The 114948-nt window shown below is 63.2% G+C and carries 113 protein-coding genes (1 of these 113 running past the window's edge); 80 read left to right on the top strand and 33 right to left on the bottom strand.

The genetic code is table 11. The features are described from left to right. The 3 genes from QM596_RS11285 to pdxS all read left to right on the top strand — a co-directional run. Positions 1–1055, top strand: partial view of a glycosyltransferase family 4 protein gene (locus tag QM596_RS11285; RefSeq protein WP_003943332.1) — the 3' portion only. 73 nt of this gene lie to the left of the window's left edge; the window shows 1055 of its 1128 coding nt (coding positions 74–1128); its start codon lies off the left edge, out of view; the stop codon is at positions 1053–1055. Continuing rightward, positions 1052–2074, top strand: coding sequence for an NUDIX hydrolase (locus QM596_RS11280; protein WP_020969519.1), 1023 nt, complete (start codon positions 1052–1054; stop codon positions 2072–2074). The genes QM596_RS11285 and QM596_RS11280 overlap by 4 nt, the downstream gene beginning before the upstream one ends. Positions 2075–2244: 170 nt before the next feature. Next, positions 2245–3153, top strand: a complete 909-nt coding sequence (gene pdxS, locus QM596_RS11275) for a pyridoxal 5'-phosphate synthase lyase subunit PdxS (RefSeq protein ID WP_003943338.1) — start codon at positions 2245–2247, stop codon at positions 3151–3153. Between the two features lie 99 nt (positions 3154–3252). On the opposite strand, the gene QM596_RS11270 is transcribed toward pdxS, so the two are convergent. Next, entirely contained in the window at positions 3253–3729 is a 477-nt protein-coding gene (locus QM596_RS11270; RefSeq protein WP_020969521.1) for a RidA family protein, read from the bottom strand. Between the two features lie 196 nt (positions 3730–3925). Here QM596_RS11270 and QM596_RS11265 point away from each other — a divergent pair, with 196 nt between their 5' ends. Further along, positions 3926–5434, top strand: a complete 1509-nt coding sequence (locus QM596_RS11265) for an HNH endonuclease signature motif containing protein (protein ID WP_283309008.1) — start codon at positions 3926–3928, stop codon at positions 5432–5434. 114 nt (positions 5435–5548) lie between these two features. Beyond that, positions 5549–6370 (top strand): acyl-CoA thioesterase, encoded by an 822-nt coding sequence (locus tag QM596_RS11260; protein ID WP_019748291.1) that lies wholly within the window; start codon positions 5549–5551, stop codon positions 6368–6370. A gap of 50 nt (positions 6371–6420) precedes the next feature. Here QM596_RS11260 and QM596_RS11255 read toward each other — a convergent pair whose 3' ends face one another. Further along, positions 6421–7086, bottom strand: coding sequence for a nucleoside/nucleotide kinase family protein (locus tag QM596_RS11255; RefSeq protein WP_283309006.1), 666 nt, complete (start codon positions 7084–7086; stop codon positions 6421–6423). Positions 7087–7121: 35 nt separating this feature from the next. Here QM596_RS11255 and tesB point away from each other — a divergent pair, with 35 nt between their 5' ends. After that, positions 7122–7973: an acyl-CoA thioesterase II gene (gene tesB, locus QM596_RS11250; RefSeq protein ID WP_046378507.1), complete on the top strand. Its 852-nt coding sequence runs from the start codon at positions 7122–7124 to the stop codon at positions 7971–7973. Beyond that, the gene (gene pdxT / locus QM596_RS11245) at positions 7973–8578 is read left to right on the top strand and encodes a pyridoxal 5'-phosphate synthase glutaminase subunit PdxT (RefSeq protein WP_070386649.1); all 606 of its coding nucleotides are present in this window, start codon (positions 7973–7975) and stop codon (positions 8576–8578) included. The genes tesB and pdxT overlap by 1 nt, the downstream gene beginning before the upstream one ends. 25 nt (positions 8579–8603) lie before the next feature. Here pdxT and QM596_RS11240 read toward each other — a convergent pair whose 3' ends face one another. Both QM596_RS11240 and QM596_RS11235 read right to left on the bottom strand, forming a co-directional pair. Beyond that, positions 8604–9281 carry a response regulator gene (locus tag QM596_RS11240; protein ID WP_283309001.1) on the bottom strand — a complete coding sequence of 226 codons (678 nt, stop codon included), beginning with the start codon at positions 9279–9281 and terminating at the stop codon, positions 8604–8606. Further along, entirely contained in the window at positions 9236–10450 is a 1215-nt protein-coding gene (locus QM596_RS11235; RefSeq protein ID WP_283308999.1) for a sensor histidine kinase, read from the bottom strand. The genes QM596_RS11240 and QM596_RS11235 overlap by 46 nt, the downstream gene beginning before the upstream one ends. A 111-nt stretch (positions 10451–10561) precedes the next feature. Here QM596_RS11235 and QM596_RS11230 point away from each other — a divergent pair, with 111 nt between their 5' ends. Both QM596_RS11230 and QM596_RS11225 read left to right on the top strand, forming a co-directional pair. Beyond that, positions 10562–10762: a hypothetical protein gene (locus QM596_RS11230; protein ID WP_003943331.1), complete on the top strand. Its 201-nt coding sequence runs from the start codon at positions 10562–10564 to the stop codon at positions 10760–10762. Position 10763: 1 nt separating this feature from the next. Next, the gene (locus QM596_RS11225; RefSeq protein ID WP_019748297.1) at positions 10764–11465 is read left to right on the top strand and encodes a GAP family protein; all 702 of its coding nucleotides are present in this window, start codon (positions 10764–10766) and stop codon (positions 11463–11465) included. A 30-nt stretch (positions 11466–11495) separates the two neighbouring features. Here QM596_RS11225 and QM596_RS11220 read toward each other — a convergent pair whose 3' ends face one another. After that, positions 11496–12416 carry a hypothetical protein gene (locus tag QM596_RS11220; protein WP_019748298.1) on the bottom strand — a complete coding sequence of 307 codons (921 nt, stop codon included), beginning with the start codon at positions 12414–12416 and terminating at the stop codon, positions 11496–11498. Then, positions 12413–12769 (bottom strand): GntR family transcriptional regulator, encoded by a 357-nt coding sequence (locus tag QM596_RS11215; protein ID WP_003943322.1) that lies wholly within the window; start codon positions 12767–12769, stop codon positions 12413–12415. The genes QM596_RS11220 and QM596_RS11215 overlap by 4 nt, the downstream gene beginning before the upstream one ends. 145 nt (positions 12770–12914) lie before the next feature. Here QM596_RS11215 and QM596_RS11210 point away from each other — a divergent pair, with 145 nt between their 5' ends. The 10 genes from QM596_RS11210 (at position 12915) to QM596_RS11165 (ending at position 24518) form a co-directional block, all read left to right on the top strand. Further along, a complete protein-coding gene (locus QM596_RS11210) occupies positions 12915–13667 on the top strand; it encodes a YebC/PmpR family DNA-binding transcriptional regulator (RefSeq protein ID WP_007732951.1) in 753 nt (250 codons plus the stop codon). Positions 13668–13792: 125 nt separating this feature from the next. Then, on the top strand, positions 13793–14362 hold the full coding sequence (gene ruvC, locus QM596_RS11205; RefSeq protein WP_020907638.1) for a crossover junction endodeoxyribonuclease RuvC: 570 nt from the start codon (positions 13793–13795) through the stop codon (positions 14360–14362). Then, positions 14359–14958, top strand: coding sequence for a Holliday junction branch migration protein RuvA (ruvA, locus tag QM596_RS11200; RefSeq protein WP_007732953.1), 600 nt, complete (start codon positions 14359–14361; stop codon positions 14956–14958). Before ruvC ends, ruvA begins: the two co-directional genes overlap by 4 nt. Continuing rightward, positions 14955–16052: a Holliday junction branch migration DNA helicase RuvB gene (gene ruvB, locus QM596_RS11195; RefSeq protein ID WP_019748300.1), complete on the top strand. Its 1098-nt coding sequence runs from the start codon at positions 14955–14957 to the stop codon at positions 16050–16052. Before ruvA ends, ruvB begins: the two co-directional genes overlap by 4 nt. A 138-nt stretch (positions 16053–16190) precedes the next feature. Continuing rightward, on the top strand, positions 16191–16538 hold the full coding sequence (yajC, locus tag QM596_RS11190) for a preprotein translocase subunit YajC (protein WP_047888383.1): 348 nt from the start codon (positions 16191–16193) through the stop codon (positions 16536–16538). Positions 16539–16758: 220 nt separating this feature from the next. Continuing rightward, positions 16759–18480 carry a protein translocase subunit SecD gene (gene secD, locus QM596_RS11185; RefSeq protein WP_019748302.1) on the top strand — a complete coding sequence of 574 codons (1722 nt, stop codon included), beginning with the start codon at positions 16759–16761 and terminating at the stop codon, positions 18478–18480. Next, positions 18477–19700 carry a protein translocase subunit SecF gene (gene secF / locus QM596_RS11180; protein ID WP_283308992.1) on the top strand — a complete coding sequence of 408 codons (1224 nt, stop codon included), beginning with the start codon at positions 18477–18479 and terminating at the stop codon, positions 19698–19700. Before secD ends, secF begins: the two co-directional genes overlap by 4 nt. 2 nt (positions 19701–19702) lie before the next feature. Further along, positions 19703–21433, top strand: a complete 1731-nt coding sequence (locus tag QM596_RS11175) for an ABC transporter substrate-binding protein (protein ID WP_283308990.1) — start codon at positions 19703–19705, stop codon at positions 21431–21433. Then, positions 21430–22008, top strand: coding sequence for an adenine phosphoribosyltransferase (locus QM596_RS11170; protein WP_019748305.1), 579 nt, complete (start codon positions 21430–21432; stop codon positions 22006–22008). The genes QM596_RS11175 and QM596_RS11170 overlap by 4 nt, the downstream gene beginning before the upstream one ends. 98 nt (positions 22009–22106) lie before the next feature. Then, positions 22107–24518, top strand: coding sequence for a RelA/SpoT family protein (locus QM596_RS11165; RefSeq protein ID WP_029255290.1), 2412 nt, complete (start codon positions 22107–22109; stop codon positions 24516–24518). A gap of 53 nt (positions 24519–24571) precedes the next feature. On the opposite strand, the gene QM596_RS11160 is transcribed toward QM596_RS11165, so the two are convergent. Both QM596_RS11160 and QM596_RS11155 read right to left on the bottom strand, forming a co-directional pair. Further along, the gene (locus tag QM596_RS11160) at positions 24572–25384 is read right to left on the bottom strand and encodes a peptidylprolyl isomerase (protein ID WP_419789793.1); all 813 of its coding nucleotides are present in this window, start codon (positions 25382–25384) and stop codon (positions 24572–24574) included. Beyond that, positions 25384–26265 carry a peptidylprolyl isomerase gene (locus QM596_RS11155; RefSeq protein ID WP_019748308.1) on the bottom strand — a complete coding sequence of 294 codons (882 nt, stop codon included), beginning with the start codon at positions 26263–26265 and terminating at the stop codon, positions 25384–25386. The genes QM596_RS11160 and QM596_RS11155 overlap by 1 nt, the downstream gene beginning before the upstream one ends. Before the next feature lie 194 nt (positions 26266–26459). Here QM596_RS11155 and QM596_RS11150 point away from each other — a divergent pair, with 194 nt between their 5' ends. The 4 genes from QM596_RS11150 to QM596_RS11135 all read left to right on the top strand — a co-directional run bounded on the left by QM596_RS11150 (position 26460) and on the right by QM596_RS11135 (position 30102). Continuing rightward, positions 26460–27140: an MBL fold metallo-hydrolase gene (locus QM596_RS11150; RefSeq protein WP_019748309.1), complete on the top strand. Its 681-nt coding sequence runs from the start codon at positions 26460–26462 to the stop codon at positions 27138–27140. A gap of 15 nt (positions 27141–27155) precedes the next feature. After that, on the top strand, positions 27156–28427 hold the full coding sequence (gene hisS / locus QM596_RS11145; RefSeq protein WP_019748310.1) for a histidine--tRNA ligase: 1272 nt from the start codon (positions 27156–27158) through the stop codon (positions 28425–28427). After that, complete coding sequence (locus QM596_RS11140) at positions 28417–29046, top strand: hypothetical protein (protein ID WP_020969537.1); 630 nt, start codon at positions 28417–28419, stop codon at positions 29044–29046. Before hisS ends, QM596_RS11140 begins: the two co-directional genes overlap by 11 nt. A gap of 66 nt (positions 29047–29112) precedes the next feature. After that, positions 29113–30102, top strand: a complete 990-nt coding sequence (locus QM596_RS11135) for a malate dehydrogenase (RefSeq protein WP_019748312.1) — start codon at positions 29113–29115, stop codon at positions 30100–30102. Between the two features lie 33 nt (positions 30103–30135). On the opposite strand, the gene QM596_RS11130 is transcribed toward QM596_RS11135, so the two are convergent. After that, positions 30136–31413 carry a hypothetical protein gene (locus QM596_RS11130; RefSeq protein ID WP_283308984.1) on the bottom strand — a complete coding sequence of 426 codons (1278 nt, stop codon included), beginning with the start codon at positions 31411–31413 and terminating at the stop codon, positions 30136–30138. After that, a complete protein-coding gene (locus QM596_RS11125) occupies positions 31410–31739 on the bottom strand; it encodes a type VII secretion target (RefSeq protein ID WP_182261921.1) in 330 nt (109 codons plus the stop codon). Before QM596_RS11125 ends, QM596_RS11130 begins: the two co-directional genes overlap by 4 nt. A gap of 174 nt (positions 31740–31913) precedes the next feature. On the opposite strand from QM596_RS11125, the gene otsB reads away from it, so the two are divergent. Next, positions 31914–32702: a trehalose-phosphatase gene (otsB, locus tag QM596_RS11120; RefSeq protein ID WP_283308982.1), complete on the top strand. Its 789-nt coding sequence runs from the start codon at positions 31914–31916 to the stop codon at positions 32700–32702. 9 nt (positions 32703–32711) lie between these two features. Here the strand turns inward: otsB and QM596_RS11115 are convergent, their stop codons facing one another. The 5 genes from QM596_RS11115 to QM596_RS11095 all read right to left on the bottom strand — a co-directional run bounded on the left by QM596_RS11115 (position 32712) and on the right by QM596_RS11095 (position 37047). Then, positions 32712–33512 carry an alpha/beta fold hydrolase gene (locus QM596_RS11115; RefSeq protein ID WP_283308980.1) on the bottom strand — a complete coding sequence of 267 codons (801 nt, stop codon included), beginning with the start codon at positions 33510–33512 and terminating at the stop codon, positions 32712–32714. Between the two features lie 133 nt (positions 33513–33645). Continuing rightward, positions 33646–34437: an ABC-2 transporter permease gene (locus QM596_RS11110; RefSeq protein ID WP_019748317.1), complete on the bottom strand. Its 792-nt coding sequence runs from the start codon at positions 34435–34437 to the stop codon at positions 33646–33648. Then, positions 34437–35411 (bottom strand): ABC transporter ATP-binding protein, encoded by a 975-nt coding sequence (locus QM596_RS11105; protein WP_283308977.1) that lies wholly within the window; start codon positions 35409–35411, stop codon positions 34437–34439. The genes QM596_RS11110 and QM596_RS11105 overlap by 1 nt, the downstream gene beginning before the upstream one ends. A gap of 80 nt (positions 35412–35491) precedes the next feature. Beyond that, positions 35492–36547, bottom strand: a complete 1056-nt coding sequence (locus QM596_RS11100) for a BUD32 family EKC/KEOPS complex subunit (protein WP_283308974.1) — start codon at positions 36545–36547, stop codon at positions 35492–35494. After that, complete coding sequence (locus QM596_RS11095; protein WP_283308972.1) at positions 36544–37047, bottom strand: nuclear transport factor 2-like protein; 504 nt, start codon at positions 37045–37047, stop codon at positions 36544–36546. Before QM596_RS11095 ends, QM596_RS11100 begins: the two co-directional genes overlap by 4 nt. Positions 37048–37205: 158 nt before the next feature. Between QM596_RS11095 and QM596_RS11090 the strand changes: the two genes are divergently transcribed. The 3 genes from QM596_RS11090 to QM596_RS11080 are packed head-to-tail and all read left to right on the top strand — an operon-like array spanning position 37206 to position 41287. Further along, complete coding sequence (locus QM596_RS11090) at positions 37206–37826, top strand: TetR/AcrR family transcriptional regulator (protein WP_259120993.1); 621 nt, start codon at positions 37206–37208, stop codon at positions 37824–37826. Further along, positions 37826–39589 (top strand): 3-oxosteroid 1-dehydrogenase, encoded by a 1764-nt coding sequence (gene kstD, locus QM596_RS11085; protein WP_283308966.1) that lies wholly within the window; start codon positions 37826–37828, stop codon positions 39587–39589. The genes QM596_RS11090 and kstD overlap by 1 nt, the downstream gene beginning before the upstream one ends. A gap of 15 nt (positions 39590–39604) precedes the next feature. Next, a complete protein-coding gene (locus QM596_RS11080; protein ID WP_283308963.1) occupies positions 39605–41287 on the top strand; it encodes an ATP-binding cassette domain-containing protein in 1683 nt (560 codons plus the stop codon). A 17-nt stretch (positions 41288–41304) separates the two neighbouring features. Here the strand turns inward: QM596_RS11080 and QM596_RS11075 are convergent, their stop codons facing one another. Beyond that, positions 41305–41952, bottom strand: a complete 648-nt coding sequence (locus QM596_RS11075; protein WP_030245609.1) for a hypothetical protein — start codon at positions 41950–41952, stop codon at positions 41305–41307. A gap of 439 nt (positions 41953–42391) precedes the next feature. Between QM596_RS11075 and QM596_RS11070 the strand changes: the two genes are divergently transcribed. Next, the gene (locus tag QM596_RS11070; protein ID WP_019748325.1) at positions 42392–42946 is read left to right on the top strand and encodes a LysM peptidoglycan-binding domain-containing protein; all 555 of its coding nucleotides are present in this window, start codon (positions 42392–42394) and stop codon (positions 42944–42946) included. A 12-nt stretch (positions 42947–42958) separates the two neighbouring features. Here the strand turns inward: QM596_RS11070 and QM596_RS11065 are convergent, their stop codons facing one another. After that, entirely contained in the window at positions 42959–43690 is a 732-nt protein-coding gene (locus tag QM596_RS11065) for a TetR/AcrR family transcriptional regulator (RefSeq protein ID WP_041814987.1), read from the bottom strand. 197 nt (positions 43691–43887) lie between these two features. On the opposite strand from QM596_RS11065, the gene QM596_RS11060 reads away from it, so the two are divergent. The 4 genes from QM596_RS11060 to QM596_RS11045 are packed head-to-tail and all read left to right on the top strand — an operon-like array spanning position 43888 to position 48912. Then, entirely contained in the window at positions 43888–45447 is a 1560-nt protein-coding gene (locus QM596_RS11060) for an amino acid permease (protein WP_020907661.1), read from the top strand. A 2-nt stretch (positions 45448–45449) separates the two neighbouring features. After that, the gene (locus tag QM596_RS11055) at positions 45450–46283 is read left to right on the top strand and encodes an urea amidolyase associated protein UAAP1 (RefSeq protein WP_283308960.1); all 834 of its coding nucleotides are present in this window, start codon (positions 45450–45452) and stop codon (positions 46281–46283) included. Next, a complete protein-coding gene (locus tag QM596_RS11050) occupies positions 46280–46933 on the top strand; it encodes an urea amidolyase associated protein UAAP2 (RefSeq protein ID WP_283308958.1) in 654 nt (217 codons plus the stop codon). The genes QM596_RS11055 and QM596_RS11050 overlap by 4 nt, the downstream gene beginning before the upstream one ends. Continuing rightward, entirely contained in the window at positions 46930–48912 is a 1983-nt protein-coding gene (locus QM596_RS11045) for a 5-oxoprolinase/urea amidolyase family protein (RefSeq protein ID WP_283308955.1), read from the top strand. Before QM596_RS11050 ends, QM596_RS11045 begins: the two co-directional genes overlap by 4 nt. A 115-nt stretch (positions 48913–49027) precedes the next feature. Here QM596_RS11045 and QM596_RS11040 read toward each other — a convergent pair whose 3' ends face one another. The 4 genes from QM596_RS11040 to QM596_RS11025 are packed head-to-tail and all read right to left on the bottom strand — an operon-like array spanning position 49028 to position 52593. Continuing rightward, positions 49028–49810, bottom strand: coding sequence for a Fic/DOC family protein (locus QM596_RS11040; protein ID WP_256064602.1), 783 nt, complete (start codon positions 49808–49810; stop codon positions 49028–49030). Continuing rightward, complete coding sequence (locus QM596_RS11035; protein ID WP_223257836.1) at positions 49807–51240, bottom strand: putative nucleotidyltransferase substrate binding domain-containing protein; 1434 nt, start codon at positions 51238–51240, stop codon at positions 49807–49809. Before QM596_RS11035 ends, QM596_RS11040 begins: the two co-directional genes overlap by 4 nt. 49 nt (positions 51241–51289) lie before the next feature. Further along, on the bottom strand, positions 51290–52174 hold the full coding sequence (locus QM596_RS11030) for a DUF5995 family protein (protein ID WP_020969555.1): 885 nt from the start codon (positions 52172–52174) through the stop codon (positions 51290–51292). 53 nt (positions 52175–52227) lie between these two features. After that, on the bottom strand, positions 52228–52593 hold the full coding sequence (locus QM596_RS11025) for a RidA family protein (protein ID WP_019748335.1): 366 nt from the start codon (positions 52591–52593) through the stop codon (positions 52228–52230). Between the two features lie 98 nt (positions 52594–52691). Between QM596_RS11025 and QM596_RS11020 the strand changes: the two genes are divergently transcribed. From QM596_RS11020 to QM596_RS11005, 4 genes are read left to right on the top strand one after another with little or no spacing between them, the layout of a single operon-like run. Beyond that, the gene (locus QM596_RS11020; protein WP_069146537.1) at positions 52692–53729 is read left to right on the top strand and encodes an Rv2578c family radical SAM protein; all 1038 of its coding nucleotides are present in this window, start codon (positions 52692–52694) and stop codon (positions 53727–53729) included. Between the two features lie 37 nt (positions 53730–53766). Next, positions 53767–55191 (top strand): 3' terminal RNA ribose 2'-O-methyltransferase Hen1, encoded by a 1425-nt coding sequence (locus tag QM596_RS11015; RefSeq protein ID WP_283308950.1) that lies wholly within the window; start codon positions 53767–53769, stop codon positions 55189–55191. Beyond that, positions 55188–57731: a polynucleotide kinase-phosphatase gene (locus tag QM596_RS11010; protein ID WP_283308948.1), complete on the top strand. Its 2544-nt coding sequence runs from the start codon at positions 55188–55190 to the stop codon at positions 57729–57731. The genes QM596_RS11015 and QM596_RS11010 overlap by 4 nt, the downstream gene beginning before the upstream one ends. A gap of 36 nt (positions 57732–57767) precedes the next feature. Further along, positions 57768–58436 (top strand): class I SAM-dependent methyltransferase, encoded by a 669-nt coding sequence (locus QM596_RS11005; protein WP_283308946.1) that lies wholly within the window; start codon positions 57768–57770, stop codon positions 58434–58436. On the opposite strand, the gene QM596_RS11000 is transcribed toward QM596_RS11005, so the two are convergent. Then, the gene (locus QM596_RS11000) at positions 58397–59626 is read right to left on the bottom strand and encodes an MFS transporter (protein ID WP_283308944.1); all 1230 of its coding nucleotides are present in this window, start codon (positions 59624–59626) and stop codon (positions 58397–58399) included. The two genes, QM596_RS11005 and QM596_RS11000, sit on opposite strands and share 40 nt — an antisense overlap. Before the next feature lie 70 nt (positions 59627–59696). On the opposite strand from QM596_RS11000, the gene QM596_RS10995 reads away from it, so the two are divergent. Beyond that, positions 59697–60752 carry a LacI family DNA-binding transcriptional regulator gene (locus QM596_RS10995; RefSeq protein WP_283308943.1) on the top strand — a complete coding sequence of 352 codons (1056 nt, stop codon included), beginning with the start codon at positions 59697–59699 and terminating at the stop codon, positions 60750–60752. Then, positions 60749–61372, top strand: coding sequence for a hypothetical protein (locus tag QM596_RS10990; RefSeq protein WP_283308941.1), 624 nt, complete (start codon positions 60749–60751; stop codon positions 61370–61372). The genes QM596_RS10995 and QM596_RS10990 overlap by 4 nt, the downstream gene beginning before the upstream one ends. A 95-nt stretch (positions 61373–61467) precedes the next feature. Here QM596_RS10990 and QM596_RS10985 read toward each other — a convergent pair whose 3' ends face one another. Further along, a complete protein-coding gene (locus tag QM596_RS10985; RefSeq protein ID WP_069146542.1) occupies positions 61468–62286 on the bottom strand; it encodes a helix-turn-helix domain-containing protein in 819 nt (272 codons plus the stop codon). An 89-nt stretch (positions 62287–62375) separates the two neighbouring features. Between QM596_RS10985 and QM596_RS10980 the strand changes: the two genes are divergently transcribed. Next, positions 62376–62747: a cupin domain-containing protein gene (locus QM596_RS10980; RefSeq protein ID WP_264614497.1), complete on the top strand. Its 372-nt coding sequence runs from the start codon at positions 62376–62378 to the stop codon at positions 62745–62747. Here the strand turns inward: QM596_RS10980 and QM596_RS10975 are convergent, their stop codons facing one another. From QM596_RS10975 to QM596_RS10960, 4 genes are all read right to left on the bottom strand, one after another. Further along, positions 62748–63476 (bottom strand): HD domain-containing protein, encoded by a 729-nt coding sequence (locus QM596_RS10975; RefSeq protein WP_283308938.1) that lies wholly within the window; start codon positions 63474–63476, stop codon positions 62748–62750. It lies immediately after the preceding gene. Between the two features lie 208 nt (positions 63477–63684). After that, entirely contained in the window at positions 63685–64281 is a 597-nt protein-coding gene (locus QM596_RS10970; RefSeq protein ID WP_021344205.1) for a CHAP domain-containing protein, read from the bottom strand. A gap of 17 nt (positions 64282–64298) precedes the next feature. Then, complete coding sequence (locus QM596_RS10965; protein ID WP_020969565.1) at positions 64299–65870, bottom strand: MDR family MFS transporter; 1572 nt, start codon at positions 65868–65870, stop codon at positions 64299–64301. Positions 65871–65913: 43 nt separating this feature from the next. Beyond that, entirely contained in the window at positions 65914–66546 is a 633-nt protein-coding gene (locus tag QM596_RS10960; RefSeq protein ID WP_024487257.1) for a TetR/AcrR family transcriptional regulator, read from the bottom strand. 113 nt (positions 66547–66659) lie between these two features. Between QM596_RS10960 and QM596_RS10955 the strand changes: the two genes are divergently transcribed. The 4 genes from QM596_RS10955 to QM596_RS10940 all read left to right on the top strand — a co-directional run bounded on the left by QM596_RS10955 (position 66660) and on the right by QM596_RS10940 (position 70055). Then, on the top strand, positions 66660–67019 hold the full coding sequence (locus tag QM596_RS10955; protein ID WP_020969567.1) for a zinc ribbon domain-containing protein YjdM: 360 nt from the start codon (positions 66660–66662) through the stop codon (positions 67017–67019). A gap of 101 nt (positions 67020–67120) precedes the next feature. Next, complete coding sequence (locus tag QM596_RS10950; RefSeq protein ID WP_283308937.1) at positions 67121–68152, top strand: ABC transporter substrate-binding protein; 1032 nt, start codon at positions 67121–67123, stop codon at positions 68150–68152. 51 nt (positions 68153–68203) lie between these two features. After that, positions 68204–68623 (top strand): DUF1622 domain-containing protein, encoded by a 420-nt coding sequence (locus QM596_RS10945; protein WP_007728052.1) that lies wholly within the window; start codon positions 68204–68206, stop codon positions 68621–68623. A 31-nt stretch (positions 68624–68654) separates the two neighbouring features. Next, positions 68655–70055 carry a DUF2252 domain-containing protein gene (locus QM596_RS10940; protein ID WP_019748352.1) on the top strand — a complete coding sequence of 467 codons (1401 nt, stop codon included), beginning with the start codon at positions 68655–68657 and terminating at the stop codon, positions 70053–70055. Between the two features lie 4 nt (positions 70056–70059). Here QM596_RS10940 and QM596_RS10935 read toward each other — a convergent pair whose 3' ends face one another. From QM596_RS10935 to ypfJ, 3 genes are all read right to left on the bottom strand, one after another. After that, positions 70060–70776, bottom strand: a complete 717-nt coding sequence (locus QM596_RS10935; RefSeq protein WP_113683608.1) for an SRPBCC family protein — start codon at positions 70774–70776, stop codon at positions 70060–70062. Between the two features lie 2 nt (positions 70777–70778). Beyond that, positions 70779–71405, bottom strand: a complete 627-nt coding sequence (locus tag QM596_RS10930) for an ArsR/SmtB family transcription factor (RefSeq protein WP_283308936.1) — start codon at positions 71403–71405, stop codon at positions 70779–70781. Positions 71406–71481: 76 nt separating this feature from the next. Then, on the bottom strand, positions 71482–72405 hold the full coding sequence (gene ypfJ, locus QM596_RS10925) for a KPN_02809 family neutral zinc metallopeptidase (RefSeq protein ID WP_021332960.1): 924 nt from the start codon (positions 72403–72405) through the stop codon (positions 71482–71484). A gap of 163 nt (positions 72406–72568) precedes the next feature. Here ypfJ and aspS point away from each other — a divergent pair, with 163 nt between their 5' ends. The 3 genes from aspS to QM596_RS10910 all read left to right on the top strand — a co-directional run bounded on the left by aspS (position 72569) and on the right by QM596_RS10910 (position 76734). Continuing rightward, positions 72569–74377, top strand: a complete 1809-nt coding sequence (aspS, locus tag QM596_RS10920) for an aspartate--tRNA ligase (RefSeq protein WP_019748356.1) — start codon at positions 72569–72571, stop codon at positions 74375–74377. 18 nt (positions 74378–74395) lie between these two features. Continuing rightward, positions 74396–75361 (top strand): DUF389 domain-containing protein, encoded by a 966-nt coding sequence (locus QM596_RS10915; protein WP_019748357.1) that lies wholly within the window; start codon positions 74396–74398, stop codon positions 75359–75361. Positions 75362–75552: 191 nt separating this feature from the next. Beyond that, complete coding sequence (locus QM596_RS10910) at positions 75553–76734, top strand: protein kinase family protein (RefSeq protein ID WP_024487255.1); 1182 nt, start codon at positions 75553–75555, stop codon at positions 76732–76734. A gap of 71 nt (positions 76735–76805) precedes the next feature. On the opposite strand, the gene QM596_RS10905 is transcribed toward QM596_RS10910, so the two are convergent. Continuing rightward, positions 76806–77186 (bottom strand): nuclear transport factor 2 family protein, encoded by a 381-nt coding sequence (locus tag QM596_RS10905; protein ID WP_019748359.1) that lies wholly within the window; start codon positions 77184–77186, stop codon positions 76806–76808. A gap of 123 nt (positions 77187–77309) precedes the next feature. Between QM596_RS10905 and QM596_RS10900 the strand changes: the two genes are divergently transcribed. From QM596_RS10900 to aroQ, 11 genes are all read left to right on the top strand, one after another. Next, on the top strand, positions 77310–78722 hold the full coding sequence (locus QM596_RS10900; protein WP_070386080.1) for a replication-associated recombination protein A: 1413 nt from the start codon (positions 77310–77312) through the stop codon (positions 78720–78722). 77 nt (positions 78723–78799) lie between these two features. After that, positions 78800–81472: an alanine--tRNA ligase gene (alaS, locus tag QM596_RS10895; RefSeq protein ID WP_019748361.1), complete on the top strand. Its 2673-nt coding sequence runs from the start codon at positions 78800–78802 to the stop codon at positions 81470–81472. A 2-nt stretch (positions 81473–81474) separates the two neighbouring features. Next, positions 81475–82008: a Holliday junction resolvase RuvX gene (ruvX, locus tag QM596_RS10890; RefSeq protein WP_003944838.1), complete on the top strand. Its 534-nt coding sequence runs from the start codon at positions 81475–81477 to the stop codon at positions 82006–82008. Then, on the top strand, positions 82005–83315 hold the full coding sequence (gene mltG / locus QM596_RS10885) for an endolytic transglycosylase MltG (protein ID WP_019748362.1): 1311 nt from the start codon (positions 82005–82007) through the stop codon (positions 83313–83315). Before ruvX ends, mltG begins: the two co-directional genes overlap by 4 nt. Further along, the gene (locus QM596_RS10880; protein WP_283308935.1) at positions 83305–84144 is read left to right on the top strand and encodes a shikimate dehydrogenase; all 840 of its coding nucleotides are present in this window, start codon (positions 83305–83307) and stop codon (positions 84142–84144) included. Before mltG ends, QM596_RS10880 begins: the two co-directional genes overlap by 11 nt. 80 nt (positions 84145–84224) lie before the next feature. After that, positions 84225–84863: a prepilin peptidase gene (locus QM596_RS10875; protein WP_133728038.1), complete on the top strand. Its 639-nt coding sequence runs from the start codon at positions 84225–84227 to the stop codon at positions 84861–84863. 225 nt (positions 84864–85088) lie between these two features. Next, positions 85089–85787 carry a S1 family peptidase gene (locus QM596_RS10870; protein WP_020907692.1) on the top strand — a complete coding sequence of 233 codons (699 nt, stop codon included), beginning with the start codon at positions 85089–85091 and terminating at the stop codon, positions 85785–85787. 111 nt (positions 85788–85898) lie between these two features. Continuing rightward, complete coding sequence (gene aroC, locus QM596_RS10865; protein ID WP_024487252.1) at positions 85899–87086, top strand: chorismate synthase; 1188 nt, start codon at positions 85899–85901, stop codon at positions 87084–87086. 13 nt (positions 87087–87099) lie between these two features. Beyond that, positions 87100–87609, top strand: a complete 510-nt coding sequence (locus tag QM596_RS10860; RefSeq protein ID WP_020907693.1) for a shikimate kinase — start codon at positions 87100–87102, stop codon at positions 87607–87609. A 25-nt stretch (positions 87610–87634) separates the two neighbouring features. Beyond that, positions 87635–88744, top strand: coding sequence for a 3-dehydroquinate synthase (gene aroB, locus QM596_RS10855; protein WP_020907694.1), 1110 nt, complete (start codon positions 87635–87637; stop codon positions 88742–88744). Further along, positions 88741–89169 carry a type II 3-dehydroquinate dehydratase gene (gene aroQ, locus QM596_RS10850; protein ID WP_283308934.1) on the top strand — a complete coding sequence of 143 codons (429 nt, stop codon included), beginning with the start codon at positions 88741–88743 and terminating at the stop codon, positions 89167–89169. The genes aroB and aroQ overlap by 4 nt, the downstream gene beginning before the upstream one ends. Positions 89170–89256: 87 nt before the next feature. On the opposite strand, the gene QM596_RS10845 is transcribed toward aroQ, so the two are convergent. Further along, on the bottom strand, positions 89257–89865 hold the full coding sequence (locus tag QM596_RS10845; protein ID WP_283308933.1) for a B-4DMT family transporter: 609 nt from the start codon (positions 89863–89865) through the stop codon (positions 89257–89259). A gap of 111 nt (positions 89866–89976) precedes the next feature. On the opposite strand from QM596_RS10845, the gene QM596_RS10840 reads away from it, so the two are divergent. From QM596_RS10840 to QM596_RS10750, 19 genes are all read left to right on the top strand, one after another. Beyond that, positions 89977–91071, top strand: coding sequence for a M24 family metallopeptidase (locus QM596_RS10840; RefSeq protein ID WP_070796960.1), 1095 nt, complete (start codon positions 89977–89979; stop codon positions 91069–91071). A 34-nt stretch (positions 91072–91105) separates the two neighbouring features. Then, positions 91106–91669 (top strand): elongation factor P, encoded by a 564-nt coding sequence (gene efp, locus QM596_RS10835; RefSeq protein WP_003944958.1) that lies wholly within the window; start codon positions 91106–91108, stop codon positions 91667–91669. Then, positions 91670–92167, top strand: coding sequence for a transcription antitermination factor NusB (nusB, locus tag QM596_RS10830; RefSeq protein WP_007728014.1), 498 nt, complete (start codon positions 91670–91672; stop codon positions 92165–92167). A 173-nt stretch (positions 92168–92340) separates the two neighbouring features. Continuing rightward, positions 92341–92982 (top strand): bifunctional pyr operon transcriptional regulator/uracil phosphoribosyltransferase PyrR, encoded by a 642-nt coding sequence (gene pyrR / locus QM596_RS10825; RefSeq protein ID WP_020907698.1) that lies wholly within the window; start codon positions 92341–92343, stop codon positions 92980–92982. Further along, positions 92979–93923 carry an aspartate carbamoyltransferase catalytic subunit gene (locus QM596_RS10820; protein ID WP_003944883.1) on the top strand — a complete coding sequence of 315 codons (945 nt, stop codon included), beginning with the start codon at positions 92979–92981 and terminating at the stop codon, positions 93921–93923. Before pyrR ends, QM596_RS10820 begins: the two co-directional genes overlap by 4 nt. Next, positions 93920–95257: a dihydroorotase gene (locus tag QM596_RS10815; RefSeq protein WP_283308932.1), complete on the top strand. Its 1338-nt coding sequence runs from the start codon at positions 93920–93922 to the stop codon at positions 95255–95257. Before QM596_RS10820 ends, QM596_RS10815 begins: the two co-directional genes overlap by 4 nt. Before the next feature lie 6 nt (positions 95258–95263). Continuing rightward, positions 95264–95845 carry a PH-like domain-containing protein gene (locus QM596_RS10810; protein ID WP_020907699.1) on the top strand — a complete coding sequence of 194 codons (582 nt, stop codon included), beginning with the start codon at positions 95264–95266 and terminating at the stop codon, positions 95843–95845. Then, on the top strand, positions 95842–97017 hold the full coding sequence (carA, locus tag QM596_RS10805; protein WP_003944927.1) for a glutamine-hydrolyzing carbamoyl-phosphate synthase small subunit: 1176 nt from the start codon (positions 95842–95844) through the stop codon (positions 97015–97017). The genes QM596_RS10810 and carA overlap by 4 nt, the downstream gene beginning before the upstream one ends. Beyond that, a complete protein-coding gene (gene carB, locus QM596_RS10800; RefSeq protein ID WP_047888353.1) occupies positions 97017–100373 on the top strand; it encodes a carbamoyl-phosphate synthase large subunit in 3357 nt (1118 codons plus the stop codon). The genes carA and carB overlap by 1 nt, the downstream gene beginning before the upstream one ends. Beyond that, on the top strand, positions 100370–101191 hold the full coding sequence (gene pyrF, locus QM596_RS10795) for an orotidine-5'-phosphate decarboxylase (RefSeq protein WP_021332968.1): 822 nt from the start codon (positions 100370–100372) through the stop codon (positions 101189–101191). The genes carB and pyrF overlap by 4 nt, the downstream gene beginning before the upstream one ends. 57 nt (positions 101192–101248) lie before the next feature. Next, entirely contained in the window at positions 101249–102448 is a 1200-nt protein-coding gene (locus QM596_RS10790; RefSeq protein ID WP_232816752.1) for a glycosyltransferase 87 family protein, read from the top strand. Between the two features lie 369 nt (positions 102449–102817). Continuing rightward, positions 102818–103138 (top strand): integration host factor, actinobacterial type, encoded by a 321-nt coding sequence (gene mihF / locus QM596_RS10785; RefSeq protein ID WP_003944825.1) that lies wholly within the window; start codon positions 102818–102820, stop codon positions 103136–103138. A 36-nt stretch (positions 103139–103174) separates the two neighbouring features. Beyond that, positions 103175–103774, top strand: coding sequence for a guanylate kinase (gene gmk, locus QM596_RS10780; RefSeq protein WP_029255329.1), 600 nt, complete (start codon positions 103175–103177; stop codon positions 103772–103774). Between the two features lie 98 nt (positions 103775–103872). After that, entirely contained in the window at positions 103873–104172 is a 300-nt protein-coding gene (gene rpoZ, locus QM596_RS10775) for a DNA-directed RNA polymerase subunit omega (RefSeq protein WP_003944996.1), read from the top strand. Then, the gene (gene coaBC, locus QM596_RS10770; RefSeq protein WP_435804272.1) at positions 104169–105467 is read left to right on the top strand and encodes a bifunctional phosphopantothenoylcysteine decarboxylase/phosphopantothenate--cysteine ligase CoaBC; all 1299 of its coding nucleotides are present in this window, start codon (positions 104169–104171) and stop codon (positions 105465–105467) included. Before rpoZ ends, coaBC begins: the two co-directional genes overlap by 4 nt. A gap of 188 nt (positions 105468–105655) precedes the next feature. Continuing rightward, positions 105656–106870, top strand: a complete 1215-nt coding sequence (gene metK / locus QM596_RS10765) for a methionine adenosyltransferase (RefSeq protein WP_003944827.1) — start codon at positions 105656–105658, stop codon at positions 106868–106870. A gap of 25 nt (positions 106871–106895) precedes the next feature. Continuing rightward, a complete protein-coding gene (locus QM596_RS10760) occupies positions 106896–108914 on the top strand; it encodes a primosomal protein N' (protein ID WP_019748377.1) in 2019 nt (672 codons plus the stop codon). A gap of 190 nt (positions 108915–109104) precedes the next feature. Continuing rightward, positions 109105–109773: a PadR family transcriptional regulator gene (locus QM596_RS10755; protein WP_370627685.1), complete on the top strand. Its 669-nt coding sequence runs from the start codon at positions 109105–109107 to the stop codon at positions 109771–109773. 94 nt (positions 109774–109867) lie between these two features. After that, a complete protein-coding gene (locus QM596_RS10750; RefSeq protein ID WP_133728044.1) occupies positions 109868–110887 on the top strand; it encodes an esterase/lipase family protein in 1020 nt (339 codons plus the stop codon). Between the two features lie 57 nt (positions 110888–110944). Here the strand turns inward: QM596_RS10750 and QM596_RS10745 are convergent, their stop codons facing one another. Continuing rightward, positions 110945–111151 (bottom strand): hypothetical protein, encoded by a 207-nt coding sequence (locus QM596_RS10745; protein WP_003944900.1) that lies wholly within the window; start codon positions 111149–111151, stop codon positions 110945–110947. 288 nt (positions 111152–111439) lie between these two features. Here QM596_RS10745 and fmt point away from each other — a divergent pair, with 288 nt between their 5' ends. From fmt to rpe, 4 genes are all read left to right on the top strand, one after another. Further along, entirely contained in the window at positions 111440–112363 is a 924-nt protein-coding gene (gene fmt / locus QM596_RS10740) for a methionyl-tRNA formyltransferase (RefSeq protein ID WP_019748381.1), read from the top strand. Further along, complete coding sequence (locus QM596_RS10735) at positions 112360–113808, top strand: RsmB/NOP family class I SAM-dependent RNA methyltransferase (RefSeq protein ID WP_019748382.1); 1449 nt, start codon at positions 112360–112362, stop codon at positions 113806–113808. Before fmt ends, QM596_RS10735 begins: the two co-directional genes overlap by 4 nt. 40 nt (positions 113809–113848) lie before the next feature. Next, on the top strand, positions 113849–114196 hold the full coding sequence (locus tag QM596_RS10730) for an MmcQ/YjbR family DNA-binding protein (protein WP_019748383.1): 348 nt from the start codon (positions 113849–113851) through the stop codon (positions 114194–114196). A gap of 64 nt (positions 114197–114260) precedes the next feature. Beyond that, positions 114261–114944, top strand: a complete 684-nt coding sequence (gene rpe / locus QM596_RS10725) for a ribulose-phosphate 3-epimerase (RefSeq protein ID WP_019748384.1) — start codon at positions 114261–114263, stop codon at positions 114942–114944. Positions 114945–114948: the final 4 nt, after the last annotated feature.

Below are 114948 nucleotides of genomic sequence, written 5' to 3'. Positions count from 1 at the left end.
CCGAGGTGCTGATCGAACGTGGTCACAAAGTGAGTGTGCTTGCGCCGTCGTCCGACGACGACGAGTTGCCGGATTTTGTGGTTTCCGCAGGTAAAGCCGTCGCGATTCCCTACAACGGTTCTGTTGCGCGGTTGTCTTTCGGCCCGACGGCGAACAACCGCCTCCGCAAGTTCATCGCGGAAGGTGACTTCGACGTTCTGCATATCCATGAACCCAATGCGCCGAGTCTGTCCATGCTCGCGTTGCGTATCGCGGAAGGCCCGATCGTCGCCACCTTCCACACGTCGACCACGAAGTCGTTGGTGCTGAGCACTTTTCAGGGTGTCTTGGCTCCGTATCTCGAGAAGATCAGTGGCCGGATCGCAGTCTCGGAGTTGGCGCGTCGTTGGCAGGTCGAGTCCCTCGGATCCGACGCCGTCGAGATCCCCAACGGCGTCGATGTCGCAGCGTTTGCCGAGGCCGATCTGTTGCCCGGCTACCCGCGCGAAGGTGGAACCATTCTGTTCCTCGGTCGCTACGACGAACCGCGCAAGGGGATGGCCGTACTACTCGGTGCGTTGCCGGAGTTGGTCGAGCGTCACCCGGATCTCGAAGTGATCGTGGTCGGACGCGGCGACGAGGAGAAACTCCGCAAAGAGGCGGGCAAGTACTTCAAGCATCTCCGCCTGCTCGGGCAGGTCAGCGATGAGGAGAAAGCGTCGGCGCTTCGCAGTGCGGACGTCTACTGCGCGCCCAATCTCGGCGGTGAGAGCTTCGGGATCGTGCTGGTCGAGGCCATGGCGGCTGGCACTGCCGTCGTGGCCAGTGAGTTGGACGCTTTCCGTCGTGTTCTTCGCGACGGTCAGGCCGGCTTGCTGGTCCCCATCGGGAACTCCGATGCCTTGGCCGAGGCAATCGATTCCGTTCTCGGTGACCCGGATCGACGACGCGCGCTGGTCAACACCGCGACAAGTGTTGTTGCCGAATACGACTGGCCGGTGGTGGCCGAACAGATTCTGCGTGTCTACGAGACCGTCACGGTTGGCGGCACCGGCGTCCGCGTGGTGGGGTCATGACCTTCTCCGCTCTGACGATCTTCATTCTCGGGCTCGTCGCTGCCGTCGTCCTGGTCGTCGGACTGTGGGCGTACGGGACGGCGAACCGACTCGATCGACTGCATGTGCGTTCGGATCAGTCGTGGTTGGCGCTCGATGCGGCTCTGTCCCGTCGTGCCGCGGTTGTCCGCGCGGCGGCTGTGGACATGAGCGCCGACGACGCCCGCAGATTCGTCACCTTGGCGGACGCCGCCGAACGGGCGGATCGTCAGGATCGCGAGCTTGCCGAGAACCGGCTGTCCAATGCTCTCGCTGCCTACGGCACGACGTCGCTGCGACCTCAACTGGTGGCCGAGTTGGCCGATGCCGAGGCGCGCGTGCTGATCGCCCGGCGGTTCCACAACGACGCGGTGCGAGACACTCTCGCGTTGCGTACCCGACGACTTGTTCGATGGCTACATCTCGGCGGAACGGCGCCACTGCCTCAGTACTTCGAGATATCGGAGCGCACGACCGCGGCGGCGGTGCCCGAGGGCATCACCGTGGATACGTCACGGACCTCTGCCCGCGTGGTGATGCTGGACGAGGAAGATCGGGTGCTGCTGTTGCGCGGGCACGATCCCAAGATCCCGAACACTTACTTCTGGTTCACCGTCGGCGGCGGGCTCGAACGCGGCGAACATCTGCGAGCGGCCGCGGTTCGTGAGATCGAGGAGGAGACCGGATTCGTCGTGGCGCCGGAGAATCTGCGAGGTCCGCTTTGGCGTCGGGTGGCGATCTTCCCGTTCGACGGTGAGCTGATCCGTTCGGAAGAGCTGTTCTTCGCTACGCGCACTCACGGCTTCGAGCCGGTCTTCCAAGGCCACACGGAATTGGAACAGCGTGCCATCACCGGCCATCGCTGGTGCAGCGCCGACGAGATCCGCCGACTGGCCAAGTCCGGTGAGCCCGTCTACCCGTTGGATCTGGCAAACCTCCTGGTGGAGGCCGCGACGATTGCGGACGGTTCCGAGGATCCGGAAGTGCGTTCCATCCGCTGATCGTTCGGTCGTTCAGTGCTCGCGGCCGTTTAAGGCCAGCAATGGCAAATTGGATACGGAATCGAAGGCCGGTTCGTCCTAGAGTTCTGGCCAGAGGCCTCCGAGCGAATGAACTCGTGTGTTCGCCGTGCCTTGTTTCTTTCGTCACGCCACTACTGCAGGAGTTTGCTGTGAGCACCCCCGACTCTGCCCCCACCACCGCCATCGGCACCGCCCGCGTCAAGCGCGGCATGGCTGAAATGCTCAAGGGCGGTGTGATCATGGACGTGGTCACCGCTGAGCAGGCCAAGATCGCCGAAGACGCCGGCGCCGTCGCCGTCATGGCACTCGAGCGGGTCCCCGCAGACATTCGCGCACAGGGCGGCGTCTCGCGCATGAGTGACCCGGACATGATCGACAGCATCATCTCCACCGTCAGCATCCCCGTCATGGCGAAGGCACGCATCGGTCACTTCGTCGAAGCTCAGATCCTGCAGAGCCTCGGCGTCGACTACATCGACGAGTCCGAGGTCCTGACCCCGGCCGACTACGCCAACCACATCGACAAGTGGAAGTTCACCGCCCCCTTCGTCTGTGGCGCCACCAACCTCGGTGAAGCGCTCCGTCGCATCAACGAAGGCGCGGCCATGATCCGCTCGAAGGGTGAAGCCGGCACCGGCGACGTCTCCAACGCCACCACACACATGCGCACCATCCGCGGCGAGATCCGCCGGTTGACCTCGCTGAGCGAGGACGAACTGTACGTAGCCGCCAAGGAACTGCAGGCCCCCTACGAACTGGTCGTCGAGGTCGCCAAGGCCGGCAAGCTGCCTGTCACCATGTTCACCGCCGGCGGCATCGCCACCCCGGCAGACGCTGCGATGATGATGCAGCTCGGCGCCGAGGGCGTGTTCGTCGGATCGGGCATCTTCAAGTCCGGCAACCCGAAGCAGCGCGCCGAGGCAATCGTCAAGGCCACCACGTTCTACGACGACCCGGACGTGCTCGCCAAGGTCTCGCGCGGACTCGGCGAGGCAATGGTCGGCATCAACGTCGACGACCTGCCCGTCGGACACCGCCTCGCAGAGCGCGGTTGGTGACAGCAGGTTCGACGACCGGGCTCAGTGCCTGAAAGTCTTCACACAAGAGGGGCGGCGGTTGCATTGGCAACCGCCGCCCCTTCGGGGTGTGGCGGACCGTCAGATGCTGTCCGATACCTCGAACACGAACTCGACCTCGACGGCACTGTTTCGGGGGAGTTCGGCCACGCCGATCGCAGAGCGGGCGTGCTGTCCAGCGGTACCGAAGATCTCGGCCAGCAGGTCGGACGCACCGTTGATCACCTGGGGTTGCTGCGAGAATCCGGATCCCGAAGCAACAAATCCAACGACCTTGACGACCCGAACGATGCGGTCGAGACCGACCAAGGCATCAACGGCCGCGAGTCCGTTGAGAGTGCACAACCGCGCCGCCTGGGCGGCGTCTTCGACGGAGACGCCCTCGCCCAACTTGCCGATGCACGTCGTAGTGCCGTCGACGAGCGGCAATTGCCCCGACGTGTAGACGTATGACCCCGTCTGAACGGCGGGAAGGTATGAGCCTGCGGGGGTGGCAACAGGCGGGAGGGTCAGGTCGAGTGCGGCGAGTCGTGCGGTCCAGGTACTTGCGTCGTTCATCGGTTCCTCAATGGGTTCTTTTGTCCGGGAATGGTGTTCGAGTCTGTCATCGGGAGTCTCGGCAAGTCCAAGTCGTATTTGCGCCCACCCCATCACTTTTGGTGATATTGGCCGTGGATTTTCGGTCGTTCGGGATTGTTCGGACTGATTCCTGGAAATCATGTATATCGAACGTATATTCGAATAGTGTTGAGGAATGTTTGATGACGGAGTAGGAAGTTCGGGTACCGCAGCGCAGCTGCCTGGTGCCGAATCCGACTGCGCCCTCATCGATCTCATCGCCGATCTGCATGCGCGCGAATCGATGCTCGCGGAACGGAAACTGGCTGCCATTGCCGAGTTTTTCGAGCGTCGCAGCGCTGACCACACTGATAACGGTGCTTGGTCGTCTACCGCTCACGAACTGGCTGAGGCCGAGCTCGGCGCGGCATTGACCATGGGCCGTGCCGCAGCGGGAAAGTTGATCGGTCTCGGCTTTTCTCTCAAGTCTCGGCTCCATCGCACGCGTGCCGCCATGGCGCGCGGAGAACTGGATCTGTATCGAGTCGGATTGATCGACTCCGCTACGGCCAACGTCGCTGACGATTTGATCGACGAGGTGGAACGGCAACTCCTCGAAAAGATCTCGGCGTCACCGATGCCTGGCGGTACTGGCTTGACCGGTCGCCGATTGACAGCGGCTATCGACCGGATCGTCGCCGTGGTGGATCCCGAGGGGATACGCGAACGTCGACGCCGCGCGCTGGCTGATCGGTTCGTGGGTGTGAGCGCTGCCGAGGACGGAATGGCGCGGATATTGGGGAGTATTTCGGCGGAGGAAGCACGGGCTTTCGACCGTCGGTTGCGGGAGTTGGCAATGTCGGTGTGTCGACACGATTCCCGTAAGTACGAGCAACGACGAGCTGACGCATTGGGAGCGTTGGTATCCGGGTCGACGATTCTGCCGTGTGATTGCGGCCTGGACGATTGCCCACAAGATCGAAGCGGGATTGTCGTGGTGCGTCGGCCGTTGGTTCACGTGGTCATGCTGGAATCAACACTTCAGGGCGGTGACGCACCAGGTGCAGACGAACCCGCTCACCTTGACGGTTATGGAGTGATCAATGCAGAGCATGCGCGTGACATCGCCGCGGGTGCGCTGATTCGGAAGGTGAAAGTACCAGTCGATGCCGCGCTCGAGTCTTCCGGTGAGGGCGAGCCAGTACCTCCGCCCGTTGTTCCTTCGGCGTCGGTCTACCGCCCAGGCACTGTCCTCGACACCTGGGTGCGGGTGATCGCAGGAAGCTGCCAGTGGTTGCACTGCGATGTCGCTGCATGGAATTCAGATCTTGATCACACTGAGCCCTTTGATCATCGCAATCCCGCTCGTGGTGGAAAGACCGTGGCGTCGAATCTGAGTGCGTATTGTCGAAACCATCACCGCCTCAAGCATTCCGGTCAGTGGCTGCACATCTCGAACCCGGACCGGAGTGTCATGCTGACCTCGCCGACCGGACATTGCTACCGAACCAGGCCGTCAGGTCTGCTGGCGGGAATGCTCGAGCCTGTACTGCCCGAGGGTGGTCGGCGTCGGCGCACACGTCTGGAGAACAAGGCCTCTCGTGTGCGGGGTGAGCGCCGGCGTCAGCGGATACGGATGCACCGGCGGATGAAGAAGGCACAGAGGAGGACCTTCGACGGCGGAGACGATCCACCGCCGTTCTGAGTCGATGCGCCCCGTCGCTCAGTGTTTTCGGATGCCCACTTTGGTGGCCGGGGGTGCGTCAGGCATTGTGTGAAGGTCGGTAGACGTCGGTACACGGGAAGATGTGGAGCATCGATGGCGAGGATCGAAGAAATTCTGGAGTTGGAACGCCTCGAGCGTGACATCTTTCGAGGAATCATCGCGGAGACCACCCTGACCCGCACTTTCGGCGGCCAGGTCGCCGGCCAGGCATTGGTGTCGGCGGTACGCACGGTCGATCCGGCCTATTCAGTTCATTCGTTGCACGGATACTTCCTGCGTCCGGGCAATCCGATGGAGCCGACGGTCTTTCTGGTCGATCGTGTTCGGGACGGTCGATCGTTCGCGACCCGCTTGGTCACCGGAATTCAAGACGGGCAAGCCATTTTCACGATGTCGGCATCCTTCCACGTCCAAGACGAAGGCATCGAGCACCAGGACGAGATGCCACCGGTCCCTGACCCCGAGACCTTGGCCATCGCCCAGGATTCGGAAGATCCCGAGACTGCGTGGTTGGCTCGCGAGTGGTCCGATTGGGACCTCCGGATGGTGCCGAAGGCCGACATCAACAAACGTCCAGGCGCTGCCGCACAGCAGCAAGTATGGTTCCGTTCCCGCGAGGCTCTCCCGGACGACCCGGTATTTCACGTGTGCACGCTTGCGTACATGAGCGACATGACGCTGCTCGGATCTTCCCGAGGCCCTCACATGGACGTCGCCATGCAAAGCGCCTCGCTCGATCACGCCATGTGGTTCCTGCGGCCGTTCCGGGCCGACGAGTGGCTGTTGTACGACCAGACGTCGCCGTCAGCGGGCTTCGGTCGCGCATTGACGCAGGGACGAATCTTCGACAGCCGAGGAAACATGGTTGCTGCAGTCGTCCAGGAAGGCCTGACCAGGCTGTATCGCCCGAAGTGAGGTCGACCGAAGTGAGGTCGCCTGAAGTGAGATCAATCGCAGCGAGACCTTCAGGGGTGAGACCGCACCGCAGGCCGGGCCGGATGGTCGTACCTGACCTCGAAATCGACCTCCTCGGACATCTCTGAGCGGTGTTCGAGGAGTGCGTCGACGGTCCACAGATCCGCCTCCGGAGTGTGCCGTCGCATGGCAGCTTCGCTCATGTCCAGGCGGACGCTGACGTCGAACTCCAGCCCACGCCCGAGCAACATCGGACCGGCGATCACGATGACCGCGCGTTCATGGACGGGGACGCGGGTCGAGCGAGCCGATCGATCGGTGGGTTCGTCCCAGAGTTTCGGCAAGAACGCTCGTTTGGTGCGGGCCGCGGTGATCACTTCACGATCGAGTGCCGGATAGTCGAACCAGATGGTGCGGTAACTCAGCGCATCCTCGTGACCGAACTCGTATCGCAGCGAAGCCGGCCGCACGTAGTCGTGCAGTGACACAACAGCACTCGGCCTGCTGTGCGACTCGACGGCGGACCCGACCAGTTCCGCGAGCCGAGACGGCTGCGCACAATCAGGTCCGTCGATCGCTACAACCGCCACCGACGGAAATGATCCGGTCAGCGTTGCGATCTGCTCGGCCAGGGCGAGGGGAGTGGACGGGATGAATGTGCTCACGCCCACCATGGTGCCGTGCCCGCTCGCCGAGGCGATATTGTGAACCGTCATCGCGCCCACCGCGGCGGTCTATTTCCGGAGGACTCATGGTTGGTATCGAGGAGATCCTCGCGCTCGAACACCTGGAGAAGGACATCTTCCGTGGTGCGGTCCATCCCACCGCACTTCAACGGACGTTCGGCGGGCAGGTTGCCGGGCAGTCGTTGGTTTCTGCCGTGAGTACCGTCGACGAGAGCTACCACGTGCACTCGTTGCACGGATACTTCCTGCGCCCGGGCAACCCGAAGATTCCGACGGTCTACCTGGTGGACCGCATCCGCGACGGGCGCTCGTTCTGCACCCGCCGGGTGAACGCAGTCCAAGACGGCAAGACGATCTTCACGATGTCGGCCTCGTTCCACGTCGAGGACGAAGGTATCGAGCATCAGGATCGGATGCCTTCCGTTCCGGCGCCGGAGGACTTGCAGGACGCGCAGACCGTCCCCAAGTTGGCGGAATCCCAGTTCTACCAAGAGTGGAAGAACTGGGACATCAGAATTGTGCCGGCCGAGCAGAGTGCGTCAGCGCCGGATCTCGCCGCACAACAGCGCGTGTGGATGCGCTACCGCGAGGCTCTGCCGGATCGTCCGCTGTTGCACATCTGCACGCTTGCGTACCTCAGTGACATGACCCTGCTCGGAACTTCGAAAGTCCCGCACCGGGGCGTGAAGACGCAGACTGCTTCGCTCGATCACGCGATGTGGTTCCTGCGTCCGTTCCGGGCCGACGAGTGGTTGCTCTACGACCAGACATCGCCGTCGGCAGGTTTCGGTCGCGCGCTCACTCAAGGGCGTATCTACGATCGCGATGGCAACATGGTGGCAGCGGTGGTTCAGGAGGGTTTGACGCGTCTGGAACGCGAACCCGACAGCCGTGAGAACAAGACAGGAACTGTGTGATGACGCGTCCGTTGATCGGTGTACTCGCCCTCCAGGGTGATGTTCGCGAGCACCTTGCTGCACTTGATGATTCGGGTGCGGATGCCGTGGGTGTCCGACGGCCGGAGGAGCTGGACAAGGTAGACGGAATCGTGATTCCGGGTGGCGAATCCACCACCATGAGCCGGCTTCTGCAGGTGTTCGAACTGTTGGATCCGCTTCGTGCGCGTCTTCGCGGCGGGCTGCCGGCCTACGGTTCGTGTGCCGGCATGATTCTGCTGGCGAGCGAGGTACTCGACACCCGGCCGGACGCCGAACATCTCGGCGCCATCGACATGACGGTGCGCCGCAACGCTTTCGGCAGACAGGTCGATTCTTTCGAGTCCGACCTGGAGTTCGAGGGCATCATCGGAGATCCCATCCGCGCCGTCTTCATCCGCGCGCCGTGGGTGGAGCGAGTTGGACCGGGCGTGGAGGTCCTTGCGCAGGTTCCCGCCGCCGCGGGGGAGGCCGCGGGCCGGATCGTCGCGGTTCGGCAGGGCTCGGTGATCGCCACTTCTTTCCATCCCGAGGTAACCGGTGACCGTCGAGTGCACGAGATGTTCGTCGATCTGGTTCGCGGATAACTCGAGTAGTCAGCCTCGTCCGAACCTACAGCTCCAGTTCGCGGGCAAGGATCGCCGCCTGTACGCGTGAGGTGAGGTGCAACTTCGACAGAACTCGCGACACGTGCGACTTCACCGTCGGAGCACCGACACCGAGTTCACGCGACAGTTCGGCATTGGACATACCCGTCCCCAACAGCGCGAGCACCTCGCGTTCACGGTCGGTGAGCTCGCTCAATCCCAGCGGTTCGGTGGGTTCGGGTGCACGCTGAACGAATTCGCCGATCAGTGCACGCGCCGCGCGAGGAGCGAGCACTGCATCTCCGGCCGCGACGTTGCGGATAGCGTTGGTCAGTTCGTCGGCGGTCGCAGTCTTGAGCAGGAATCCCGACGCGCCGGCGCGCAGGGCCGCGAAGACGTATTCGTCGAGGTCGAAGGTGGTCAACACCAGAACCCGGCTGCGGGTCGTCCCGATGATCTGACGCGTCGCCTCGATGCCGTCGGTGCCTGGCATCCGGACGTCCATGAGTACGACGTCGGGTTGATGCGTGCGGGTGACGGTGATCGCCGACGCTCCGTCACCGGCTTCTGCAACGACATCGATGTCGTCGTGCTGCCGCAGGATCATCGCCAGGCCGGAGCGGATCGCGGCGTGGTCGTCTACCAGGGCGACGGTGATCACCGATCCGTTCCGTTCGGTGCGGGGACCGGTAGCTGTGCGCATACCGTCCATTCTCCGTCGACCGGAAGTGCGTCGAGTGAACCGCCCAGCAGCTCGGCGCGGTGACGCATGTTTGCAAGTCCGCGCGTTCCTGCTCGCGGATGGGATCTGTCGGGACCGACGGGGTTTCGGATCTCGATCTGTAATGCATTGTGCTGGAGAGAGATCGACATCGAGATCGGCGCACCGGGCGCATGTTTGAGTGCGTTGGTCAAGGCTTCCTGGGTGATCCGATACGCCGTGTGATCGACCACGCTCGGCAAGGCGGCAGCATCGACGTCGATCGCAACGTGCACAGTGCCGCCGGCTGCCCGAACTGCGTCCAGGACGACGGGCAACTCGGTCAGCCGCGGGGGAGAGGAACGCGGGTCCGGGGTCTCGTCGTCCCCGGCGTGGAGCAGTTCGATCATCGACCGCATCTCGGAAAGGCCCGCGAGACTGCTCGATCTGATCGCCCCGATCATCTCCCGCAAGCCGTCGTCTGGTTCGCCCCGTTCACCGGAGAGAGCTGTGGTGGACAGTGCCGCCTCCGAATGGATTGCGATGGCGGAGAGGTGGCTTGCGATGACGTCGTGCAGATCGCGCGCCATGGTTGCTCGTTCGTGAGCGACGGCGGCCTCGCGGTCCAGAGTGGCGAGTGCTTCGTGGACTCTGGAACGCTCGCGTTCGGCCTCGGTCAGTTCGACTTGTCGACGGATGACCAGTGCCCACCACACCGGCGTACCGAAGAACAGTGCCGTCACCACGCCTGCCCCAGCCGCAGCGCGGACGTCCTGGGTGGACAGGTAGACGAGTGCGGTGAGCGCGGCAACCGTCACCGCGGTCAGAGAACACACCACTCGGCCCAGCCGCGCCGTCCCGTACAGAACTGCGGCGTAGGTGAGATCCGAGAGGACCAGCCACATCGGCAGAGTGGGTCCCAGGGCAGCGTCGACCGCGACGATGACGGCCCCCGCCGCCAAAGCTGTTGCCGGACGCACCCGCCGGAACGAGTCGATCGCACACAGCAGAGCCAGCATCCCGATCCGAACCCCGGCGGGAACGTCGGCGACACCTCCGACATCGGTCCACATTTGGTACAGGCCGACCATGTAGAGGAGTACCCCGATCGCGAACAGGCCGAAGGCGATGAGCGGATCGTTCCACTTGCCGACACTCCGACTTCTGGTCACCACAGACTTATCAGAGCACATCGGGGCGCCTGACTTGTCATACCAAATGATGAGGTCGGCGTTGTTCCGATGGCTGATGTGCGGATTCGATAGAGAAGACAGGCTCGACGTATGAAAATTCGCTTCGAGTTGATGATCGGCATTCTCTTGGTCGTCGGTGGCGGCTGTCTGTGGCTGTTCGCGCGTGACGCCGAGTTCTTCTGGTTTCGCGGCGGACCACTCGGCGTGATCCTCGCGATCATCGGTGCCTTCGACATCGTGAATGCAGTCCGAACGAGGGAGACAGCGATACCCGAGCGCCGAAACGACTGACGTGGAACTCGTCCTGCTCACCACGCTGGGCGGGCTCGCCCTGCTGGACAGTACGAGCATCGGAACTTTGGTCGTCCCGGTCTGGATGTTGTTGATGCCGGGACGACCGCAGGTTCGCAGGCTGCTGACGTATCTGGTGGTCATCACGACGTTCTATTTTGTTGTCGGGGTGGCAGTCTGGACGACGGCACGGGCAGGTATGCCTGTCGTCGCCCCGCTGCTCGAAACCCCCGCCGCCCGCGGTGCGCAGTTGATACTCGGTATCGCGTTGTTCGCGTGGAGCTTTCGATTCGATTCCGAGAAGAGGCGCACATCCGGTCAAGCCGATCGAACCCATGTTTGGCGAGAGCGGGTGCTCGGCTCGGCCAGTTCCGCGAGAAGTGTTGTACTTCTGGCAATTGCTGCCGGGACCGCCGAATTGGTGACGATGCTGCCCTACTTGGCGGCGATCGCGATGATCACCGCTGCTGGGCTGTCCGCAGTCACGTCTGCGTCGATACTTGCCGGATACTGCCTGATCATGGCCACTCCGGCAGTGCTTCTGTTGTGCGGGCGGATCGTGGCCGGCGACCGACTGGACAAGCCGCTGAGCGGGGTGGACTCGTTCATCTCACGCCACGGCGACAGCGCGATGGGTTGGGTGTTCGGCATTGCCGGCTTCTACCTCGCCGGCAATGCCGCTGCCGTGTTGTTCGTGAATTGACGTTGTTCGTAAATTGACGTTGTTCGTGAATCAACCAGCCTGAACCAACGAATTGATCAGCTTCACACCGTCTTCCGGGTGATCGACGGTTACGGCGAACAGTCGTCCGTTCTCGAGAGTGACCACGATGGCCTCACCCGAGCGGAGCGTGACGGCTGTTCCGCGCGGTGTCATTCGGTAACCCCATCCACCCCATTCGGCCGGACGTATCGCGTCGACTGATGCGGACTTCACCTTCGAGATGGGGATCTTCTTCCATCGAACGCCCCAGGAACTGATGCCGACACCATGACGGTCGACGCGAACGGTGACCGACGCGAATGCTGTGACGGCGAGGGTGGACACACCCAGGATCACGGCAACCCACCAATCCGAGTACGCGGCAGTCGCGATCACGAGAACTACGAGGCCGGCGGTAACGATCCACGGCCAGACGCTGCGGACCTGCCCGACCCACACTGCACGTTCGGAGGCCGTCAGCGGAGTGTCGAGCGTCGGGGTTGGCAGTGGCGACTCCGGGCCGCTTCGTTGCTGGTCAGGCAGCGCGTATGCCAGAACTCCTACGAGTACCGCCGCGATCGGCGCAAGAATCCACCAGCCGATACGCGCGTCTTCCGGCGACCCGGCGTCGATCGTCAAGGCGACGCTCAGAATCCAGATCGTCGCCAGTGTCGCACTCGAGATCGAGGTTACGGCGAGAAACAAGGGCGCGTTGTCGCTCGAACGGGCCGCGACGACACAGGCGCAAACGACAGCCACCAGTGAAATCACCAGTGCGATGGCGAAAAACGTCGTCGTGGTGCTGAACCCGTCCGGGGTCGATCCGGACCAATGGCTCGCGACGGTCTCGGGTAGGCGGTCACCCCACGCGAAGCGTGCGAGAACCAGAATCAGGGTCGGGATCAGAGTCAGCGAAGCTGCTGTCCAGAGTCGGATCTTGCTGGTCGTCATTGTGTGCTGGTCTCCTTGATGAGGTCGAGCATGTGCGCAGTGTCGAGTCCGAGATTGCGGGCCTGCCGTACGAACTCGCGCGCAGATTCGTTGAGAGCTGTTCTTCCCGAGTCGAATTCGGCGCGAATGACGGCGCCACGTCCGCGTCGGAGGTCGATCAGGCCTTCGTCGCGGAGTGTTGCGTACGCACGAAGAACCGTGTGGAGATTGACGTCGATCGACTCGGCGAGAGCGCGAGCGGACGGCAGGCGGTCACCTGGTCCGATCTCACCGCGGATGACCGAGCCACGAACCCCGGCTGCAATCTGCTCCGCTAGTGGAGTTGTGGAGGCGTGATCTATTCGGACCAACATGTTTGCATTCTATGCAAACAATGCGCGGTTTGACTAATTCGTGTCGGGGGATGCAGCGCGTTGTGACGTGGGACGGGTAACATCGGCAGAGCTGAAAGACGCGCATTCGGCGTGCGCAACGCAGCAGGAAAGGGGCTTGAATCGCATGAGCGGCCACTCAAAATGGGCCACCACCAAGCACAAGAAGGCTGTGATCGACGCACGTCGTGGCAAATCCTTCGCGAAGCTGATCAAGAACATCGAGGTGGCGGCACGAACCGGCGGTGGCGATCCCACGGGCAACCCCACCTTGTACGACGCCATCCAGAAGGCGAAGAAGACGTCTGTTCCCAATGACAACATCGAGCGTGCGCGCAAGCGCGGCGCCGGTGAAGAAGCGGGCGGCGCAGACTGGCAGACCATCATGTACGAGGGCTACGGACCCAACGGCGTCGCCGTTCTGATCGAGTGCCTCACCGACAACCGCAACCGCGCAGCCGGTGAAGTTCGCACCGCGATGACCCGTAACGGTGGCAACCTCGCTGACCCGGGTTCCGTCTCCTACCTGTTTGCTCGCAAGGGCGTCGTCACGCTCGAGAAAAACGGCCAGTCGGAGGACGACGTCCTGATGGCTGTGCTCGACGCCGGTGCCGAGGAAGTCACCGATCTCGGTGAAACCTTCGAAATCGTCAGTGAGCCACAGGATCTGGTTGCCGTCCGTTCGGCACTTCAGGAAGCCGGCATCGACTACGACTCCGCTGAAGCCGATTTTCGCGCTTCCGTCGAGGTTCCCTTGGATGTCGACGGCGCACGCAAGATCTTCAAGCTCGTCGACGCGCTCGAAGACTCTGACGACGTGCAGAACGTCTACACCAACATCGATCTGTCCGACGAAGTTCTCGCGGCTCTCGAAGACTGATTGCTTTTCAACTCAACCCGGCCCTGACGTCCGCGTCTCGGCCGGGTTGCGTGTTGATGCGGGGCAGTACGCCCGCGCACCGCTAAGCTATCGAACAGCTGTTCGGTATGGAGAGGTGTGACAAAGTGCGCGTGCTCGGAGTGGACCCAGGCTTGACTCGCTGCGGGTTGGGTGTGGTCGACGGGAGCAACGGCAGGAAAGTGCGCCCCATTGCCGTCGACGTGGTGCGGACCCCGCCCGAGATGGACCTCGGGTCTCGGCTACTGCGGATCTCCGATGCGGCGGAACTGTGGATCGAGCAGTACAAGCCGGAGGTCGTCGCGATCGAGCGTGTATTCGCGCAGCACAACGTCAGTACCGCGATGGGCACGGCGCAAGCAGGCGGAGTTGTCGCGCTCGCTGCCGCCAGACGCGGCATCCCGGTGTGTTTCCACACGCCCAGCGAGGTGAAGGCCGCCGTTACCGGCAGCGGTAACGCCGACAAGGCGCAGGTCACCGCGATGGTGACGCGAATCCTGAACTTGAAGACGGCGCCGAAACCGGCTGACGCCGCTGACGCTCTGGCGCTCGCGATCTGTCACTGCTGGCGAGCACCGATGATCGAGCGAATGGCCCGCGCCGAGGCGATGGCCGCTGAACAAATGCGTAAGTATCAGGCAAAATTGGCCGAGATGAAGAAGGCAGGTTCACGATGATCGCGTCGGTACGCGGCGAGGTACTCGATATTGCACTCGACCATGCGGTCATCGAAGCGTCAGGTGTCGGCTATCGGGTCAATGCCACCCCGGTGACTCTCGGTGCACTGCATCGGGGAAGCGAAGCGCGACTGTTCACGACGATGATCGTTCGCGAAGACTCGATGACGCTCTACGGTTTTTCCGATACCGAGTCGAAGGACCTGTTCAGCCTCTTGCAGACGGTTTCCGGAGTCGGACCGCGCCTGGCGATGGCAACTCTTGCAGTGCTCGAACCGGACGCATTGCGGCGGGCACTCTCGGAAGGCAACCTGACGGCGTTGACGAGGGTCCCCGGTATCGGGAAACGCGGCGCCGAGCGCATGGTCGTCGAACTGCGCGACAAGGTCGACGCCGTCGCGACGACGGCCGGCGCGGCTTCCGGTGTCGTCGTCGGCAGTTCGATCCGTGATCAGATCGTCGAGGCTCTCGAAGGTCTGGGCTTCCCGATCAAGCAGGCCGAGCAGGCCACGGATTCGGTCCTGGCGGAATCGCCCGAGGCCACTACGTCGGTAGCACTGCGTTCTGCTCTGTCGCTGCTCGGTAAGACTCGATGAACTTCGACCCGATCGACGATTTCGACGACGAGTCGCAGGTCTCTGCCGAATTGGTGGCGGGAGACGGCGATGTCGAAGCGAGTTTGCGCCCCAAGAGTCTCGACGACTTCATCGGGCAACCCCGTGTTCGCGAACAACTGCAGCTCGTGCTCACCGGAGCAAAACTTCGCGGCAGCACACCTGATCACATCCTGATGTCCGGTCCCCCCGGACTCGGAAAGACGTCGATGGCGATGATCATCGCGGGGGAGTTGGGCTCTTCTCTGCGGTTGACGTCCGGACCGGCGCTCGAACGCGCCGGAGACCTGGCCGCGATGCTGAGCAATCTCGTCGAGGGTGACGTGTTGTTCATCGACGAGATTCACCGAATCGCTCGTCCGGCCGAGGAGATGTTGTACCTGGCGATGGAAGACTTCCGTGTCGACGTCGTCGTCGGTAAGGGGCCGGGTGCCACGTCGATTCCTCTGGAGGTTGCACCGTTCACGCTGGTCGGTGCGACTACACGGTCAGGTGCGCTGACCGGTCCGTTGCGCGACCGCTTCGGGTTCACCGCTCACATGGATTTCTACGAACCCGAAGAGCTGCAACAGATTCTGATGCGTTCGGCCGGAATTTTGGGAGTCAATCTCGAAGTTGACGCCGGGGCCGAAATCGCACGACGCTCGCGGGGGACACCGCGTATCGCGAACCGATTGCTGCGCCGGGTTCGCGACTTCGCCGAGGTGCGCGCCGACGGAATCGTCACCATGGACGTCGCTCAGGCGGCCTTGGCTGTCTACGACGTGGACCAGTTGGGCTTGGACCGTCTCGACCGATCCGTACTGAGTGCATTGGTGCGGTCGTTCGGCGGCGGGCCCGTCGGCGTGTCGACGCTTGCGGTGGCCGTCGGCGAGGAACCGTCGACGGTGGAAGAAGTGTGCGAGCCGTTCCTGGTTCGGGCCGGGATGATCGCCCGGACGCCGCGAGGACGCGTGGCTACCGCCGCTGCCTGGACTCAACTCGGAATGACACCGCCGCCGGATGCCGCAGCGGGCGGTATCGAGGTTCGTGTCAACGAACCGCAGGCCACGTTGTTCGATCCGAACGGAGAGTGAATTTCGACTGGAAAGGCCTACTTGAACGGCCGATCTGTCAGGAATCCTCAGCAACTAATGGCACACTGGTGTATTGCGTAGGTCCATCCGGGACCATCGCGGCGTAAAACGTGCAACACAACCGAGGTTGATCAACACATGTCGAGTTTGCTTTTCCCACTCTTGATCCTCGCACTGCTGGTGCCCATGTTCCTGGGCATGCGCAAGCAGAAGAAGGCTTTGGCTGCCACTTCCGAGATGCAGGACTCGCTGCAGGTCGGCGATCGAGTGCAGACCACGGCCGGGCTCTATGCCACGATTGCTTCTCTGGACGACGACACCGTGGACCTCGAGATCGCCGACGGTGTCATCACCACCTGGTCGCGTCTGGTCATCCGTGAGCGCGTTGTCGAGACGGCCGAAACCGACGAGTACGACGACGACTCGGTTTCCGAGATCGAAGAATCAGCTGCTGACACCGAAATCCGGCTCACCAAGGAGTCCTGACTTCGTCGACCTGGCACGTGTTCTAGAGTTGTGAACTCGGACACACGTCCAGATCGGTTGGTCTGTAGTAGTTCTTTCATCGGAGTAGTTCTTTCACCAGCAGCTCAGTTCATCCCGTTGATCAATCGTTGCAGTTCGAACGCCGCAGCTCGGGTGGTCGTCGACCGCCCGAGCCCTGCATTTACTGAAGCTCTGCACCTACTGAGGAGACTTAAAGATCGTGGCACCTTCCACCGGAACGGTGCATCCGGTCCGCTACCTGGCCCTTTTCGGGGTCCTGGTGGTGGCACTGTATGCCCTGGTGTTCTTCACTGGAGACAAGTCGGCCACGCCGAAACTCGGCATCGACCTGCAGGGTGGAACGCGCGTCACGTTGACCGCTCGTACCCCGGACGGCAGCGCTCCCAGTCAGGACAGTCTCAAGCAGGCTCAGGAAATCATCGAGACCCGCGTCAACGGTCTCGGCGTTTCCGGCTCCGAGGTCGTCGTCGACGGTGACAATCTCGTCATCACCGTTCCCGGCGACGACAGTGCGCAGGCTCGCTCGCTCGGCCAGACCGCCCGTCTGTACATCCGCCCGGTGACGGGTTCGATCGACGTCGCCACCCGTGACGCGAACCGGACAGCTACCCCTGAGGCGCCAGCGGCCGAAACTCCGGCCACTGATGCCCCGGCTCCCGAGGCGCCGGCCGACGGGACCCAGACGCCGCAGAACCGCCCGTTCCTGGCTCAGGACCCGACCACTCCGGAGGCAACCCCGGCGCCGGAGACGACAACACCGGCTCCCCCCGCGGACGCATCGAGTGACGGCACCGACGAAGGCGACGCAGCAGCAGCGGAAATCGCCGCAGCGCGCGCCCTCCGACAGAGCAGCGATCCGACGGTGCAGCAGCAAGCAGTGGCGAACCTCGACTGCTCCGTCGCGGATCCGCTCCGTGGAAACGACGACCCGACTCTTCCGCTGGTAGCGTGCTCGCAAGACGGACTGAACATCTATCTTCTCGGTCCTTCGATCATCGACGGCCAGGAGATTGCCGACGCGTCTTCGGTCTTCAACTCGCAGCAGTCGCGCCACGAGATCAGCCTCTCGTTCAAGACGACCGGCAGCAACACCTGGGCCGAGTTCACCTCAGCCAACATCGGCAAGCAGGCAGCGTTCACGCTCGACTCGAAGGTCGTCAGCGCTCCCACGATTCAAGGTGCAACGCCTGCGGGTAGCGCGACCTCGATCACGGGCAGTTTCACTGCGGAGAGCGCCAAAGAACTTGCCAACACTCTGAAGTACGGTTCGCTTCCGCTCTCGTTCGCAGCCTCCGAGGCCGAGACGGTCTCGGCAACGCTCGGCCTGGCCTCACTTCAGGCGGCATTGATTGCCGGCGCGGTCGGTCTCGTTCTCGTTCTGCTGTACTGCCTCGTCTACTACCGGATGCTCGGCGTCCTGACGGCGTTGTCGCTGATCCTCTCCGGAGTCATGGTCTACGCGATCATGGTTCTGCTCGGCAGATACATCGGCTTCACACTCGACTTGGCCGGCATGGCTGGTCTGATCATCGGTATCGGTATGACCGCCGACTCGTTCGTCGTGTTCTTCGAACGCATCAAGGACGAAATGCGTGAGGGCCGTAGCTTCCGCTCCGCGGTGCCACGCGGTTGGGCGCGAGCGCGCCGAACAATTCTTTCCGGCAACGCGGTGAGCTTCATCGCCGCTGCAGTTCTGTACGTGCTGGCGGTCGGACAGGTGCGAGGCTTCGCCTTCACCTTGGGTCTGACCACCATCCTCGACGTGATTGTCGTGTTCCTCGTGACGTGGCCACTGGTCAGTATGGCGTCCCGTTCGGCGTTCTGGTCCAAGCCCAGCGTCAACGGTCTCGGCGCAGTGCAAGAGGTTGCCCGCGAACGTAAGGTTGCCGCCGCTGCGTCGGCTAAGGAGACACGAGCATGAGCGAGTCCAACAACTCCCCGGTGGGGCCCAACAACAGTTCCTCGGCCGAGTCCGCCGATGCCGCAGCCCGGTCGGAGATCACCGACTCCGGCGTCGATCAGGGCGCGATGCCCAAGCACAGTTGGCTCTCGCGGCTGTACACGGGAACGGGTGCGTTCGAGGTCGTCGGCAGGCGTCGCTTCTACTACGGACTGACCGGCGCTCTGGTCGCCATTGCGCTGCTCAGCATCATCCTGCGCGGCTTCACCTTCGGTATCGATTTCGAGGGCGGATCGCGCATTCAGTTCCCGGCCGAGGGTGGAGTCGAGACGTCGGAGGTGGAAACCGTCTACTCCGACACACTCGGGTTCGAGCCGGTCAGCGTGCAGACGGTCGGCTCGGGTGCCAGCGCCACCGTACAGATTCGGTCGGAGACGTTGAACGCGACGCAGATCAACGATCTGCAGTCGGCGCTCTTCGACGAGTTCCAGCCCAAGGACAAGAACGGGAACCCGTCGGCGCAGGCCATCAGTTTTGCGGACGTGAGTGAAACCTGGGGCGGCCAGATCACCAAGAAGGCGCTGATCGCGCTGATTGTGTTCCTGGTGATCGTGAGTATCTACATCGCCATTCGCTTCGAGCGGGACATGGCCGTAGCCGCGATCGTTGCGTTGTTCTTCGACATCATCGTCACTGCCGGCGTCTACTCGCTCGTCGGTTTCGAGGTGACGCCTGCGACGGTGATCGGTTTGCTCACCATTCTCGGCTTCTCGCTGTACGACACAGTGGTGGTGTTCGACAAGGTCGAAGAGAACACCCGCGGTGTTCTGCATCTGACGCGCCGGACGTACGGCGAGCAGGCCAACCTCGCGGTGAATCAGACTTTGATGCGATCGATCAACACGACCGTCATCAGTGTGCTCCCGGTGATCGCTCTGATGGTTGTCGCGGTCTGGATGCTCGGCGTCGGCACGCTCAAGGACCTTGCGCTGGTTCAGCTCGTCGGCATCATCGTGGGTGCGTACTCCTCGATCTTCTTCGCGACGCCGCTCCTGGTGTCGATGAAGGAACGCTGGGGACCCGTTGCCGCGCACACTCGTAAGGTGCTCTCGCGCCGGGCTACTCTGGCCGAGAAGGGTACGCAGACGGTTGCCGTCGGCGCACCCGTTGTACGCCGTGCGCCGGTTGCTCCGCAGCCGGGTGTGCGGCCGACCGGAAAGCGAAACAAGAAGGGGCACTGAACATGCTCCCAAGAACACGCACACTGGTTCGATCGATGACGTTCGTTGCGGCCACCGCTGTGGCTGCCGGTTCGTTGGCGGCCTGCTCGGAAAGCGCCGAGCAGGTTCCGTCCATCGGATATGCCATCGACAACTCCATCTCCACGTACAACGCCAACACGACAGCTGGATCGGTGTCCGGGGCGATGGCCGCGTTCGGCCGGGTGCTTCCCGGCTTCACGTTCACCGGCCCGGCCGGAGCTCCTGTGTCGGACACCGACATCGGAACGGCGTCGGAGTTGCCCGGTGACGTGCTCACGGTCTCGTACAAGCTCAATCCGGCGTCGGTGTACTCCGACGGGATTCCGATGTCCTGTGACGATCTGGTCCTCACCTGGGCGGCGTCGAGTGGCAAGTTCACCAAAGACGTCGATGGTGCTGCGAAGCCCATGTTCGACACGGCGAACAATCTCGGTTACGCGGACATCGACCGGATCGACTGCCAGAGCGGGTCGAAGGACGCGACTGTCTTCTTCAAGCCCGGGCGATCGTTCACCGATTGGCGGTCGTTGTTCGGTGCGACTGCATTGATGCCTTCACACATCGTGACGCAGCGCGCCGGAGTCGGCGACGTGGTGAGCGCGGTGAATGCCAGTGACACCGACGCGTTGTCGAAGATCGCCGACTTCTGGAACACCGGGTGGAACCTGACTCCAGGTCAGGTGGACACCTCCGTACTGCCTTCCGCTGGTCCGTATCGAATCGACTCGTACAGCGCCGACGACGGCCTGGTGCTGGTCGCGAACGAGCGGTGGTGGGGCAACAAGCCGGCGACCGATCGCATCGTCGTCTGGCCACGTGGTGTGAATCTGACCGAGGATCTCGACAAGAACTCGATCGAGGTCGTCGACGTCGCTTCCGGGTCCGCCGGCGAGCTCGGTACTCCGTCCGGGTTCGACGTCCAACAGATTCCGTCGCGGTCGATCGAGCAGTTCGTTCTCGCGACGTCTGGTTCGCTGGGCGACGAAGCCGCCCGTCGAGCGTTCGCGCATTGTGTTCCGCGGACAACTCTGTTCGAGAAGTTCGGGCAGACGGATAACGCGCCGCAGGCTGGTCTGGGTTCCGGCGTGGTCGATTCGCGACTGATGGCGCCGGATTCACTCGTGTACAGCGACGCCGCTGCGGTCGACGGTGACCGGTACGCCAATGCCGACGTCGATGCCGCGAAGACGTCGTTGTCGGAAGCCGATCTCGACCAGTTGACCGTCCGGGTCGGGTACCTCGCACCGGACCCGGTGCGGGCGCAGATCGTCTCTGAAGCGAAAGCCGCGTGTGCTCCGGCGGGAATTACGATCGAGGACGCGAGTACCGACAGCTTCGATCCTGCGAGTCTGCAGTCCGGGGGAGTCGACGCTGTGCTTTCCGGCATGGCCGGCAAAGTCGGGGCAGGCGGAACAGCGAGCATGATCGACGCGCGCGGAGCGTTGCGATCGGGCAACGGCGCAAACCTCGGTACGTACGGAAATGCACGGATCGATCAGATCATCGATCAGTTGAACGTGGATGCGAGCACCAGTGCGCAATTGGGACTCTCGGTGGAGGCGGAGAACATCCTGTGGACACAGGTGCCTACGATTCCACTGTTCAATCAACTCCGAACTGTCGCTGTAGCTCCAGGCATGTCGGCAGTGTTGGTCAATCCGACTCGGGCCGCTACCGGCTGGAACATGGACAGATGGGTATTACGCAGATGAGCGTCTCGAATGGTGTTGCCTTGCACACGCCTGAAGAATTGATCGCAATTCACCGGGCTGCCGGAGACGCCGTTGTTCGGCTGACCCGCTGGGCAGACAACTTTCCCGGGCCCGGGGTTCGGTTCGCCGATCTGACTCCGGTGTTCGCCGACGCCGAGGGGTTCGGGGCCGTGCTCGACGCCCTTGTCGCCTGTGCTCCGGACGCCGACACGATTGCCGCCGTCGATGCTCGCGGGTTCCTGCTCGGTGCCGGCGCGGCTGCGAAGATGGGTGCTGGGGTGGTGGCCGTGCGGAAGGTCGGCAAACTGCCGCCGCCGGTGCTCTCTCGTTCGTACAGCCTCGAGTACGGATCTTCGACGCTCGAGATCCCCGCAAACGGCTTCGATCTCACCGGGCGGAATGTTCTGGTGATCGACGACGTTCTGGCTACCGGAGGGACACTCGAGGCGGCTGTACAGTTGGTTGAGTTGGGTGGAGCGAACGTCGTCGGCGTCGCAGTGGTGCTCGAGATCGAGGAACTGCGCGGTCGAGATCGCTTCTTGAAGTACCCACTGACATCCCTGGTGAAGGTCTGAGTATTAAAGTTGTCTCCTGGGGGTCGAGTTAGACCTCCAGGGCAATTACCCGATGCAGGGCGGTTGCCTCAACCAACTCGGTGGTAGGAGGTGGCGACATGACGTCGAATCTTGATCGATCACAGAACTCGGGTGCAGTGTCGCAGGAGACGGGTGCAGATCCGGCTCCGGAGACGACACCATCGAAGTCCGCGGTGCCCGACGATTCGGGATCTGCGCAAACTGCCGGCAATCGGGGTGGGCAGAACCTGGCCGTGCCCGCTTCCGCCTCCCGTAGGGTGCGCGCTCGGCTTGCTCGGCGCATCACCGGTCAGCGCAACGCCACCATCCGCCCGGTGCTCGAGCCGTTGGTCAGCCTCCACCGTGAGCTGTATCCGAAGGCCGACCTCGCGCTGCTCCAGCGTGCTTACGACGTCGCCGAGGACAGACATTCGAGCCAGCGGCGCAAGTCCGGCGATCCGTACATCACGCATCCGTTGGCCGTGGCAAGCATTCTGGCCGAGTTGGGTATGGACACCACCACCCTCGTCGCAGCCCTTCTGCACGACACCGTCGAGGACACCGGGTACTCACTCGAAGAGTTGACCAAGGACTTCGGTGACGAGGTCGCTCACCTCGTCGACGGCGTCACCAAACTCGACAAGGTCGTTCTGGGCACCGCCGCCGAGGGCGAAACCATCCGCAAGATGATCATCGCGATGGCGCGGGACCCGCGCGTGCTCGTGATCAAGGTCGCGGATCGTCTGCACAACATGCGCACGATGCGATTCCTGCCGCCCGAAAAGCAGGCACGTAAGGCGCGAGAGACTCTCGAAGTCATTGCGCCACTTGCACATCGACTTGGAATGGCGACCGTCAAGTGGGAACTCGAGGACCTCTCATTCGCCATCTTGCACCCGAAGAAGTATGACGAGATCGTTCGACTGGTCGCCGATCGCGCGCCTTCTCGTGACACCTATCTGGCCAAGGTTCGCGCCGAGATCAACTCGACCCTGTCCGCCTCGCGGATCAACGCCATCGTCGAAGGCAGGCCCAAGCATTACTGGTCGATCTATCAGAAGATGATCGTCAAGGGCCGCGATTTCGACGACATCCACGATCTGGTCGGCGTCCGCATCCTGTGTGAAGAAGTGCGTGACTGTTACGCCGCGGTCGGCGTTGTCCACTCACTGTGGCAGCCGATGGCCGGACGCTTCAAGGACTACATCGCACAGCCGCGCTACGGCGTCTACCAGTCGCTGCACACCACCGTCGTGGGACCGGAAGGCAAGCCCCTGGAGGTCCAGATCCGGACCCAGGACATGCACCGGACCGCGGAGTTCGGTATCGCCGCGCACTGGCGGTACAAGGAGACCAAGGGCAAGCACGCGGGCGACATCGCCGAGGTCGACGACATGGCGTGGATGCGTCAGCTACTCGACTGGCAACGTGAAGCGGCCGACCCGGGGGAGTTCCTCGAATCGTTGCGTTACGACCTTGCGGTCAAGGAGATCTTCGTCTTCACGCCGAAGGGTGACGTGATCACGTTGCCTGCCGGATCGACTCCCGTCGATTTCGCGTATGCGGTGCACACCGAGGTCGGGCACCGATGCATCGGTGCCAGGGTCAACGGCCGGTTGGTCGCGCTGGAACGAACTCTCGAAAACGGCGAAGTGGTGGAGGTCTTCACGTCGAAGGCTGCCACCGCCGGGCCGAGCCGAGATTGGCAGACGTTTGTCGTCTCGCCGCGTGCCAAGGCGAAGATCCGTCAGTGGTTCGCGAAGGAACGCCGCGAAGAGGCGCTCGAGTCCGGCAAGGATCAGATCGCGAAGGAAGTCCGCCGTGTGGGACTTCCGTTGCAGCGGTTGATGAATGCCGAATCGATGAGCACGATCGCGCATGAACTTCGCTATCCCGACGTCTCGGCGTTGTACACGGCGGTAGGCGAGAGCCAGGTGTCAGCGCACCACGTCGTGCAGCGACTGGTTGCTCATCTGGGCGGCGTCGGCGCCGTCGAGGAGGAACTGGCCGAGCGTTCGACGCCGTCGACCATGCCGGTGCGCACCCGCAGTACGGGTGACTCCGGAATTCTGGTTCCCGGAGCACCCGGCACGGTGGCAAAACTCGCAAAGTGTTGCACGCCGGTTCCGGGCGATTCGATTCTGGGCTTCGTCACGCGCGGTGGGGCGGTGAGCGTGCACCGTACCGACTGCACCAACGCCAACTCGCTCCACGATCAGTCCGAGCGAATCATCGACGTCGAATGGGCACCGTCAGCGACCTCGGTGTTCCTGGTCGCGATCCAGATCGAGGCGCTCGATCGTCATCGGTTGCTTTCCGACGTCACCAAGGCGTTGGCCGACGAGAAAGTGAACATCCTGTCGGCCTCGGTCACCACCTCAGGTGACCGAGTGGCGATCAGCAAGTTCACCTTCGAGATGGGTGACCCGAAGCATCTGGGTCATGTGCTCAACGTGGTTCGCAATGTGGAAGGCGTCTACGACGTCTACCGCGTGACCTCTGCTTCGTAAACTGCTGTGCGCCTTTATTAACCGCGGGCGGTTAAAAAAGGCGCACAGCAGGGTTAGGCGACTACTGCAGTCTCGATGGTGATCGGGGTGTTGGGTGCGCCGCCACCGGTTGCGCCCATGCCTCCGTCGTCGCCGTCGGCTGCGATCTTCTCGATCGTCGCCAGGCCGGCGTCGTCGATGGTGCCGAAAACCGTGTAGTCAGGCGGCAGCATCGAATCCTCGTAGACGAGGAAGAACTGGCTGCCGTTGCTGTCAGGTACGGACGAATGAGCCATCGCCAGAGTGCCACGGGGGTAGACGACCGGCAGCGACAGCGCCGGGTCGTTCCCAGCGTATGTGGTCGTGGGGTACTCGTTTGCAAACTGGTACCCCGGTCCACCGGTGCCCTTACCCGACGGGTCGCCGCATTGGAGAATCTGCAGACCCGGCATCGTCGAGAGTCGATGGCACGGGGTGTCGTCGAAGAATTTCTGCTCGGTCAGGCTCACGATGCTGTTGACAGTGCAGGGGGCTGCTGCGCGATTCAGTTCCATCCCGATCGGGCCGGCCGTAGTCGTGAGCGCGACGTTGACGGTTCCCTCGGTGGACACGCCCGTGGAGTTCGGCGGATTGACGGTCTTTGCAGCGCCCGCCGCGCTCGGGTACGAGCAGTCGACGGTCGCCGACGCCGGAGTCGGGACAGGCGGGAGTGCGTCGAACTGTGACATGTCGAGCGGCGGCATGGCAGCCGTTGTCGTTTTCGCCTTGGAGGTACTGGACGGCGAGTCCGAGCTACCGGAATCACTGGAACAACCAGCCAGAAGCAGCGCTGCGGCGCTTGCGGCGGCAATAACTACAGGAAAGCGCATCACAGGATTACGTCGCATCAGTCGAGCCTTACTGTCTTGATGTCGGTGGTCAGATTCGGCTTGCCGTCGCCCTCTGGTGTCGATCCGCCGGCCGCGACCTTGTCCAAAGTGGCGAGACCGGTCTCGTCGATCGTGCCGAAAACCGTGTACTGCGGCGGGAGTTGTGAGTCGCCGTAGACGAGGAAGAACTGGCTGCCGTTGCTACCGGGTGCCCCGGTGTTGGCCATCGCAACCGTGCCGCGCGTGTAGGTGACTGGCTCTTGCGCTGCCGGGTCGGTGGTGGCGTACGCCGTGGTGGGGAACTCGTTGTCGAATCCGTAGCCCGGTCCGCCGGAGCCGGTGCCCGACGGGTCACCGCACTGCAGAACCTGGAGCGAGGGGCTCGTCGTCATGCGGTGGCAGGTGGTGTCGTTGAAGTAATCCTGCTGCGCCAAGCTCACGAAGCTGTTGACCGTGCACGGAGACTTCGTTCCGTCGAGCGTGAGCCCGATGTTTCCCTGCGAGGTTTCGACGCTGATGCTCGGCGTCGCGTCCGGCGCGGTGGTGGGAATCCCGTCGGTACGAGGAGGGTTGTTGGCCTTGGACGCGGTAGCGCCGTCAGCCGGGTACGAGCAGGAAACAGTGTCGGCCAGCGGCGTCGACAGACCGGCCGGCATTGCACCCGCGGTCTGCGGCGTGAGGCTCGAATCGTCGGCAGCAGTGTTGGTGGTGTTCGCGTCGTCGTCACTGCGATTGCTGAACCAGATGAGTCCACCGACGACGCCGACTACGACGACCACGCCGAGCGCAGTTCCGGCTATCGTCATCTGCTTGCGCTTGCGGGCACGTTCTGCGCGACGTTCGAGCTGACGCTCGAGCTTGCGTTTCGCCGCCTCGCGGCGTTGCTCGTTACTCGGCACTGCTGTAGTCCTCCGTATCGCGGGTGGATCGTGGTCGGCCCGCCGAGCGACACCCTGGGGTCGGCTTCGGCAAGCGGCTCTACTCGTCGTCAGAGTCTCCCATTGCAACCTGAGAACTTACTGGCGGGGCAGCAGCTTAGGCTGTAACCGACAGCGTGTTGTTCGTTTCCACCCTTCGAAGAGGAGTTGCCCCCGTGCTCGTCACTGGTTTTCCGGCCGGGATGTTCCAAACCAACTGCTACATACTCGCTCAGGACGACGCGTGCGAATGCGTAGTCGTCGATCCGGGTCAGGATGCAGCCGAGCCGCTCTTCGAATATCTCGACTCCAAGGACATGTCGGTCAATGCAGTACTTCTGACCCACGGTCACCTCGATCACGTGTGGTCGGCCCGCGAGGTCTGTGAGCGGTACTCCGTGCCCGCGTACATCCATCCCGAGGATCGCTACATGCTCAGCGATCCGGCACGAGGGATCGGCCCGACGATGAAGGAATTCATTCAGGGCATGACGTTCGTGGAGCCGGACGAGGTGATCGAACTGAGTGACGGAGACAAGATCACCGAGGCCGGAATGACGTTCGTCGTGGACCACACGCCCGGGCACACGCAGGGATCGGTGGTGTTCCGCACCCAGGCGAACACCGAGAGCGGGCCCGTGGACTTGGCGTTCACAGGTGACACCCTGTTCCAGGGTTCCATCGGGCGCAGCGACCTGCCAGGCGGAAATCACGAGCAGTTGCTCGCTTCGATCGCCCGGAAGCTACTGGTACTCGGTGACGAGACCGTGGTCCTGCCCGGGCACGGTGGCAACAGTTCGATCGGCGCCGAGCGAAGCTCGAACCCGTTTCTCGTTGGACTCAGCGCACAGAAATAAGGAAAAGTACCTCTCGTGAGTAAAGCCAGCACCTTCTCTGCACCCAAGGGAATTCCGGACTACGTTCCGCCGCAGTCAGCCGAATTCGTCGCCGTTCGTGACGGTTTGACGCGCGCCGCCAGGTTGGCCGGGTACGGCCACATCGAATTGCCGATCTTCGAGGACACCGGCCTGTTCGCGCGCGGTGTCGGTGAGTCGACCGACGTCGTCAGCAAAGAGATGTACACGTTCGCCGATCGCGGTGACCGTTCGGTGACGTTGCGTCCCGAGGGAACCGCCGGCGTCATGCGTGCCGTCATCGAGCACAGCCTCGACCGTGGACAGTTGCCGGTCAAGGTCAGCTACGCGGGCCCGTTCTTCCGCTACGAGCGCCCGCAGGCCGGCCGCTACCGCCAGTTGCAGCAGGTCGGCGTCGAGGCCATCGGGATCGACGACCCCGCGCTCGACGCTGAGGTCATCGCGATCGCCGACGCCGGATTCCGGTCGTTGGGGCTCGACGGCTTCCGCCTCGAAATCACCTCTCTCGGCGATGACACCTGCCGACCGCAGTACCGCGAACTGCTGCAGGAGTTTCTCTTTGCACTCCCGCTCGACGAAGACACGCGTCGACGCGCCGAGATCAACCCGCTTCGGGTGCTCGACGACAAGCGCCCAGATGTACGTGAGATGACGGCCGGCGCACCGCTCATGCTCGATCACCTCTCGGAGAGCTGCAAGGCGCACTTCGACGAGGTACTAGCGCACCTCGACGCCTTGGGAGTTCCCTACGTCGTCAACCCGCGCATGGTCCGCGGCCTCGACTACTACACCAAGACGACCTTCGAATTCGTGCACGACGGACTGGGCGCGCAGTCCGGAATCGGTGGTGGTGGTCGTTACGACGGACTGATGGAACAGCTGGGCGGACAGCCGCTCTCGGGGATCGGGTTCGGAATCGGCGTCGACCGCACGGTTCTCGCGCTCGAGGCCGAGGGTAAGTCGGTTGCGCCGCCGGCACGTGTCGACGTCTTCTGTGTACCGATGGGAGCCGAGGCGAAGGCGGCACTGGTGAAGATCGCACACCAGTTGCGTGCCAATGGGATTCGCGTCGACCTGGCGTACGGAAATCGTGGCGTCAAGGGCTCGATGAAAGCGGCCGATCGCTCGGGTGCCGCAGTCGCCTTGGTTCTCGGCGAGCGCGAGCTCGAAGAGGGCGTTGTCGTTGTCAAACAATTGGCGACGGGTGAGCAGGAGACGGTGCCGCTCGACCAAGTTGTCGACAAGCTCGGGGATCTCGTTGAGCACTGAGGCTGAACCGGTTTCGCTCGATCTGGTTCCCGTGGCGTTGATCGCGCCGCGGCTGAAGAAGTTCGCCGTTGTTGTGGTGGTCTTCGGTGTGGTCGTCGGGTTGATCGTCAGTGTGTTCTCGACGGTGACGGTCGGAGTGATCGTCGGTGCCGTCATCGCGGTTCCGACGTCACTGGCGATTCTGATGACGCTGCGCCGACATATCACCTTGTATGGCAACAGGATTCGAGCACAAGCTGGTTTTCGCACCAACGACGTCGACGTGGCCGAGGTGCTCACGGCGGCGTTGACGGTGCGATCCGGCCGGATCAGCGAGGTCAGCCTGACACTCGGTGACGGTCGGTCCACCGTGCGAATACCGCTGGCGCTCTACACGGCAGGGGGCGGGCGCGAGTTGGAGATCCTTGCACTCCGCAAGCTCGCCGACGCCCTGGCGGCCAGTGAGTTGGTACCGGCTGCCGCGTTGTCCTCGGTGCTGATCGAACAGTTGCGTGCCGAAGCCCGCGGCGCCGGACTGGCCGAGCGTCCGCTCTACCGCGCCGTCGAACTCGTGACGGCGGAGGGACGAGTGCCGAGAACCACACTGACGGACCACGAAGTGGCCGGATTACTCGACTAGCGTGGAAACCGTTCTTACAGCGTTGTAGAACGGACAGTCGTGAAAACGGCAGGTGAGGAGTCGGCAATGAGTATTGCGCCCGTAACCGTCACGGTGACCGGAGCGTCGGGTCAGATCGCCTACGGCATGCTTTTCCGCATAGCTGCGGGGGAGATGCTCGGCGCTGACGTACCGATCAAACTTCGACTGCTCGAGATTCCCGCCGCCGTGTCCGCTGCCGAAGGCGTCGCGATGGAGCTCGAAGACGGCGCATTCCCCTTGCTGAGCTCCATCGACATCACCGACGATCCCGATGTCGCCTTCTCCGGCGCGAACGTCGGGATGCTGGTCGGTGCACGTCCGCGGAGCAAGGGGATGGAGCGCGCCGACTTGCTGAGCGCGAACGGCGCTATTTTCACAGCGCATGGGAAGGCGATCAACAACAACGCAGCCTCGGACGTCAAGGTGCTGGTCGTCGGAAACCCGGCCAACACCAACGCTCTCATCGCGATGAACAACGCGCCGGATGTACCCGATACTCGGTTCAGTGCGCTGACGCGCCTCGACCACAACCGAGCGATTGCGCAGGTGGTGAAGAAGACCGGCGTTCGTGCGTCGTCGGTGCGCAAGGTGTCCGTCTGGGGAAACCATTCGGCGACGCAGTACCCGGACCTGTCCCACGCGACCGTCGCGGGTGAGCCTGCGCTCGCGGTGATCAACGACCGAGACTGGGTGGAGAACGATTTCATCCCGACTGTGCAGGTGCGAGGCACCGCCATCATTGCTGCGCGTGGATCGTCCTCTGCGGCAAGTGCGGCCAGCGCGTCGATCGACCACGTCCGTGACTGGGTGATCGGAACGGCCGAGGACGACTGGGTATCCATGGCCGTCTGTTCGGACGGTTCCTACGGGGTGCCCGAAGGATTGATCTCGTCCTTCCCGGTGACCTGTGCCGATGGTGAATTCGCTATCGTTCCGGATCTCGCGATCGACGACTTCTCACGCGAACGGATTGACCTGTCCGTCAGCGAATTGGAGCAGGAGCGTGCGGCGGTACGGGAGTTGGGCTTCGTTTGAGGTTGTAATGCCGCCCCGGCCGGGGAGTCCCGATCAGAGATCTCGGAACAGGTACTGATCGGGATTCTCGGCACCGAGCACGGGCGGTGACACCATCGGTAGATCGTCGACCATCGAGTTTTCGTCACCGGCGCTGACGAGATACCCCGGAGTCGTGCGTGACGACTCGTCGTCCCGCGTTCCGCGAGGACCGCCGCCCATCATGCCGCCCGGCGATATGCCGCTACTGCCGACCGCCGAAGATGGTGCACCCAGGCCGGGCGTTGCTACCGGAACCGGTTGAACTGCAGCAACTCCCGCTGCGCCTCTCATCGTTCCACCGGTAGTGCCGCTTCCACCCACCCATGCTCCGCCGGAGCTCGCTGTCGCACTGGGCGACGGCGACCCGCCGGCTGCGAGTGACGTCGACGAATTGCCTGCGCCCCACAGCTTGTCGACGCCGGTCGGAAGTCCGGCGCCTGCCTGCGCTGCCGAGGTCCGAACGGCATCGGTTCCTGAGTGCGCGGATAACGGTGCGTCGCCGGCATCGGTCGATCCAGACAGCGGCGATGCCGACGCGGCTGATGCCGCCAGAGGTTGGGCGATCTGACGGGCGGCGTCGGCGAGCGCCTCCGGAGTGGCAAGGTTGGCGAGAGCCTCACCGATCGGTGGAGTCGGCACGGGGATCGACCCGGCAAGGGCGTTCATGGCAGCGGTGTGCCCGAGCATTTCCCCGCGAGTCTGTGTCACCGCCGCGACGGCTGCCTGCATGTGTTCGGCTGCGGAGGCAATCAGCATCGCCTGTCCTGGTGGTGTCCACGCGATCGGTGCAGCAGCTGCAACCGTGGTCGCGAAGGACTGCGCGATCGCCGCGAGATTCGCGTTGCCTCGCTGCACCGATTCCGCGGCGGCAGCAGCGGTTTTCGATATCGCGGTTCCGCGTTCGCTCAATTCTGCGCCGCTGTTCTGGGCGGATCGCGACAGTTCGGTCGCGGCTTCGCTGCCGGTGCTGTTCCAGGTCTGGCCCACCTCGGCGACCGCGCTTTGGGACAGTCCCATGGCTTGGTCGATGAGAGTGGACGCCTGGTTGAAGATGCCGACGGGATCGATGCCGGCAAAAGTGCCGGTGCCGAGGCTCTTCCCGAGTTCGATCAACGGCGCGAACAGATCTTCGATTCCGGGTAATGCCGGAACCGGTATGCCGGCGAGCATCGATTCGACCGTGTTGTTCGGCAATGCCGGGGCCGGAGCACCACCTTGAAGGAATTCGAGGACCGTCGTCGAGTCGTCTTCGGTGTTCATGCGATCGGTGTCGACGCGATCGCTGTTCACGCGGTCACGTCCGTCGATCCAGCGATGCCGGCCAGATCTGACGCGGTTGAAAGATCTGTGGTGTCGTAGGCCTGAGCGGCTGCACTCGCCGTTGCTGCGTTGCCGGCGTAGAAGGTCGCCAGTGCTGCAACATCTTTGGTGTGAGTTGCCTGGGCGCGCGCGAATGCCTCGAGAAACTCGATGCCGACAGGACCGACGGCTGGTGCGACTGCCGCGATGTTGGCGCCCAGATCGACGGCGGCGGCCTGCGCGATGTGTCCTGCAGCTTCGGCCGACGTCGAGCCGTACCTTCGGATGTCGTCAGTGACGACAGTCAATTCGCTCATCGTTACCCCCCCAGTTGGTAAGCGTCGTGAGAACTGTAACGGACGGAATCGGCGCTGGAGGGGAGTGGACACGGCTCACCCTGCGCTTTCCGGACAACCTGGACGAAGTGGCAGAGATTACATTCTGATCCGGTGTTGGTATTGCGGGTGCGATCGATTTGGCACACTCGAACCATGCGAACCGCTTCGGACGTCATCCTCCGACTCACGTCCGATCCAGCTCGCTGTGGACTGGTGATGGATTTCGACGGTGTGCTTGCACCTATCGTCGACGATCCGTCGGCCAGTGCGCTCCTGCCCGGTGCCGAGGAGGTGCTCGCGACTTTGTCGAGGCACTTCGGCGTGGTGGGCTTGCTCTCGGGACGGCCGGCGTCGTTCTTGCGAGAACGACTGAGTCTGGATTCGGTTGTTCTCATGGGTTCCTACGGCGTCGAGACCTGGACGGAGAACGGAATCGAAGTGCTTCCGGCCGTCGCTGCGTTCAGTGATGCCGTCGCCGAAGCAGAAGCCGAACTGCGTCGCCTGTTCGACTCTCAGTCAGTTCCTGGCATCCACGTCGAGAGCAAAGGCCTTGCGGTGGCTGTGCATTGGCGTCGGGCCGCGGATCGAGCGGTCGCGCAGCGCCTGGTGGAAGCAGCGACGACAGAAATCGCGAGCCGGACCGGGTTGCGGCGTGAGCCCGGCAAGTTGGTCGAAGAATTGCGTCCACCCGTTGAGGAGGACAAGGGGACAGGCCTCCTTCGCGTGATCGCCACCGCAGGCGTCGACGTCGTCGCGTACGCGGGCGACGACCGTGGTGACCTACCTGCCTTTGCTGCTGTCCTTGCCTCGGGTGGAGAAGCGTTGGTGGTCAAGGGCGATGACATTGCACCGGAAGTGGCTGCTGTCGACGGCGTCCAGTTCGACGGCCCGCCGGCATTCCTCGATTGGATGAAAGAGCTTGCCGCGCACCTGGAACGCTGACACGTGAGGTCAGTCTGCCAAGAACTCGACCAGCGCGCGGTTGACCTCTTCCGGATTGTCCTGTGTGCATTGATGTCCGACGCCGGTGATCACCACCCGGCGAATCAGGTCCGGTAGCTGGTCGCTCAGGGCGTCGTAGATTCGATCGAGTTGGCGCGGCATGTCGACCTCTCCCCGCATCAGGAGGGTCTCCTTTCGGGGTGCCGTATCCACCGGGCAGAGTGACGCGAACCCGCTTGTTCCCAGATCCAGCCAGGTCTGCCGTCCGGCGGCCAGCATGCAGTCTGCAACGTATCTGTGAGTTGCGGGATTTCGACTCGACCACCGGCCACTGTAAAAGGCAAAGGGACCCCACGGGATCCGTCGATACAAATGCGTGCCGATTTTGATCGCCGAGGCAGCGGTTCCACTCATTTCCCGGTGCTGGCCAGGGCTGCCGATCATGACGAGCTTGTCTACTCGATTCGCATGACGATGGGTGAACTCCTGCGCGATGTTTCCGCCGAACGAGTGTCCGACGACGCTTGCACGATCGATTCCGAGCGAGTCGAGCATGACCTTCACGTCGTCGATCACAGTGTCGAGAGTGGCGCGGTGGCCTTCCTCGAGAATCGACAGCCCTTGACCGCGTAGGTCGGGCAGCACCAGGGAATAGGCGCCCGCGAGTTCCGCGACCTGGTCGTCGAACATTCGATGATCAACTCCGGCGCCATGCAGGAAGACGATGCATTTCCGATCGAGCGCCGGCGTGCGCCACACACGCATTTCGGTGCCCGGAGTGGAAATAGTCTGGGTTGTCAGAGTCTGCATCGCTGTCCGTTGCCTCAGTTCGTTGCCGAATCAGATGGAAGTGAGCCTATCCTAACTTCTGTGGACCGCGGTTGTGGCAACAAGAAACTGGCCGCACCGGAACATCTCCGGTACGGCCAGTCTTGGTGTTAGGTCAGGCGTCGCGCTTGTTGACGACGGCGATGCTGATTCCGAAAACCACCAGCACAAATGCTGCGAAGTAGAACAGGCTTCCCCAAGGGCCCCAATGGAAATTGGTGCTCGAACCCGAAGAGAGGAAGTGGTCGGCGTTGGCGAACGGGAGGAACGGTGTGACGTTTCTACCGAAGGATCCGAACATGCCGAACAGGCTCTCGATGAGCAGCGGCCAGAGCAGGAGCAATGCAATAGCGCCGGCAGATTGCCGGAGGAGTGCTCCGACGGCGATGGCAAGGACAACGCAGAGGAAGGCGAAGATCGGTACGCCGTAGACGGCGCGCCAGGCATCGGCGTTGTCGAGTGCCAGATTGGTGGAACCTTCAGAGCCTGCAGCAGCTTTGGTGATGAATACCGCGCCGAGCATGAGAACGAAAGACAGCGCCGCGCCGAAGGCGCCGATCAGGCCGGCTTTGGCGATCAGGACCGAAGCCCGGCTCGGGATGGCCTGGAAGGTGGTGCGGATGATGCCGAAGCGGTATTCGCTGGTAATCGCGAGGGCCGCCATGATCATCAGGACCATGACGCCGAAGCCGGAAACTCCCAGTCCCGCTTCATTGAACGTGGGGAGGAACTTCTCGAAATCAGGAGTTCCTGATGCGGCTTCGTCGTTGTACGCCTGAATGCTCGAACTCGACGAACGCCCGATCATCCAGGCGACGCCCAACCCTAGGACGATGATTGTGATCGTGCACCACAGCGGCGACTTGGTCGTGGTGATCTTGATACGTTCAGCACTGAGAACAGCCATTACAGTGCACCTCCCATAGCGTGCTGTGTGTTTGTGTGGTGGGCTCCGGCACCCGGATCGCTACCGGATGCGTGGTACTGGACATCGTCTCCGGTCAACTTCATGAACGCATCCTCGAGCGATCCCTGCACAGACGCCAACTCGTGCAACACGATTTCCTGCGAACCAGCCAGACCGCCGATCGCATCAGTGGTCGAATCCACGACCACCAACACCGGCTCCGATCCTGAATGCTCCTCGCGGACAGTCAGTCCGTGGGCAGTCAATGCGGCATGGAGAGCGTCCAATTGTGGGCTGCGCACGCGCACCGTCGACTCCGACGAGCGATCCACGAACTCCGCCACCGTCGAATCCGAAATCAACCGACCCCGACCGATCACCACCAACTGCTCCGCCGTCAACGCCATCTCCGAGAGAAGGTGACTCGACACCAGCACCGTGCGGCCCTCGGCCGCCAACCGCTGCATGAACTTACGAATCCAGACGATGCCCTCCGGATCGAGACCGTTGACCGGCTCGTCGAACAACAACACCTTCGGATCACCCAACAACGCACCCGCCAACCCGAGACGCTGCGACATACCCAACGAGAACCCGCCGGCCTTCTTGCCCGCCACCTCGGACAACCCGACCAACCCGAGCACCTCGTCCACGCGGGACTTCGGGATCCCGTTCGAAGCAGCCATCCACTGCAGATGCGCCCGCGCACTGCGATTGGGATGCACCCACTTCGCATCCAACAACGCGCCCACCGTCCGCAACGGCGTCTTCAACTCCCGGTACGGCTTGCCGTCGATCAACGCCGCACCCGACGTCGGCTGATCCAAACCCAGGATCATCCGCATCGTCGTCGACTTACCCGCACCGTTCGGGCCCAGAAAGCCCGTCACGATGCCCGGCTTGACCGTGAACGACAAATCGTCCACCGCTTTCGTCGGCCCGTAAACCTTGGTCAATCCCCTCAGTTCAATCATGAGGAGAACTGTGCCTTACGGCGCTGACCAGCACATCGGTCCGGAGGATGACATGGACCCTGAGATGTGGAGACGGCAGTTCAGGGAAAACCCTGTCCTCGACCGGAAGTCGGAACTGCCGCGGCATGAGGGTAGGGCGCGTCGAAGTCGCCGTCGAACAATCGCCAGTAGAAGTCGTTCATTCTCGCAGCGGCGGGCGCGTGCCGGGTCAAGATCGCGGCCACCTCCGGTGCCACATCACCTGGGACATGACCTGTGGCGCATCGTCGTACGTACTGGTTGCGGGCGACTGGTCCGCCGTGTTTCGGTCTCGGCACTCCGCAGACCTCGGTGACCAGCCAGTTGACCAGAAGCATGGCGGCGTAGTCGGCGTCATGGGTGGCATGGCGCCGGACGAAGTCATGTTCGGTAGTCGACAGGTCGAAGTGTGGGGATGTGGCCAGTCCGAAGTCGGTGAGATAGATCCGCTCCATATCGGTGCGCATGTTGCCGAAATGTCCGTCCATGTGCAGCAACTGTCGATCGCGTAAGAACGCCACGATCTCCGAAAACTGTCGCTCGACTTCGGCAGCTTTGGCGGCCGGGTTGTCATGCAGCCAATCCGAGATCGGGTGTGCGACGTACTCGCAGAACAGTACGAGGCTGCACGGCGCAGCGGCGAGTGCTTCGAGGCGGACCCGCGCTTCACTACTTGCGCAGGCGGTGGGAACGGGAGCGATGTCGGCGTGTTCGGGTGCAACCGGCGATCGACCGGGCAGCACCCGCCAGTGGTAAAGCATTGGGAACGACTGTGTTTCGCCGGCCAGAACGGCCTCGGTGACCATGACGTTCGCGGCCAGCTCTCGCCAGGCGTTGAAGCTCGGGCCCCCAATGCCGTACTGGCAGAACGTCGGCAAGTCGAAATGGTTGGAAGTAGAGCCCACGTCGGCGAGTTCCTGTTCGGTCAGTGGGATGCGTTTGGTGAATACCGGAACGCTGTCGAACCCGTTTTCGCAGACACCGACGAGTCCTGCGGCGCCGCCCACGCCTACGCTCGAGACTCGAGCGGTGTCGACCAGTCGGGCCAGTTCGACATCGTTCTGGGAAGACAGGAACGCTGATAGTTTCCGGTGGCGGTCAATCCTGACGTCCGTCATTCCGCGACTGTGCCACAGGCTCGTCCGGCTTCGATTTCGCGGAGCCGTCTGTCGAAGTCACCGATTCTGGCGGTGTCCTCGTAGTAGTCCTCCTGCTCGACGATTCTTCCCCACTTGGTTCGAACGAGAAGCACTGTTCGATTTTGATAGATGACGGCGCCGTCCGGGCCAAGGGCTCGGTCGTCGAATCGGGCGAGCAGTGTCATGCGCCAGAGCGGACCACCGAAATACGCTTCGGTGACCGCGCCTTGAAGCCCCGCGTCGACAAATTCCTGGAGAAACGTCTCGATTTGGTCCCGTCCGGCATGCACTCCTGCCCGCCGATGATCACCCTCGGCGAATCTGAGCACCGCGTGGTGGTGATAGGAATTCAACAGCGGCCGGTAGTTGCCGGAATTGAGTGCACGGACGTCGCGTCGGAACTTGAAGATGAGTGCTTTGCGCAGAAGTGATCGCGAGACGATCGCCGTTCCGAAGCCCGCCGCGAACCATCGTTTCATCTTCGAAGCTTGTCGTGGCATCGAATGCCCTGTCAACGAAATGCCGGGGTCTGCTGATATCTGACAGAGAATTGAATATTGACAGTGACTGTCACAATAGGTGAGACTCGCATTATCGAGAATGGCCGGATCTCGGCCGAGGCGGGAGGACGTTGCTGATGTCACTACGGGAGAGACAACGGTTGCAGGTGCGAGCAGACATTCAACGTGCGGCATTCGATCTGTTCGCGCGTGACGGTTTCGAGGATGTGACCACCGAGCAGATTGCGGCAGCAGCGGGGGTGTCGGCGAGTACGTACTTCCGGCACGTTCGTAACAAAGAGGATCTGCTGTTGGACCCGGTCAGGCAGGGCGGTGCCGGGATCGTGACACTGCTCGAGGATCGCCCGGCAGCTGAGTCGGCTGATCTTGCGATCTCGCGGGCAATCCTCGAGCGTTCCAATGCTTTCGAGTCCGCGGAGATCGATCAGTGGCGAGCAGCGTTCCGCACCGCGCCGCACCTGATGGATCGAGTCGCGCTGATCGCGCCCGAGCATCGTGATCGGTTGGTGGAGTTGGTGGCACAACGAATGCAACTCGATCCTGAAAATGACAGCCGACCAGGACTACTCGTTCACTTGATGTTGGCGGCGGCGGAGTTCGGCTATCGGCAATGGATACGTAACCCCCAGAAGCGTGGGGCATCACTTCCCGTGTGCGTCGAGGGGGCACTCGACGCGGTTCAGGGATCCCGGTGGCGCACGCAGGATGTCGATGACACGAAAGGTCGTGACCAGTGATGAACGAGAACTCTCGAAACTCCGAGCTCTCGGTAGTGGATGTACCAGCGGTGGATGTGATCGTTGTGGGATCGGGGGCTGCCGGCATGTCCGCAGCCATCACTGCAGCCCGCAACGGACTCTCGACAATTCTCGTGGAGAAGTCGGAGTACTGGGGCGGTTCGTCGTCCCGGTCCGGGGGCGGAGTGTGGATTCCGGGAAACTCGATACTTCGCCGCGAGGCGCCGGCGGATGATATCGACTCTGCGCGAACATATCTGAAGAGCATTGTCGGAGAGGATGCAGACAGCGACCGTATCGACACGTATATCGATCGAGGCCCGGAAGCCCTCGATTTCCTGATTCGGCACTCTGCACTCGAGCTCGAATGGGTGAAGGGTTACTCCGACTACTTTCCCGAGGCACCTGGCGGACTTGCAAGCGGCCGCTCGTGCGAGCCGCGCCCGTTCGACGCGCGAGCTCTGGGCGACGATCTCGCGACCCTTCATCCGCCGTACATGAAGGTGCCGCTCAACATGGTTGTCCAACAATCTGATTACCGTTGGCTGAGCACGGGGGTTCGGCATTGGCGGGGGCCGGTGCGAATGCTTCGGGTGGGAATGAGATCCCTGGTCGCAAAAGCTCGGAAGAAGAAGCTGATCGGGCTCGGGCCGGCGCTCATGGCGGAACTGATGCTCGGAGTTCGGGACGCCGGAGTGACGGTCGAGCTCGGAACGAGGCTTGTGGATTTGGTTACCGACAATGATCGTGTCGTGGGTGCGCGACTCGAGTCCGGGGGAGTGCAGAGAACCATGCACGCTCGATGCGGTGTCATCCTCGCGTGCGGCGGGTTCGACAACAACGACGACATGCGAGGCGAGTACCAGCGCCGGCCGAGTAGTGCGCAGTGGACTCTCGGGGCACCGACCAATACCGGAGACGGTATCCGTGCAGCTCTACGCGTCGACGCGGCAATTTCGTACATGGACGACGCGTGGTGGGCCCCGTCGATTCCGCTGCCCAAAGGCCCGTGGTTCGCCTTGGCGGAACGCTCGTTGCCTCGAAGCCTGATGGTCAACGCCAGCGGTCAGCGCTTCATGAACGAGTCGCTTCCCTACGTCGAAGCCGCGCACGCCATGTTCGGCGGAAAGTACGGCCGAGGTGAAGGACCCGCTGAAAACATCCCCGCTTGGCTGATCTTCGATCAGACGTATCGTGACCGTTATCTGTTCGCGGGAGTGCCGGCGCGCAGGCCGATACCTCGGTCGTGGATCGAATCGGGTGCGATCGTGCGAGCTGGATCGATTGCCGAACTCGCTGCCGAGATCGGAGTGCCGGGCGATGCGCTGTCCGCGACCATCACACGATTCAACAGTCACGCGCGGGACGGAGTCGATCGCGACTTCGGCCGTGGGACAAGCAGATACGACCACTACTACGGCGACTGCACCAACAAGCCCAACCCCAGCCTCGGAGAACTCACGAAGGGTCCGTTCTATGCCGCGAAGATGGTGCCCGGAGACCTGGGGACCAAAGGCGGCATCAACACGGACGCTCGCGCGCGAGCGTTGCGCGCCGACGGTTCGGTCATCGACGGGCTCTACGCAGCAGGTAATACCAGCTCGCCGGTTATGGGTCATACCTATGCCGGTCCAGGTGCAACTATCGGTCCCGCAATGGTTTTCGGATATCTGGCGGCGCTCGATGCGGTCGGACGATCCCATGACGGTCGTGAACTCGACAGCGAAGGCAGGAATAATGGTTTGGCAGATCGCCGTGGGTAGGGTTCCCTTGAGAGCGTGACCCACCTCAACATCGCCGACGTCGACTACTTCCTTCCTGATGGTCGACAATTGCTCAGCGGTGTCAGCTTTCGGGTCGGAAACGGTGCAAAGACTGCACTGATCGGGCCCAACGGGACTGGTAAGACGACATTGCTTCGGATTGTCGCCGGAGACGCCGTCGCCGACGAGGGAGCTGTCACTCGATCCGGAACACTGGGCGTGATGCGGCAATTCGTCGGCCAGGTTCGCGACGAGTCCACCGTGCGCGATCTTTTGTTGTCAGTCTCTCCGGCGCGGATCCGGGATGCAGCACTGGCGCTCGATACGGCAGAAAACGCGATGATCGAGCGCGACGAGGAATCAACTCAAATGAAGTATTCGCATGCGCTGGCCGATTGGGCCGATGTGGGCGGCTACGAGACCGAAGACTTCTGGGACAAGGTCACTACCGCGGCTCTCGGTGTTCCTTATGACCGTGCGAAGTGGCGCGCGGCCAACTCGCTCAGCGGTGGCGAGCAGAAACGGTTGGTTCTCGAAGCACTGTTCGCTGGGCCCGACGACGCACTCCTGCTGGACGAGCCGGACAACTACCTCGATGTTCCGGGCAAGCGATGGCTGGAAAAGACGATCTCGGAATCGTCGAAAGTGGTTTTGTTCGTCAGCCACGACCGCGAACTGATCGCCAACGCGGCCACCCACATCGTGACGCTCGAGCCCGGAATCAGCGGCGCAACGTCGTGGACCCACGGCGCTGGGCTGGCCAGCTACCACCAGGCCCGCGAGGATCGCAACGCTCGATTCGAAGAACTGCGTCGACGCTGGGACGAGGAGCACGCGAAACTGCGTGCTCTGGTTCTGCGATTGCGTGAAAAGGCCAAGTTCAACGACGGCGTCGCTGCGCGGTATCACGCCTCGCAAACCAGGTTGGCGAAGTTCGAGGAGGCAGGGCCACCCGAAGCGATTCCACTTCAGCAGAAGGTGACAGTTCGGCTGGCGGGCGGGCGAACCGCCAAGCGCGCGTTGGTATGTCAGGATCTCGAGCTGACCGGATTGATGAAGCCTTTCGACACCGAGATCTGGTACGGAGATCGGGTTGCCGTGCTGGGCTCCAATGGATCCGGGAAATCACATTTCCTTCGTCTCTTGGCGGGTGGTGGGACCGATCCGGGGACCGAGCATCTGCCCGTCGAGGCGCTCGACATCGCGCCGGTCGAGCACGGGGGTACTGCGACGCTGGGTGCCCGGGTACGTCCCGGATTGTTTGCGCAGACCCATTCCAGGCCTGATCTGACCGGGAACACGCTGCTCGAGATCCTGCACATGGGCGACGAACACCGAAACGGAATGGGGCGTGAAGCGGCGAGCCGCGCGCTCGACCGTTACGGATTGTCCCAAGCAGCCGAACAGAAGTACGACGACCTGTCCGGAGGACAGCAGGCGCGCCTGCAGATTCTGCTCCTCGAGCTTTCCGGCGCCACGATGTTGCTGCTCGACGAGGCGACCGACAACCTCGACCTTCATTCGGCTGACGCGCTCGAACAGGGCATCGCTCAGTTTGCCGGCACCGTCATCTCGGTAACCCACGATCGTTGGTTCGCGCGCGGGTTCGACAGGTTCCTCGTCTTCGGATCGGACGGGAACGTGTACGAGAGCGAGTCTCCGGTGTGGGACGAGGCCAGGGTCGAACGAGCGCGCTGAGATCGAGTAGCCGCTTGCTATCTGGGGAGTGGCGGCAACTCGTTGATCATCGCGCGCAGGAGGCCCGGATCGCTGCGATCCGATCGAGGTGGGGGACAGCGCGAAAGATCGAGCAGTGTCGGGAAGCCCCACAGAACGCGACCTGGATCCACCCTGTCCACCGCCGAGTACCAGTGGGTGAGCGGCTCGGCGAGCGCCGCGTGAAGCTCGAAATGCCGTCGTCGGCGGCTGGGGTCTCCTTCGCGCTGCAGTCGAAGTTGCTTCGGTGACGGTATCGAGATGACGGTCAGATCCGCGAGACCCAGTTCGAGGCGCGTAAAAGCCGTCTCGACTGCCTCGAGCTCGTACTCGAATCGCTCCCGAGGTGCGGCGCCCACCGCGGCGAGACACCAGCTGTAGTGCAGTTTCAGCGGGTCGCTGTCGCAGAGCGCGATCCCGGTTCTCGATTCGAGTTCTTCCGCTTGCGACCATCGCTTCGAATTGACCGTTGCCCAGTAACTTGCCTGGACGTCGAGATCCGTGCCGTCCGGCTCGCGCCCCGTGGGCTGATACTCGGCGACGAATCCTTCCGCTGCGGTTTGTCCACCGAGTTGGGTTCGGCACCAGGTGGTCTTGCCGGCGGCGCTGGGTCCTTCTACTGCGACGATCACAAGTTCATTCTCCATAATGATTGGGGCGGTTGGTTTTTGCTCGTTGCCAGGACTCTCTTAACATTTGAACGGGGCTGTTTTGCGTTCCGACACGCCCGTTTCGGTGCGGTGGGTCACAAAATCGCAGTGACGGTTGCCACATAACGGACGGATAACGATCGGTATGGTTGAAGCTCGAATCAACTAGTTGACCTGTGGTTATTTCTTGAATCTCGACTGAATCTGGTACGGCAGTGCCGGAAAACTGCCCCGTGACCAATCCGTGACCATCGCCTACGGTCGTTGACAGCCCGAAACTACCGGGCAAACACCGACCCGCAACTGCGTGCTTCTGCCCCGCGGGTCCGGTACTCCCGAAACCTTCGCGGGGCAGGAGTGAAACAGGCGAGTCGATCGACGAGACGTGAAAGCGTCCGGGCCGACCTCGTCCGCGGTAGCGGAGAGGATTTACCCAATGACCAGCATCACCTTCAAGCGCGCCCTCGGCGCAGTTGCAACCGCAGGCGCAGTCGTCGCAATCCCGCTCGCCATGAGCACCGGCACCGCTTCGGCAGCCGGCCACGACTGGTCCGGAGTCGCAAACTGCGAGTCCTCCGGTAACTGGGCCGCCAACACCGGAAACGGCTTCTACGGCGGACTGCAGTTCACGCAGAGCACCTGGAACGCGTTCGGTGGATCGGGCAACGCTGCCAACGCCAGCCAGTCTGAGCAGATCCGTGTCGCCGAGAACGTTCTCGCAGGCCAGGGCGTCGGCGCATGGCCCGTCTGCGGTCAGTACCTGACCACCGGCACCACCGCAGGCAACTACGAGGCCGCAGCAGCCCCCGTCACCGCTGAGGCTTCCGTCGAGTCGGCTCCGGCAGCAAGCACCGGAAGCGGCAACTACGTGGTCAAGGCAGGCGACACCCTGTCGAAGATCGCTGCTGCACACGGCATCTCGCTCGAGAACCTCGCCAGCCAGGTCCCGAATATCAACCTGATCTTCCCGGGACAGTCCCTCTCGGTCTAGTCTCGTGGCCGTTTAGGTCCTCATTGCGTCGAAATTGTCCGGAGCTGATGCAGCCCCGGACAATTTCGGCGTTTCTGCGTTCGCAATGAGCTCTGCCGCTTCCGTGTGGATGGGATCAAGATCCTGGCGCCACCCCAGAATGTGCAGTGCCGACCCGGCGATGACGGCGGCGTTGGGGATCGGGGTGCCTTCGAGTGCGTCGGCTCGCGCGCTGATCACGCTTTCTACCAGTCGAAACGGAAGCTCGGCCAGGTGAGTTGATGCTGGATCGTCAATCGCGTCGAGCACTGCCTGGGCGAGGGCCCGGTATTGCTCGCGAAGCCGATCGCGATCGGCTCGGAACGACATGAACCTGTCGCTTCTCAGTTCCGGTAAGAGATAGAGGACGCCGAGGTTCCACCGTCCGGTGATCAGTTGGGCCGCGTCGATGTACGAAAGCGCGTACAGCTTCACCTCGGGTGAGGTGCCGCGTGGCCTGAGATTCTCCGCGAAGTCGAGCGCCGGAGTCACGGTGTCGGCGAGCAGTGCAACCAGGATGTCGTCCTTGGTGGCGAAATGGTTGTACAGCGACGCCTGACGCATTCCGACTGCTTCGGCGATGTGGCGTGTCGACGTCGCGGCGAAGCCTCGGGTGGTGAACAGTTCAGCGGCTGCATCCAAGATCTCCGCCCGGGCAGTCCCACCCGGGCGTCGGCGAGCGGTCAGGCGGGGTCGTCCGGGGCCGGCGTTGGTCACGCCTTCCATAGTGGCAGGCTCTGGCCTTACATGCGGGGTGGCCGTCGCTGTGAGCATTCGGTCACGTGCTCGAAACGTACTCAACGAGCCTGTTACAGAATCAGGTGAATCGTATACGCGGGCGTCACCTGCGGCGAGTGGATTTCGCGAAAACTATCAATCGACAGTTATTCGCCTCTGAATCGCTTTGCCGAAGGAGTACGCCGTTGAGTGCAACCACCCCGGCTGCGCAGCCCACCACCGCATCCGCACTCGCCTCTTCGCCTCACGACGACGGTGACCTCGCGGAGTTCGGCTACGAGCAGCAGCTGCATCGATCGCTGGGAAAGTTCGCGTCGTTCGCCGCGGGCTTCTCCTTCGTTTCCATCCTGACCACGATCTTCCAATTGTTCGGCCTCGGTTTCGGTTTCGCGGGTCCGGCGTTCTTCTGGACCTGGCCCGTCGTCTTCATCGGTCAGTTCATGGTTGCTCTCAACTTCGCGGAACTTGCTGCCAGATATCCGATTTCGGGCGCCATCTACCAGTGGTCGCGGCGGATGGGTGGTGAAATCGTCGGCTGGTTCGCCGGTTGGTTCATGATTCTCGCTCAGATCGTCACCGCGTCCGCCGCCGCGATCGCCTTGCAGGTCGTGCTCCCCAATGTGTGGAGCGGGTTCCAGATCATCGGCGAGGACAGTGCACTCACCTCCTCGAGCGGTGCTGCCAATGCCGTACTGCTCGGTTCGGTACTTCTGGTTCTGACCACCTTCATCAACTGCATCGGCGTCAACTGGATGTCGCGTATCAACAACATCGGCGTGACCTGCGAAATCGTCGGTGTCATCGCGGTGATCGGGATGTTCTTCACCCACGCTCAGCGCGGACCGGACGTCGTCCTCGACACCGGCAGTGCCGGCGGTCAGCCCGGATACGCCTGGGCGTGGATCATGTCCGGACTGATGGCTGCCTACGTCATGGTCGGCTTCGGTTCGGCAGGCGAACTGGCCGAGGAGACCCGCAACCCCCGACGCGTCGCACCTCGTACGATCCGCCTTGCACTCTCCGCTTCCGCGCTCGGCGGCGGCTTGATGATCCTCGGCGCGTTGATGGCAGCGCCCTCACTGACCGACGGACGCCTGGCCACGGAAGGTTTGCCGTACGTACTGACCTCCATTCTGAGTTCGCCGTGGGGCACGGTCTTGTTGATCGACGTCTCGATCGCAGTGTTCGTGTGCACCTTGGCCATTCAGACTGCTGCTTCACGGCTGATGTTCTCCATGGCCCGCGACGGGCGGCTTCCTGCCTCGCAGGTACTGGCAAAGGTCAACCCCCGCACCGGAACACCTATCGCGCCGTCCGTCCTCATCGGTCTGGTCTGCATTGCCGTCCTGGCCGTCAACGTAGGCAACTCGGCAATTTTCGCAACCCTGTCCAGCGTATGCATCATCTTGATCTACTTGGCCTACCTCATGGTGACGGTGCCGCTGCTGGTTCAGCGTCTCAAGGGATGGCCTCGCACGGCAGTCGGCCCCAAGTTCGACGCCGAAGGCAAAAAGCTTTTCTCCCTGGGCATCTGGGGAGTTCCGGTCAACATCGCCGCGGTTGTGTACGGCGCGCTGATGGTGATCAACCTGTCCTGGCCACGAGCCGAGATCTTCAACCCCACCGGGGAGTACCCCATTCTGCAGTGGGCCGCGCCCATCACGGTAGCGCTGGTCGTGGGGCTGGGAGTCGCTTGCTTCCCACGTGGCCGCGCCACCCCGAATCCCGTCACGATCGGAGCCTGACCATGAGTACTCAGACCACCGCCGGAGCGCGCGAGCATGCCCGGTCCCAGGCCGGAACGATCACCGATTCCATGCCGGTGTTGCCGGCCACTCACTGGCCGAACCCGCCCGAGGACGTCGCTCCCGAACGTCTGACCTGGGCTGAAACAGTGCCGGGTGGGCGATACACGACCAAGGTTCTCGCCCGTGGAACCCGATTACGACTTCGCGACATCGTCGGCAGCGCCTGTGCAAACATCTTGCTCTACCGCGCCGACGCCCCCTGGGAGCGTCTCAACGTCGCCGATACCGTAAAGGTGCCATGGCAGGCCTATCTCGGTGTCGGGCACCCGTTGCTCTCCGATCAGGGGCGAGTACTCGCGACGGTGGTCGCCGACACGTCGGGGCACCACGACGCGTTCTGTGGAACGACGTCACGCGCTACCAACGAGGCGAAGTACGGGCAGGGTTCGCTGCACAGTGCCTCACCCGCCGGTCGTGAACTGTTCACCGTCGCTGCCGCGAAGAACGGACTCGGGCCGCAGGACATAGCGCCACCGTTGTCCTTCTTCCATGGTGTCCGCGTCGAGGCCGACGGCGCTCTCACCAGTACGGGTTCCGCCGGCGCCGGCGCGACGGTCGACCTTCTGATCCACCTGCCGGCCATCGTGATGATCGCCAACACCGCGCACCCGCTCGATCCGGCGCTGGAGTTTCCCACCACGTCCCTCGAAGTGCTCGCGTGGAACGCGGCCGACGAACTCGGCAGCCTTGACGATCTCGGGCCGGAATGCCAACGCGCAGTGCTCAATACCGAAGACGCCTGGACGGCTTCGAACCTGGAGGAGATCGCATGACCACCACCTTGGATGTCCCCGCCCTCGTTCCCGGAACGGTGATCCTCGACGAGATTGCTGACGCATTCGGGCCGTGGTCCGCAGTTGTCCGCGCCGGCGACATCCTCACCATCGTCGATCTGCACGGAAACCAAGCCGTCGACACACTCGTCTACGCCGGTGACGATCACAGCGTTCGGTACTCGGCAGCAGCGACGGTCGCAGCGCAGCAGAATCTTTTTCTGACCACAGGATCCGTGCTCCGCAGTGACGACGGAACTCCACTCATGACCCTGGTCGCGGACGAGGTCGGAAACCACGACACCGTCGGCGGAGCGTGCTCACAGGAATCGAACACCCTGCGATACGGCCACCACACCAAGCATCAGCACGCGTGCGTCGAGAACTTCCTCGTCGAGGGCGCCAAATGGGGGCTCGGTAAGCGGGACCTGGTGTCCAACATCAACTTCTTCATGAACGTCCCGGTCGACCCCGACGGCACACTCGGAATCGTCGACGGACTGTCTGCGCCAGGCAAGCGGCTCGCGTTGCGTGCCGAACGCGACGCGCTCGTCCTCGTGTCCAACTGCCCGCAGATCAACAACCCGTGCAACGGCTTCGATCCGACGGCCGTCCGCATGATCGTCACACGGCCGGAGGCAGACGAATGAACGCAAAACTGACCATCGTGCGTCCCGGAATGTTGACGACGGTTCAGGACTATCCAGGGCGCGTCGGGTACTGGCAGATCGGTGTCCCACCGTCGGGCCCGATGGACGACCTGTCGTTTCGGTTGGGAAACACCGCACTCGGAAATCCCGAAGGCGCACCCGGCATCGAATGCGCGATGGCCGGACCTGCGATGACGTTCGACGAGGACACCACGGTGTGCGTCACGGGCGCTCCGGTGTCTGTGACCGTCGACGGCATCGCCCACGGTCAGTGGCGTCCCGTTTTCGTCCCCGTTGGAGCGGTGCTCGACGTCGGGACGCTCAGCGGCCCAGGACTGCGCATCTACGTACTCGTCCAGGGCGGAATCGAGACCGACGACTATCTCGGCAGTGCGTCGACCTTTACCCTGGGCCGGTTCGGTGGACACGAAGGTAGGACTTTGCGGGCGGGGGACGTTCTCAAACTCGGACAGGCGACCGGCGCAGCGGGAGGTGTTCCCGCCGAGCATGTTCCGGCGATACACACGTGCTGGGAACTTGCGGTGACCGAGGGCCCGCACGGGGCGCCGGAGTTCTTCACCCGCTCCGACATCGACACGCTGTACGCGACCGAGTACGAGGTCCACTTCAACTCCGACCGCACCGGAGTCCGGTTGATCGGTCCGAAACCTGACTGGGCCAGAACCACCGGCGGCGAAGCGGGACTTCACCCTTCGAACATCCACGACAACGCGTATTCGATCGGTGCACTCGACTTCACCGGCGACACGCCCATCCTCCTCGGGCCCGACGGACCGAGCCTCGGCGGCTTCGTCTGCCCGATCACGGTGGTGTCTGCTGATCGCTGGAAGCTCGGACAGTTGGCTCCCGGGAACAAGATTCGCTTCGTGCCGGTCCGCGCCGAACGGGCAGCCTCCCGCCGTGACCTCGGAGTATCGCGTCGAGCGTCCAATTCGGTTGTTCATTCTTCCGGTGGTGACGGCGACGACGGCGTCATAGCCCGCCGTGACGGCGACACCGCGGTCACGTACCGGCGCTCAGGCGATGACAACGTGTTGGTCGAATACGGCGACATGAATCTCGACCTGTCGCTACGTGCGCGTGCACATGCACTGCATCAGCGACTCGAAGCCGAGAAGCCGGCTGGACTACTCGATCTCACCCCGGGAATCCGCAGCCTGCAGGTCCGCGTCGACCCAGACGTGCTGCCCGTCGGCAAACTGATGGGAATGCTGGCCGAGGCGGAGGACACCTTGCCTGCGGCAAACGAACTCGTTGTGCCCAGTCGCACTGTGCGGATGCCACTGTCGTGGGACGACCCGGCTACGCGCGAAGCGATCCAGCGGTACATGCACGGAGTGCGTGCGGACGCGCCGTGGTGCCCGTGGAATATCGAGTTCATCCGCCGGATGAACGGTCTCGAATCCGTGAACGACGTGTTCGACACCGTTTTCGGCGCCGAATACATGGTGCTCGGGCTCGGCGACGTCTACCTCGGAGCTCCGGTCGCGACGCCGCTCGACCCACGTCATCGCCTTGTCACGACCAAGTACAACCCCGCCCGCACCTGGACCCCCGAAAACGCCGTCGGGATCGGTGGGGCTTACCTCTGCATCTACGGCATGGAAGGCCCAGGTGGGTACCAGTTCGTCGGACGTACGACGCAGGTGTGGAATCACCGTCACCCCGCGAAGTCGGGCCCGTTCGAGGAGGGCACTCCGTGGTTGCTGCGATTCTTCGACCGGATCTCCTGGTACCCCGTCGAGCCGGAAGAGCTGATGGATCTGCGCGCGGACACTGCGGCCGGCCGCGGCGGGGGAGTCGAGATCGAGGACGGCAGCTTCTCGCTGGCCGAGCATCAGGAGTTCCTTGCGTCGAACTCGCGCTCGATCGAGGAGTTCCGCGCGATGCAGTCCGTCGCATTCGGAGCCGAGCGTCAGCGCTGGTCCGACGCGGGAGAGTTCGCGCTGCCCGGTTGATGGTCGAGTGAGCACAGTGGTCTTCGAGTGAGCACCGCTTCCAGCGTGTCGGAAGCGGTGCTCACTCAGCAGTAACGGTGTTCAGTCCGCCTGGAACGGGCAGCAGATGTTTGCGTCAGCGAGTCAGAGCGCGATTGAACAGATCGATGAACGGGCGAGGCGACGGGGTCCCGGTGGGCCGGAAAGGCGCAGAATCCCTGGACGCGGATACCCACTCGGTTCTGCTCACCCGCGACAAGTCGAGCTGATATCGGGTGTCGGCGGCGAGTCGGTGCAGGAAGAGTGTTCCGGTTCGCCCGTTTCCTTCCCGAAACGGGTGGGCATGATTGAGCGTCGAGTACACCGATGCGAGCGCGAACGACGCAGCGCCGTGATCGAGCGCTATCCAATCGACGGCGGCGATGATCTCTTCCACCTCGGACAGGTAGTTCCGAATCGCCGAGACCGGGGCAAACGTTGCCGCACCTTTCCTGATGTCAACGGTTCTGATGTGTCCGGCCCACTGGTACAGATCTTGGAAAACGTGCTGGTGAAGTAGGAGAAGTTCGGCTGTGTCTCGCGTGTGCGGTACGAGGTCGCCGCCGAGATGCGCCTCACCCAGACGAAGCGCGGTCGCCGCGAACTCGAGTGATTGCAGTGCGGCGGGATCTCGCACGTCGAAATTGTTCTCGAGCACCGATGTACCGCGATAGACGTACGGCGCTGATCTTCGCCAGCGGATCCGCGGGGGAATTGCTGACGACAGGCCGACGGCTCGCGCTAATTCCTGCTCGAAATACTCACGCCGAGAGAGCATCCCGATCATGACGGCCTCGAGTTCCGCGATCTGCTCGTTACTCGGATCCCAGCCTTCGAGGCGCTCCGCCGCCAGAACCTGTTCGAGCGCAGTGCGATTCACGGGTCGATGTCGGGTAGCGCCGACGCGGACGCGGCATATTCGAGTCGTCGTTGCACACCTGCGACCTCGCGCACTGCATTGCTCAGCAAGCTCCGCGAGAGCGGAGTGAGCTCGGAGATCACGACTTCGTCGGTCGGTGGCCGACCTGCCGCGAATTGATCGGTCTGGTGGCGGACACGAATCTGCTGCAACACCTCGAAAGATTCGATCAGTACCTGGGCGTCGTCGTCGAGTAGGAAACCGCTTCCCGCTGCAGCCTTGAGACGTTCGAGTGTCGAACTCGTGCGGGCGCCCACGGAAATCCCCGCCCATCGAGCGATGTTCACGATCGGTTGGACGGCGCTGGCTTTGAGGTCGACGGTTCCGGTCCGACGCGTCATCACGTCCTTGAACGAATGGAGCTTTGCCTTGTCTCCGACCGCTTCGCGAAGGAGCAGTCGCATGACGGCCGGGTGCAGTCGCAGTTGATCCAACGCCGCAGGGCGAGGATCCAACGCCGGATCGCCTGCGACGACGCGGGCATCCGCCAGCATCGACAACATGACCAGGGCTTGGTCCTGGTACGGATTGGATACCCATTTCCGCAGCGCAGTGCGCCATTGTGGGAGCGTCCGAGCAAACCTGGCCTGGGTCGCGACGGCGTTCTTGGTGTCGCGAGGGAACCCGCAGAGATCGAGGATGTCGTGGATGGTCTTCGCGGCGTCGGCTCCCTCGTGATGAGATTCGCCGCCCCACACCAGCGCACTGTCGATATCCGAAGAGGGGAGCGCTTCACGCCTGGCGACGCTGCCGAGCGACAGCCACGCGAAATCCGGTCGCTCGTCTCCGCCCACCACCAATTCGATGGCTCGCCTGACCGTCACGTCGATCAGCACGGCCAGCGTCGCGCCGATGTCGAGCGGTGAGACCCGTGAGGCCACCAATTCCGTCACCAGAACAGGGACCGCGCGGGCTGTTTCGACGAGGTGGGCGTCGTCCTGTGCTGTGGCGAGCGCTGCGCGCAGTTCGAAACCCTGATTGGTGGCCGAAGTCAGGAGGTCGCTGAGTTCGAGCACACCCATCAGTGCGCCTGCCTCGGTCACGACCGGGAGATGGCGCAATCCGTACTCGAGCATGTCGGTCACGGCGTCGGCGCCCAATCGATCCGGATCGACTGTCACTGCTGACGGCGTCATCACTGTTGATACCGGCTGATTGCTGTCGATACCACCGACTACCACGCGAGCGCGTAGGTCACCTTCGGTGAAGATTCCGAAACCGCTTGTCTCCGTCGGGATCACAACAGCACGGCGGCCCGCATCGGTCATCAACTTCGCGGCCTCGCGGATGGTTGCCTGGCCGTCGCAGACAATTGCGGGCCCGCGCAACAGGTCTCGCACCCGGCGCATGGCGGGACTCTGGATGCCTTGCCCCGCCGAGTGCCCCGTCATGGGGTCATTCTCGCAGGTGTGTCCGTTTCAGGCAGCGGAGGGTGAGATGTCAGAGACCGCCGAGTCGCGAGAGTACGTCGAGAGCGGAATCCGTAGTACGCCAGAGTGCGTCGATCTCCTGTTCTGCGCCGGGACGTGTCTGCGGATTCTGGAGGGCGAATCCGTTGGCCAGTGTGATGGTGTTGTATCCGCTGTCGGCGGCGCGGAGCAGCAGTTCCGAGGGCTGCGAGTTTCCGGCCAATCGGTCGAGTCCTTCGCCGACGAAGTAGAACCGCCAGAGCGGCCCCAGATCGGCGTCGTACTCGGCCTTGGTGAGGGTCACGATCGAACCACCCTTGACGGCAATGGAATCGACGATCTTGTAGAAATCCGTGACATCCTCCGCAGTGGTTCCAGACGTGGCGACGGCGTGAGCGAGGTCGACGGTGAGATGCGCGTTGTAGCCGGCCATGGCAACCCGTGCTGGACTGGCGTCGCACTGACGTGTCAGGGCGAAGTAGTTGGTCCACGCCGGATCGGTGGGAGTACCGGTGAACTCCGCATGGACGTTCACCAGGTACCTGCGCAGCAATTCGAAGCTGACGGAATGGGCCCACTCGTCATCGGCGAAGGCCGCAGGGTCTCGCTGCAGCGGCATCACCGCCTCGTGTTCGACAGCGTCGAGGCCGATGGAGAACAAGCCTCGCCAATCGTGGTGTGAGACGAGGATCGACGTGATCTCACGATGACGTTCGACAGCGGTCTCGAGCCGAGGCAGTCCGGCACCGTTCAGCGTCGTGACGTCGCTGAGTTCGGCAATCCGGCCCACCTCGGCATTGCTCAACTGGCTGCCGCAAGCCGTCGAAAGACTCTCGCCCGGATCTGCGAGTGCAGAACCGGGTGAGAGGAAAGCGGCGGTGATGCCGAGCGCGAGCGTCAACGGATACAGCCGCATCGGTTTCATCGGCTCAGACTAGGCGCCCATTTCACAAATGTCCGGATTGGCGATCAGCTGAGAACCGCGTCGGCCTCGATCTCGATGAGCAGAGCGGGGTCGATCAGCGAGCTGACCTCGAGGATGGTCGTAGCGGGACGAATCTCGCCGAACACTTCACCGTGCGCGAGAGCAGCCTGCTCCCACTGCGTCATGTCGCGCAGGTACATGCGAGTGCGGATGACGTCGTCGAGCGAGGCGCCGGCCTCGGCAAGTGCTGCCTTGATAGTTTCGAGCGCTGCGCGGGTCTGATCTGTGAGGGTCTCACCAGGAGCGGTGGTGCCAGAGACTGCGATCTGGTTACCGATGCGCACGGCACGGGAGTAACCGATCTTGGGTTCCCATTCGGAACCGGACGAAATATTGATTCTGTTCGACATGCACCGAATTCTGCCAACAACTTCCCGGCCGTGGTGAGGCACGGTCGGGTATTCGCTCCATCTTGACATACCTTAGAACAAGTGTTCGACTTGGGGCCATGAGGTGGTCGGGTCAGGCATTGGATGCAGATGACGGAGCGCTACCCGGACTCGAACGGGCCGGGTTGGTTCGCTCCGTGCAGACTCCCGAGTTCGAGGGAATCACGTTTCACGAGGTGCTCTGCAAGAGCGCGCTCAACAAGATGCCCGAAGAGTCGACGTTGCCGTTCAGCTTCACCGTCAACGCTTTTCGTGGTTGCTCGCACGCATGCCGATATTGCTTCGCGAGACCGAGTCACGAGTACCTCGACCTCGACGCCGGCGCGGATTTCGATTCCCAAGTGGTCGTGAAGACGAACATTGCCGCGGTGCTCCGCAAGGAATTGGCGCGAAAGTCCTGGAAACGGGAGGCAGTGGCACTGGGTACCAACACTGATCCTTATCAGCGAGCCGAGGGCCGATACCGCTTGATGCCCGGCATTATTCGCGCGTTGACCGAATCGGGAACTCCCTTCTCGATCTTGACGAAGGGAACTTTGCTCCGACGGGACCTGCCGCTGTTGAAAATGGCGGCGGCGCAGGTCGACGTCGGAATCGGAGTGTCATTGGCGATCAACGACGCTGCACTTCAGAAGCAGATCGAGCCTGGTACCCCGTCACCGCGGGCGCGTCTCGAGATGATCCGGGCCATCACCGACGCGGGATTCTCGTGCAATGTCATGGTGGCGCCGGTCATTCCGTTCCTCACCGATTCCACCAGTCACCTCGACGGTCTGTTCGAGGCACTGTCCGAAGCCGGTGCGACGAGTGTGACGGTCTTCCCGATGCACCTGCGGGGGAGTACTCGGGGTTGGTTCATGAATTGGCTTGCTCAGGAACATCCGGCACTCATCCGTCGCTACCGCGAGTTGTATGGTCGGGGTGCGTATGTCACTCCCGAATACAAGCGTTGGCTCGCAAGCCGTGTCGAGCCATTGGTCGAGCGTCATGGGTTGGGTGGTCGTTCGGAGCATCGAGATGTCAGTGCAGCTGGCAGTGAATCGCGTGAGGCGCCTCGGGAACTGGTGGGTGCGGGAGCAGCTCTCACCTTGTTCTGACGGCCACGGGCGGGTAAATCAGAGGCGCCCCGGACGTTTGCCGGGCTACATTCGCCTGGTGCTACTCACACTGACGTCCACCCCGACCCCGCAGACTCCTGATGCGACCGCGTTGAGCTACCTGCTGCACAAACATCCCGACCGCGTGCAAAGCTTCGACTTGGCGATCGGCACCGCCACGGTTCTGTACCCGGAGGCCACGGCCGAAAAGACCACGGTGGCAGTGATTGTGGACGTCGACCCCATCGAACTTGTGCAGAGTAGGTATCGACGCGGCAAGAGTGGCGACAACTTTTCGCTGGGGGAGTACGTCAACGATCGGCCGTATGCGGCGTCGTCCATACTCTCGGTTGCTCTGTCGAAGCTGTTTCGCACCGCGTTGACGGGAACGTGCAAGTCGCACCCGGAACTCGTCGGAGCCGAACTCGCGTTGACCGTCTCGATTCCGGTGGTTCCGTGTGGCGGCGATGCGGAATTGCCTCGTCGGCTGTTCGAGCCGCTGGGCTGGGACGTGACCGCGATACCGGTGCAGCTTGATCCGCACCTACCGACGTGGGGAAACTCCGACTTCGTGTCGCTGACACTGACCGGGGAACACACGGTGCAGAGTGCCCTACGGCACCTCTACGTGCTGTTGCCCGTCCTCGACGATGTGAAGCACTACTGGGTGGGACCTGACGAGGCAGACAAATTGATCCGCGTCGCTGGAGAGTGGTTGGCGTCGCATCCGGATTCCGCGCTGATCATGTCCCGCTACCTGGCTCGTCGACGCGACCTGGTCGAATCGGTGGTCGATCGACTGATTCCCGAACAAGCTGAGGCGCAGATCGAAGCACCGAGACCGGATCCGCCGCTGGCACGCCTTCGCGTCGACGCAGTTTTGGCGACGCTTCAGCGACTGCACGTGAGAACAATTGTCGATATCGGTTGTGGCGAAGGTAAATTGCTCGAGGCGCTGATGCCGCACGCTCGATTCGACAAACTTGTCGGCGTCGATGTGAGCGCGCGCGAACTGACGCGGGCGCAACGCAGATTGAAGTTCACCGAAATGTCCGACGTCCAACGTGAACGTGTGTCTTTGATGCAGTCGTCCGCGACGTACCGCGACGCACGCTTGAAAGGCTTCGACGCAGCCGTGCTGATGGAGGTGGTCGAGCACGTCCACACGGCGCGCCTGCCGGCGCTGGTCAGATCGGTCTTCGTGGACGCAACACCGCAGTATGTGCTGCTGACTACTCCGAATGCCGACTACAACGTGCTGTATCCGGCATTGGCCGCGGGAGAGTTCAGGCACCCCGATCACAGGTTCGAGTTCTCACGGACCCAATTCCGCGACTGGGCAACCGAAACGGCCCGAGTCCACGGCTATTGCGTGGAGTTTGAATTTATCGGAGCAATCGATTCGGTCCTTGGCGGGCCGACACAGATGGCAATCTTCACGAAGGAGGCACGTACGTCATGACGGTGTACGAGATTCCAGATCTCGCCCTGGTAGTTCTCATCGGAGTCAGTGGCTCGGGAAAGTCGACCTTTGCAGCGCGCCACTTCGGTGAGTACGAAACCCTCTCGAGTGACACATTCAGAGGGTGGGTCAGTGACGATCCGAACTCACAGGAGTCGACGTCCGATGCTTTCGAAGTGCTGGAGTTCGTCGCGGCCAAGCGTTTGCGACGCGGACGCCTCACGGTGGTCGACGCGACCAACGTCCAGCCCGCCGCGCGCAAGCGACTCGTTGCGTTGGCTCGCGAGCACGACATACTGCCGGTGGCAGTCGTGCTCGATGTTCCGGAATCGGTCTGTTCTGCACGAAACGACGCACGCTCTGATCGGACGTTCGGACGCGACGTGATTCGCCGCCAGCACCAACAGTTGACTCGCTCGCTCCGCGGGTTGGGTAAGGAAGGTTTCCGTTCGGTTCACATCCTCAGAGGTGAGGACGCGGTTTCCGAAGCCACATTCTTGCGCCACCCGCTCCGCAGCGATCTGCGTGTCGAGCGTGGTCCGTTCGACGTCATCGGTGACATCCACGGATGTCGAAGTGAGCTTGAGACGCTCCTCGTGAAACTCGGCTACACCGTCGACTTCGGGACTGATGGCAGAGCTGTCGATGCGGTGCCGCCGGACGGGCGAACAGCCGTCTTCCTAGGTGACTACGTGGATCGGGGACCGGATTCGGTCGGTGTGCTGCGTCTGGTCATGGGGATGGTCGCGGCGGGACATGCGATAGCGGTTCCGGGTAACCACGAGAACAAACTCGTCAAGGCGCTGCGCGGTAAGAAGGTCACGCCGAGTCACGGACTCGCCGAGACCCTCGAGCAGATGGCCACCGAGTCGGCGGAGTTCCGCGAAAGCGTCGTCGACTTCTGTGACGGTCTCGTCGCGCACCTCGTCCTGGACGACGGCAAACTCGTTGTCGCGCACGCCGGTCTCAAGGAGGACTACCACAACAGGGCGTCCGGCCGAGTGCGAAGCTTTGCGCTCTACGGTGAAACCACCGGTGAGACGGACGAATTCGGCCTACCAGTTCGATACCCGTGGGCGCAGGACTACCGAGGATCAGCCATGGTCCTCTACGGTCACACGCCGGTGCACGAGGTGGAATGGATCAACAACACCGCGTGCCTCGACACCGGGTGCGTCTTCGGTGGATCCCTCACCGCTCTTCGATACCCGGAACGAGAGATCGTGTCGGTTCCGGCGGAGCGGGTTTGGTACGAGCCGGTGGTGCCGCTGGCTCCGCCGACTCGCGATCCGGACGTGCTCGATCTCGCCGACGTCCTCGAAACGACCGGCGTCGACACCGAACTGCGCGGGCGAGTGTCCGTTCGCACCGACAACGCTGCCGGCGCCTTGGAAGTGATGAGCCGATTCGCGGTCGCGCCGCAATGGCTGCGGTACCTACCGCCGACCATGGCGCCCTGCGCGAGCGCCCAATCCGATGACTATCTGGAACACCCGTCGACCGCGTTCGACGCATACCGGGCCGGCGGAATCGGAACAGTGATCTGCGAAGAGAAGCACATGGGTTCGCGGGCAGTGGTGCTCGTGTGCCGTGATCGATCGGTTGCTCAGTCCCGCTTCGACGCACCGGATGCGCTCACCGGGATGGTGCACACCCGCACCGGCCGCCAGTTCTTCGACGACGACCTGACTCAGCAGTTGATCGACGACATCGCCGCCGCAGTGACCTCCGCTGGGTTGTGGGAAGAGCTGGGCACCGACTGGCTGCTCCTCGACTGCGAACTGTTGCCGTGGAACGTCAAAGCGGAAGGTCTGCTGCGCTCGCAGTACGCGTCGGTCGCGGCGGCCGGGCGATCAGACCTCACAGCTCGCGAGGCCGTGTTGGCGCAGGCCGGGTCGCGGGGCCTGGACGTCGCGGAGATGTTCGAACAGACAACTGTTCGGGCCGCCAGTATCGAGCGCTTCGGCGAGGCGTACCGACGGTACGTGTGGCCGACGAACGGACTGGACGGCGTCACCATCGCGCCGTTCCAGATTCTGGCGACCGAGGGCCAGTCGTACGGGGAACGGGATCACGAATGGCACCTCGGTATTTCGGACCGCCTGGCCGCGGCCGACCCGAGTCGATTTACCACCACACGTCGCCTGGTCGTCGATCTCGGTTCCGAAGACTCGGTGTCCGAAGCGAAGAAGTGGTGGGAGTCGCTCACCGGTGACGGTGGTGAGGGGATGGTCGTCAAACCGCTGGCGAATCAGATTCACGGACCGCGGGGGTACAACGCGAAGGTTCAGCCGGGGATCAAGGTCCGCGGCCGCGAGTACCTGCGATTGATCTACGGTGCTGACTACCTCGAACCGTCGACGCTTGCGAGATTGCGTAACCGCAACCTCGGACACAAGCAGTCGATGGCGCTGCGCGAGTACGCGCTCGGCATGGAGGCGGTATCCAGGCTCGTCGACCGTGAACCTTTGTGGCGAGCGCACCAGGCCGTGTTCGCAGTGTTGGCTCTCGAATCGGAGCCGGTCGACCCGCGGTTGTGACGGCCGGTGCCCGGGCTCGGATTGATACCGTCGGGTATGGGTGTGATTGCGCGCTTGGACGGTTTCAACCGACGCCATCCGTGGAGTCACAACGATCACTACGGCCGGTGGGTTCTACGTAATCTGCGCGGGGTCAGGTCCGGTCGCGCTCTCGACGTGGGGAGCGGGACCGGCAATCTGATCGACCTCTTGCGGCGGCGGTTCGACGTGGTGGTCGGTGTGGAACCCGACCTGACGACGTCGGCCGCCGTGCGCGCAAGGTTTGTCGACGACGAGAACGTGATCATCGAAGCGCGGCGGATCGAGGACTTTGCATACGAGGCGAAGTACGACGCGATCACAGTCGTTGCAGCGTTGCACCATCTTCCACTCGAGGAGTCGATGAAGCGGCTGAGCGGCCTGCTCGAACCGGGCGGCCGGCTCGTCGTGGTCGGGTGTTATCGATCGACCACAGGCACCGACGCACTCCTGTCGGTATTGGCGACCGTGTGCAATCCCGTCGTCGGCGTCGTCAAGCATCGACGGGTTGCCTCCGAGCCACTGAAGGCGATGACGGCTCCCACCGCGGAACCGGGTGAGTCGATGGCTGACGTCCGACGCGCGGCCGCGTTGTGTTTGCCAGGTAGCCGGATCAGGAGACGACTGTTCTGGCGATACACCCTGATCTACGACGCGACCGTCGCTGCCGCGTCGGTGGGGGAGTGAGTAGACCGCTGCGGTTCGCGGGGAAATGCGCGTCGGCCGAACCCGACTATCACCAACGAACCGATCATCAGAGCGACCCCGATGCCCGCCAGATGTGAGAGCCCGCCACCGTCGACGACGGCAGAGCCGAGCAAGGCACCCGTAGCAATCGCGATCTGGAACACGACGACGTAGATGGCCGAGGCACGGTCGGTCCCGATCGGAACGGCGCGCAGAACCGAGGACTGGAGGCAGATCGGAACGGTGGTGAACGCCGCACCCCACAAGATCGTGGCGACGACGGCGAACGCTCCCATCGACGGCGCCAAGAGCCAGAAGATGGCCAGCGCGCCTGCCACCGTCGCGATCGAGATGAGCGTGAAGAGACGCGGTCGGCGGTCGTAGTACTTGCCGGCGACCCACACTCCGACTGCGCCGGCGGCGCCGTAGACCAGAAGCATCGCGGTACGGATGCCACCGGACGAGCCGAGGCTTTCCTCCACCAGAAGTGTGAAGAACGTGTACGAAGCGAACTGCCCCAGGGCGGCAAACAGCGTTGCCGCGCAGATGACGGCGAGTGCCCGTTTCATCGCCGGTGTCGGCTTCGGTTTGTCTCGCTTGCTCCGATGGTGTTGATCGACCGGCATTTCGGGCAACGCACGATGCAGTGAGAAAGCGATGACCACTGCCACCACACCGATTGCCGCCGACGCAGTCCGCCAACCCCAGGATTGGCCGATCGCCGAAGACAGTGGACCTCCGAGAACAAAAGCGAGAGACGTACCGGCATACACCATCGCGATTGCCTTGCCCTGTTGTCCGCGCGGAACCAGAGTGGCTGCGACCGGGGCAACGACAGCCCAGAACACTCCGTGCGTCGCAGCGCAGAGCAATCGTCCGATCACCAGCATCGGATAGTTGACGGCCAATGCTGCGACCAGTTGCGACACCGCGAGGGTGGCCACCGTCAGAACGACAACACGTCGGCGCGGCCAGGTTTTGACCGCTCCGATCAGCGGAAGCGTCAAGACCGCGACACCGTATGCGTAGAAGGTCAGCAGTAGGCCGACACGCCCTTCGGTGACGTCGAGGTCCGTCGAGATTTCGCTGAGCAGTCCGACGGGGAGCATTTCGGCCGTCACGTAGGCGAAGGCTGCTCCGGCCAGTGTCATCAGCCGTAGCGTGGTTGCCTTCGGCAGTCGAGCAGTCATGGTGTGTAACGATACATGTATCGATACACACCTGCGCAATAGATATTTTGCACTCGCTATGCTGATGCTCATGGCCATACGTGCGCAGCGTTCGAGTCGTCCGACGATGGCCGACGTCGCCAAGGCCGCAGGCGTGTCGGTGATGTCGGTGTCGTACTCCTTCGCGCAGCCCGAGCGCGTGTCTGAATCAACGCGGGCCAAGGTGTTCGCCGCCGCCGAAGAGCTCGAGTACGCGGGCCCTAACCGGGCGGCGCAGTCCTTGCGGAGCGGGAAATTCAACAACATCGCGGTCGTCTTCAGCGAGAAGCTGACGTACGCCTTCGAAGACGCAGTAGCTCGGCGATTCCTCTCGGGAGTCGCCGAAGCGTGCCTGGATGCGAACGCCGGATTGATGATGCTGCCGAACTCGGGGAAACCGGGAGACGTCGACAGAGTTCGCGACGCGGCAGTAGACGGCTTTGTCGTCTGGACCACCGTTTTCGACGATCCCATCCTCGACGCGATTGTCGGCACCGGAAAACCCGCGTGCATCCAGGGTGGGCCGTTGCACGAGGGTGTGGATCTCGTCGGGATGGACGATGTTGCCGGCGCCGTTGCGATCGCGGCAGTCGGGTTGTCGGGGGCGCAGCGGCCCGCGGTGATCAGCCTTCCGTGGGATCGTGAGCGTCGGTCCGAGATTCGGATGGACGTGGTTTCAAGTGAAGCCTTCTTTCCGGTGTCCCGCCATCGGCTCGAGGGCTACGAGCGCGCCGTCCGCGACGCGGGCCTCGATTGGCCCTCGGTGCGGGTGGGGGTCGTCACCGTCAACGAGCGGAGCGAGGGTGCGCGGATGGCTCGGTCCCTTCTCGACGTTCCCGAGGGCCGAAGGCCCGATGTCATCTTGGCGATGAGTGACGAACTGGCTCTGGGGGTTCTGGACGCGATCCGTGAACTCGGCCTCGCGCTGCCCGACGATGTCGCAGTCGTCGGATGGGACGACACAACAGCCGCATCGGACGCCGGCTTGACCACAGTTCGCCAGTCCCTGTTTGATCAAGGGCGCAATGCAGCTCGCGTGGTTCTCGGGCTGGACGATGCGGTGGAGCCGGTCGAGTGGTCGGTGCGTCGGCGAACTTCGACACGATGATCACGCCGGTAGTGGTCGACGCTCTGCGTCTTCGGTGGTTCGTTCCTCCGGAATTGGGGGAGACCGTCCGGTGGGGACTCTCCTGGAATGTCGACAGCCCGAGCAGGTGGGCGGTAGTCGAGCCGGCGTGGCTCTTGACGGCGGAAGTGCGAACGAGTTCGAAACCATTGATGTGGAGACTGCCTTGCGAGCGGTCAGACATCCCGGAGCCGGTCCAGCCGGCGATCGCTCGCGTCGGCGCACTGCAATTCATGTTCGACGCCGAACTACCGTTGCCGTCTCGGATCGAAGCCGCGGGCGCTTTGCAACTACGCGCCGGAACTCCTCGTGACGACACAAATGCCCGTCAGGCGTGGACCGATTTCGACGAGAATGCCTCCACTACCGGAGTGGTTCGCCGTCTACGGCTGATGTCGATGGAGTCCGACATGCTGCCCGACCCGAAGTTTCCGCACGGCCCGAACTGGGGTTGGGCATCGAGGCAGTTCGTGTCCGGGTCCGAGCGGTTCTACGAATTGGCCCGCGCGCCTCGCGCGTTGCGCTCGTATCAGCTGACCGATCGTGAATACGGGCCGCGGCGCGAGGACCTCCTCCTGGTCGACCTCGAGACGGCTGCTTGATCGTTGGGACCTGACACCGTTTTCATTCAGTGGACACAGGCACCAGCTGACCGGAACCAGTGTCTGCTCGACGAAACCGGTGCCAGGTGCTTCGACTAGCGCGCTCTGCCGACCACGTTCAGTGCGTATTTACCGGGCGGCGCCCCGACATGCTTGACGAAGTGCCGCGACAGGTGGGATTGATCGTGGAATCCGACGTCGACGGCCACGTCCGCCAATTCGCGCCCGGCGAGGATTGCGCGTCGCGCCAGATCGATCCGACGTCCCGTCACGTACTTGTGAGGCGGAAGCCCGAAATGCTTCGCGAAGTTCTTGATCAGATACGTGGGGTTCCGTTGCAGGATGTTCGACGCTTCCCGCATCGTGATTCCCGTTGTGAGTCGCGCATCGAGCAGGTCCCGAAGTTGATCGGCAACGCGTTCGTCAACGGTCGGCGTGTGACGGGATCGACCTGTGGCCGGTGTGAGGATCTCGTTCAATCTTTCAGCGAGGAACCTCAGGCGACTTTCGGCTTCGAGTGATTCGCCGTCCGGGCCGAGTGCAGAGTGCAGTTGATCGATGCGGTGGCGCAGCAGAGGGTCTCGAATCTCGGGGCTGTCCACCGCCGGGCCTATGAGGACCTCGCCGAGAACTGACGTGTCGAGGTAAAGGATTCGTTGACGAAATCCGGCCTCGGTGACCGGAACTCCGTCGTGTGCGATGCCTGGCGGCAACAGAGTCACGATCTCGGGTGCTGCGCCATGAGCGCGATGATCGAGGTCGTATGCAATCGTGCCGCGGTCGACGAGCATCAGAGACCACTGATCGTGCGTGTGTTTGGGATAGGCGTGTCCGACGAAATCGGCATGGAATACCTCGGTGATTCCCGCGAGGCCCGGTGCCCACGCGGTGATCTGTGCGCCGCGGGGATCCATGTCAGAAACGTACAAGACGCAGCTGCCTCGGGTGACGAAGAGTGGCGGGGTCGTCATCGCGATGGTGTCGCGCCCGAGGGAGGAACAACATGAACAGTTCGGCAACAGCGGTATCGCTCCGCGAGAAGTTCGGTCAGTTCGCCGAGCACTGGTCGCCCAAGAAGATTGCGGCCCTCAATGATTACGAGATCAAGATCGTCAAGATCAAAGGTGAATTCGTCTGGCACTCCCACACCGACACCGACGAAATGTTCCTGGTGACGAAGGGGCAGATTCGAATCCAACTCCGAAACGGAGATGTTCCACTGGGGCCCGGTGAACTGTTCGTGGTACCTCGCGGAGTCGAACATTGCCCGATCGCCGAGGACGAAGCGGAGGTGATGTTGATCGAACCCGTTGGCGTGGTGAATACCGGGAACGTCGGAGGGGCGCGAACCGCAGTGCTCGAGGACTTTTCGTAGTTACCGGCTCTTCCAATCCAGGGGATTGGTACGCAACGGCAGGGCCATTCCCGATCTCCAGAGCGTCGCCGCGCGAGAGTGCGGACGGAGCTCGACCTCGCGCCGCATCGACTGCGCGAACTCGTCGGTGAACCCTGTTCGCGGGTACTCCGCGATTGTTGCATCAACAGTTGCTCGCGGAATTTCGGGCGCACGCCGACCGGCAACGTCGAAATGCGCTGCGGCATGCAGTAGGTAGGCGTCAGCGCCCGCGCCGCGGTCGACGGTCAGATCCATGTGCAGACGGATCGCTTCGCCGATTCGCTGTACCGACCTCTCCGAAGTTCCCACTCTGGTCGCGAGTTCTTCTGCGGCTGCGGCACTGATGTAGGTGAAACACCCGTGCTCGGCCGATCCTTCTGCGCCCAGTCCGACATCGTGAAGGGCGCACGCAGTGAAGAGATCTTCGGGGTCGTACTCGATCGCATCGATCTGCGCGAAGGCGTCGGCCCAGATCCAGCAGCGCAGGCTGTGGTTCAAGACCGCGGGGGAGAGGGTTCCTCTGGCGTGATCGAGCGCTTCGCTGCACAGCTTGGTGTCCGGGAGTGGGCGTTTGCGCAGCTCGGGTGTGCGAGTGGGGTAGCGGCCGAGCCGCAGCCGGAGCATCGACGGCGTGCTCATGGCCTGCGCAGCAGCCGCGCGGGCCATGAGCTGTATCTGCTCGAGGGTGGTCAGCTCACCAGGGCGCATCGAATTCCTGTCTGAGGTAGGGGGCAGCTGGATATGAATCTAATTGCCAGGTCTGATCCTTCGTTCGATATAGATGTCTGTCGACGACGGAAACACTGAATTATCCGAACAATGTCGATCAATTTGCACCAATCAACGGTTGAACCAATTCGGAAATCTCACCGCTCGCAACAATCAAGTTTCATCACGCAAAGACGGCGGGGGTGGCTCAGATGACGCCGAACCCGACGATCCCCGGGACTTCCGACGGGACGATGCGATGGAGCATGACCTTGTTGTTCTCGTTGCCGCCGACGGTCGTCAGAGTGCCGCCGTCGTTGACCAGAACGACGTTGACGTGTTGGCCGAAGGGGCTCGAGTCGCCGTACAGGATCGTGTCGCCGACCTTGGGCTGGTAGTCCTGACCGTAGGGGACAAACGCGTCGACGGACTCGTAATACTCCTGCAGCGTGTACACCCCGGGGATGCGCCACGACCCTGAGTTGGGGTTCGAGAACGGCGTGCCGATCTGGTTCATCGACCAGCTCACGAAATCGGCACACCACGATTCCTCGACGCCCTCGGCGTACTTGGTGCCGGGACTCCCTGACTCCCACTCTTGCTCGAGGACGCCCAGTAGCGCACTCTGCTGAGCGCTGAGAATGCCGTGGTCGACGGCCGGGAACGAATCGAGATTCTCGCCGGCAAGAGCGTCGTCGCCGCGCGCGAACCACCACAGTGCGCCGGCGACAGCTACGACCACCACAACGCCGAATACGCCCAGAACAGCGAGAGTGCGTCTGGGCGTATTCGGTGCGTGCGACATCACGCCACGATAGTCAATTACTCGAGCGGGGGTGCCGAGCGATCGATCGTCGTCGCGAGTGGCTTCTCCTTGACGAAGAGCAACAGGACAACTGCCGCGATGACCAAGGGGACGAGGTACAGGAAGATCGGCGCCAGCGCGTCGTTGTACGCACCGACGATGATCTCGCGAACCTGGCTGGGCAACTTCCAGAGGATTCCCGGGGTCAAGGAGTTCTCGTCACCACCGACCGCGCCGCCATTCGCGGGGAGTCGCTCGGCCAGGAGATTGGTCAGACGCGAGGCGAACAGGCTGCCCACGATCGCGCTGCCCAACGACGCACCGATCTGACGGAAGAAGTTGTTCGACGCGGTGGCCGTTCCCACTTCGGCCGCGGGGAAGGTGTTTTGCACGATCAAGATCAAGATCTGCATGACGAGGCCGAGGCCGATACCCATGAGTGCGATGTAGCAACCGAAGACCAGCAGTGAGGTCGACGGCGTCAGACGTGAGAGCAGGACAAGAGCGACTGCGACGATGGATGTTCCGACGATGGGGAAGATCTTGTAGCGGCCGGTCTTGCTGACCAGCTGACCGGATCCGATGGAGGCGACCAGCAGGCCTGCCATCATCGGAATCATCATCAGTCCTGCTTCGGTGGCGTTCTTACCGGTCACCATCTGGATGTAGGTCGGCAGGTATGCGAGCGCACCGAACATCGCGATGCCGATGATCAGACCCGCGACCGTGGTCAACACGAAGTTTCGTTGAGCGAACAGGTGCATCGGAATTACCGGTTCGTCAGCACGCTTCTCGACGAAGACAAACGCCACTGCGGTCACGATGCAGCCGATGATCAACCCGATGATGACGCCTGACCCCCAGGCGTAGGTGTTGCCGCCCCAGGTGGTGAACAGGATCAGACAGGTTGCGGCCGTTGCGACCAAGACCATTCCCAGATAGTCGATGCGAGGCTTGCCGAGGTTCGGCTTCCGCAGGTGAAGGAATGCCATTGCGCTCGCGATTGCGAGGAGCCCGAGGGGGATGTTGATCCAGAATGCCCAGCGCCAGCCGATGCCCTCGGTGAACCATCCACCGAGAAGGGGGCCGGCAACCGAAGCCAGTGCGAACACGCCGCCCATCGCACCCATGTACCGGCCGCGTTGCCTGGCCGGGACGACGTCGGCGATGATCGCCTGGGACAGCAGGATCAATCCGCCGCCGCCGAGTCCTTGCACGGCTCGACCAGCGATGAGTGTGGTCATGTCGTGGGACAGACCGCCGATCACCGAACCGACGATGAAAATGCTGATGGCGCCGATGAAGAGGCCCTTGCGCCCGATCAGGTCACCGAGTTTTCCGTACACCGGCATCATGACGGTCGAGGCGAGGATGTATGCCGTCGTCACCCAGACCATGTGGTTGACGCCGTTCAATTCACCCACGATGGTCGGGAGCGCGGTGCTGAAGATCATCTGGTCGAGCGATGCCAGAAGCATCGTGATCATAAGCCCGACAAAAACGAGGATGATCGACCGTTTGTCCGGCGCGGCCTCGGTATCGGTATGCGTGCCGTCGGGCTCGACGGTCGCAGCTTCTCGAGTGGACATGTAGTTCCTTAGTTGAGTGACAGCTGGTGCGAGAGAGTGTGGATCAGCTCTCGGACCTGAGTATTCGAGCCATCAGGAGTAGTGCCGGATCAAGCAAGTCGGTTCTGGGGCTTGCCCGTTCACTGTTCTGCCATTTTCGGAAGACGTAACGCATCGCGGCGCCTGCGGTGATGACCGTTGCCGTGGCTTCGTCGGCAGCGGCTGTATCCGAATGCAGGCGGCGATACTCGGTTCTGTGCGACAACTCCCGCGTGAGGATCCGGGTGAGTGTGTCTTCAAGATCGTGGAAGGTGGCCAGATGTTGTTGCAACAGCGTGGGGTGACGTTCGAACAATTCGCGCCGATGCGCGAGCAGATCGGGTCGCTCGTCGACGATCTGCATCGCCGCCTCGAATACCGCGAGGGCGCCGCGCAGCGGATCGTCCGGGTGCTCGCCGATGAGCGTGAGCATGGTTGCCTCACTTGGCACGACGAGCATGAGCCCACCGATCGCCGCGTCCTTGGTGGGGAAGTAGTTGAAGAACGTGCGGGTCGACAGATTGCAGGCCTCGCAGATCTTCTCGACGGTCACTTCGTCATAGCCCAGGTCGAGGACGAGTTCGACGGCAGTGTGCTCGATCAGCTGCCTCGTCGCAATTCGTTTTCGTTCGCGCAATCCGAGAGTTTCGGTTCCCATTTCATCCATAATTGCACAGAGTGCAAAGTTTCATCGAATGCAATATTTCGCCCAAGAATGCCTCATGAAATGCAAAAATGGGGATCGGGTGCCTGGTGGATAGGATGAACCGCGTGGAAGACACCTTGCCCCCTTGCCCCGAGTGCGCCGGCGAATACACCTACGAGATGGGCGCGTTGATGGTCTGCCCGTCCTGCGCGCACGAGTGGGCGCCGACCGATAGTGCCGGCGAGGACTCGGGTGTGGTGAAACTGGGTGTGGTGAAAGATGCCGTAGGAAACATCCTTGCCGACGGAGACACGGTGACGGTCGTCAAGACGCTCAAGGTGAAGGGCAGTCCGACCGGCATCAAGTCAGGTACGAAAGTGCGCAACATCCGCCTTGTCCAGGGCGTTGGCGACCACGACATCGACTGCAAGGTCGACGGCATCGGACCGATGCAATTGAAGTCGAGTGTCGTCAAGAAGGTGTGACCGGACAGCGATAGATGTCGGCTCGAAATCCTGTTCAGTTTCGACGGTTCGATAGCCACAATCGAGGAGATCTTCGACCGCTCGAACGAATGGACCGAACTGTGCCGAACTCGATCTGCCTGGCGCCCGCACTCGATAACACCACACTCGATACAGACGAGCAGTGGGAACGCATCGTCGATGCGCTGACACGCAGGGGATTCCTCGGCGCCGGGCTCGGTGTCGCGGCTGCGACATTGCTGGCAGCGTGCAGCAGTGACGAAAACGGCTCGGCGCCAAGTGGTCTCGTCACAGTGCAGGATGAGACGGGCAGTGTCGAGATTCCGTCGGATCCGCAGCGAATGGTCATCGCCCACGTCAGCGCCATGGCGACGGTCCTCGACCTCGGTGTGCCGCCGGAGAAGATCGTCGGCGGCTTCTTCGGTCTCGAAGGGGTGGGCGGCGACGCGGTGTTGCGCACGATGCCGGAGGCGGCGAACATCCCGAACCTCGGCACGGCGGGAACGTGGAACAAGGAAGCGATCATCGGCGCGTCGCCGGATCTGATCGTCATGGTCCTGACCGCCGGAAATGCTTATGCGGCAAAGTCCTACGACGAACTCTCTGCGACCGGTGTTCCAGTGTTCGCCGGCTTCAACGGGTACCTCACGTGGGACGAGATGAAGAAGTTGGTCACCTCGATGGGCGTCGCGGTCCGACGGGAAGAAGCTGCTGCGGAATTGAACGCGAGAACGGAAGAGCGCCTCCTCACAATCAAGGATCGGCTCTCGGCCCTCGGCTCGCTACCGTCGGTGACGCTGCTGCGTACCGGCGAAAACGGTGTCGTCTACAACCAGGTCGACGCTCTTCTCGATGCTCTCGGGTTCCCGGGCGATCGAGCTACATCGGAGGAGTTCACCCGCACACTCACAGCGGAGCAACTCGATCAGGTGACCAGCGACGTGATCATCGTGGGTGCATTCCAGGACCAGCAGGACGTCCGCGCGCAGTTGGCAATGAACCCGCTCTGGGAGCGTCTTCCCGCTGTCCGCTCGGGGAACATCCATTACGTCGACGACAGCCTGTGGGGCTCGGGCTATTCTCCTCGCGCGACCGAGCTGCGACTCGACGATATCGAGCGGATCTTCAGCTGACTCCGTCGTGTCACCTCGACTTATCGGTGCATTACCTCGAGAATCATGATCATGGACAAAATCAGGTTCTTCGAGCTTGTCACCGAATGGTTCGAAGTACTCGGTGTTGTCGCCATGGTCCTCGGGTTCGTGTTTGCATTCGTGATCGCGGGGCGCGCCTGGAGTCGAACGCGCGACGGTAGTTCAGCGTTTCGCACTCTGCGCGAGACGATGGGTGCGGTCATCCTTCTCGGGCTCGAGATCCTTGTCGCCGCTGATCTGGTGAAGACTGTGACGTCTTCACCGTCGCTGACCGACGCCGCAGTTCTGGGCATGATCGTTCTGATTCGGACCGTGTTGAGCCTGTCGATTCAGATCGAGATCGACGGGGTACTTCCGTGGCGCAAGGCGTTGGTGTCAAGTCCGGAACTCCTGGTACGCGCAGCGCGCGGATCAGGAGGCCGAACGACGCCCGACGCGTCGAGTTCGTAGCGATAGCCGTTGCGAGTGAAAGGTCGGGCAGATGACAGCAGTGCGTACCGAGCATCCCACTGTCGACGAGAGGCGGGCGCGCGGCCGCCAGGCGCGTAGAGATACGCCATTGGCCGCGCTCGCGGATCTGACAGAGAGTGACCGCGATCCGATATCACTGCTGGAATTGCAGGCGAAGTCGCGGGTACAGGACCTGGTGCCCATCCGATACGGGCGCATGTCGGCGTCCCGGTTCTCGTTCTTCCGTGGTGCTGCCCTGGTGATGACGGACGACTTGTCCCGAAGCCCTGATTCCGGCCTGAACAGCCAACTCTGCGGCGACGCACACCTGAGCAACTTCGGTATCTATGCGACGCCCGAGCGAAAGCTCGCGTTCGACATCAACGACTTCGACGAAACGTACCCGGGGCCGTTCGAATGGGACGTGAAACGGCTGGCCGCCAGTTTGGCGATCGCAGCGAAGGACAACGGATACTCCGGCAAAGAGCGTAAGAAGATCGTTCGCGGGTGTGCGGCCGAGTATCGCGAAACCCTGATCGCTCAGGCAGGATTGGGGAACCTCGCAGTTTGGTACGCGCACATCGCACCCGAAGACGGACTGGAAGAACTTCGCGTCGATTTGAAGAAGCGAATGCTCGAGCGGACCCAGGCGACGTTGGACAAGGCTCGTCGCCGAGACAGCGCTCAGGCTGCCGGCAAATTCACCGAAATCGTCGACGGGAGAAGGCGGTTCATCAGTGACCCGCCGCTGATCGTGCCGGCAGAGGAATTGTTCGCGGGCACCGACCTCACTCAGATCGAGGAGTTGCTACGTCAGCGCGTTCGTTCCTATCGAAGCACGTTGCAGTGGGACCGTCGGGTGTTGCTCGAAAGCTTCGAGATGACGCACATCGCGCGGAAAGTTGTCGGTGTCGGGAGCGTCGGAACGCGCGCGTGGATGATCCTGATGAAAGGCGTCGACGACGACGATCCGTTGATCCTGCAGGTCAAGGAGGCGCAGCCGTCCGTTCTCTCGGCGTACGTCGATGGCCCCACCTTCTCCAACGAGGGCGAACGAGTAGTGAACGGGCAGCGCCTGATGCAGGCCACCAGTGACATCTTCCTGGGGTGGGAGCGCGGACCGGGACTCGACGAGGATGAGCACGACTTCTACATCCGCCAACTTCGGGACGGCAAGGGATCAGCGGTCATCGAAACCATGAAACCTGAAGGGATGGAACTCTACGGGCGACTATGCGCGAGGGTCCTGGCCTATGCGCATGCTCGCTCGTCCGATCGGATTGCGATCGCCGAATATCTCGGTGACGGAACCGAATTCGATTTCGCGATCGGGGAGTTCGCGGCTGCCTACGCCAAACGCAACGCACGCGATCATGCCGCTTTGCTGACCGCGATCGACGACGGTCGCGTGTCAGCAGAGCGGGGAGTGTGACGACTCAGGCGAACACGCCGTCGAGCCAGGCCTGCCACGCTGCCGTTGCTGATCCACCGTCAGCGCCCTCTGCGAAGAGGTGATGGGCCGCGTCGACGGTGCCGCCGAAGGCGTTTCGTCCGTAGAACCGCAGCAATGCGTCCTCGGTACGCAAGCCGATGAACCAGTCGTTGATGTAGTCGACAATCGCGTCGACGGTTCCGATTCCGGGGACTTCCACCGACGCGGCTTCACCGACAGCGGTGCCCGAGGTGATTCCGAGGGCGCTGCGAAGCGTTCCCATCGCTTGCGGCGAGGACGAGGATTCCGGGCCTTCGGCTGAGACATAGGTGACGGGTTTGCCGGCGAAGTACCGCACGTATTGGCCGAGACTGTGCAGGTAGAAGTCCGTGTGCTTACTCGCGCCGTCGTACTGGTTGTCCCAGTCCTCGGCAAACACTCCGGCGTGGACGTAGCGGACAACGGCGGTGCTCTCGTCGCGGGCCTCGACGACGTACTCGAGGTTGTTGAACCAGCCGTCGGGGCCTTGCATGTGGATGGCTAGCTCGCGGGGCGGCTCCCACGTCGCGATGATCGGGCTGTCCGGACTACTGCCGTCCGCAGGGATTTCGAGCGGGGACGGGAACATCCAGCCGGCCGTCTCTGCCGAGATTGCGGCCCAGATCTGCTCGGGAGTTCCGGGGACGACCACCTCGCGGCGGATTTCGAATTTCTCGGACATCGCTACTGCTCCGTTTCGGGCGTGGTGACGTGGGGTGTGGTGACGTGGGGTGTGGTGAGACTGGGATGCAGGGCGACAACCAAGCGGTGTTTGCGCCCGGCTTCGGAATTGCCGTCGTGGTATTTGGCCACAAGTGAGTTGATCGACTCCCCGAGTTCGCCGGCGAAGGCGGCGCGGTCGGCCGCCGTGGCAAAGATGATGTCGCTGTCGATGGCAAAGGACGCCAACGGTTTTCCGGCCGCAGTTGCGCCGGCGATCAGTTCGCCGACCTCTCGGACGATCCGCGCCGCGAGAGTGACGAGCCAGCGCGCCGAGAGCTGATCCGGGAACCGGCTCGGGTCCGGCGCGAGCGCGGACATTGCAGCGGGGGAGATGACGTACGACGCGGCGCTGGCCTGCATGATCCGCTCCGTCATGTTTCCCCGCTTGCGCTCCTCGACGAGTTCGACGAGTCCGTGTTCCTCGAGAGTGCGCAAGTGGTAATTGATCTTCTGGCGCGTCAAGCCCACTCGGGGTGCCAGCGAGGATGCTGATGCCGGGACTGCCAGTTCAGCCAGAATCCGTTGGCGGATCGGATCGAGCGAGGCCTCGGCAGCTGCGGGACGATCGATGACTGCAACTTCCAACATGAGAAAACCATCCCACCGACAACCAAATCTGTCAAGACAGAAAAAATTGTCGGCGGGATGGTATTTCGGAGGTTCTCTACCGCTTCAGATCGGGCGGATTGTTCAGATCCCGCGCCGAGTACGTGTCACACGACGAAATCTGGCCGGTCTGGTATCCGGTCTTGAACCACGCCTGCCGCTGTGCGGAGGAACCGTGTGTCCAACCTTCGGGGTTGACCCGACCGGTCGTGGACTTCTGGATGCGGTCGTCGCCCACCGATGACGCCGCCGAGAGGGCGTCCCGAATATCGCTCTCGGACAAGGGCTTCAGGAATGGTTGACCGGTCGCTTCGTCGGGAATCGTGTCCGCAAAATGTGCCCAGACGCCGGCGTAGCAATCGGCCTGGAGTTCGGTGCGAACCGCGCCGGACTGCTCGCCCTGTGGGTCAGCTTGCGCGCGGCCGATGTCGCCGAGCTGATTCTGGATGTGATGTCCGAACTCGTGAGCGACCACGTACTCCTGTGCGAGCGGTCCGGCACTGGAACCGAAACGGTCGACGAGCAATTGGAAGAAGCTCGTATCGAAGTACGCCGTTTGGTCCGCCGGGCAGTAGAACGGACCGACATCACTCGACGCCTGGCCGCAACCGGTGTTGACCGAACCGCTGAACAGAATGACTTCGGGTCGCACGTATGCCGTGCCGGTCTGCTTGACCAACTGCTGTTCCCAAACGTCGTCGAGGCTTCCGACGGTCAGTGTGACGCGGCAGTTCACATCGGCGTTTGCCTGAGCGCCGGTGCACTCGTCGACCGACGACAGTCCGGTCGACGAACTCGAAGTTTCGGTGGACGTGCCCAGTAGTGAGCCGGGGTCACCGCCGAACAACAGCGCCAGGATCAGAACGATGATGCCGCCCGCGCCACCGCCGATCGCGATCTTGCCGCCGCGGCCACCGCCGCCCCCGCCGCCTTGAACCTGAACGCGTCCCGCTTCGCCGCGGGCCCCCTCGTTGAAGGTCATCTATGTCCGCTTTCTGCTGTCGTGAACAAGTGCTTGCCGTCACTTCTGGAGATAGCTTCGCATGCGATGCGGGTCCGCGTTTCCGCTCTGCGCAGTTCGCTCCGTAGGATCGCAGGCAAAGTAGTCGGTCATCGGTTATTGGAAGTAGTTCGAAAGGAATCCCGTGCTGCGCACACATCTCGCCGGTTCATTGCGACCCGAGCAGGCAGAGCAGACCGTAACGCTCACCGGTTGGGTAGCCAGGCGTCGTGATCACGGCGGAGTGATCTTCATCGATCTCCGTGATGCATCCGGAGTTGCGCAGGTAGTTTTCCGGGCAGGTGACGTGGCCGAGCAGGCGCACCGTCTGCGCGCGGAATACTGCGTTCGCGTAACCGGAACGGTCGAGGTTCGCCCCGAGGGCAACCAGAACTTCGAGATCCCCACCGGAGCAATCGAGGTCAACGCCACCGAACTCGAGGTTCTCAACGAAAGCGCACCGCTGCCGTTCCAGCTCGACGATCAGGTCGGCGAAGAAGCACGCCTCAAGTACCGATACCTCGACTTGCGTCGTGAAGGGCCCGGATCCGCAATTCGCTTGCGTTCCAAGGTAAGTGCCGCAGCGCGCGGCGTTCTCGCGCACCACGAGTTCGTCGAGGTCGAGACTCCGACGCTTACGCGTTCGACGCCAGAGGGTGCCCGTGACTTCCTCGTACCGTCACGCCTGCAGCCCGGTAGCTTCTACGCACTGCCGCAGAGCCCGCAGCTGTTCAAGCAGCTACTCATGGTCGGCGGCATCGAGCGCTACTACCAGATCGCGCGTTGCTACCGCGACGAGGATTTCCGCGCCGATCGTCAGCCCGAGTTCACTCAGCTCGACATCGAGATGGCTTTCGTCAACCAGGACGACATCATCCTGCTTGCCGAGGAAATCCTGACGGCGCTCTGGAAGCTCGTCGGCCACGAGATCAAGACGCCGATCGATCGCATGACCTACAACGAGGCAATGCGTCGTTACGGCAGCGACAAGCCGGACCTGCGTTTCGGTATCGAACTCGTCGAGTGCGCGGAGTTCTTCAAGGACACGACCTTCCGCGTCTTCCAAGCCGAATACGTTGGCGCCGTCGTGATGCCCGGTGGTGCAAGCCAGCCGCGCAAGCAGCTCGATGCCTGGCAGGAGTGGGCGAAGCAGCGCGGCTCCAAGGGCCTGGCGTACGTGTTGGTCGGCGAAGACGGCACTCTCGGTGGTCCCGTTGCCAAGAACCTGACCGACGCCGAGCGTGAGGGCCTGGCCGCTCACGTCGGAGCCCAGCCGGGCGACTGCATCTTCTTCGGAGCGGGCGCGACCAAGTCGACGCGCGCTCTCCTCGGCGCTGCCCGTGGTGAGATCGCCCGCAAGAAGGATCTCATCGATCCCGACGCGTGGGCCTTCGTGTGGATCGTCGACGCTCCGATGTTCGAGCCGACCGCCGACGCCACTGCATCCGGTGACGTTGCTCTCGGCCACTCCGCCTGGACCGCCGTGCACCATGCGTTCACGTCGCCGAAGCCGGAGTTCTTCGACACGTTCGACACCGATCCGGATTCCGCTCTCGCCTACGCCTACGACATCGTCTGCAACGGCAACGAGATCGGCGGCGGCAGTATTCGTATCCACCGCAAGGACATTCAGGAACGAGTGTTCAAGGTGATGGGTATCTCCGAGGAAGAGGCGCAGGAGCAGTTCGGCTTCCTTCTCGACGCCTTCGCCTTCGGCGCGCCTCCGCACGGCGGAATTGCTTTCGGCTGGGACCGCATCACCGCTCTCCTCGCCGGCATGGATTCCATCCGTGAGGTCATCGCGTTCCCGAAGTCCGGTGGCGGCGTCGACCCGCTGACGGATGCTCCGGCACCGATTTCTGCGCAGCAGCGCAAGGAATCGGGTATTGATGCGAAGCCCGAGAAGAAGTCAGAGGACAAGAAGTCCGAAGGCGACACCGTCGAAGCCAAGTAGAGCCGACACCGGATCGCCATGCTGCATTTGCGGGTGATCTGCCCGACCGAGCGCACCGAGCAAGTTCTCGGTGCGCTCGCGTCGCAGCGGGGCGCGACACACATCGTCGTATTACGTGATGTCGCGGTTCATCCCGCCGGCGACATGGTGGAGGCCGACGTCGCCCGTGAGGCGGCCAACGACGTCGTCGATGCTCTGACCGCTCTCGGCGTCGCCGAGGACGGCGGAATGACGCTCGTACCAGTCGAGACGGTGTTGTCGGCGGCGGCGCGCAAAGCTGAGCGCGACGTGCCGGGTGATCCCGCGGATTCCGTCGTGTGGGAGGAATTGCTGTCCCGCACTCGGGAAGAATCAACTCTCAACGGATTGTTCGTCGCGTTCCTGACGATCGCATGTCTGCTCGCGGCAATCGGCGTTGTCACCGACTCTCAGATCACGATCGTGGGCGCCATGGTCGTCGGCCCGGAGTTCGGGCCGCTGGCCGCGCTGGCTGTGGCACTCGTACGGCGGGATCGACGGTTGCGTCGACGTTCGATTCTCGCGCTCGCCGTCGGATTCCCCATCGCGATGGGCGTGACTCTCGCCGCAACGTTCGTGGTGAAGTTCTTCGGGTGGATGGACGTCGTGAGTCTCGAATCGCTCCACGAGGTCGATTTCGTCTACAAGGTCGGGCCCATCTCGTTTGTCGTCGCGCTTCTTGCCGGTGCGGCTGGAATGCTGGCACTCGTCTCGTCGAAGTCCGCTGCCTTGGTCGGAGTGTTCATCTCCGTCACCACGGTTCCTGCCGCCGGTTTCGCGGTGGTTGCGGCAGCAAACGGAGAATGGCGGATCGCCGGGTTGTCGTCGCTGCAACTGGCTGTCAACCTGGTCGGGATCGTCACTGCCTGCGTGCTCGTCCTCTGGGTCAGAACCCGGGCCGACGAGGAATTCGAAGCAGCGTTGAAAGGCATTTCTCGATTTGTCGACGAGGACAAAACTCCATGACATCGCCGGTTCGGAGTTCTGCTCACCGACAGCAGAATTCTCGCGAGAACTGTGTGCCGGTGTGGCGATTAGGGACTTTTGTCATCACCGCAGGTAGGCGGCAATTTCTGTCGCTGTGAGAGCTTGAATTCGCCGCTGTGAGTGGATGAGCTGGGCATGATCGGAGTCACTAACGGGTAAGTTGGTCGGTGATGACCGCATTACTGGCAGACCCCGTTTCCGAAGTCGTCGCAGCTGCTGAGCAGTTGCTGACACGCCGCACAGGGGCACCCGTAACCCTGGTGGATCCAGTCGATCTCGGGGGGAGTGGCCGCACCGTCGTGCTACGCGTACGTGTCGCCGAGAACCCGTTCTCGCTGCCTCGAACGCTGGTGATCAAGCAGGTCCGCGACAACTTCCAGGGAGCCACCAAAACCGCGATTGCGCTCCCCGCCGCGTCCGAAGGTGACTTCGACGTCGAGACCGCTTTCCTTCGTGAAGCGGTGTCGTATCAGTTCGCCAACGCGCTTGCCAAGGACGCACGCCCCGGCGCCGAACTGTTGGCGTCCGACCTCGATGCTCGCCTCTTGATCCTGAGTGATCTCGGCGACGCCACCGCAATCAGCGTCCGACTCGAAGACTCCGACCCGGACACCGTCACTCACACGCTGATGGCCATGGCGCAGGCCATGGGGCGCATGCACGCCGCGACCGTCGGCCGTGAGGACGACTTCACCGCACTGCTGCGTCGAGCCGAGGTCGCCCATTGCTCCGATGAAGTGGCGGATCAGGTGGGACGCGCAGTGGCCGGTGTTCCCGCGATGTTGGTGGAAAGTCTCGGCATCGATGTGAGTTCGGACATTCTCGAGCAGGTTCAGCACGCGCAGACACTGTTCAGTGGCGGTCGATTCCGCGCCTTCAGTCCGTCGGACCTGTGCCCAGACAACATCATCGTCAACGACGACGGCGTGCAGTTCCTCGACTACGAGTGGGGTGGCTACCGGGACGCCCTCCTCGACATCACCTACGCGTTGGTGTCGTTCCCCGGTTGCCTGTGCAACATCGATCTGACCGAAGAGCGGGCGTCGGCGATGGTCGATGCCTGGCGGGCCGAGGTCGTCGGGATGTGGCCGGCCCTGGCCGACGAGGCCGAATTGGGGCGCAGGATCGTCGAGGCCCAACTCATCTGGGTCTGGCTCAGCACCTATCTGTACCTGCCCGAGGATCATTCACGTATCGCCGCTGTCCGCGAGCACTATCTCTCGATTCCACGGGCCGACGCACTGGTGGGACGCTGGGCAAGACTCGCGCGTTCGGCGAAGCTCGCCGGCAACGACGCCGTCGAGGCACACGCCCGCGACGTCGTGGCGGCGCTGCGCACCGAGTTCAGTTGAGTTTCTGACTGATCACACGCAGAAGGGCGCCCGTGCATGCAGCACGAGCGCCCTTTTTCGGTCGAGTCCGCTCAGTTGTCGGAGACCAGATCGTTCTCGGACAGGTCCGTCGCCGCGAGCGCCGTCGCCAGATCAGGATGGCGGAACGTCGACGTCACCTGGTCGGCCACGACTCGGAAAGCCGAGGCCAGGGTCGCGGACTTGTCCGGTTCGGCCGCCCACGTTGCGGTCTGTTCGACGACGACCACGCCATGGTGGACGTACATCTTCCCGGGGACGAGCGTGATGCCGGCGTTGGTGGCCCACTCGCGCAGGGCAGCGAGTCCCTGGCTCGCGCCCTTGGGGCCGCCTACCTCGATGTCGTCACTTGACAACTGCAGAAGCGTGTCGATGTCTTGGGAGTTGAGTGCATCGTGCCACGCGAGGACGGTGGCGATCTCGGAGGTGCTCATGGCGACAACGCTATTACAGCGCCTTTGCCGAGGACGTGAGGGCTGGCGGAACTGCGGGTTGTGTCAAGCGTCGGTGGTCTCTAGTAGCGTCGATTCGTGAGCGATTGGCAAGCGGAAGACAGTGTGGGGGCGAAAGACGGCGTGGTGGCGGAAGACGGCCTGTTCGAGGCAACTCCGGAGGAATCCGCGATCGTCGACGAACCCGATGTCGTGTCTGTCGCCGAGCGCGCATTGTCCTCGGTGCCGCCTGGTGCTCCTCTGGCTGTCCGCATGCGCCCCCTCACTCTCGGTGAAGTTGTCGGTCAACAGCACCTGCTCGGCCCTGGTGCTCCGCTGCGCAGAATGGTCGAGGGGTCCGGCGCTGCATCGGTACTTCTGTACGGACCTCCCGGCACCGGCAAGACCACGCTCGCGTCGTTGATCTCGGGCGCTACCGGCCGTCGGTTCGAGGCATTGTCTGCCCTGTCCGCCGGCGTCAAGGAAGTCCGCGGTGTCATCGAACTTGCCCGCCGTCGTCTGCTGAACGGCGAACAGACCGTCTTGTTCATCGACGAGGTCCATCGTTTCTCCAAAACCCAGCAGGACGCCTTGCTCGCCGCGGTCGAGAACCGGATCGTGCTCCTGGTCGGCGCGACCACCGAGAACCCGTCCTTCTCGGTCGTCTCCGCGCTGTTGTCGCGCTCGTTGGTCCTGCAACTGCAATCGCTCACCGCTGCGGATGTCCAGGAACTGCTCGAGCGTGCGGTCACCGACGAGCGCGGGTTCGGGGGAGCGATCGCGATCGACGACGACGCGATGGAACACCTCGTTCGTCTGGCAGCCGGTGACGCACGCCGAGCCCTGACGGCACTCGAGGCCGCTGCCGGAGCTGCACTGGACACGGCCGGTGACGCTCCGGGCCCGGTGGTGCTCGACCTCGCGACCGTCGAGGCCAGTGTCGACAAGGCCGCGGTTCGGTACGACCGTGCCGGGGATCAGCACTACGACGTCATCAGCGCCTTCATCAAGAGCATTCGCGGCTCCGACGTCGATGCCGCCCTGCACTACCTCGCTCGGATGCTGACCGCGGGCGAAGACCCTCGTTTCATCGCGAGGCGTCTGGTGGTTCATGCCAGCGAGGACATCGGCATGGCGGACCCGATGGCGCTGCAGACTGCCACCGCCGCTGCCCAGGCAGTGCAGCTGATCGGTATGCCGGAGGCTCGTCTGGCGCTGGCACAGGCCACCATTCATCTGGCGACGGCTCCCAAATCGGGTGCGGTGATCGCCGCTCTCGGTGCAGCCATGGCCGACGTGGCCGCCGGAAAATCCGGACTGGTACCGCCGCATCTGCGTGACGGGCACTACAAGGGTGCCGAGCAATTGGGCAACGCAGTCGGATACAAGTACCCGCACGACACACGTGATGGTGTTCTGCGGCAACAGTATCCACCGGACGATCTGGTGGGTGTCGACTATTACCAGCCCACCGCACACGGCAACGAGCGAGAGATCGCCGATCGGGTGAGCAAACTCCGCCGAATCGTTCGTGGCTGACGCCTGCCAGGTTCCACCGGTCGACGCGTTAGTCTGGACACCCATAGCTCGACGCTCTTGAAGGTAAGGACCGGTTAGTGCAAACCCACGAGATCCGCAGGCGATTCCTCGACCACTTCGTCAAGGCCGGCCACACCGAGGTGCCCAGCGCCTCGCTGATTCTCGACGACCCGAACCTTCTGTTCGTCAACGCGGGCATGGTTCCGTTCGTGCCGTTCTTCCTCGGGCAGCAGACGCCGTCCTACTCGCGCGCGACGTCTGTGCAGAAGTGTGTCCGCACCCTGGACATCGAAGAGGTCGGCATCACCACCCGCCACAACACCTTCTTCCAGATGGCGGGCAACTTCTCCTTCGGTGACTATTTCAAGAAGGAAGCCATCTCCCACGCCTGGCAGTTGCTGACAGGTTCGGTCGAGGACGGCGGATACGGCATCGATCCCACGCGCTTGTGGGCAACCGTCTATCTCGACGACGACGAAGCGTTCTCGATCTGGCGCGACGAGGTCGGTGTGCCCGAAGAGCGCATCCAGCGCCGCGGCATGAAGGACAACTACTGGTCCATGGGCATTCCCGGACCGTGCGGCCCCTGCTCCGAGATCTTCTACGACCGCGGCGCCGAGTACGGCGTCGAGGGTGGCCCGGAAGCCGACGAGGATCGCTACATCGAGATCTGGAACCTCGTGTTCATGCAGAACGAGCGCGGCGAGGGCACCAACAAGGGCGACTACCCGATCCTCGGACCGCTGCCGAAGAAGAACATCGACACCGGCATGGGCGTCGAGCGCGTTGCGTTCCTCCTGCAGGGCGTCGAAAACGTCTACGAGACAGACCTTCTCCGCCCCGTCATCGACAAGGCTGCCGAACTGACCGGCAGCGTGTACGGGACCGATCACACTTCTGACGTCCGTTTCCGCGTCATCGCCGACCACGCACGCACCGCCGCGATGTTGATCGCCGACGGTGTGAACCCCGGCAACTACGGCCGCGGATACGTCCTGCGCCGGTTGCTGCGTCGCATCGTGCGCTCGGCCAAACTGCTCGGCAGCGAGCAGCCCACCATGCGCGAGTTCATGATCGTCGTCCGCGACACGATGGCGCCGTCGTACCCGGTTCTGGAAACCGACTTCACGCGCATCGAGAACGTTGCCGTCGGTGAGGAGACCGCGTTCCTCAAGACGCTGGCTTCGGGTTCGGCCCTGTTCGAGAATGCTGCCGAGACGGTCAAGTCGTCCGGAAAGTCGGTCATCGCCGGCGATCAGGCGTTTGCACTGCACGACACCTACGGCTTCCCGATCGACCTCACGCTCGAAATGGCATCCGAGGCCGGTCTCACCGTCGACGAAGACGGCTTCCGCACGCTCATGGCCGAGCAGCGCAAGCGCGCCAAGGACGACGCTCAAGCGCGCAAGCACGCGCATGCGGACCTCACGGTCTACAAGGAACTGCTCGATCGAGGTGCCACCGAGTTCACCGGTTTCGACGAGCTCGTCTCCGAGGCTCACGTCCTCGCACTGATCGTCGACGGTGTCCGCGTGCCGGTCGCGAAGGCCGGTCAGGACGTCGAGGTCATCCTCGACCGCAGCCCGCTCTACGCAGAGTCCGGTGGACAGATCGCCGACATCGGTTCGCTCACCGCGCCGGGCCTCGAAGCCAAGGTCAACGACGTGCAGAAGATCGCCAAGAAGGTCTGGACGCACAAGGTGACGGTGCAGAAGGGCGAGATCACCGAGGGCGACGTCGTGCTCGCGCACGTCGACGCCGAGTGGCGCAAGGGTGCAACCCAGGGGCACTCCGGTACCCACATGGTGCACGCGGCGCTGCGTCAGGTGCTCGGCCCCAACGCCGTTCAGGCGGGTTCGCTCAACAAGCCGGGTTACCTCCGCTTCGATTTCTCCTGGCAGGGCGCGCTGTCCGACTCCCAGAAGCAGGACATCGAGGCACTCACCAACGAAGCCGTGGCGTCCAACTACGCGGTCAACACATTTGTCACGGATCTCGACAAGGCCAAGGCGATGGGTGCGATGGCACTCTTCGGTGAGAACTACGGGGACGAGGTTCGTGTCGTCGAAATCGGCGGTCCGTTCTCGATGGAACTGTGCGGCGGTACTCACGTCGGAAGCTCCGCCCAGATCGGTCAGGTCACGCTGCTCGGTGAGCAGTCGGTCGGCTCCGGAATCCGACGCGTCGAGGCGTACGTCGGTTTGGACTCCTACCGCTACCTCGCCAAGGAACGCGCTCTCCTCGCCGGACTCTCCTCCTCACTGAAGGTTCCTTCGGAAGAGGTACCCGCCCGCGTCGAGGCGCTCGTCGAGCGACTCAAGGTGGCCGAGAAGGAACTCGAGCAGACCAAGGCCAAGGCTGTGCTGGCGTCGGCAGGCGAGTACGTCGCCAAGGCCAAGCGCATCGGTAGCGTCCTGGTCATTGCCGAGCCTGCTCCCGCGGGAGTCGGCGGCAACGATCTGCGCAGCCTCGTCACGGACATCAAGGGCCGACTCGGCTCCGAACCCGCCGTCGTAGCTCTCCTCGGTGACGTCGACGGCAAGGTCCCGTTCGTGGTCGCCTCCAGCAAGGCAGCCCAGGGTCTCGGTGTGAAGGCCGGCGAGCTTGTCGCGTCCTTCGGTCCCAAGATCGGTGGCCGCGGCGGCGGAAAGCCCGACATGGCCCAGGGCTCGGGTTCGGACTCCGCCGGAATCCCGGCGGCGCTCGATGCGATCCGGGACAGAGTCGGAGAGCTGGCGGGCGGCAGCTGACGGTGGTGGCTACGCAGCAGGGTCCCGATCGCCCCGGCATCGACGACCCTGGTCGCGGGCGGCGCATCGCCATCGACGTCGGCAGTGTTCGCATCGGCGTCGCGTCAAGCGACCCCGACGGCATCCTCGCGACACCGGTGGAAACGGTTCCACGCTCGAAGGAGCGTGGGCCCGACGCGCCGGATATCCGGCGCATTATCGCCATCGTGTCCGAATACGAGGCCGTTGAGGTTATCGTCGGACTGCCACAGACGCTGCGCGGTGAGCAAGGTAAAGCCGCCGGTATCGCGACTGCATTCGCCAAACGACTGCAGCGGGCCGTCGAACCGATCCCGGTGAGACTGTCCGACGAACGACTGACGACCGTCACGGCTGCGCGCAACCTCCGCGAAAGTGGAGTCAAGGCACGCGGCCAGCGGCCGATGATCGATCAGGCTGCGGCGGTGGAAATCCTGCAAGGCTGGCTGGACGAGCGGAGTAGAGCTGTGAAACCAGGGGAGTCGTCGAAGGACGCTGCACTGGAGGGCGATCTGTGAACGCGCGGTGGGATGAGGGCGGCGGAAGCCGGCCCACCAGTTCGTTCGACTTCGACAACGACGAGACCATGGTCATGCGTGCGTTGCCGCAGAACATCGATCCGCCGCATATGTCGCGAGCGGAGGCACGCAAGCAACGCGAAGCGCGCAACAAGCGCGCCAAGCGAGGTAAGAAGGTTGGTGTTCTCGCTCTCCTGGTGTTGGTGATCGCGGTTCTCGGTGTCGGTGCCTACGGTGCCCTCTGGTACATGGATCGCAACAAGGCCGCGGAGGACTTCGCCGGCCCGGGCGGCGCACCCGTGGTCATCCAGATCAACAGTGGAGAAACCGCATCGGAGATCGGTGCGACGCTGGAGGCGAAGAACGTCGTCGCGAGTTCCGCTGCTTTCTACAACGCTGCGATCGCCAATCCGTCGGAGATCCAGAAGGTACAACCCGGCTTCTACCAGGTGCCGGTGCAGAGTAGTGCCGCGAGCGCACTCGACAGTTTGGTTGCCCCGGACTCCCGAGTCGGCAGTGTTGTCATCGCCGAAGGGCGTCAGCTGCACGACAGTTCGGACGCGCAGACGGGCTCGCTCAAGAAGGGCATCTACAACCTCATTTCCGAGGCGAGTTGTGTCGGCCCGGTTTCCGCTCAGAAGTGCGTCTCGACGGACGAATTGAACACTGCGGGAGCGTCTTCCGATCTGGCTTCGCTCGGCGTGCCGGACTGGGCGATGTCGTCGGTCAAGAGCGTGCCGGACAAGGACCGTCAGCTCGAAGGCCTGATCGCCGCCAGCAGTTGGGATTTCGACCCCACTGCGACGCCGACCGAGATCCTGCGTTCGTTGGTCGAGGGCAGCGCCGCTAAGTACGAGGCCACCGGGATCCTGACAGCAGGCAGCGGAGTCGGAATGTCGCCGTACCAGTTGTTGGTGGCAGCGTCGCTGGTCGAGCGTGAGGCATTGCCTGGCGACATGGCCAAGGTCGCGCGGGTGATCGTCAACCGACTCGCAGTCGATCAGCCTTTGCAGTTCGACTCCACGGTCAACTACTCACTCGACACCACCGAGGTCGCCACGACCGATGCGGACCGTGAGCGCGTCACGCCCTGGAACACGTACGCAATGCCCGGTCTGCCTGCGACGCCTATTGCTTCACCGAGCATCGACGCGCTGAAGGCCGTGGAATCGCCGGCGGCCGGTGACTGGTTGTACTTCGTCACGATCAACAAGGAAGGCCAGACGCTCTTCACCAAGAGTTACGAGGAGCATCTGGCCAACATCGAACTGGCACAGCAAAGTGGGATTCTCGACAGTGGACGGTAGTACCGCGACTTCGCTCGCGACGCCGCGTAAGGCGGCAGTTCTCGGAAGTCCGATCGCTCACTCGAAGTCGCCGTTGCTGCATCTGGCCGCGTACGAGGCTTTGGGGCTGAGCGATTGGACCTACGAGCGGATCGAATGCACCGGCGAGCAGTTGCCTGCCCTCGTTGACTCACTCGGCCCCGAATGGGTCGGCCTCTCCGTGACGATGCCGGGCAAGATCGCAGCACTCGACTATGCCACCGAACGCACACCGCGAGCGGTGACCATCGGCTCGGCCAACACCTTGGTTCGCATCGACGGCGGTTGGCGTGCCGACTGCACGGACGTCGACGGAGTCAGCGGTGCGTTGATCGCCGGCGGCGTCGGCGATCTCAGCGGCACTTCGGCGGTAGTTGTCGGCGCGGGAGGCACCGCGCGGCCGGCACTGGTCGCGTTGGCCGACATGGGAGTTCGGACAGTCACCGTGGTCGCGCGTGATCCGGGGCGAGCATCCGGTGCCATCGAATGCGGCAGTGCTGTCGGGTTGGACATTGATCTGGTCTCCTTCGACGACGCACGACTCGGTGGGATCTGTGCCGAATCCTCGGTCTTGGTCAGCACCGTTCCCGCAGAAGCGGCCGCGCCTTTCGCCCAGCAACTGGGGAGGGCACGATTTGTCCTCGACGCGATCTACAACCCTTGGCCGACGCCACTCGCTTCGGCTGTCGAGGCGGCTGGTGGCACGGTGATCGGTGGCCTCGAGATGTTGCTCAATCAGGCCTTCGGGCAGGTAGAGCAGTTCACGGGCAAGCCCGCTCCGCGAGAGGCGATGGCAGCCGCTATCGCTTAGCTCTGTTCACAGTGTCGAGGTAGTCCACAAGACGATTCGTAGAGTGCCGCTGGTGAACGCCAGACACCAAGCTCGAAACCATGTGGACGTTGGTGGTCTTGGCAGGCGCTGGGGTAGTCGGTGGTGTCGGTGCTCGGGCGATCGTCGACAGTTGGTTGCGACGACACGGTTATCGACCAGTCGTGGCTCTCTGTTGTGTGCCCCAGTGCGGTGTCGCCACAGGTTGGGTTGCCGTCGGCGCACTGAATACCTCGGTGGTGCAACTGATCTCAGGTCTTGCCGTGGTGTGGTGGTGCGTCGCAATCTCGACTGTCGACCTGGCCGTGCGCCGGCTGCCCAACAGTTTCACGCTGCCGGGTTACGTCGTCGTGATGGTCTACGCGGCGGCGTCGGGAACGGTGTGGGTTGCTGCAGTGGGATCGGCACTGCTCGCCGGAATCCACCTCCTGGCGCACGTGATGTCGCCTGGTTCCATGGGTCTCGGCGATGTGAAGCTCTCTCTTCCGTTGGGCGCTCTGACCGGATTGGTGGGCGCTGACGCCTGGCTGTGGTCGTTGGTGTCTGCATCGGTGCTCACCGCAACCCTGGGTGTCGTGATCGAACTGCGAAAACTGGGCCGGCGACAGTCGGGGCCGGTAGCCCACAATTCGCCCATCGCGCACGGTCCCTCGATGTGCCTGGCAGCCTGCGGTTCGATGGCGTTTGCCTGGTTGACGTGACGAGTGCAACATCCGCGGAAAACCTTGCGTTATTGACTATTCAACGACGGACCGTGATCTGCAGGAAAGACGTAACCGTCGGTTTCATAACGGCGGGTATCGCAGGCGCGCAGTCCCAGCATGCGGCGAGTCGGACTTGCCGAATGTCCACTCCCTGACGTTGACTGAGGCTTCGGAAATGGGACAAAACGAATCTCGTTTCGCACTCGATTATCGGGGGAACCTATGCGCACAAGGCTTTTCGTCGCTGCGGCAGCCTGTTTGGCGGCTGTGGCTGCAGGGGCGGGCGTCGCCGGCGCCGCGCCTGCACCTTCGTCGGTGGCACTGGGCGGGGGCTCAGGAATCCTGCTGCCGGACGTGGATCATTCCGATCCGGAGCAAGTTGCGGCGTGCACGTTGACCGCGGTCGGATACGACAACGCCGGCTCGCTCGTGGCACTCACCGCCGGACACTGCGGAGTTGTCGGGGACCGGGTGTTCGCCGAATACCTGCCCGAAGCCGGCCCCATCGGTCGGTTCTCCTACTCGAGTCCGGTCTCGGATATCGCGGTGATCGATCTCGACGACGCGAAGGTAGCCCCGCTACGTACCGTCGGCGGCACGACGATCAACGGAATCGGCGCTCCGCCGGCACCGGGCACGATCGTGTGCAAGGAAGGCCGTTCGACCGGCAACACGTGCGGTATCACCTGGGGCTACGACTCCGTCTACGGTGAAATTGTCGAGCACACGTGCTCGATTCCCGGAGACTCCGGTGGACCACTCGTCGTCGGCGATCGCCTGGTGGGCTTGATCAGCAACGGCTTCGAACCGTACTGCTTCGAGCCGCTCCCGCCGCCGTTCCATGCTCCCGACAACTCGGCGGACATCAACATCGGTTTGGCTGACATCAATGCCAACGGTGGAGGATTCCGCCTGTTCTAGACCCGCAGGAACCTCTGAGATGGCCCACACGCATCGTGCGTGTGGGCCATCTGCGTTCACCCGGAGGGCCACTGTGACAACTGAGGTCTGCGACGTGGAAAGATGGTCGGCGTGCTGCGTTGGATAACTGCCGGAGAATCCCATGGTCCCGCCCTCGTCGCGATGCTCGAGGGCATGGTCGCGGGGGTCGAAGTGACCTCTGAGGCCATCTCGTCCGAACTTGCCCGTCGTCGACTCGGTTACGGCCGTGGCGCGCGGATGAAGTTCGAGGCCGACAAGGTCACCATCATCGGTGGTGTCCGCCACGGATTTACGCTCGGTGGCCCCGTGGCCATCGAAATCGGCAACACCGAGTGGCCCAAGTGGGAAACCATCATGTCCGCCGACCCGGTCGACCCGGACCTGCTCGCCGATCAGGCTCGCAATGCCCCGCTGACGCGCCCGCGTCCCGGTCACGCCGATTACAGCGGCATGCTCAAGTACGGCTTCAACGACGCGCGTCCCGTCCTCGAGCGCGCCAGCGCTCGCGAGACCGCAGCCCGTGTAGCCGCCGGAACAGTCGCACGGTCGTTCCTGCGTCAGGTATTCGGTGCCGAGGTCGTTTCACACGTCATTTCCATCGGTGCTTCCGAGCCTTACGTCGGGCCCGTGCCGGATGGCAAGGACCTGGACGCGATCGACGCGAGCCCGGTCCGCGCATTCGACAAGGCTGCAGAAGAGTCGATGATCGCCGAGATCGAATCGGCCAAGAAGGACGGCGACACCCTCGGTGGCGTCGTCGAGGTCGTCATCCACGGCCTGCCGGTCGGACTCGGCACTTTCGTCAGTGGCGCCGAGCGTCTCGATTCACGACTTGCCGCAGCTCTCATGGGAATTCAGGCCATCAAGGGTGTCGAGGTTGGTGACGGCTTCGAGACCGCGCGTCGTCGTGGCAGCGAGGCTCACGACGAAATCCGCCCGGGCCCGGACGGCATCGTGCGTTCCACGAACCGCGCAGGCGGTATCGAAGGTGGCATGACCAATGGTGAGGCCCTTCGAGTTCGCGCCGCGATGAAGCCGATCTCGACGGTTCCGCGCGCTCTGGCGACGGTCGACATGGAGAGCGGCGAGGAAGCGGTTGCCATCCACCAGCGCAGCGATGTGTGCGCGGTTCCGGCCGCCGGCGTCGTCGCCGAGTCGATGGTTGCGCTTGTCGTGGCTCAGGCCGCACTCGAAAAGTTCGGTGGTGATTCCATTGCTGAAACCACTGCCAACTACCGTCGTTACGCCGAGGGCATCGCAGCCCGACCGCCTCGATAGGACTCACGTATCGATGAAGCCGAAGGCTGTACTCATCGGTCCGCCCGGTGCCGGCAAATCGACCATCGGTCGACGTCTCGCGCAGGCACTCGAACTCGAATTGGTCGATACCGACGCCGAGATCGAACGGACCACGGGTAGAACGATCCCGGAGATCTTCACCCATGACGGAGAGCCTCGGTTTCGTGAGATCGAGGAATCGGTGGTTCGCGACGCGTTGCAGGCCACCGACGGAATCGTCTCGCTCGGCGGTGGTGCGATCCTGTCCGATCGCACGCGCGAACTGCTCCAGGGTCACACGGTCATCTACCTGGAGATCAGTGTCGCCGAAGGGCTTCGCCGCACGGGGGCGAACAATCATCGTCCGCTGCTGGCCGGCGGAGATCCCAAGGTCAAGTACCAGGAGCTGATGAGGCGTCGTCGTCCGCTGTACCGGCGTTCGGCCACGATTCGGATTCGGACGGACGGCCGAAGCCCGGCGCGTGTCGTCGGGCAATTGGTGTCGAAACTTCAAGACAAATGAACAACCGGAGCGGAGTAGTGGAGCAGTGACCGAACCCGTACGTGTAGAGGTGAAGACCGCAAGTCCCTACCCGGTCGTGATCGGCCGCGGCCTGCTCGGTGACCTTGTTGCCGAGTTCGACGGCGCGCGCACTGTCGCGATCTTCCATCAGCCGCCGCTGGCAGAGACCGCGGAGGCTGTACGGGCTGCGTTGGCAGAGAAGGGAATCGACGCTCACCGCATCGAAATCCCCGACGCCGAGGACGGTAAGGATCTTGCCGTCGCGGGCTTCTGCTGGGACGTGCTCGGCCGGATCGGCCTGACTCGCAGCGACGCGATCATGAGCTTGGGCGGGGGAGCGGCGACCGACCTCACCGGCTTCGTCGCTGCTACGTGGATGCGTGGTGTCAAGGTTGTTCACGTCCCCACCACTTTGCTCGCGATGGTCGACGCAGCAGTGGGCGGCAAGACCGGTATCAACACCGAAGCGGGCAAGAACCTCGTCGGTTCGTTCCACGAGCCGGGAGCGGTGTTCATCGATCTCGCGACGCTCGAGACTGTGCCGCACAACGAGATCGTTGCAGGCATGGCCGAGGTCATCAAGACCGGATTCATCGCCGACCCGGTGATCCTGGACCTCATCGAAGCCGATCCCAAGGCTGCTCTCGATCCGTCGGGAACTGTTCTGCCCGAGCTGATTCGGCGCTCCGTCGAGGTCAAGGCCAAGGTCGTGGCCGCGGATCTGCGCGAGTCGGATCTGCGCGAAATCCTCAACTACGGCCACACCCTCGGCCACGCGATCGAACGTCGTGAGCGCTACAAGTGGCGCCACGGTGCCGCTGTCTCCGTCGGCCTGGTCTTCGCTGCCGAACTCGGACGGCTCGCGGGCCGACTCGACGACGCCACCGCCGATCGTCACAAGTCGATCCTCGATCTCGTCGGGCTGCCGACGTCGTACGACGGTGATGCGTTCGGCGATCTGATGAAGGGAATGCAGACCGACAAGAAGAACCGTGCCGGGTTACTCCGTTTCGTGGTCCTCGACGGCCTCGCCAAGCCGGGCCGCCTCGAAGGGCCGGATCCGAGCCTGCTGGTCGCGGCGTACTCCGCGATCGCCCGTGATCCCAGGCCGGCTGGCGGAACGGTCCTGCTGTGAGGATCAACGTCGTCAACGGACCCAATCTGGGGCGTCTGGGTAAGCGTCAGCCCGAGGTCTACGGCGCGACCACACACGACGATCTGATCGAATTGTGCGTCGCGGCAGGTGAGGACCTCGGCGTCGAGGTGATCGTCCGTCAGAGCGATCACGAAGGCGATCTGCTCGGTTGGATCCACGACGCGGCGGACGCGGGGGAACCGGTGATCCTCAATGCCGGTGGCTTGACGCACACGTCGGTGGTCCTGCGAGATGCATGCGCCGAACTGGCCGCAGGTCTCGTCGAGGTGCACATCTCGAACGTTCATGCGCGAGAAGAGTTTCGGCACCATTCCTACCTGAGTCCGATTGCGACCGGCGTGATCGTCGGACTCGGCGTCGCCGCGTATCCGCTGGCGATCAGGTTCCTCGCCGAGCGAGGCTGAACGAGGGAAGTCGAAAAGCCGACCACACGAATGCGGCCCCGAGGAAAATTTCCTCGGGGCCGCATTCGATTGTGTAGACGGCGGGCGTTACTGCTCGCGCTTGCCCAGATCGATCGCTGGGAAGACCGCGGTATCGGCGTCGGATTCCTCGACGGACATGGCGGCTCCGCTGTATGCGTGCTGCTCGGTGGGGGAGTCGTAGCCCTCGCTGACGGGCACCGGTTCGTGGTGACGCTCGTGGGACGGGGTCTGCGGAGCGGTTCCATTCTTGCGCTGCTCACGACTGACGAAGAAACGTCCGACGGTGATGGCGATCATGGCAGGGACGAAGATGAGAAGGATCGTGAACGCCGCACCGGAGGTCACCTCGAAGAACAAGCCCTGCTGAGTGAGTTCGAGGGAGGGGACCAGGCTGAGTGCCCAGCTGGCAGCGCCGGCGACGAATCCGCCGACCAAAGCAGCTTTGAGCCACAGCATGGTCAGATCGGCGCCGTCCTCGGGTTCGGGGAAGTTTCGGCGGTCGCCAATGCCGTCGATACCACCCCAGATCGCGGCGAAGACGATGACGATCAACAGGGACAGCCAGCGCAGGGTGGACCCCTGAAGTGGCCACTGTGCGATCGCTGCACCGAGCAACGCACGAAACACAACATGTATCAGGGCCATGCCGAGGCCACGTACCAACCACGCATTCATGGGTACAGCCTAACTAGAACCCATTACACCTTGTGGCCTAACCCACACTTATTGCTGTAACCGTGAGTTTCGAGTTGATCGGCAGGTCTGCGAGGGCGGTAGGTTCGAGGGATGCCGGTCGACTTCAGAACACGCCGTGAATCCCTCAGACGCCTCCTCGCGGAGCGCGAACTCGACGCGATTCTCGTCACAGATCTCCTCAATATCAGGTACCTCACCGGTTTCACCGGTTCCAATGCTGCGCTCGTCGTCAGTGCGTCCGATTCGGAGTCCGACGAACGCGCGACGGTGATCTGCACCGACGGTCGTTACGTGACGCAGGTGGCGGAGCAGGTTCCGGACCTGCGCGCTGAAATCGCCCGTTCGAGTGCTGCGCACTTGATCGAGAAGTCGACGATGCCCGTTCTCGCGTTCGAGTCACACGTCGCGACGTTCGCCGAACATCGCGCATGGACCGAGGCAGCACCGAAGATCCGGTTCGAACCGGTGAGTGGACTCGTCGAACAGTTGCGCATGGTCAAGGACGAGCACGAGGTGGAGTTGTTGCGCGCCGCATGCACTTCAGCCGATGTCGCGTTGGCGCAGTTGATCGCTCGCGGCGGTCTGCGACCTGGCCGAACCGAACGAGAGGTCGGTCGTGAACTGGAAAACCTGATGCTCGACAACGGCGCAGACGGTATTTCCTTCGAGACGATCGTGGCGGCAGGCGTCAACTCGGCGATTCCGCATCACCGACCGACCGACGCGATCCTGGCGTCGGGCGACTTCGTGAAACTCGACTTCGGCGCACAGGTCGGTGGGTACCACTCGGACATGACCCGGACGTACGTGCTCGAGTCCGTTTCCGATTGGCAACGGGAGATTTACGAACTCGTCGCGCGGTCACAAGCTGCCGGTTGCGATGCCCTCGCTCCGGGTGTCGAATGTGCGGCCGTGGACGCCGCCGCCCGTTCGGTGATCGACGATGCAGGCTACGGCGAGTTGTTCCTGCACGGCCTCGGCCACGGTGTCGGCCTCGAAATCCACGAAGCACCGGGAATCGGCAAGCTCGGCACCGGTACACTTCTTTCCGGCGCGGCGGTGACCGTCGAGCCGGGCGTGTACTTCTCCGGGCGCGGAGGTGTACGGATCGAGGACACGCTCGTTGTTCGTGAGCAGGGGCCAGAGCTGCTCACACTGACCGCAAAAGACCTTACCGTCGTCTGAGACGGTTTCCCGACCCCTAGGAGACGCGAAGCAAGTGGCTTCCACCAGTGATTTCAAGAATGGTCTGGTTCTGCAGATCGAAGGCCAGCTGTGGACGATCATCGAGTTCCAGCATGTCAAGCCCGGCAAGGGCCCTGCCTTCGTGCGCACCAAGCTCAAGAACGTGCTCTCGGGCAAGGTAGTGGACAAGACGTTCAACGCCGGTGTGAAGGTCGAGACCGCCACGGTCGACCGTCGTGACATGACCTACCTGTACCACGACGGCAGCGACTACATCTTCATGGACGGCGACACCTACGACCAGGTGTCGATCAGTGAATCCACCGTCGGCGACCAGTCGCGTTTCCTGCTCGAGAACATGGCCGTCCAGGTCGCGACCCACGAAGACGTTCCCCTCTTCGTCGAGCTTCCGGTCACGGTCGAGCTCGTCGTCAAGCACACCGATCCGGGCCTACAGGGCGACCGCTCCACCGGCGGCACCAAGCCTGCCACCCTCGAGACCGGTGCCGAGATCAACGTGCCGCTCTTCATCAACACCGGTGACAAGCTCAAGGTCGATTCCCGTGACGGCAACTACCTCGGGCGTGTGAATTCCTGAGTGTCCGGCACACATAAGAAACTCGGTGCACGCCACAAGGCGCGCAAGCGTGCCGTCGACTTCCTCTTCGAAGCCGAGGCACGTGACCTCGATCCGGTCGCGCTCGCATCGGAGCGTTCCGATCTGTCCGTCAAGGACGACGCGGTAGCACCCGTCGCGGCCTACACCGTCACGTTGGTGTCCGGCGTTGCGGAGAATCTGGACCGGATCGATCAGGTCATCTCCTCGCATCTGCAGGATTGGACGCTCGAGCGTCTGCCCGCCGTCGACCGTGCGATTCTGCGTATCGCCGTGTGGGAGCTCTTCCATGCGACGGACGTTCCGCCGGTTGTCGCCGTGGACGAGGCCGTCGAACTCGCGAAGCAGCTCTCGACGGACGACTCTCCGGGATTCGTCAACGGAATCCTCGGTCAGGTCGTTCTCGTTGCGCCGCAGGTTCGATCGGCTGCAGCTGCGACCTCGCAGCGCGCGCAGGAATCGGATTCGGGTACCGAGTAGCAAGTTCTGTTCCACCACCGCCGTGCGAGGGTCACCGTGCGCGTTGTGTGTCTGCACACAACCGGTCGAAGTCGCTGCTCGCACGGCGGGATCAGGTCTGTCGGCTGATAGGGTGGGGACCGTCAGACATCCTTTAACGATCCGTCCAGTGAGGCGGAGAAGGAGGTCGCTGTATGAGCGTGCCCGAAGGGTCTCGCCCATCCGATCTTGCAGGTCCAGGCAGCGCCAAGGCATCCGCTGGTGCCGAGGCAAGTAGTGAGACCCGTGAATTGTTGTCCGCCCAGGATGTGGGCCGGACCATCGCGCGGATCGCTCACGAGATCATCGAGAAAACCGCACTCGACGGACCCGAGGGAACAGCCCCTCGTGTGGTCCTGATCGGCATCCCGACGCGCGGAACCACCCTCGCCACGCGACTGCGCGCCAAGATCGAAGAATTCTCCGGTGTGCGTCTTCCCATCGGATCTCTCGACATCACGCTCTACCGTGATGATCTCCGCACCAAGCCGCATCGCCCGCTCGAGCGCACGTCCGTCCCCGAAGGTGGCGTCGACAATGCTCTGGTCGTCCTGGTGGACGATGTCCTCTTCTCCGGTCGCACCGTGCGCTCCGCCCTCGATGCGTTGCGCGATCTCGGTCGCCCCCGGGCCGTCCAACTCGCAGTGCTGGTCGATCGCGGTCATCGCGAACTGCCGCTGCGCGCCGACTACGTCGGCAAGAACGTCCCGACCGCGAGGTCAGAAGACGTCAAGGTTCTCCTCCAGGAACACGACGGCAGGGAAGCGGTAGTCATCTCCGGAGGTAAGAGCGCGTGAAGCACCTTCTTTCCATCGCGGACCTCGATCGTGAGTCCGCGGTAGAACTTCTCGACGAGGCAGAACGCTTCGAGCAGGCGCTGCTGGGCCGCGAAGTACGCAAACTCCCGACGCTGCGCGGACGCACGGTCATGACGGTGTTCTTCGAGAACTCGACGCGCACCCGGGTGTCCTTCGAGGTGGCCGGTAAGTGGATGAGCGCGGACGTCATCAACGTCAGCGCATCGAGTTCCTCGGTGTCCAAGGGCGAATCCCTGCGCGATACCGCGATGACCCTGCGCGCGGCCGGTGCTGACGCCCTCATCGTGCGGCATCCGGCTTCGGGTGCCGCCCATCAGATCGCCAAGTGGACCGGAGCGGCCGACGACGGTGGCCCGGCAGTCATCAACGCAGGTGACGGCACGCATGAGCATCCAACTCAGGCGCTTCTCGACGCTTTGACCCTTCGCCAGCGCCTCGGCGACATCGAGGGCAAGCGGATCGCGATCGTCGGCGACATTCTGCACAGCCGTGTGGCCCGGTCCAACGCGCTGCTGCTCTCGATGCTCGGCGCGGAGGTCGTCTTGGTGGCGCCTCCGACACTGCTGCCGGTCGGCGCGCACACGTGGCCGGTCACGGTCTCGCATTCGCTCGACGCCGAACTGCCCGGACTCGACGCGGTGCTGATGCTGCGGGTTCAGGCCGAACGCATGAACGGCGGCTTCTTCCCTTCGCAGCGCGAGTACTCGATCAACTACGGCCTGTCCGAGAAGCGACTGGCGATGCTGGCCGACCACGCGGTGGTCTTGCACCCCGGTCCGATGCTGCGCGGCATGGAGATCGCATCCGCCGTCGCCGATTCCTCGAAAACTGCTGTACTGCAACAGGTTACCAACGGCGTACACATGCGCATGGCTGTCTTGTTCCGACTGCTGGTCGGGTCGGAGGACGGTGCGCTGTGACCAGAAACGAGAACGGAGAATCACCCGTGAGTGTCCTGCTCCGCGGAGTCCTGATCTACGGAGAAGGTGAGCCCACCGACGTACTCGTCGGCGACGGCACGATCCTCGAGATCGGCGTGGATCTCGATCCGGCCACGGCATCCGAGGTGATCGATGCCGGCGGGCAGATCCTCCTTCCCGGCTTCGTGGACCTGCACACCCATCTACGTGAGCCTGGTCGCGAAGACACCGAGACCATCGAAACCGGAAGCTCCGCGGCCGCTCTGGGTGGATACACCGCGGTCTTCGCGATGGCGAACACGAGCCCCGTCGCCGATTCGGTGGTCATCACCGATCACGTCTGGCGACGCGGACAGGAAGTCGGCCTCGTCGACGTCCACCCCGTCGGCGCAGTCACCGCAGGCCTGGAGGGCAAGCAGCTCGCCGAGATGGCGACCATGGCCGCAGGCGTCGGCAAGGTCAAGATGTTCTCCGACGACGGTCACTGCGTCTACGACCCACTGATCATGCGTCGCGCGCTCGAATACTCCAGCTCACTGGGCGTCCTGATCGCGCAGCACGCGGAAGAACCGCGTTTGACGGTCGGTGCGGTCGCCCACGAGGGCCCCACGGCCGCGCGTCTCGGCCTGGCCGGTTGGCCGCGAGCAGCCGAAGAATCGATCGTGGCCCGTGACGCACTGCTCGCGCGTGACGCTGGCGCCCGCGTTCACATCTGCCACGCATCCACCGCCGGAACCGTCGAACTCGTGAAGTGGGCTCGCAGCCAAAGGATTTCGATCACCGCCGAGGTCACCCCGCATCACCTGCTTCTCGATGATTCACGTCTCGAGACGTACGACGCCATCAACAAGGTCAACCCGCCACTTCGTGAGGCCAGCGATGTTGCTGCCCTGCGCAAGGGTCTGGCCGAGGGCATCATCGACTGCGTGGCCACCGATCACGCTCCGCACGCCGAGCAGGACAAGTGCTGCGAATTCGCGGCCGCCCGCCCCGGAATGCTCGGCCTCGAGACCGCGCTCTCGATCATCGTGCAGACGATGGTCCAGCCCGGCCTGTTGGACTGGCGCGGTGTTGCGCGGGTCATGAGCGAGCGCCCGGCGGCGATCGTCGGACTCGACGATCAAGGCCGTCCCATCGAGGTGGGGGAGCCCGCCAACCTGACATTGGTCGATCCGTCGGCCGAGTGGACGGTCCACGGCCCAGACCTGGCGAGTGTCGCGCATAACACTCCGTACGAGTCGATGACATTGCCCGCACGGGTCACGACCACACTGTTACGTGGCCGCATCACCGCACACGACGGGAATGTGCGGCTGCGGAGTAGCGAGGAGTAGCGCGTCATGGACAGAGCACTGTGGATCATCGGTCTGGCGATCTTCTGGGTCGCAATGATCGGCCTGATGTACGTCGGTTGGCGTGGACGCGCTCGACGCCAGAAAGACAAGATCGGCGAACTGCCGACGGTACCGGCAACCCTGGGTGAACTGCTCGTCCTGCCGACCACCGGCCTGTACGTCGGTAGCACCATCGCACCCAGTTGGCAGGACCGCATCGCCGTCGGCGACCTCGGTTTCCGCGCCACCTGCGAGATCAGCCGCTACAGCGGCGGAATTCTGGTCGAGCGTGACGGTGCGTCGGCCATCTGGATTCCGGAGAAGTCGATCCGCGCGATCCGCACGGAGAACGGTCTTGCCGGCAAGGTCATGAGCAAGGACGGCGTCCTGGTGATTCGCTGGGAATTGCCGAGCGGAACCGAGATCGACACGGGCGTGCGCGGTGACGACAAGACGGTTTATCCGGACTGGGTCAAGCCGGTAACTGCTTCGAACAAGACTGCTTCGAACAAGACTGCCTCGAACAAGACGAATGACAACGAAGACGCAAGCTCTGGCGACATCGAGCAGAACGGAAAGAACGCATGAGCGGCTTTGGCAACAGCCCCGCAGTACTGGTCCTCGAAGACGGACGGGTGTTCCGCGGAACCACCTTCGGTGCGGTTGGACAGACCCTGGGCGAAGCGGTGTTCAGCACCGGCATGACCGGCTACCAGGAAACGCTCACCGATCCCAGCTACCACCGCCAGATCGTGGTCTCCACCGCGCCGCAGATCGGCAACACCGGCTGGAACGACGAAGACGACGAGTCGGTCGGACCGACCGGCGAGAGTGCCGGTGCCAAGATCTGGGTTGCCGGGTACGTCGTTCGTGACCCCTCGCGCGTCACCTCGAGCTGGCGTGCAACCGGTTCGCTGCAGGCCAAGCTCGAAGAGCAGGGCATCGTCGGAATCGCCGGGATCGACACTCGTGCCCTGGTTCGCCACCTGCGTACTCGCGGTTCGATGAAGGCAGGCGTCTTCTCCGGTGAAGCCATCGCCGCCGATGACGAACTGGTCCGACGGGTTCAGGATCAGCCGACCATGCTCGGCGCCGATCTTGCCGGTGAAGTCAGCACCACCAGCGGCTACGTCGTCGAGCCGAAGGGCGGGGAGGCGCTGTACACGGTTGCCGCGATCGATCTCGGTATCAAGACAAACACCCCGCGCATGTTCGCCGAGCGCGGTATCCGCGTCCACGTGTTGCCGTCCAACGCGAGTCTCGAACAGATCCTCGACCTCAAGGCCGACGGAGTGTTCCTCTCCAACGGTCCCGGTGACCCGGCCACCGCCGACGGCGCAGTGCACCTGACGAAAGAGGTCATCGGACAGGGCTTGCCGCTGTTCGGTATCTGCTTCGGCAACCAGATCCTGGGCCGCGCCCTGGGCCTGAGCACGTACAAGATGAAGTTCGGCCACCGCGGCATCAACATCCCGGTGATCGAGCATCAGACCGGTCGCATCGCGATCACCGCGCAGAACCACGGCTTCGCGCTCGAAGGCGAAGCCGGCCAGGAATTCGACACCCCGTTCGGTCGCGCGGTGGTAAGCCACACCTGCGCCAACGACGGAGCCGTCGAAGGTGTTCGCCTGCTCGACGATTCGGCCTTCTCGGTGCAGTACCACCCGGAGGCGGCAGCCGGCCCGCACGACGCTGCGTACCTCTTCGACCGCTTCACCAGCCTGCTCTCCGCACGGAAAGAAACCGGAGTCAAGAACTAATGCCACGCCGTACAGATCTCAAGCACATCCTGGTAATCGGCTCCGGTCCGATCGTCATCGGTCAGGCCTGTGAGTTCGACTACTCGGGCACCCAGGCTTGCCGCGTCCTCCAGGAGGAGGGCCTGCGCGTCAGCCTGGTCAACTCCAACCCGGCCACCATCATGACGGACCCCGAGTTCGCCGACGCCACGTACGTCGAGCCGATCACGGCCGAGTTCCTCGAGAAGGTCATCGCCAAGGAAGCGTTGCAGGGCAACAAGATCGACGCCGTCCTCGCGACGCTCGGTGGTCAGACTGCGCTCAACGCCGCTGTGGCGCTGCACGAGCAGGGCATCCTCGAGAAGTACGACGTCGAACTGATCGGCGCCGACTTCGACGCCATCCAGCGCGGCGAGGATCGCCAGAAGTTCAAGGACATCGTCGCCAAGGTCGGTGGCGAATCCGCGAAGTCCGCAGTTTGCTACACGATGGACGAAGTACACGCCACGGTCGCCGAACTCGGTTACCCGGTTGTCGTGCGTCCGTCCTTCACCATGGGCGGCCTCGGTTCCGGCATGGCGTACGACGTCGACGATCTCAACCGCATCGCCGGTGGCGGTCTGGCCGCGTCGCCGACGGCGAACGTCTTGATCGAGGAATCCATCCTCGGCTGGAAGGAATACGAACTCGAGCTGATGCGCGACAGTCGCGACAACGTCGTGATCGTCTGCTCCATCGAGAACGTCGACCCGGTCGGTGTCCACACCGGAGACTCGGTCACCGTTGCTCCGGCGATGACGCTGACCGACCGCGAGTACCAGGCGATGCGCGACCTCTCCATCGACATTCTGCGTGAGGTGGGCGTCGACACCGGCGGCTGCAACATCCAGTTCGCGATGGACCCGGCCGACGGCCGCCTGGTTGTCATCGAGATGAACCCGCGCGTTTCCCGCTCGTCGGCGCTGGCGTCGAAGGCGACCGGTTACCCGATCGCCAAGATGGCCGCCAAGCTTGCCATCGGCTACACGCTCGACGAGATCGTCAACGACATCACCAAGGAAACCCCGGCTTGCTTCGAGCCGACACTCGACTACGTCGTCGTCAAGGCTCCGCGGTTCGCTTTCGAGAAGTTCCCCGGTGCCGACGGAACCCTGACCACCACGATGAAGTCGGTAGGCGAGGCCATGAGCATCGGCCGCAACTTCACCGAGGCTTTCGGCAAGGTCATGCGTTCACTCGAGACCAAGCGTGCGGGTTACTGGACCGGCGCCGACATCGAGACGGAGAGCCTGGACGCCCTGCTCGCCGATCTGAGCGTTCCGCAGGACGGCCGCATGTACGGCATCGAGAAGGCATTCGCCCTCGGCGCAACTGTCGAGCAGCTCTTCGACGCCACCAAGATCGATCCGTGGTTCCTCGACCAGTTCCAGCAGATTCACGAGCTCGGTGAAAAGCTTCGCGCTGCAGAGTCTTTCGACGAGGCTGCCCTGCGTCAGGCCAAGTACCACGGCATCTCGGACCGTCAGATCGCGGCTCTGCGCCCCGAACTCGGTGGTGACACGCACGCAGGTGAGGACGCCGTTCGCGCTCTGCGTGATCAGCTTGGCGTGCGCCCCGTCTACAAGACCGTCGACACCTGCGCCGCAGAGTTCGAGGCCAAGACGCCGTACCACTACTCGACCTACGAGCTTGATCCCGAGGCCGAGTCCGAAGTGGCTCCGCAGACCGAGCGACCCAAGGTTCTGATCCTCGGATCCGGCCCCAACCGCATCGGCCAGGGCATCGAGTTCGACTACTCGTGTGTCCACGCTGCCCAGACGCTGTCCGAGGCCGGGTACGAGACCGTCATGGTCAACTGCAACCCCGAGACCGTCTCCACGGACTACGACACCGCTGATCGCCTGTACTTCGAGCCGCTGACATTCGAGGACGTCTTCGAGGTCTACCGCGCGGAGGCGCAGTCGGGCACCGTTGCCGGCGTCATCGTCCAGCTCGGCGGCCAGACCCCGCTCGGATTGGCGAAGCGCCTCGAAGCTGCTGGCGTTCCCATCGTGGGAACCAGCCCCGCAGCCATCGACCTGGCGGAGGACCGCGGCGAATTCGGTCGCGTGCTCACCGAAGCCGGTCTGCCTGCACCGAAGTTCGGTACCGCCACCACGTTCGACGGCGCCCGCGAGATCGCAGCAGGCATCGGCTACCCGGTGCTGGTGCGTCCGTCGTACGTGCTCGGTGGACGCGGCATGGAGATCGTCTACGACGAGGCTTCACTCGCCGACTACATCTCGCGTGCCACGGAGATCTCCGACGATCGTCCGGTCCTGGTCGACCGCTTCCTCGAAGACGCGGTCGAGATCGACGTCGACGCTCTGTGCGACGGCACCGAGGTGTACCTCGGCGGCGTCATGGAGCACATCGAGGAAGCCGGCATTCACTCCGGTGACTCGGCGTGCGCACTCCCGCCCATCACTCTGGGCCGGGCGGATCTCGAGAACGTCCGCCGCTCCACCGAGGCTCTCGCAAAGGGCATCGGCGTCAAGGGCCTGCTCAACGTCCAGTACGCCCTCAAGGACGACATCCTCTACGTGCTGGAAGCAAATCCCCGCGCCAGCCGTACGGTTCCGTTCGTCTCCAAGGCGACGGCCGTCCAGCTGGCCAAGGCATGCGCCCGCGTCATGCTCGGCGAATCCATCGCCGACCTGCGCGCAAGCGGCATCCTGCCGGCGACCGGCGACGGTGGAAACACCCCGGCCGGTGCACCGATCGCGGTCAAGGAAGCTGTGTTGCCGTTCAACCGCTTCCGCCGCGCCGACGGTACCGGCGTGGATACCTTGCTCAGCCCGGAAATGAAGTCCACCGGTGAAGTCATGGGTATCGACTTCGACTTCGGTACGGCTTTTGCCAAGTCGCAGACGGCCGCCTACGGGTCGTTGCCCACCACAGGCGCGGTGTTCGTCTCGGTCGCCAACAAGGACAAGCGTTCGCTGATCTTCCCGGTCAAGCGCCTGGCAGATCTCGGATTCACCATCCTTGCCACTGAAGGAACCGCAGATGTGTTGCGGCGCAACGGTATCGAGTGCAAGCAGGTGTACAAGCAGTCGGGTGAGGATGTTCCGGCCGGTGCCGAGACCATCGTCGACCAGATCCGCAGCGGTGAGGTCGCCATGGTCATCAACACCCCGTACGGCAACAACGGTCCGCGTGTCGACGGCTACGAGATCCGAAGCGCAGCAGTCGCGTCGAACATCCCGTGCATCACGACGGTCCAGGGCGCCTCGGCAGCCGTGCAGGGCATCGAAGCGGCCATCCGCGGCGACATCGGAGTTCACTCCCTGCAGGAACTGCACGCAGGTCTTCGTCAGCCGGCACAGCAGTCGTGAGTCACAGTTGGGGGCATCGTCTCCGGTCCGCGATCGCGGACCGGGGGCGGCTGTGCGTCGGTATCGACCCGCATCCCGCGCTTCTCGACGCGTGGGGACTGCCACGTACCGCCGAAGGTCTGGAGACTTTCGCCGAGATCTGCGTCGAGGCCTTCACCGGTGAGGTTGGACTCGTCAAACCTCAGGTTGCGTTCTTCGAGGCGTACGGAAGCGCCGGCTTCGCCGTGTTGGAGCGGACCATCTCGGTTCTTCGCGATGCTGGAACGCTTGTCGTCGCGGACGCCAAGCGCGGTGACATCGGTTCGACGATGGACGCGTACGCGCAAGCCTGGTTGGGTGATTCGCCGTTGGCCTCCGACTCGGTCACCGTTTCGCCGTACCTGGGATTCGGGGCGTTGGCTCCGACACTCGAACTGGCAAGGCAGAACGCACGCGGGATCTTCGTGCTGGCACGAACCTCCAATCCGGAAGGCGGCGTACTTCAACAGTCGTCGGCTGACGGTGTGAGCGTGGCTCAGTCGATCGTCAACGCTGCGGTCGACGCGAACGCCGACGGACGCGACACCGTCGGACTGGTGGTCGGTGCAACTCGGGACCACGGTCTGGACCTGTCGCAGTTCAACGGCCCGATTCTCGCTCCGGGGCTCGGCGCGCAGGGTGCGACGGCAGCGGATCTCGCAGACATCTTCGCGGGATCGACCGAGCTCCTGCTCCCGAACACTTCCCGTGGGGTGCTCAAGCATGGTCCTTCGGTATCGGCACTTCGGGAGGCAGCAATGCGTGACCGAGACGAGATCGAAGCCGCATTGGCGCACTGATCCGTGAGTGACCTCGAGGCTCGTTCGAGCGGTGGAACCCGGTGGTACCGTCCGTCGGTGAATCGTTGGTGGCAGATCGGACTTCTCGTCGCGGCGTGCGCGCTGCTCGCCACCGGGTTCCAATCCGTCACCGGCGTACACGGCGACGATCTCGCCGTGTACCGGACGGCAGGTCAAGCCGTCCTCGACGGCTCGAACCTGTACGACGAGTCGTTCAACGCGAGACTGCCGTTCACTTATCCGCCCTTCGCTGCGCTCGTCGCCGTTCCGGTCGCCTTGGGTTCCTGGGGTGCGGTCCAGTGGGGATGGAGTTTCGTCAGCCTCCTGATGCTGGCCGCGATCATCGTGCTCAGCTATCGCGAGGTCCCGTTCACACGTAGGCGGCCCGTCGTCGTCTACGTGGGTTTCCTGGTCCTGTGGACGGCGGCATCGCCGATCTCCGATCACCTCGGGTACGGGCAGGTCGGGTTGTTCCTGACACTCCTGTGCCTGATCGACGTGCTGGCTCGACCACGGTGGATTCCCGAGGGTGTGCTGGTGGGGATCGCCGGGGCCGTCAAACTGGTGCCTCTCGTCTACATCGGTTACTACGTGATCACCGGGCGTTGGAAAGCGGTTGCGGGCGCCCTCGCCGGCTTCCTCGGCGCCACGGCACTCGGCTTTGCCGTTCTCCCGCGCCAGACGATCGACTACTTCGGTGACATCGCCTCACTCTCGGGGCGCGTCGCGGTCGGTGACCCGTCTGTGTTCGGTAACCAGTCCGTGCGTGGAATGGCCTTACGGCTACTCCCCGAGGGCCTGGTGGGTCCGGCATGGCTCGTCGCCTGTGCAGTGTTGGGTGTCCTCGGAATTGTCGCGACGCGGCGCGCTCAGCGCCTGCGAGGTGATCTTGCCGGTTTCACGGTGGTGGCTCTGCTGGCGGCAATCGTGACTCCCATTGCCTGGACCCACCACTTCGTGTGGTTGGTGCCGGCGGTGGGTGTGCTCCTCGTTCCGATCAAGTCGGGCGTGGGGGAAGACACCCGATCGGTACCCGCGTGGTCCTGGATCGCGATCGGCCTCACCGCTGCGGTCGTGCTGTTTCGGCTTCCTCGGGTCGGCGCGGACATGGATATCCCGGTCGTCGGCTTCGTCCTGGAGAATTCATTGCTCTGGGCGAGCCTCGCGGTAGTACTCGCTCTGGCCGCCCCCGGCGTGAGCCGCACCGAACCGGACACGGTCGATGCCGACGATCCGAAATCGTCGATGCCGACCTGAAAACAGGCCGCGACACGCGCATGGGCGTCGAAAATGCTCGAAATTTTTGGATGTGTCGGCGACCACGTTCATTCCCGCAGGTAACGATTTCGCACACACGCATGGGGACGTCGCACCCGATGTATCGAAATGCTTTGTGTTACAGTCTATTTCGGTACTGTACGCACGTTCGTGTTGCGTCGAATCCGTCTCGATCCAGCCGAAAACGGCGACGATGTGTGACATCGATTCGACGCGCATAACCCACCGCGATCTGCATCGGACCGCGGGGGGTGGGTTAGCAATTCGCGCCAGGCGTGAGTACGGTCGCTATCGCTGCTGGTTATCAGCGGAATAGACAAAATTTGCACACGACGAGACGGAGGAACCGTGGCCCTTCCCCAGTTGACTGATGAGCAGCGCGCTGCTGCTTTGGAGAAGGCAGCTGCTGCCCGCAAGGCCAGGGCTGAGCTCAAGGAGCGCCTGAAGCGTGGCGGCACCGACCTCAAGCAGGTCCTCAAGGACGCCGAAGACAACGAAATCTTGGGCAAGATGAAGGTTTCGGCACTGCTCGAGGCGCTGCCCAAGGTGGGCAAGGTCAAGGCTCAGGAGATCATGACCGAGCTGGAGATTGCACCGACCCGTCGCCTTCGTGGCCTCGGTGATCGGCAGCGCAAGGCTCTGCTCACCAAGTTTGACTTCGAGGCCTGAGCCGACAAGTGATGATTGCTGACGCGGCAGTGTCTGATGATTGCTGACGCAACAGTGTCAGAGAGCAAGACCGCAGTGCGGAGGGGTCGGCTGGTTGTACTGGCCGGCCCTTCGGCTGTCGGTAAGTCCAGCGTCGTTCGCGAGCTGAGAACTCGGTTGCCTGAACTCGTTTTCAGCGTTTCGGCGACCACTCGCGATCCCCGTCCCGGTGAAGTGGACGGCAAAGACTACCGATTCACCTCCCGTGAAGAATTTCAACGGATGATCGACTCCGGTGAACTTCTCGAATGGGCGGAAATCCACGGCGGTCTACAGCGCTCCGGCACCCCCGCAGCTCCGATCGAAGAAGCGCTCGAAGCTGGAAAGCCCGTACTCGTCGAGGTCGATCTCGCCGGAGCACGAGCTGTCCGCCAGGCGATGCCCGAAGCTCTGTTGGTGTTCATGGCTCCACCGAGCTGGGACGTTCTGGTGCAACGGCTGACCGGACGGGGAACCGAAACGGAAGACGTCGTGGCACGCCGACTCGAGACGGCCCGAGTGGAATTGGCCGCACAAGACGAGTTCGACACGGTCATCGTGAACGAGGATGTAAGCCGTGCTTGCGATGAGTTGGTATCCTTGTTGGTTGGGAACTGATTCCGCACCCTTCGGGAACCGATTTCCGCCCCGTTTCTCAGATATCCGGATCGATAAAACTAGTTCTTCAATGAAGATCTAATTCAGGAGACACAAGAGTGAGCAGCACTTCAGCCGCGTCCGCAGCAGGTCAGGGCGCTCTGCCTGCCTACGACACCCCGCTCGGCATCACCAACCCGCCGATCGACGAGTTGCTCGAACGCACCTCTTCCAAGTACGCCCTGGTCATCTACTCGGCCAAGCGTGCGCGCCAGATCAACGACTACTACAACCAGCTCGGTGACGGCATCCTCGAATACGTCGGACCTCTGGTCGAGCCCGGTCTGCAGGAAAAGCCGCTGTCCATCGCGTTGCGTGAAATCCACGCTGATCTCCTCGAGCACACCGAAGGCGAGTGAGCACCACGTCTGCCGCACCCGAACCTCGTTCGGGTGTCGGGGGAGTGTCCGACGCGCCCACATCGATACGTAAGCGCATTGTCGTCGGTGTCGGTGGGGGTATCGCCGCGTACAAAGCGTGCTCGATCATCCGCAGCTTCACCGAGAGCGGTCATCACGTCCGCGTGATTCCGACCGAATCCGCTCTGGAGTTCGTCGGCCGCGCCACGTTCGAAGCGCTCTCCGGCAACCCGGTTCACACCGGCGTCTTCAACGACATCCCGCAGGTTCCGCATGTCCGCCTCGGGCAGGAAGCCGATCTCGTTGTCATCGCGCCGGCAACCGCTGATCTGATGGCGCGAGCTGTCATGGGCCGCGCAGACGACCTGTTGACAGCCACCTTGTTGACCGCACGCTGTCCGGTCGTCTTCGCCCCCGCAATGCACACCGAGATGTGGGAGCACCCCGCAACGGTGTCCAACGTGGCGACACTGCGCTCGCGCGGCGTCCACGTGATCGAACCTGCCTCCGGGCGTTTGACCGGAAAAGACACCGGAGCCGGTCGACTTCCCGAACCCGACGAGATCGTCGGGTTGGCATCGTTGCTCCTCGAGCGCTCGGACGCGTTGCCGCGCGACCTGGAAGGTCGCCGCATTCTGGTCACCGCCGGCGGTACTCGCGAGCCGCTCGATCCGGTGCGCTTTCTCGGTAATCGCAGCTCCGGCAAACAGGGCTACGCGCTCGCCCGTCTGGCCGCACAACGCGGCGCTCACGTCACGCTGATCGCCGGTTACACGGCCGATCTTGCCGACCCCGCCGCTGTCGACGTCGTGCACATCAAGACGGCCGAAGATCTCCGGTTGGCAGTGGAGAAGCACGCACCGGGACACGACGGAGTCGTCATGGCTGCAGCTGTCGCGGACTTCCGCCCCACCACCGTCGAAGGCAGCAAGATCAAGAAGGGCGCAAACGAACCCGACTCGATCAGCCTCACCAGAAACGCCGACATCCTCGCCGGTCTCGTCGAAGCGCGTCGTGACGGCGATCTGGACGCTCGAACGGTGATCGTCGGATTCGCCGCAGAGACCGGTGACGCCCATGGTGACGTTCTCAGTTACGCCCGCTCCAAGCTTGCCCGCAAAGGTTGCGACCTCCTCGTGGTCAATGCGGTCGGCGAGGGCAAGGCGTTCGAGGTCGATCACAACGACGGTTGGCTGCTCGGTTCCGACGGCTCGGAGTCCGCGCTCGAGCACGGATCCAAGGCTTTGATGGCCAGTCGAGTACTCGACGCCCTGGTCAAGCTCTTCCCCGAGTAGCGACACGCGCCCGGTGGTGAGAGTTACCCCACGATAATCGGGTGAGCACAAGGGTGTTGCGCAGGCGGTCCAACCGTTATCGTCGGCTCAGCCCCCAGCTAACAAAGCATGACAAAACGGTCACCGAACGGTGATTCGGATACTTCAATAAGCTGTAGTCAAGAACTCAGTCGTCGAGAGGGAGATCTGTGAGCAAGTCCGGCAGTCGGCTATTCACCAGCGAGTCCGTCACCGAGGGGCATCCGGACAAGATCTGTGACGCGATCAGCGACTCGATCCTCGACGCGCTGCTCACCCAGGACCCGCGCGCCCGCGTGGCCGTCGAAACTCTGGTCACCACCGGCCAGGTTCACGTAGCCGGCGAGGTCACGACCACTGCGTACGCAGACATTCCGAAGATCGTGCGCGACACGGTCCTCGAGATCGGCTACGACAGCTCGGCAAAAGGCTTCGACGGTAACTCCTGCGGCGTCAACGTCGCGATCGGCGCGCAGTCGCCCGAGATCGCGCAGGGTGTCGATCACTCGCACGAGGCTCGCGTCGACGGAATCAGCGACGACGAGATCGACCGTCAGGGTGCGGGCGACCAGGGCCTGATGTTCGGCTACGCCACCACCGACACGCCGGAACTGATGCCGCTGCCCATCGCGTTGGCTCATCGTCTCTCTCGCCGGTTGACCGAGGTCCGTAAGTCCGGCGTGCTGCCGTACCTGCGCCCGGACGGCAAGACCCAGGTCACCATCGAGTACGACGGTGATAAGGCTGTCCGTCTCGACACCGTGGTCATCTCCACCCAGCATGCCGCTGACATCGACCTCGACAACCTGTTGACGCCCGATCTTCGCGAGAAGGTGCTTCACTCGGTGCTGACCGACGTCAACCTCACCGATCTCGACACCTCCGATGTTCGTCTGCTGGTGAACCCGACGGGCAAGTTCGTCCTCGGTGGCCCGATGGGTGACGCCGGTTTGACCGGCCGCAAGATCATCGTCGACACCTACGGCGGAATGGCTCGCCACGGCGGCGGCGCGTTCTCCGGCAAGGACCCGTCAAAGGTCGACCGAAGCGCTGCCTACGCCATGCGTTGGGTGGCCAAGAACGCTGTTGCCGCAGGTCTGGCCGACCGCATCGAGGTTCAGGTCGCCTACGCCATCGGCAAGGCAGCTCCGGTCGGACTCTTCGTCGAAACCTTCGGCACCGAGAAGACCGATCCGGCACGGATCCAGAAGGCGATCACCGAGATCTTCGACCTGCGTCCGGGAGCGATCATCCGCGACCTCGACCTGCTGCGTCCGATCTACGCGCAGACGGCGGCATACGGTCACTTCGGTCGCACCGACATCGACCTCCCGTGGGAGAGCACCGATCGCGCCGACAAGCTGCGTAGCGCAGCTGGTCTCTGATCACTGACGTACAGACGGGGCGCGGGTGGGCGCGGAAAGAGTAGCGGCAGAAGTCGATCCGGTCGCCCGGGTGCTGCCGATGCTCCCGCTCGCTCACCTCGACCGTGAATTCGACTACCTCGTTCCTCGTGAACTCGAAGCGGATGCGCAGCCCGGAGTCCGGGTGCGCATCCGCTTCGCTGGTCGTCTGGTGGACGGTTTCATCGTCTCGCGCGAGGCCACCAGTGACCATCAGGGGAAGTTCGGCTGGCTCGAACGCGTCATCTCGTCCGAGCGGGTCCTGACGGCCGAAATCGCGCAAGTCGTCGATCGTGTGGCGGAGCGTTATGCCGGAACCCGCGCCGATGTTCTCCGTTTGGCGGTACCGCCGCGCCACGCGAAGGTCGAGGCGGAACCGTGGGAGCCCGCCGAGCCGCCGTCCGCTCCTGAACCGATCGAAAATGGTTGGCATCTCTACAGATTCGGTGACGCCTTTCTGTCCGCGATTCGCGAGTCGAAAAGCCCGCGTGCGGTCTGGCAGGCGTTGCCTGGTGAAAACTGGCCACTGCGCCTGGCCGAACTGGCCGGGGCTGTAGCGGCAAGTGGTAAATCCGCGATCCTGGTTGTGCCCGATCAACGCGACCTGGACCGCGTCGTCGCCGCATGTACCGAACTCTCCGGAGCGGATGCAGTGGTGGGTCTGTCCGCAGGCCTGGGGCCGGCCATGCGATACCGAAGGTGGCTCGCTGCACTGCGCGGGACCGCCAGGATCGTCGTCGGCACGCGCAGTGCAGTTTTTGCGCCGACGCCCGAGACCGGTCTTGTCGTCGTCTGGGACGACGGCGACGACAACTTGTCCGAGCCGCGGTCGCCGTATCCACATGCCCGCGAAGTTGCCGTCCTGCGTGGCTACGTCGCCGGGTGCGCCGTCGTGATCGGTGGGTTCTCCCGTACGGCAGAATCGCAGGTACTCGTCGACTCGGGATGGGCGCACGATCTGGTCGCTACGCGGGACGTCGTTCGTGCCCACGCACCCAAGATCACCGCGCTTGCCGACAGCGATCAAGCCTTGGCCCGCGATCCGGGAGCCAGAGCGGCTCGTTTGCCCGCTATTGCATTCGCGGCCGCCCGGCGCGCTCTGGGTGAGGGCAACGGAGTCCTGGTGCAGGTGCCTCGGCGGGGGTACGTACCGACCCTGGCCTGCGGAAAGTGCCGTGCCCCGGCACGGTGCCGTCGGTGCAACGGCCCACTGGCTCTTCCCGCTGCGGCAGGTCCCGACGGCGCCGGGACACCGGCGTGCCGCTGGTGCGGGGTTGCCGATGCCGCCTACCGATGTCACGCGTGCGGGGCGAAAGCGTTGCGCGCGGTGGTGGTCGGTGCCGGCCGGACCGCCGAAGAACTCGGGCGGGCGTTTCCCGGTGTGAAAGTTGTTCTGTCCGGGGGCGGTGATGTGGTCAAGGAACTGCCACACGGGCCCGCGTTGGTGGTCTCGACAGTGGGTGCGGAGCCGGTGATGACCGGCGGCTACGGCGCCGCGCTCTTGCTCGACGGTTGGGCACTGCTCGGCCGGCCAGATCTTCGCGCCGCCGAGGAAACACTCAGACGCTGGATGTCGGCTGCTGCCATGGTGATTCCGCTGTCCGAAGGCGGTGAAGTTGTGGTTGTCGCAGACTCGGGTATCCCGACGGTGCAGGCGTTGGTCCGATGGGATCCGGTGGGGCACGCACAGTCTCAATTCGAGGAACGGGACGAGGTCGGCTTTCCTCCGGCCGTTCACATGGCTGCGATCGACGGTGGATCCGCAGCAATTGCGGAGTTGGTGGACTCAGCTGATCTGCCGGCAAGTGCTGTACTACTCGGACCAGTGGAATTGCCTGCGGGGGAGAGGCTTCCGTATTCCGGTGAGGACGAGAGCGGTGTCGCGCCGGAGCGAATGCTGGTCCGCGTTCCACGCAAGGACGGTCGCGGCCTTGCGGACGCTCTGGCACATGCGAGGGCCGCGCGCAGTGCGCGGAAGTCATCGGGTCCGGTCCGCATTCAGATCGACCCACGCCGCATCGGCTGATTTTCGAGTTCTCCAAGGCCTGGTTGTGTGCAGCGAAAATGTTGCGCAACCCGATATGGCGATATATCGTCGAACTATCAACGATAGTGATGGAGGTTCGACGATGGATGCAAGTTTCCCGAACGAGGGGATGTTCGGCCGACGCGGTTTCTTCGGCGGTTTCGGCCGTGAGCAACGGCCACCATTTGTGATGTGGGTGCCGACGGACGACGGCGCGCCGGGCGATGGTCCCGGCGATCGAGACGGTGGACGACGCGGTCGACCGCACGAGCGGCCGGGCTTCGGTGACATGCCACGCAGAGGCCATCGGCGGGGGCGTTTCGGTCCAGACGGCGGACCCGGCCCCGGCTTCGGTCCGGGCGCTCAGTTCGGTCGCGGGCGAGGACGTGGCGGACGAGGTCGTCGTGGAGATGTGCGCGCTGCGATTCTGTTGTTGATCGCGGAAGAGCCGATGCACGGCTACGAATTGATTCAGCAGATCGTCGAGCGCAGCGGCGGCGTCTGGAAGCCGAGTCCGGGTTCCATTTATCCCGCGCTGTCCCAACTCGAGGACGAGGGACTGGTCATCATCGAAAAGGTTGCCGGCCGCAAGACCGCCAAGCTGACCGAGGAAGGCGTCGCATACGTCGAGGAGCATCGCGCCGATCTCGGGGCACCGTGGGATGACGTTCGTCTCAGCGTAGGGGAGCCGGAGCAGGACCTTCGTGAACTGATCGGCCAGCTGATGGGCGCGGCCGGCCAAGTGGCTGCTGTAGGCACACCAGCGCAGGTCAAGGCCGCAGCCGACGTGCTTGTCGAGGCGCGCAAGTCGCTCTACCGAGTGCTTGCCGGTGATGACGCCGATGAAGGCGGCAATTGAGACGTCGGATACCTACTGTTCGGTAGGGTATGCGCCCCGAAGTTTCTGGTGTTACGGTCAGCTCCCTCGTAGGATCAGAGCAGGAGCAGGAACAATGGCTGGCGTCAAACGGTCTGTGGGACTGACATTTTCGGTAGCAGTGGCGCTGCTGATCGGAGCACCGCCGGCGATATCGGCTGCCGCACCGACGCTCCCGTCTGCGAGTGCCGACGCGATGGACGTTCCTCTCGACATCGGTCCGGGTCAGGCGACTCGTTCCGTTGCCACGGCATATGCGCATGCTCATCCAGGATCCGCACCTGCCGGGTCGAACGATTTCGCCTGTGAGCCTTCCGCCACGCATCCCCGACCGGTTGTACTCGCCCACGGAACCGACACCGAGGCGTACGCGGATTGGGCGGCCCTGTCGCCGGCACTGGCAGCTGACGGCTATTGCGTCTTCGCCCTCAATTACGGCGGTGCGATCGAAGAAGAAGACGGGGACGTCGCACACGAGACTTACGGCGTCGGCGACATAGTCGGTAGTGCCACCGCGTTCGGTTCTTTCGTCGATCAGGTGCTGACCGCGACCGGAGCGGACAAGGTCGACGTGATCGGCTACTCCCAAGGCGCGACGGTGACGCGGTACTACGTCAACAAAATGGGCGGCGACGCCTACGTCGATCATTGGGTCGGTTTGGCTTCGCCGACCTACGGCGGGGTGATGTTCGGGTTGGTTCCCATCGTCCGTGCGATCCCCGGCGGAGAAGACTTTGTCGAAGATGTCTTTTCGCGAGCTGTCCGCGAGCAGATGCAGGGGTCGGATACGTTGAACGCCCTCAACGACGGCGGTGACACCGTACCCGGAGTGCGCTACACGACTATCGGGTCCACTGTCGACGAGATGATCCAGCCGTCCTCGAACATCGCGCTCCGCGACGCCGGTGCAGAAAACATCGTCCTCCAGGATCTGTGCCCGTCGAACCTGACCGGCCACTTCCGCATGCCGTACGACCCCTACGTGATCGACGTCATCCGGACGGTCCTCGACCCCGATGCCGAGCGGCACGCTTCGTGCAGCGCGGTGCCGCTCGGCACGGATATTCCGCAAGTGGTCATCGACGCAAATTCGTGAGCTGCAAATTCGTGAGCTGCTAACTCGTGAGCACCGAGACCACGTGGGTCGGGATGTTTACTCGGCGAGCTTGGCAGTGGCCTGCGCCCACAGGAAGAACTTGTTCGTTCCGAGGTCGCGGACGGTCTTGATGTTGAACGCTGCCTTCAAATGTTCTGCGTCCGAATCGCTTACGCCGTTGAGTGCCGCGACCGGGGCGTCCGCCAATTCTTCGACGGACTTTCCTGCGTAGGCCTTGTCGAACTTACTGTCGATGCCTGCCATCTAAGTTCCTCCGTGTGATCGGTGTATCCCGTATCAGCCTCCGCCGAGTGGCGACGACAGAGACAGTCAATACCGAGGACCGGTGAATCTGCAGGGTTCTGATCAAAGAAATTGCTGAGAAAGTGGTTCGGTGTGGCGCGAGGTAGGTCGTAGCTCCCGCAGTCCTTAGACTGACAGTTCCACCCACCGACACATCCGGGAGCATTTTCGTGAGTTGCAGTCCACCGCGTTCGACAGGCCGATCGGCTGATCAGAGTCCGAAGAGCCCAACGAAACGGGAGAGCTGACATGCGCGTCGTGTTCGCCGGAACGCCCGAACCCGCGGTTCCTTCACTGCGGCGTCTCATCGAGTCCGCCAACCACGAAGTGGTAGCCGTCGTCACGCGTCCGGACGCTGTGGCGGGCCGCGGTCGCAAAGTCACCCGCTCGCCGATCGGTCTGCTTGCCGACGAGCACGGCATCCCGGTCCTGACCCCGGTCAAGGCGTCCGATCCCGATTTCGCAGCCGAACTCGCCCGCCTCGAACCGGACTGCGCACCCGTCGTCGCCTACGGAAACCTGTTGCCGCAGAACGTCCTCGACATTCCGAAACACGGTTGGGTCAATCTGCATTTCTCGCTGCTTCCGGCGTGGCGCGGCGCCGCGCCGGTGCAGGCCGCGATCAGTGCCGGTGACGAGGTGACGGGCGCCAGTGCGTTCCGTTTGGAAGCCGGCATGGATACCGGCCCCGTGTACGGAGTGATGACCGAGCGGATTCGCGACACCGATACGGCAGGCGACCTGCTCGGGCGTCTGGCGGAAAACGGCGCTGCCCTGCTCGAATCGGTACTCGACGGCCTGGAGGCCGGAGAGATCAACGCGGTTCCGCAGTCTGCCGACGGCGTCTCGTACGCCCCCAAGGTGACTGTGGACGCGGCCCGCGTGCGGTGGGAATTGCCCGCTCGCACGGTGGACCGGCACATCCGAGCAGTCACACCCGCACCCGGGGCCTGGACGATGATCGGTGATCTTCGAGTCAAGGTCGGCCCGGTCACCGTTACGGACGAGACCCTGGCAGTCGGTGAGATCTCGGTACGCAAGGATGGTCTGTACATCGGTACCGCGACCACCGCGGTACGACTCGGGCAGATTCAGCCCCCGGGCAAGAAATTGATGTCGGCAGGGGACTGGGCACGCGGTGCCCGACTCGACGCGGAGGTACGAGCACAGTGACCGAATCACGACGACCGGCACGGCGGACACAGGGTCCCGGAGCCAAGAATGCAACCGGTGGCAAGAACACCAAGCCGAAGCAGGCCAAGCGGCCGGATCCGGCAACCGCCGGGCTCGATCAGCCGCGCCTGGCTGCGCGCGACGTCCTGCGCGCGGTCCGTGAACGTGACGCATACGCGAACCTGGTTCTGCCCGGGCTCCTGCGTGACCGCAAACTCGACGCACGCGATGCGGCGCTGGCGACCGAACTCGCGTACGGCGCGGCACGTGCTCAGGGCCTCCTGGATGCGGTGATCGCGCATGCGGCGGGTCGGCCGATCGAAGAGATCGACGGAACCCTGCTCGATGTACTCCGACTCGGCTCGTACCAACTACTGCGTACTCGTGTCGCACCGCACGCTGCTGTTGCCACCTCGGTCGACCTCGTTCGCGCCGAAAACGGCCAGGGCCGAGCAGGATTCGTCAACGCGGTCCTGCGCCGTGTTTCCGAACGCACCCAGGACGAGTGGGTCGAGCTGCTAGCCCCGAAGGACCCGGTCGGCCGACTCGCCTTCGAGCACGCGCATCCCCTGTGGATCGCGCAGGTATTTGCCGACTCGCTCGGCGCTGCAGCCGGAGAGCTCGAAGACGTCCTGATCGCCGACGACGCCCGCCCCGCCGTGCACCTCGTCGCCCGCCCCGGTGAGATCTCCGCCGAGGAGCTCGCACTGGTGACCGGCGGCGAGATCGGGCCGTACTCGCCGTACGCCGTGCATCTCGACGGCGGTGACCCCGGACAACTCGAGGCGGTCCGCCAAGGCCTGGCAGGAGTGCAGGACGAGGGCAGTCAGCTGGTTGCCCGCGCCCTCAGCATTGCTCCTCTCGAAGGTGAAGACTCCGGACGCTGGCTCGATCTCTGCGCAGGTCCAGGAGGAAAAGCGGCACTTCTCGGTGCTCTTGCCGGCATCGAAGGTGGTCGACTCGACGCCGTCGAGCCGGTCGAACACCGTGCCGAGTTGATTCGCAAGACCACTCGCGAGCTTCCCGTGGACGTACACGTGGCGGACGGCCGCGAATCCGGGCTCGAACCCGGATACGACCGCATCCTCGTCGACGCTCCCTGCACCGGGTTGGGTGCGCTGCGTCGGCGCCCGGAGGCACGTTGGCGTCGCCAGCCGTCCGATGTGGCTCCGCTCGTGAAGTTGCAGCGTGAATTGCTTGCTGCCGCAATCGAACTGGTTCGCCCCGGCGGAGTGGTGCTGTACTCCACGTGCTCGCCGCACTTGTCGGAAACGCTGGCAGTGGTCGCCGATGCGGTGCGGCGTCATGGCGTCGTGGAACTCGACACCAAGGAATTGGTGCCAGGTGTCCCGGACGTCGGAGACGGATCGTCGGTTCAGTTGTGGCCGCATCGACACGGCACGGACGCTATGTTCATGGCCGCTTTGCGCAAGCCGCTGGCCTGATCGGATGACTTCTGGGCATCGGTAGTCGTATGGTGCCTACATGGTTACGTGGGAACAGGTTGTAGTACTGGGTTCGGCTCTTCCCTCCGTGGAAGAGTCGACCTCGTACAACACCCCGGCACTCAAGGTGGCAGGTAAAACTTTTGCGCGGCTCCGCACCGAAGCGGAGGGCGCTTTGGTCGTGATGTGCGGTCTGGACGAGAAGGAGGCGCTACTCGCCAGTGGCGAGGCGGCTTTCTTCACCACAGATCACTATCACGGGCACGGATCGATCCTCGTGCACCTCGAACTGATCGACGAGGTGCAGTTGGGCGAGATGCTCGAAGATGCGTGGCGGATCAAGGCGCCCGCCAAGGTGCGAAAGCTCCGCACCGTCGTCAAGAACTGATCGGATTTCACCGGCTCCGATGTGCATGCACGGTCGGCGATGAGTCACAGCTAAACTCGGCGGCGTGGCTTCCCCGATGATTGCACCGTCCATTTTGTCCGCAGATTTTGCTCGACTCGCCGATGAAGCGACTGCCGTGTCCGGCTCCGACTGGCTTCACGTCGACGTGATGGACGCGCATTTTGTTCCCAATCTCACGCTGGGTCTGCCGGTGGTCGAGAGTCTGCTGAAGGCGACGGACATTCCTCTCGACTGCCATCTCATGATCGAGAATCCGGAGCGCTGGGCGCCGCCGTACGCCGAGGCCGGTGCGTACAACGTCACGTTCCACGCCGAGGCCACCGACGACCCGCGTTCGGTTGCCCGCGATATTCGTGCAGCTGGTGCCAAGGCAGGGCTGAGCATCAAGCCTGGAACCCCGATCGACGACTACCTGGAAATCCTCAAGGACTTCGACACCCTCTTGATCATGAGCGTCGAACCCGGATTCGGTGGTCAGTCGTTCATGCCTCAGGTGCTCGACAAGGCACGCGCAGTTCGCAAGCTCGTCGACTCGGGTGAGCTGACGCTCCTCGTCGAAATCGACGGCGGCATCAACGCTTCCACGATCGAGCAGGCCGCTGAAGCAGGGATCGACTGCTTCGTCGCCGGTTCGGCGGTGTACGGAGCGAGTGATCCCGGTGAGGCGGTGCGCAAGCTCCGCGCGCAGGCCGCCTCGGCGTCGCCGCACCTGACGCTGTCGGTCTGAGCCG

This window comes from Rhodococcus sp. IEGM 1406 (assembly GCF_030056745.1).
Taxonomy (GTDB): Bacteria; Actinomycetota; Actinomycetes; order Mycobacteriales; family Mycobacteriaceae; genus Rhodococcus_F; species Rhodococcus_F erythropolis.
This window is presented reverse-complemented; position numbering and strand designations above follow the sequence as displayed.

Excerpts from the sequence above, each read along its gene's own strand:
- QM596_RS11280 (WP_020969519.1), top strand. The coding sequence starts at position 1,052 with ATGACCTTCTCCGCTCTGACGATCTTCATTCTCGGGCTCGTCGCTGCC.
- QM596_RS11270 (WP_020969521.1), bottom strand. The coding sequence starts at position 3,729 with ATGAACGACGCAAGTACCTGGACCGCACGACTCGCCGCACTCGACCTG.
- QM596_RS11265 (WP_283309008.1), top strand. The coding sequence starts at position 3,926 with ATGTTTGATGACGGAGTAGGAAGTTCGGGTACCGCAGCGCAGCTGCCT.
- QM596_RS11260 (WP_019748291.1), top strand. The coding sequence starts at position 5,549 with ATGGCGAGGATCGAAGAAATTCTGGAGTTGGAACGCCTCGAGCGTGAC.
- QM596_RS11255 (WP_283309006.1), bottom strand. The coding sequence starts at position 7,086 with ATGACGGTTCACAATATCGCCTCGGCGAGCGGGCACGGCACCATGGTG.
- tesB (WP_046378507.1), top strand. The coding sequence starts at position 7,122 with ATGGTTGGTATCGAGGAGATCCTCGCGCTCGAACACCTGGAGAAGGAC.
- pdxT (WP_070386649.1), top strand. The coding sequence starts at position 7,973 with ATGACGCGTCCGTTGATCGGTGTACTCGCCCTCCAGGGTGATGTTCGC.
- QM596_RS11240 (WP_283309001.1), bottom strand. The coding sequence starts at position 9,281 with ATGCGCACAGCTACCGGTCCCCGCACCGAACGGAACGGATCGGTGATC.
- QM596_RS11230 (WP_003943331.1), top strand. The coding sequence starts at position 10,562 with ATGAAAATTCGCTTCGAGTTGATGATCGGCATTCTCTTGGTCGTCGGT.
- QM596_RS11220 (WP_019748298.1), bottom strand. The coding sequence starts at position 12,416 with ATGACGACCAGCAAGATCCGACTCTGGACAGCAGCTTCGCTGACTCTG.
- QM596_RS11215 (WP_003943322.1), bottom strand. The coding sequence starts at position 12,769 with ATGTTGGTCCGAATAGATCACGCCTCCACAACTCCACTAGCGGAGCAG.
- QM596_RS11210 (WP_007732951.1), top strand. The coding sequence starts at position 12,915 with ATGAGCGGCCACTCAAAATGGGCCACCACCAAGCACAAGAAGGCTGTG.
- ruvA (WP_007732953.1), top strand. The coding sequence starts at position 14,359 with ATGATCGCGTCGGTACGCGGCGAGGTACTCGATATTGCACTCGACCAT.
- ruvB (WP_019748300.1), top strand. The coding sequence starts at position 14,955 with ATGAACTTCGACCCGATCGACGATTTCGACGACGAGTCGCAGGTCTCT.
- yajC (WP_047888383.1), top strand. The coding sequence starts at position 16,191 with ATGTCGAGTTTGCTTTTCCCACTCTTGATCCTCGCACTGCTGGTGCCC.
- secF (WP_283308992.1), top strand. The coding sequence starts at position 18,477 with ATGAGCGAGTCCAACAACTCCCCGGTGGGGCCCAACAACAGTTCCTCG.
- QM596_RS11175 (WP_283308990.1), top strand. The coding sequence starts at position 19,703 with ATGCTCCCAAGAACACGCACACTGGTTCGATCGATGACGTTCGTTGCG.
- QM596_RS11170 (WP_019748305.1), top strand. The coding sequence starts at position 21,430 with ATGAGCGTCTCGAATGGTGTTGCCTTGCACACGCCTGAAGAATTGATC.
- QM596_RS11165 (WP_029255290.1), top strand. The coding sequence starts at position 22,107 with ATGACGTCGAATCTTGATCGATCACAGAACTCGGGTGCAGTGTCGCAG.
- QM596_RS11160 (WP_419789793.1), bottom strand. The coding sequence starts at position 25,384 with ATGCGACGTAATCCTGTGATGCGCTTTCCTGTAGTTATTGCCGCCGCA.
- QM596_RS11135 (WP_019748312.1), top strand. The coding sequence starts at position 29,113 with ATGAGTATTGCGCCCGTAACCGTCACGGTGACCGGAGCGTCGGGTCAG.
- QM596_RS11125 (WP_182261921.1), bottom strand. The coding sequence starts at position 31,739 with ATGAGCGAATTGACTGTCGTCACTGACGACATCCGAAGGTACGGCTCG.
- otsB (WP_283308982.1), top strand. The coding sequence starts at position 31,914 with ATGCGAACCGCTTCGGACGTCATCCTCCGACTCACGTCCGATCCAGCT.
- QM596_RS11115 (WP_283308980.1), bottom strand. The coding sequence starts at position 33,512 with ATGCAGACTCTGACAACCCAGACTATTTCCACTCCGGGCACCGAAATG.
- QM596_RS11110 (WP_019748317.1), bottom strand. The coding sequence starts at position 34,437 with ATGGCTGTTCTCAGTGCTGAACGTATCAAGATCACCACGACCAAGTCG.
- QM596_RS11105 (WP_283308977.1), bottom strand. The coding sequence starts at position 35,411 with ATGATTGAACTGAGGGGATTGACCAAGGTTTACGGGCCGACGAAAGCG.
- QM596_RS11100 (WP_283308974.1), bottom strand. The coding sequence starts at position 36,547 with ATGACGGACGTCAGGATTGACCGCCACCGGAAACTATCAGCGTTCCTG.
- QM596_RS11095 (WP_283308972.1), bottom strand. The coding sequence starts at position 37,047 with ATGAAACGATGGTTCGCGGCGGGCTTCGGAACGGCGATCGTCTCGCGA.
- QM596_RS11090 (WP_259120993.1), top strand. The coding sequence starts at position 37,206 with ATGTCACTACGGGAGAGACAACGGTTGCAGGTGCGAGCAGACATTCAA.
- kstD (WP_283308966.1), top strand. The coding sequence starts at position 37,826 with ATGAACGAGAACTCTCGAAACTCCGAGCTCTCGGTAGTGGATGTACCA.
- QM596_RS11075 (WP_030245609.1), bottom strand. The coding sequence starts at position 41,952 with ATGGAGAATGAACTTGTGATCGTCGCAGTAGAAGGACCCAGCGCCGCC.
- QM596_RS11070 (WP_019748325.1), top strand. The coding sequence starts at position 42,392 with ATGACCAGCATCACCTTCAAGCGCGCCCTCGGCGCAGTTGCAACCGCA.
- QM596_RS11065 (WP_041814987.1), bottom strand. The coding sequence starts at position 43,690 with ATGGAAGGCGTGACCAACGCCGGCCCCGGACGACCCCGCCTGACCGCT.
- QM596_RS11055 (WP_283308960.1), top strand. The coding sequence starts at position 45,450 with ATGAGTACTCAGACCACCGCCGGAGCGCGCGAGCATGCCCGGTCCCAG.
- QM596_RS11050 (WP_283308958.1), top strand. The coding sequence starts at position 46,280 with ATGACCACCACCTTGGATGTCCCCGCCCTCGTTCCCGGAACGGTGATC.
- QM596_RS11045 (WP_283308955.1), top strand. The coding sequence starts at position 46,930 with ATGAACGCAAAACTGACCATCGTGCGTCCCGGAATGTTGACGACGGTT.
- QM596_RS11035 (WP_223257836.1), bottom strand. The coding sequence starts at position 51,240 with ATGACGGGGCACTCGGCGGGGCAAGGCATCCAGAGTCCCGCCATGCGC.
- QM596_RS11030 (WP_020969555.1), bottom strand. The coding sequence starts at position 52,174 with ATGCGGCTGTATCCGTTGACGCTCGCGCTCGGCATCACCGCCGCTTTC.
- QM596_RS11025 (WP_019748335.1), bottom strand. The coding sequence starts at position 52,593 with ATGTCGAACAGAATCAATATTTCGTCCGGTTCCGAATGGGAACCCAAG.
- QM596_RS11020 (WP_069146537.1), top strand. The coding sequence starts at position 52,692 with ATGAGGTGGTCGGGTCAGGCATTGGATGCAGATGACGGAGCGCTACCC.
- QM596_RS11010 (WP_283308948.1), top strand. The coding sequence starts at position 55,188 with ATGACGGTGTACGAGATTCCAGATCTCGCCCTGGTAGTTCTCATCGGA.
- QM596_RS11005 (WP_283308946.1), top strand. The coding sequence starts at position 57,768 with ATGGGTGTGATTGCGCGCTTGGACGGTTTCAACCGACGCCATCCGTGG.
- QM596_RS11000 (WP_283308944.1), bottom strand. The coding sequence starts at position 59,626 with ATGACTGCTCGACTGCCGAAGGCAACCACGCTACGGCTGATGACACTG.
- QM596_RS10995 (WP_283308943.1), top strand. The coding sequence starts at position 59,697 with ATGGCCATACGTGCGCAGCGTTCGAGTCGTCCGACGATGGCCGACGTC.
- QM596_RS10990 (WP_283308941.1), top strand. The coding sequence starts at position 60,749 with ATGATCACGCCGGTAGTGGTCGACGCTCTGCGTCTTCGGTGGTTCGTT.
- QM596_RS10985 (WP_069146542.1), bottom strand. The coding sequence starts at position 62,286 with ATGGATCCCCGCGGCGCACAGATCACCGCGTGGGCACCGGGCCTCGCG.
- QM596_RS10980 (WP_264614497.1), top strand. The coding sequence starts at position 62,376 with ATGAACAGTTCGGCAACAGCGGTATCGCTCCGCGAGAAGTTCGGTCAG.
- QM596_RS10975 (WP_283308938.1), bottom strand. The coding sequence starts at position 63,476 with ATGCGCCCTGGTGAGCTGACCACCCTCGAGCAGATACAGCTCATGGCC.
- QM596_RS10970 (WP_021344205.1), bottom strand. The coding sequence starts at position 64,281 with ATGTCGCACGCACCGAATACGCCCAGACGCACTCTCGCTGTTCTGGGC.
- QM596_RS10965 (WP_020969565.1), bottom strand. The coding sequence starts at position 65,870 with ATGTCCACTCGAGAAGCTGCGACCGTCGAGCCCGACGGCACGCATACC.
- QM596_RS10960 (WP_024487257.1), bottom strand. The coding sequence starts at position 66,546 with ATGGGAACCGAAACTCTCGGATTGCGCGAACGAAAACGAATTGCGACG.
- QM596_RS10945 (WP_007728052.1), top strand. The coding sequence starts at position 68,204 with ATGGACAAAATCAGGTTCTTCGAGCTTGTCACCGAATGGTTCGAAGTA.
- QM596_RS10940 (WP_019748352.1), top strand. The coding sequence starts at position 68,655 with ATGACAGCAGTGCGTACCGAGCATCCCACTGTCGACGAGAGGCGGGCG.
- QM596_RS10935 (WP_113683608.1), bottom strand. The coding sequence starts at position 70,776 with ATGTCCGAGAAATTCGAAATCCGCCGCGAGGTGGTCGTCCCCGGAACT.
- QM596_RS10930 (WP_283308936.1), bottom strand. The coding sequence starts at position 71,405 with ATGTTGGAAGTTGCAGTCATCGATCGTCCCGCAGCTGCCGAGGCCTCG.
- ypfJ (WP_021332960.1), bottom strand. The coding sequence starts at position 72,405 with ATGACCTTCAACGAGGGGGCCCGCGGCGAAGCGGGACGCGTTCAGGTT.
- QM596_RS10915 (WP_019748357.1), top strand. The coding sequence starts at position 74,396 with ATGCTGCATTTGCGGGTGATCTGCCCGACCGAGCGCACCGAGCAAGTT.
- QM596_RS10910 (WP_024487255.1), top strand. The coding sequence starts at position 75,553 with ATGACCGCATTACTGGCAGACCCCGTTTCCGAAGTCGTCGCAGCTGCT.
- QM596_RS10905 (WP_019748359.1), bottom strand. The coding sequence starts at position 77,186 with ATGAGCACCTCCGAGATCGCCACCGTCCTCGCGTGGCACGATGCACTC.
- QM596_RS10875 (WP_133728038.1), top strand. The coding sequence starts at position 84,225 with ATGTGGACGTTGGTGGTCTTGGCAGGCGCTGGGGTAGTCGGTGGTGTC.
- QM596_RS10870 (WP_020907692.1), top strand. The coding sequence starts at position 85,089 with ATGCGCACAAGGCTTTTCGTCGCTGCGGCAGCCTGTTTGGCGGCTGTG.
- QM596_RS10860 (WP_020907693.1), top strand. The coding sequence starts at position 87,100 with ATGAAGCCGAAGGCTGTACTCATCGGTCCGCCCGGTGCCGGCAAATCG.
- QM596_RS10845 (WP_283308933.1), bottom strand. The coding sequence starts at position 89,865 with ATGAATGCGTGGTTGGTACGTGGCCTCGGCATGGCCCTGATACATGTT.
- QM596_RS10840 (WP_070796960.1), top strand. The coding sequence starts at position 89,977 with ATGCCGGTCGACTTCAGAACACGCCGTGAATCCCTCAGACGCCTCCTC.
- pyrR (WP_020907698.1), top strand. The coding sequence starts at position 92,341 with ATGAGCGTGCCCGAAGGGTCTCGCCCATCCGATCTTGCAGGTCCAGGC.
- QM596_RS10810 (WP_020907699.1), top strand. The coding sequence starts at position 95,264 with ATGGACAGAGCACTGTGGATCATCGGTCTGGCGATCTTCTGGGTCGCA.
- carA (WP_003944927.1), top strand. The coding sequence starts at position 95,842 with ATGAGCGGCTTTGGCAACAGCCCCGCAGTACTGGTCCTCGAAGACGGA.
- carB (WP_047888353.1), top strand. The coding sequence starts at position 97,017 with ATGCCACGCCGTACAGATCTCAAGCACATCCTGGTAATCGGCTCCGGT.
- gmk (WP_029255329.1), top strand. The coding sequence starts at position 103,175 with ATGATTGCTGACGCAACAGTGTCAGAGAGCAAGACCGCAGTGCGGAGG.
- QM596_RS10755 (WP_370627685.1), top strand. The coding sequence starts at position 109,105 with ATGTGGGTGCCGACGGACGACGGCGCGCCGGGCGATGGTCCCGGCGAT.
- QM596_RS10750 (WP_133728044.1), top strand. The coding sequence starts at position 109,868 with ATGGCTGGCGTCAAACGGTCTGTGGGACTGACATTTTCGGTAGCAGTG.
- QM596_RS10745 (WP_003944900.1), bottom strand. The coding sequence starts at position 111,151 with ATGGCAGGCATCGACAGTAAGTTCGACAAGGCCTACGCAGGAAAGTCC.
- fmt (WP_019748381.1), top strand. The coding sequence starts at position 111,440 with ATGCGCGTCGTGTTCGCCGGAACGCCCGAACCCGCGGTTCCTTCACTG.
- QM596_RS10730 (WP_019748383.1), top strand. The coding sequence starts at position 113,849 with ATGGTTACGTGGGAACAGGTTGTAGTACTGGGTTCGGCTCTTCCCTCC.